This is a genomic window from Terriglobia bacterium (assembly GCA_032252755.1).
Lineage (GTDB): Bacteria > Acidobacteriota > Terriglobia > Terriglobales > Acidobacteriaceae > JAVUPY01.
The window spans coordinates 1-115,343 of the sequence record JAVUPY010000054.1; the positions used below are offsets into that span (position 1 = coordinate 1).

Here is a 115,343-nt window from a genome sequence, read left to right on the forward strand (position 1 = left end):
ACGTGGCTCAACCATGTGGGCGACGAGGCTTTCAATCTGGCGGCCGAACCAAAACCGCGGGACTATGCGCGGATGAACTTCCCCGTTCTTACAGCGACGGGCTATTTCGATGATGACCAGCCGGGGGCGCTTCGCTATTACCGTGCCTATGTAGCTCACGCACCGGCTGCGGAGATGGCAAAGCAGGTTCTCGTGATCGGCCCATGGGACCACCTCGGAACCCAACATCCGGCGAAAGAAATCGAAGGTCTTGCGATTCCTCAGGCTGCTGTTTTGGACATGAACAAGTTGCAGGCGGACTGGTATGACTGGGCGCTCGGGCGGGGACCTCGGCCCGCCTTCCTGCGCGACTGGGTTGCCTATTTCATGCTGGGCGCCGATGAATGGCGGTATGCGCCGACCTTGGAATCGGCCTCGTCCGGACAAGTCCTGGATTTTTATTTGTCGGATCCCGAGGGCACTCCAAAGGACGTCTTTCATTCCGGGTTCCTGCTGTCAAACGCACCGGGCAATGAACCGCCTGCCACCATCGTCAGCGATCCGCATGAATTACCGGAACTGGATGTTGCGAAGTATGCCGAGAACGAAAACCTCCTGAGCCAGTTCCGTGCCTTCCAGAAGCGAGCGATCACCTTCCATTCCGAACCTTTCGCTCACGATACCGAGGTTGCAGGACAAATGCGACTGAACTTGGTCGTGGAGTCGGATGCTCCGGACTTCGATCTCTGGGCGCAGGTGTTGATGATTTTGCCGGACGGCTCTTCGGTCGAACTCGGTGAGGATATACGTCGGGCCCGCTTCCGCAATAGCGTCTTCAAGATTGAGCTTCTTGCTCCAGACCAGGTCGCCGAAATTCCATTTGAGTTTTACTGGATGGCGCGAAGAATTCCGGCCGGCGCCAGGTTGCGCCTGACCATCACTCCACTGAATTCTCCAAAGTATCAGAAGAACTACAACACCGGCGGGCGCATCGGGTACGAAAAGCTGGAAGATGCGCGTATTGCTCACATCAAGATCTTTCACGATGCGAAGCGAAACAGTCGTTTGACTCTGCCTCTTGCGGCCCCAGTTGCCGCCGATCGCTGATTGGCGCAAGCCGAATCAGCAGGCTCCATTCAACTCAATTGTATGGAAGGACAATATGAGAGCGTCAATTCTCGAAGTACTTTTGGTCGCGGTTGCATTGTGCTGTAACCCGGTGAGTGCGCAACAAGCCGGGAAACCAGTGCCGACCTCCCAGCATCCGCGGAATCTGGATGACAAATCCCAAGGCTCGGCCCAGCGCGCTGCGGAGCCCTCTGCCGAGCTGCGGAGCCTGACCAAGATTCTTTCCGGTAAGTGGTCCCTGGAGGTGAAGTCTGAGCCAAGTCCGGGGATGACGAACGGCGTCACGCGCTCAGGTGAAGAAACGTGGCGCGCTGGCCCCGGCGGATTCACATTGATCGAGGACGAAAGGCTGCCCACCCCGGCAGGCGACGTGTTTCTCCTCGGAATCATCTGGTGGGACAACGGTACCAAAAGCTTCCATGGCATGGAATGCAACAGCCAGCTCCCCTACACATGCGACCTTAAGGGCGCGCTAAATGACATCACGATGAACTGGGATGGCAAGCAGTTCGCTATCGAGGAGCAGGAGACGCACAATGGGAAGAAGACACTGTGGCACGAGGTCTGGTCCGACATCACCGCAACGTCGTTCACACAAACGGGTGAGAGCGAACAACCGGACGGGAGCAGGAAGATGGTCTTCACAATCCACGCAAAAAGGGTGAGCGATTCAGGAAAGTAGTCTCCGTCATGTTGGAGATGCAAGAGCTCTGATGGGGTCGAAAATTAGCAAAAGAAACCTGGTTTAAGGGGAGAATGCATGAACATGCGGGCGTTAGTTCTTGTTCTTTTTTCAGCTGCTGCGCCTCATTGGTGCGCGGCGCAAGCTGTCACCCCGTACAGCGGACCCATCATCGACATGCACTTGCATGCACTGCATGCCAATGATCTGGGACCACCTCCAGCCTTCATATGCGCGCCCAATCCTTCCTGGCCGACGCGCGACGCAAAGACACCAGGAGAGCAATACGGCGCAACGTTCGTTAAGACTCCGCCCTGCGCATCCCCCCTACGTTCGCCGCTGACCGATGACGAGCTAATACGCAGGACCGTTGCGATTATGAAGGCTCGCAATGTCACCGCAATTACCTCGGGAAATACGCTAGCTGACCCCCTGGGACTGCTCGGCAAGTGGAAACTGCAAGGTGGCGACCGGATCTTACCCGCAATTCCATTCGATCCCAGGTCCGGCAAACCGACGATCGATGAGCTTCGTCAACTTGTGCAGACAAAACAGATCGTCGCGTTCGCGGAAGTCAGCATTCAGTATTTCGGCGTACTTCCCAATGATCCGCGCATGGAGCCCTATTACGCCCTCGCCGAAGAATTGGACGTACCCATCGGTATTCATATGGGCCCTGGTCCGCCGGGCGCGCCCTACTATTCATCGCCGAATTACCGCATGCGTTCTTCGAGTCTGCTCTTATTGGAAGACGTACTGGTTCGGCATCCGAAACTGCGCATCTGGGCGATGCATGCCGGGTGGCCATTCGCCGACGATACGATTGCTGCTCTTTATGCGCACCCACAACTCTATGTCGACGTAGGTGTCATCTGTTACGCGTTCCCTCGAAAACAGTTCTACAGCTTCCTTCAGCGACTGATTGATGCCGGCTTCGAAAAACGCATCATGTTTGGCTCCGATGAAATGGTCTGGCCGGACGCACTCTCGGCAGGCATCGATTCCATTCTGAACGATCCTTTGCTTACTCCAGAACAAAAGCGGGACATTCTCCATGACAATGCCGCGCGATTTCTTCGCCTGAAATAGCGATGGCAGTGAGAGAGCAACCTTCGACAGACCTCATTCAAGGTCAACTACGTCCGCAGCAATGCCGTCTCGCTGCTTCGCCATAATCCTGCGGCGTCATTAGGTTTCCCGATGAGCTGGCACACATCGCTGAAAAGGACAGTAACCCAGCAATCCGTGGGGAGGTCCGTGCACCGCTCGCCTCTATCGACGCTCCGCCCTCATCCAGGCCATGGAGGTGGAGAGTTTGAGCAGATAGCGACGAACCAACGGTCCTGAGATTAACGATCGATACTCGGTGACTTCTGTCGTGGACACCTTCGGCTGCATTACGCCTGACATTGCCGGCGAGAGCACCGATATGCTTTCCGCCACAGAGACACAACCTTTGCTGCCAGGCAATGCTAGAATCTGGGGCAGAAATACAAGTGGTAGTTTCCGGCCCAATATGCCTCTGAAGCGAGATATACGGGCGAAGCTGGAAGAGCGTCTCGAGTTTGAGACCCTGGTCGCCGACCTCTCGGCACGTTTCGTGAATCTGCCTGCTAATCGAGTCGATGCTGAGATATTGGACGCACAGCGCCGCATTTGTGAATGCCTCCGTGTTGATGTATCCGCGCTATGGCAGAACGAAGTGGAAAGTTCGAGCACATACGTACTGACGCACCTTTTTCGTCCCCCGGGCGGGCCGCCCGCCCCAGACCGAATGGATGCGCAGGACTACTTCCCGTGGTGTCGCCGGGAACTGTTGGCCGGTAAAGACATTATTGTTTCGTCTCTGGATAAGCTGCCACCGGAGGCGGCACGCGATAAGGAATCATGGAAGTACTTCGGTGTGAAGACCTCGCTTACCATTCCGCTAGCGGTGGGTGGCGGCCCGGCTATCGGCTTTCTGTCTTTCAATGATATCCAGCGAGCACGCGACTGGCCGGACGATTTGGTGAAGCGACTGAAACTCGTTGCGCAGATTATTGCCAGCACGCTGGCTCGTAAGAAGTCGGACGAAACCCTGCGAGAAAGCGAAGAACTCAGCCGAAGCACATTTGATCAAGCAGCCGTGGGCATTGGCCATATTGCGACCGATGGTCGTTGGTTGCGGGTAAACGACAAACTATGCTCTCTACTGGGCTTTTCGAGAGAAGAGATGCTTCAGATGACCACCCACGATATAACCTGTGCTGAGGATCTCGAGAAAGACCTAAGTTGTGTGCAAGAACTTCTGTCTGGCGCGGCCAAGACGTTCTCGACCGAGAAACGCTATATACGGAAAGATCGGTCGCAGTTCTGGGCGAAGTCAACTGTATCGCTTGTGCAGACTGTTACAGAAAAACCCAAGTACTTCATTTCTGTGGTGGAGGACATCACTGGGCAGAAGCGGGCCGAAGAAGGCTTGCGCAACTTGAGCGGACGCTTGATAACGGTGCAAGAGCAAGAGCGAGCGTGGGTCGCCAAGGAACTCCACGATGGAATATGTCAACACCTAGCCCTTCTGGCGGTCAATTTAGATCGGTTGAAAGACAATCCACCCGATCAACAGCACCTCTGTGCGCACATTGAGCAACTGTCTAAGCGGACCAAAGAAATGGCAGAAGACGTTCGGCGCCTGTCGCACGGACTACATCCGTTCCCTCTGGAACAATTGGGACTGACCGCAGCGCTGAATAGCTTCTGCCGCAGGTTGGAGCTTGGCGCAAACCTAAGAATCGAATGCACTGCTCATGACGTTGTGCGTATGCTGCCGAAAGATGTTGCACTGTGCCTCTATCGCGTTGCGCAGGAGGCTCTTCAAAATGTAATGAAGCACAGTGGTGCGAAGCGGGCAACTGTGGACTTAACACAAAACAGTGACGAGATCCGCATGCGAATTGCCGATGATGGCAAGGGATTTGATTTGGAGTCCATCGATGCTGCGAACTCACTCGGGCTAGCAGGCATGCGCGAACGTGTCGGACTTGTACAAGGCGAATTGAGTTTCGACTCGCACCCCGGTCAGGGCACGGTAGTAGATGCACACATCCCCTTGCAGTCCGGTCTCAAGAGCCTGCGATAACCGATGTAAGAACTGGCTATAGTACGTCGCATCAGTCTTGCATACGGTCATCTAAAAGGAGTTCGCTTTGCGGCAAACGTCTTTTTACCCGCCTTCTGTAAGCCGCGCTCAATTTTCAGTGACCCAGCAGCCAACCTGGCGACGCGGACGATGTTGATCGCCCAGGCTGACAAACACCACCTGTTACGCCAACCGGGAAGGTTTTACACGCTCGTACAGGTAGTGGCTTTTGCGAAATTCCAGCTGGCATTTTTGCCAGTGTGCGGAGAGTGGGTTGCGTACGAAACTATCGTGCGAAACGGTTGCGTGTAGGTAATGGCCGCGAAAGTTGCCTAAGAACGGGAAACACTCCTGAACCAACTATTCCGTAGAGGCCTCACACATGGAAATAGCCCAAAAGGTCGTGGACTCGCACCCGACCAAGGAATCTACTGTCCTCGAGGGATCGTATAATTTCTCCCTGGTCTTGGGCGGTCCGACGTTCCAGTTGCTTCGTAAGGCGCTCCTCTCTGGAAAGAATCTGGAACTGCTTCATCGCAGGGTATTGTTCATCGCGCTGTTCACATGGGCGCCGTTGCTGCTATTCACCGTCCTGGGTTCTGGAAGCAGCGCAGGCCGAATCTCGTTCTTTCATGACATTGAGGTACATGCGCGGTTTCTTGTTGCTCTTCCAGTCCTGATCGCTGCCGAATTGCTTGCGCATTCGCGGCTCCGTTCCGCTGTTTGTGCCTTCGTTGACCGGAGAATTGTCCTGCCAGAGGATCTGTCCCGGTTTCACGACGCTATCAACTCGGCCGTCAGGCTGCGCAATTCGATCTGGCTGGAACTCGCGCTGTTGGTTCTGGTCTACACCGTTGGTCTATGGGTATGGAGCGGCCGAATTGTCCTGGATATCTCGACGTGGTATGGGATGGCCGGCGGGCGATGGGAACTGACTCCGGCTGGGTACTGGTACGTGTTTGTCAGCATACCGGTTTTCCAGTTCATCCTGTTGCGCTGGTATATGCGGATATTTATCTGGTTTCGTTTCCTGTGGCAGGTCAGCCGAATGAACCTGAACCTGTTTCCTACGCACCCGGATCGTTGCACCGGACTGGCCTTCTTGGGCAAGAGTGCTTACGCGTTCGGCCCGGTCCTGTTCGCGCAAGGAGTGCTCCTCGCTGGCATCGTAGCCACTCGCGTCCTCTACATGGGGGAGAACTTACTTTCCTTCAAGGTGCAGGCGCTCGGCTTTGTCGTGTTCTTTGTCGCTGCATTTCTCGCTCCATTGTTGATGTTCAGTCCCAAGATGGCTGCCTCAAGAAGGAAAGGATGGGCTGAATACGGACTGCTAGCCCAACGATACGTCGAGAAGTTTGATAATAAGTGGGTTCGCAACGGCACCGGCGAAGAACTGCTAGGAACGAGCGATATCCAATCCCTCGCTGATCTTGCCAACAGCTACGACATTCTTCGCGAGATACGTACGGTTCCGATTCCTTTCGGGCTGCAGGAAATCGCCGTCCTGAGCGCCGCCGCTGCGGCGCCGATTATTCCTCTTCTGCTGACTATCTTCTCGCCTGAAGAACTCCTCACACGAATCATCAAAATGGCGTTCTAAAGATGGACCGATCCTGCATCGGACGCTAGAAGTTTTGGCAGTTCCAGCGAGCTGACTCCACCTCAATACTACGAGGTGTGCAGCCGAACCGAGGCCTACGTGACAAGTCACCGGTCTATAGGAGCTAGTTGTCCGCCCTTTCTTTGCGCTCGTCTCGTGATACTGCCCCCTTCTGACCTCCGGACTTGCAGGTGGAGGCGCGAATGATTGCATTCAACTCATTCTTTCCGAAGTTCAGGGATGTCTCTTCTAAATTTCGAATTGCGCAGATCCGGACCTGGCTCATTCCGGTGTCATACGTTGTTGCGGCGATAGTCGCAGGTTTTACTGTGCCCCGGTTCACCAGCATTTTCCTGCCGGAATTGGTTTCATCTATCAGCACGAGCGCTGCTATGAGTATTTACTCTGCGATCGCCTCCGGCATGATTGCTCTGACCGGAATCGTATTTTCTCTTGCATTCTTGATGGTCCAATTCAGTGCGACGGTTTACTCGCCTCGGTTGGTCCTTTTGATGGCCAGAGACTCCTTGATTTCGCACGCGCTTGGAATATTCACTGCAACCTTTTTCTATGCACTAACAGCGCTGGCCTGGGTGGATAGGAGTAATTCGGGCGGCGTTTCTTTGATCTCTCTGGGGGTTGTTGTCGCCTTGCTGTTAGCGAGCATCGCAATGTTCATCGCTCTCATCAATCGAATCGGGATGCTTCAAGTTAACCGAATCTTGATCTTTATCGGCGATAAAGGAAGAGAAATAATCGGTGAACTTTATCCCCCGATCACGCACCATCCGGAACTGGGTGTCCGGGAAGTGCAGAGGATACAGGGGAGCCAGGTCGTTCTGTACCACGGAAGTCCGCGGTTCGTTCAGGCAATTCGGCTCTCTACCTTAGAGCAGCTAGCGACACACTACGATTGCGTAATCGAGCTAATGGCGGCTGTAGGGGACAGCGTGTTGGAGTCGACACCGATTATGCAGGTTCGAGATGGCAAAGAGATGCTGCCCCGCGAAGATTTGATGAGAGCATTGGTGCTGGGTGATGAACGCACGTTTGAGCAAGATCCCAAATACGCGCTTCGCTTGCTCGTGGATATTGCTATCCGAGCGCTTTCGCCAGCAATTAATGATCCAACGACGGCAGTCCAGGCATTGGACCAGATTGAAGACTTATTGACCCGGCTCGGGAGGCGTCGATTGGAGATCGGGATATTCCATGACAATGAAGGCAAGGTTCGAGTCATGATTCCTTTTCCAAGCTGGGAAGATTTCCTTCGTGTCGCATTTGATGAGATTAGATTTTACGGATCGAGTAGTGTGCAGGTGATGCGCCGCATGAAGGCGGTATTTAGCGAGATGATGGCAGTCTTACCTCATGAACGCCATGCAGCGCTCAGATACTGGCAAGATCGCCTCAAAACAACCATCGACCAGTCTTTCAGCGATTCACAAGACAGATTTGTCGCGTCTATGGAGGATCGTCAGGGGCTCGGGATTCCCCGTCAAGGTACGGATGAAGACGTATGCGTTCCGCCCGTTCTCCGGAGCTGACGCTCACTTCATATATGCCCAGAAAGGTCCTGACGAAGAGAAGGGGGATGCCCCCCTTGGCAAGGAACTATGGAGCGAACCAGTATGGCGGAACTAGATATCTCAAAGTGCGCTGGCCCAAACTGTCTGCAAAAGTGGTACCGATTTGGCGAAGGTAAGTTATTCAGTTTTCATGTCAGGTTGCCCGGTCTCGAACCGCGGATCGTGAAGAACGTGTGGCTTTGTGAGAGTTGCTTTCTCAGCTGGGAACCGATGATGCGCGAGGGAAATCACGTTGTATTGGTTCCTCTTCAGCGAAAGGCCGTGTGAGGCTAAGTGTCTGAGAAAGCAGGCCATTTCAAAGCGAAAAAATTCTGAAACTGGATTTTGGGATATGGAATAACGTGGACCGCGGTTCGAGCTGCTGAAGCAACATCTCCTCCCCGCAAACTAAACCACACTGAGTTTCACTTCGTCGTACTTGTCCGTTCTGAAACATCAGGAGGCTCTAATCGTTGCTCCTTCTGCGGTGGGCGCCCGTGCGGCATTGGTATCGACGGTTCCGATGTGATCCGCGACATCCACTCGCGAAGCCAATCTTCAAATGCGCGTTCTTTTAATTTGGCGCTCATCGGTCTGATGGATGAGAGTAACTCGTTAGCGTTGTCCACGGTACTGGCAGAACCTCCAGCTGTAGTTACAAATGAAACGCAGTACCTTCATCGAGTCGAGTCAACCGCCAAAGCGAGGAGACGCAACGCGCTTCCGAATTCAATAAGGTTTTCAATATGAAGGCATTCGCTATTCTCCTGACTATTTATTTGTCTGTGGCAGGCGACAGTGTGCCAAGTCCATGCCAAGTGCTGACAAGCGATGGCGAAGCACCGAAGCAGATGCTGGATCAGCGCTCCCCAGTTCGACAGGACCTGGGACTGTTCCGCTTCCGTAAGGAAGTTGAAGAAGTAGTCTTGAATCTGAGCGTCTTAGACGAAAGGCATCAGCCGGTTAGCTATCTCAACATCAGCAATTTCACAGTGACGGAAAGCGGAAAGCCGCAGAAAATCACATCTTTTCGACGCGAAGATATTCCTGTTGCGATGGGATTGGTTGTAGACAGCTCAGCCTCAATGATCGAGATACGTTCGGCGGTAAACCAGGCAGCATTGAATCTCGTCAATGCCAGCAACGAACGAGATCAAGTGTTTATTGTGAACTTTAACAAGGATTGGTACCTGGACCAAGGCTTCACATCTGACGTGAACAAACTGCGAAGTGCACTCGATCAAGTGGAATTCCGTGGCAGTACAGCCCTCTTTGACGCCATGAGGGCGTCAGTCGACTATTTGAAGACGAACGTGGCTCTGGAGAAAAGAGTTCTGATCGTGATTACTGATGGCGATGACAACATGAGTTCCAACACATTGCAGGAGACGGCCCAGGCCCTGGCGGTTAAGGACGGGCCAATCGTGTATACGATCGGAATTCTCCACGACGAAAGGAAAGAGCGGTTGGAGCGAGCTCTTCGCCTGATCGCGGAATCAACAGGCGGAATCGCCTACCTGCCAAAGAGTGTGGAAGAAGTAAACGCCATTAGCATGCAAGTGGCTCGAGACATTCGCAATCAGTACACGATCTCTTATCGACCCAGTACACCCAAGGAAGATTGCGGGTACCGGACAATCAAAGTGGTGGTCAATGCGCCTCGTAATGGGAAACTCATTGTGAGAACCAAGACCGGATATTTCCCCGAGCAACACTGCGCGTTTCGCTGAAGCTCGTGTAGCGAACTATGACCAGGCAATCTTTCCCCGGCCAGGCACGAAGCACGAACTGGTAATTGTGGCAGTGTCCACTGGAGATGTGTTGTCGTTAACCTTTTGTGAAAGGCAGGTCGTACTGCTCCTACGTTTGAAACGTGAACAAAGTTTTGCTGGTCTACAGCGGAAATATCTGGCGGAGGTTTCGTAACATGTGTCGCATTCCGGTCTGCACCATTATTCTTGGTCTGCTCATGTCCACTCCCTGCCTGGCGCAGAGAGATGATCCGCATCGAACGTCACTGTCAGAGTTCAGCGACTCGCTCACGGACCTTACACGGCATGTAGCTCCGGCTGTAGTTCAGATCTTTGCCACCGGATATCTCCCGGATGATGACGACGACAAGGCTACTTTTACGAAACAACAGGTAATCGGTTCCGGAGTCATCGTAAGTTCTGACGGTTATATCGTCACCAACTTACATGTAGTCAGAGGTGCCAAACGGATTCGAGTTGCGCTGAATTCCCCGGACGCCCTATCGGCATCTGCGGTTCTGAAAGACGAGGGTCCCCAGTATGAAGCAGTGGTAGTGGGCTCCCACAAAGATACCGATCTCGCTGTCTTGAAAATCAATGCAACGAATTTGCCGACCTTATCTCTCGCAGATTATTCGGAGCTGCGTCAGGGGCAGATTGTCATAGCGGTCGGAAATCCGGTCGGGATGAAGAACGCGGTATCGATCGGAATAGTCAGCTCGGTTGCGAGGCAATCGGAGGACAAGAGCGTTCCTCTTATTCAGACCGATGCAGCAGTTAATCCGGGAAACAGTGGTGGAGCCCTGGTCGACACTCACGGTCACCTGGTTGGGATAACGTCAGAGGCTATGAGTGGTGAGAGACTCGGATTTGCAATACCAAGCGAGGTTATCAAGTTTGTGTATGACCAAATCCGCCGAGAGGGAAAAGTCCACCACGGCGAGATCGGTGTGGATGTGCAAAATATTACGCCGGTGATTGCGCGCGGATTGAGCCTGCCTCGGCCATGGGGAGTGATCATAAGTGACGTCAAGCCCGATTCGCCCGCCAGCCATGCTGGTCTGAGACCTTTCGACGTGATACTGACGGTGGACGGCAGGTCAATCGGGAGCACACCGGAGTTCGAGGGCCTGCTGTACTTCAAGAAGAATACAGAAGTCGTTACCCTCCAAGTGTCCCGGAAGAGTGGGGGTGTGACGCTAAAAATCCCGGTAGTTTACCGTGAAGAGGCTAGCTCTAGCGAAACAGTACCAGCGAACGACCCAGAAAAAAACTTTATCCGTAAGCTGTGTATAGTGGCATCGGATGTTAGCAAAAGCCAGAGCGAAAGACTTATAGGTATACGGCAGCAGACAGGTGTTCTAGTCACTGGAAAACTTTCAGACAGTGAAAGTTTCGGATGTGAATTGCAGTCGCTTGATGTGATTCATTCGGTCAACGGCACCGACGTGTCCGACGTCGATTCATTGCGTAAGATGATTGACGGACTTTCGCCTGGGGACGCAGTCGTGCTGTGGATAGAGCGATCCCGCAAATATATGTATGTGGCGTTCGAAGTAAACTGAACGCACACCACTGAATGATCAGTTGCAGCGCGGTTGAAAGTTGGCTGTCGAGGCCCGCTTTCAGCGCTGATTAGGTAACACCGGGATGACTTACTTTAGGGCTTAGGCAACATTGCCGCTTGCGCGAGCCGAAATTCGATAAGTGACTCGCTGGGGATCCTAAGTTGCTCGCCTTTCTTTGTTGCAGCCAGTGCGGTTCCGCCGGCAGCACCGGCGGCTACGCCAATCGCCGCTCCCGCTCCACCGCCTGCTATTCCACCGATCAGGGCTCCCAAACCGGCTCCGCCAACTACTTTTCGAGCCGTTTTCTTCCCCTCTCCTTGTCCTCTAAGTTCAAAGCTGCTGGTGAGGAGAGGATAGGCTGTGCCCTTGATGACAATGTCCGTCAGTTCGAGCTTGAGCTTCGAGCTGCCTGACATCTTGCCGGCAGAACTTGCCTCTGCAAGTTGGCCATACACAGTGGCACCTCGAGGCGCCACAATAACATCGTCCATCAACAGGTTTGTTTCAAGCGTTGCGGTGAATCGATAACCTGTTTTGTTAGTGCTCGAATCAATCGGCTCTATGGTGCGGACGAGAATGCGCGTCCCAGCCGGAATTGTAATTCGGTTTTGTGAAATCGCTGAGATCGCCATCAAAACAATTACGCCAGCAATGGTAAGGAATCGTCTCATTTCTTATCTCCTTCCGCGAGTTCAGATTGTTCTTCCATGAGTGGCAGGTTTGAAGCGATCTGAAGATCGATGATTAAGAGGAGCTGGTTTTCAACTTGCAGGAAGCGTGCTGCCATGACGGGACCGACAGAACCTCTCAACCGGTCGTAGCACTTCACCAGGAGATCTGTACGCTGCTTCTGGTAGTCGATGGCTTTCTTCATCAATTCATCGGCTTTGGCGTCCGTCAGTGAATCGTAAGTGGCGGCATAATCGAGGATGTTGTCACTTCTTAGTTTGTTCAGTTTCGCCAGTTCGGCATCATACTGGTTATAGATGGGCCAAAATTGTGCCGCATCAGCCGCGTCGAGTTGCATCACGGCGCCGAGTATCTGAGCTTTCTCTTGGCGGACATTGCTCCGGATCAACTCAATATATTCCTGTATATTTTGTTCCTGAGCTTTATTGGATGGCTTCGTATCTTGTGGCTTCTGCTGCGAGAGCGCAAAGGGACAGAAGGCCATAATCGTGAGGAATATCCCCACCGTTATGATTCGTCTCCTCATCAGTCATTCTCCTTTGTGACCGGGTTGGATACCGCAGGTCTTCTGAGGACGCCCCGCCTGTTCAAACTCGATGAGGCGTTCTGGTTGCGACAGGCGGACGACATCAAGTCCATTGTGAAGGTAAGCTAAGAACATTCAGACAGGGGACTGGCAAAACTGCTAGCAGGGAGAATTGAAACTACGAAGATGTTGTCGGTTGGAACAACTAATATACCTTCAGTGGCACGAGCGATCGTCTTGAAACTGTCCGTTGGGTACCATGGCAGCGAGAAACTTTGTGCATGCCACAATCTTCTGATATGTCTCGTCGCGGTCGATCAATTCTGGCGAAAGTGAATACTTACCGGTGTCCATGATTCGGCGCTCACCTATTAGTTGGTCACTCCACGCTTTGAGAGTGTTGTAGTTGTTTGTGAGCAACTGAAGTGCATTGTGATCAGCATTGGAGGATGCGTGTGCCTTTGCTTGGAGCAGAGTCTCTGTGGCGCGGTCTTGAAGGACCACGATTCGGCTTCCATCGCCCGGCACGCCACGCTTTGCGGCATAGGTAAGAGTATTGATCCATTCTTTGACGGCTCCCAAGGACTCGATCGAGGTCTTCATGAACTCGTTTGACAGGACAGACTCGTCCTGCTGATTGTGTGCTGGAGTTTCCCGCGCGATGTTCTCCTTCGGGCCAGGAAAGGTGAGGATAACGGTGTTTCCCTCGAATGCTATTGATCCATTGGCGATTCGGACCAGGGTCTCCAATTCAACATAGGACTTTCCGTCAATGCGGTAAACGTTTACATTTCCGCTTTGGCCGTTGACTAGAAGAGTCCTTTGTACGTGTTCGGATTGAGCCAATGCGGTTCCAGTAAAGCATGCATAAACAAACGATATCGAAAACAACGTGCGCATAAGCATGGCAGCGGCCTTTCGTCGTTCAATCCTGATAACGCTAGCCGACATGCACACTCAAAACCACTGGCAGAAATACAAGATATCGGACGGCAGGGTGCCGCCACGACGAGATTGGTGCGAGGTGGCCTATTGTCTTGTTGTTTATTCGGAAGCGGCTACAAATGTGATACCCAGAAGTCGTCTCAGAAAGAAAAGGATCCTTTCAGATCAGTTTTGCGGATCGAAATATCCCTTCTTGAAGTAAGTCTGAACCTGCGCATTCCGAAGTGGAGTGGCGAGCTCGACCTTGACTTTGCGCCAGTGTCCATCGTGCTTTAGCTCAGATGGATGATATCCGAGGATATACTGACTGCGCATTTCGCGACTCAGGTCCGCGAAGGTCTTCGGCACCTTTGCGGCGTTATCGACGCTAATGGTGCGGCCACCTGTCACATCGGTGAGCCTGGTGAGCAATCGTTTGCCCAACTTTTCTTCGAGAGGCTTCATGAAAAGCAACGGCTCATCGAAGATGGCCACAGCGTAGACATCCGCGTTCGACTCCTCAACTTCTTTGACAACATGACTGCTGGAGAGGTGACTGTCATTCTCTCCGCCGTCAGAAACAATGACCAGTGCCCGCCGCGAATAACGTGAATTCTTCATTATTCTGAGGGTGAGGTCCACTGCGTCCATTAGGGACGTCCACCCGACCGGTTGCTCATTGCTGAGAGCAGCTTCAATTTCGTGGAGCGACTGACTTCCCCGGGCGATTACTTTTGGGTTTGTCGAAACGGCAACAACGTAATAATCGTCATCGGGATTAGCGTTGTTGAAAAACTGCCGTACCGATTCGCGCAAGGCGTCCATTTTTGGCTGCATGCTCCCGCTGAAATCGAGCACCAGGCCGATAGACATTGGGGCGTCTTCTTCGAAGAAATACTCAATACGCTGTGGCTGCTTCTCGTCGAATAACAGGAAGTCCTTGCCCTCAAGTCCCAGAATCGGTCGGTCGAGTTCATCTGTCACCGTCACTGGAACGAGAACCAGGTTAACGTCGGTGCGCAAGACAGGGACTGCGGGATCTAGTGGCTCGGGAGCAGACATCAGTACAGTCGGGCCACCCTGAGCCAGTACTGCGGGAGGAAGGACCAACACCGAACCGATCAGCGACAACAAGCCTGTCAAAACCGCAGAAGAGAGAAACGCTCGAGAACGCATAGGCCTCTGGAAAATCCCCAAAGATTGCAGCCTTGCAGCACGTATAGCTGAGGCACTGACTGCTGTGGGTCAAGCAGATGCCATGGCTGGTTCTCAAGTTGCAATAATTTTGAGGCCTAGTTTTCCACAAGCTCGACTTCATCCTTTATATAGGTCCTTGCTTTCTGGCCGAGCTGGTTTCCGGGCCTTACGTACCGATCTTTTGGCCGATGACCTCCCCCGAGACGATGATTTCGACCCGCCGATTAAGCTGACGTCCCGCTGGCGTCGCGTTGTCCGCTACCGGCTGTGTCTTGCCGAATCCTTTTGCGGTAACGCTCATATCAAGCAAGTTCTGGCTGATTAGATAATCCCGGACCGCGGAAGCTCGCTGCTCTGACAGTTTTTGGTTGAATTCGTCGCTCCCTACGCTGTCTGTATGGCCCTCAATGTCGAGCGTTAGTCCCGGATGTGCGAGGACAATGCCGGATAGCTTTGCGAGTTTCTCTCGCGCCTCAGGACGCAAGTTGAACTTGCCGGTGTCAAAGAGAACGTCTCCAAGATTGACGACAAGTCCTCGTGGCGTATCACGGGTCTCTAAGATGCGGTTAAACTGCTCGAGGAGCTGTGCTCGTAGCTGCTCGGCAGCCCTGCGATTCCTCTCGGCCTCGGCCTGCGCTGCCTGTTCCTTCACTCGCAAGACTTCTTCCTTTGCGGCTGCGAGTTCGGCCTGTCGCTGTGCTTCTTCGTCGGCCTTACGCTTTGCTTCGGCCGCTTCCTGTGCGGCCTTGGCTTCGGCTTCTGCCTTAGCTTTAGCGGCGGCTTCGTCGCGTTCGCTCGCGATGCGTTCCTCCTCCTGTTTCTGGACAGCAAGAGCGCGGGCGTCTTCGGCGAACTGAATCGTCTGCCGAGCCGTAGAAACGATAGTGCTTCTTTCCGCCTTGTTCTCCAGATACCTCTCGGTCATCTGCAGACCGCCTTCGGCCTTCGAGAGGATGTCTGGGGCGTACTTGTCAGCCGAGTTTGATTTTGCGATGTCGACAGCATTCCGTGCTTCATAGACCTCAAGAGGAATGCGCTGAGTGTCCGGGATTAACGCAAGTGGATTGCCGAGTTTTTGATACTGGGCACGCTTCATCAATTTGTATTCACTGACCGGAAATATCTTTCCCTTAGTGTCCTTTCTGATCTCGCTCTGAAGAACCACCATCTCGCTCGGCATTCGAACGGCGAAGTAGGGTTCGGCGGTGATAATAAGGGAAAAGGTCTGCGCTGGAGAGGTGACCTTGACGCTGCCTTCTTGTTTCGAGTTCAAGAGGATCTCTCCGGAGTTTCCGGTTCGTCCCTCAGGCGTAACAATCCAGAGAACATATGTCAGGAATTCCGCCCCGAGCTTGGAGGGAGGCGCGAGGTCCTTCACCCAAACCTGAATGGTGGAAGACGCCGCCTTATCTTTGATTTCGACCTTTGCTTCGCCGCGCGCCTGCGGCATCAAGTCGGTGCCTTTCAGGTCAACCTTTGTTCCACTCTCACCAACCTGATAACCGATAGCCGCCACCGACCTGGTAGTCAGCTGAGAGTCGCTGGGTTCTTGTTGCGTCTGTGCTGCCGCAGACGTGATGGCAAGGAAGACTAAGACAGCAGAAACAAGAAGGGAAGGAGTGCGTTTCATGGCGAATATCCTATCGTCGAGACCTGCCGTCGCGAAGGCAACGGCAGGTCCGGCCAATTCTCGCGTCTCGCGTTAGTCGATGATGACTAACGCGAGGCAGTGGGGTCATTGCTGGTTTGTGGATACCGAGACCTTGGCGACAGGCCATTGATCGTTAGTCGGTTGCCAGCTGTTGTCAGGGTTGTAGAGGTCGATGTCGGCAAACGCCTTCAACGTGTCAGGGCCAAGATCCTTCTGGTAGACGAGTCCATCGTGGCTCACCATGAAGGTCTTGATACCTGTGACTCCATACTCAGCGGGCGCGGCAATCAGGGCAAATCCCCCAATCATGACTCCGTCGATGACGAAATCGATTCGGCCCAAGGGTGCTGCGGGTCCTTGCCCTTTCAATATCTTGAAGAAGTAGCCATGATACGGAGATTTCTTTTCCAAAGAGTACCCTTCCGTGATGGCACGAGCAATCGCTTCGCTGATTGGACCTGCTGGGGTACCATCCGCATTCTGCCAAAACAGTCCGTCCTGCTTGCCGGGGCTGCTGATGATTTTCTGGGCATATTGATGTACGCCATCGTGAGGCTGGGTAGCGTATTCCTTTTGCGCATCAACGTAACCTCGGCAAATTGCGATGGCATCGAGTTCATTGGCTCCAATTCGGCGCTGCAGTATTTCTTCACGCCCGCTTTGCGAATCGAAGTACCACTTTCCCTTGTATTTGACGATTGGAATCGGCAGCGGCCATTCGTCATCTCCAACCAGCAGAATCGCTTTGTTTTTGTGTTTCTCGAAGGATTTCTTTTCATTTGCCTTGGCGATGAAATCGGAGATTCTCTTTTTGTCCTGAACCTCGTCGCCGGTAGAAACAATGTCGTTGCCGTCTGGACCGAGGATGATTCGCAGAGAGTCTTGGTCAGAATCTGCCGCGGCCCTGATTAGTGCTGCTGCGGCAAGCTCCGGAGACTCGAAACCTGTCTGAGAGGTTGAGGGTGCGAAGCTTTTCTGATTCTGCGCCGAAGTGGATTGGGTAACACAAATCAGGCACGCGATGAAGATAGCAGCTGCGCAAACCAGCTTACCGGGGGCTGAACTTGAGATTTTGATTGTCATTGTGTCCTCGCAAGAATGTCGTTAACGCCGCCGTCCACCGCCGCCCGAACGTCCACCGCCGGACCGGCCCATACTAGATGCCCCACGTGAACTACTGGCGCTGGCTGAAGCGCGGTTGCTGCCTCCGCCACCAAATGCGCTGCCCTTGGATCCGGAATCGCGCGAGACGCTCTGATTTCCGATACGATCTCCGCCACCTCCGCGGCTGCCGGAATCACGAGTACCAGCTGAAGCACGATTGCCGCCCATGTAACTCTCGCCGCGATTTCCCGCACCGGACCCGCTGGCGCGATTGCTGACGCCGGCCTGCCCGCGCGACTGCTGGCGCGCGTTCGCCTGCCGCGTGGACATCGAATCTCCACGCGCGGTTCCGCCAAACTTGTTTGCAGTTGCACGATCGGAATAGGGGGCCCCACCGCGGTGCTCCGGATTGTGCTGCCAGTTGCTTTTGCCCTGGGCATTTACCCGATTGCGGTTTCCGCCCTGAATGTTCTGACGATTCGAGTTATTGACGAAATTGTTGTTGTGGTTGATATAGACATTGTTATTGCCGCCCCATCCAGCTCCCCATCCCCATCCCCCGCCTCCCCACGCAGCTCCGACCATCATTCCCACGCCGAACGAGATCGCAGCGCCGGCGGCATAGTAGCCCGGCGGTGGATATGCATAAGCCGGGTACGGGTATGCCGGTGCTCCGTAAACGACCATTGGGTCGTAGGAGGGGACGTACACGACATCCGTCTTGGCAGGTTCGATGACAACGATTGTTTTGTTCTCGACGACTTTGGTTTCAACCTTTTGCTGTTCGCTGCTCTTCAGATTGCCCTTGTCCTTGGCCTTCACGCGCATTCTTTGAACTGCATCCATAACATCGTTCTGCTGTGCAAGGAATGCATTCCCGATATCGGTCGTCCACTTAATATTCTCAGCAAGATTCTTAACCAGGTCCGGGAGTGCAACCAGGGCCTGGACACTCGCGTCCCAGCTTTCCTTTTTCACGGCTTCGATCATCTTGTCCTGGCCCATCTTGCTGTTCTTCTGCATCCATTGGCTCAGTTGCACGATTTCGAGAGGGTAAGTGGATGCAACAAGAATCTGGCTTAGGAGAGGATCGGGATATAGAGCAATTGGAGCCACGAGAGAATCGAGTTGGTCATTCGGGATAGCCGCAGCTTCGGGTGCCGCCTGCTGCTCCTGGACTACTGTCCCAAACGCGAGCGGCTCGGCATAGATCATGAGGCTCATGCATAAAAGCGCCGCAATCCCGCGATTGAATATCTTGAATAACATCCTGAACTCAAAAGATCTTGGCATCATGTGATTGCACCATTCTTCCTGCTGCACTTCGCCGGGAATAGGAACTGCTTTAGTTGCCCTCTAATCGGACAGAAGTGTTCTCAGCAAAGATATGAACCGCGTGTGATCTTTTGCACTGGGAGAATTACTAGAAACACACCTTATTTATGCGATGAGTTCCCAACTCGAGTTCGCACTTAACAAAGTCCTGTGTCCGGTTTCAGCCGAGTTATCCGCATCCTTCTGCGAGTTCGTCCGCTATGACGGAAACCGATCCGATAGAAAATATCGGAGGCTTGGTATCTTGGCGAACTAGGAGTTTTGCCAATGGTAGGCACATCATTTGAACGGCTATTTTGACCGAAGCGTCACAAACGACCAGGCGGACGAAGATGCATCCCAACCTGAAGTGTCTTGTCAAGCGCACAGCGTTGCGCGGCATGGATACCAGGGGACCCACGGGGCGCGGTTTCAAATGAATCCACACACGCCACGAACAGTTAGGTCCAACCCTGCGGAAACTAACCCCTACATGGGGGCGCCAGTCGAGCTGACCAAAGCGCCAAACGGGGCCATCACGAACAAGAAGTTGCTCGATCGCATTGGAGACTTCAGCTGGCTCAAGCCGACGATCGAGAATCCTGCAAAAGGGATATGGGTCTTCGGAGGTTATGCGCTCGCCCCCATGAGTGTCATCGAAGCCGAAGATGGCCTCATCGCGTTCGATACCGGCGATACCAAGCACGACGGCGAATGCATGTTCGAAGCCCTCCGCACGGTTACCAAGAAACCTGTCAAGGCGATCATCTACGGCCACTCGCACCCGGTGGCAGGGGCTGGCGTGCTGGCGGAGGGTAATAAGGACGTGATGGTGATAGGCCACCCGAATCTGAACGAGGTGGTTAAGCAGAATATGGGGACCGGCGGAGCTCCGGCTTTCTATCCAGAAGTGGGTCCCTATCTCACGGCGCGAGCACTGACGCAGTTCAATGCTTACATGCCGAGCGAAGGTCCGGATGCCTATGTGGTGCCAACCAACCTGACCAAGGTTGATTTCGCTTTTCTGCCCGTGAATCGGCCCGTGCAGGACGGCGAGGAGATGACGATCCTGGGGATCAAGCTTAAGTTCTTCACCAAGTATGGTTCAGACGACAAGGTCCATACGACCGTTTGGCTCCCCGACCGCAAGATCGTCTTTACAACGCTTCTCTGGAACGCACCGCCGCAACTGTACCCGCTGCGTGGCGATGTGTTCCGTGACCCAAGGGAGTGGATAGCCGGTCTGAAATTCACGCGTGACCTGAATCCCGAAGTGCTGATCTCTTCAGCGTCCAGGCCGGTCGTCGGTGCCAAGAACGTGCGGGACACGCTGGAGCAATACCTTGACGGTGTGAGCTTCGTCCTCGATCAATCCCTCCGCGGCATCCTGGGCGGGATGGGTCCGGATGAGCTGCGTCACTTCGTTAAGTTTCCAAAGTATCTTGATGAGGCGCCTCCTAACCTCCAGTCCTACGGGGAGATTTCAACGTATCCTCCGGCGATCTATTACCAGACGGTTGGGTGGTATGACAACGACGCAGCGAATCTCAAGCCGCTTGCGCCTGGCGACGAAGCCCGCCGATTGGTGCCGCTTATGGGCGGCCGCGAGAAAGTCCTTGAGGCGGCGCGAGCCGCACTGGACAAGAAGGAATATGCTTGGGCAGCCAAACTCGCCAACCTGCTTTACCTGGTCGACAACCAGGACAAGGATGCGCGCCAACTCAAGGCCGATGCCTTGCGCCAGATGGCCATTGTCTCGACTGGCGCCAACGATCGCGCCCACCTTATGTCGCAAGCACTTGCCCTGGAAGGAAAGACGACGATCGCACGCCTCATCCCGCCGCCAGCGGAGTCCATCATGGCGGCCCCTTCAAAATTCATCGACTACTTCCGTGTTCGAATTGACCCGGCAAAAAGCGACACGACAAACAAGCTCATTCGCTTTGAGTTTTCCGACGGGTCCAAGGCGGGTCTTCATATTCGGCGTGCGGTTGCTGAGTTCATTCCGGAGCCTGAAAAGTACCACCGCAAGCCCGACGTCACGCTGGCGATGTCTGGAGAGACCTGGGTCAAACTCTATTTAAGCCGGGCAACACCGGAAGACTTGATAAGGAGCGGAGAGGTCATGGTCAAAGGCGATACGGCAGAAGCCGCTCGCTTGATCAACTTGTTCGACCGTTACCGACCAGAGAATGCAGTGGTGATTCCACCGGCCTACCTGGACCACGCACACTGAGTCCAGCGCCCGAAGATAGCGATCGATATCCAGAGCAGCGGGATTGGCTGCCGGAATCTCCGTTCTGAACAATTATCCGCGACAGGTTAGGTATATGGTTGTGCCTGTTACCGTCCAACAACGCTGGGGCCGCTACGGTGCTGCTCATGGATAGGCTGGATGTGGTCTATTTCTTGTAGTTTATCTGGACAAACGCATAGCCATATCACAGGATGTATCGCTATGAAAGCGCACATGGTTTTCACCCGGCAACCATTCGCGTCTACGTTCGCAACTCTGGGCGTAATTCTTCTATTGATTCCCGCTGCTCTCGCTGCCCAGGAGTCAACCGAGACAAGCTTTCGGCATTTCGACCTGACACCGCTGTTTGGATACCGCACCCCTGTCAGCTTTGCAATCGAACCCGCTGTCCAGGAAACACATCCGCGACTCGTGTTCGATGGCGGCCCGAGCTACGGAGTTGCTTTTGGAGTACGGTTTCACAATGATGACGTAATTGAGATGAGGTGGGCGAGGCAGGAGTCGCACAGTCATCTGGAAGATGTCAGTGTGTTCTCTTCGCCACAACGAGCGACTCTCGACCAGTATCACGGGGATTTTACTCACGAGTACGTTATCGATAAATGGCCTGCGTGGGCGAAACCATTTGTCATCGGCAGTGTTGGCGCCACTAGAGTGAGCGGTAACGCAAACACGAGTTTCACACGCTTTTCTTTCGGGATCGGTGGCGGTGTAAAGCTATTCGCTGGGAAGCATCTGGGAGTTCGAGTGCAGGCGCAGTGGCCTGCCAATAGTATTGGACCCTCACGCTACGGTTTTTTGCGGTGGAGGATGCGTCGTTCACGTAGGCGGCACTCTCGGCTCTCAAGGCGAGATGGTGGTGGGACCGCTATTTCGATTCTAAAAGCGCAGCTCTTCGAGAATCTTTTCAGAGTTCGTTAGAGCAATGGTGAGCCAAACGCAGGCTCGCCATTCCAGAACAAACGATGCCGTGAAAGTCACGTTTTGTCACCACGGGGGGTAGCATCTTGGCGGACTAGGAGTTTTGCCAATGGTAGGCACATCATTTGACGGCTATTTTGATCGAAGAGTCACAAACAACGAGGCGAACGAAGATGTATCCGAACGTGAAGTGTCTTGTCAAAACCGCAACGTTGTGCCTGCTGTTGCTGGTTGGAGCCAGTACCATTCAGGCGCAAAAGCGAATCACGATCCAGGCAAATGCAAGAGGGACGAGCACCCAAATGGGTCAGATGGTCTCAGTAAGAATCATCATCGAGTCGTTCTCAACGGCTGAAGACCAGAGATTACTCATTGAGGGTTTTAAGAAGAACCGTACGGAAGGCATGCGGAGCGCTCTTGAGAAGATGAAACCGAAGGGCCGTATCTCGCCCGAACGCTCTGTGGGCAATGACGTGAAATATATTCGAGAACTTCCTGCCGAGAAGGGACAGCGGCGTTTCCGACTCGTTACGGACCGAAATCTTGCATTCGCGGAATTGTATGGGGGTACGCGCTCTAGAGATTACAGCGTCGGTGCGCTTGAACTAACAATTAGTGCTGACGGCAAAAGCGGATCCGGGACTGTGCTTCCGGCGTGCCTCTTGAGCCTAAACAAGGAAACCAACGAGATTGAGATAGAGACATACCAGAACCCGTGGCAGCTGGTTAATTTTATCGTCCATTTCGAGGAGTAGCACGGTAAACAGGAGACATTAGGGTCCCCACTGTTTGTGCCCCTGGTTTTTATCTGTCAGGGTGTTCCTTTCCTTCTTAGATTACATTCCTACGGCGCGATCTCCTGCACGTCAGCGAGGATAGAGGAAAGTTGCCGCCAGGCGAAACCGCCAGCTTGGAGCGCCTGACGGGCGGGCAACATAAGGGCCGGCCGCCATCGATAATTTCACCGGGCGTTTACCTAGCATCGTGACCTTACTCACGTTGAACAGCAATGGCGCAGACCAAACTTCCTCCGCCTTCCAGTTTGCCGAGGCCTCCATGCTGGCCCCAATGGATAGTCCCTTCCCCAAGTTGTAATGCATAAACGGCTGCAGGTACATCGCATTGACGGAGGGGCGATCCTTCGCTCCGCTGGCCGACCAGAGCTGGTTGCCGAGTAGGCCCAACGTCCACTTGCCGGGCTGGGTCAGGACAACCATCGAGGGACCCAGGGAGAATTTCTCGGTTCCGAGAGCCTGGTTGGTGGCAGTAGGCAGCAGCAAGGCCGGCCCAACTCCCCAGATAATGCGCCCCGCCTTCGATGGCGCGAAAAATATCGTGGCAAGCGTGTCGTCCAAACCGCTGTAGCGTGTACTCCCGTCTGGAGCGGGTTGAGAGCTTAACGGCATGATCACACGAAGAACGATATTCGTGCTCGAGTTGATTGGAAAGGGGACGACCGGCTGAAAGTTGAGCAGTTCGCCGGTGGCCTTCCGCTCACCTATACCGAAGTCCGAATTGGCCTCGAACGGAACACTGATCAAGCTCGCAATCGGGTTTTGCGTTTGTTTCGCCAGTTCACTGGCAGATGGTTCGCTGGCCGGCGGCTGACCTCCGGGAGCCGCGCCAGTTGCAGACTGTGCGGCGCCGCTGTTCGAAAGAAACACCACTATAGCCATCGCAGTTAGGAAGTTCATGATTCTGGGCCAAAGAGACTTCATGACTTAGTTCCCCTTTCCTCTTCTAAAAGCGATAACTCAGCCGCACCAGCGTAACGGTGATAAGCATCGTCAACAAAAGCAGAGGCGTCCCGATCTTGACGTAATCCCAAAATGAATAGCCGCCAGGTTCCATGACCAGCAAATTCCAGGTGGACGACACAAGAGGGCGCACCCGAGCCGAAACTGAGCTGAAGAAAACCTTACTGTATGAGTGGTATTTCATTTGCCAGTTGCAAATTGATTAGTAAGGTCAAACGGTTCTCAATCTGGTAGAACTTCGCTGCTCTCTTGCCGCCTACCGCTGCCTCAAATTTCGGCAAATACTTCTGCTTCAAGGAGACGAGTTCGTCGTCGATGCTCATCATTCCTGCCGTCAAGTCATGAGCCTTCGCCGAATCAAGGTTCTCCATTGCACGGGCGTATTCGTGGATGATGTCCAGGCGTTTTGCGTTAATAGCGTTCTGCTCATTCGCATACTCTCGATAGACAGGCCAAAATGCGTCTGCTTCTGGTTTAGTTAGTTCCATTGAAGCGGAAATAACATCCACTTTGCTTCGAGTAAGATCCTGTCGAAGTGAGGCGATATCGTTTTCGGTCAGGGGCTTCGCGCTAACTTCAGCTGTTTGACTGAATGAACTAGCCGCGCTCAACAGAACGATCACGACACAGACGAGCCCTGCTATTGTCGATTTCATTTCTTTTCTCCGGCCTGCTGATTATTTCGAACTAGGTGGATAGTTCTTGAGCATCTTTGCAACGGCCTTCTTCAGATTCTTCTCCTGTTTTTCCGGCTTGGCCTTCGCGTCGAGTGTCTTGCTCGCACTGCTACGCCACACCATTGCTTTGGCCGCGCGATCGTACATAACCAGGTCGATCTGTCCGATCTGTACTGTACTGGTGCTGCCGTAGGTAGTGGAGCTACCCGTGCCACCGTACCACCGGCCACCCCATCCCGGTCCGTAACCCCAGTCCGTGCTGTACGAGGTGAACTGTTTTTCCTGGCTGATAGCAGCTTCGTACCCGATATAGAGATCCGCATCATCACTGTCCGATTTCTGCAGACCTTTCGTTAGTAACTCTGCATCGACAGCCTGTTTCAGCTGCCGGTCAGCCATATCGTTCAGTTGATCAGCACCTTTGATTTGTACCCACTTGTATGTTTTGAACTTTGAGAAGTCCGTGTTCTTGTCGAAGTTGTAACGGACATCCTGCGCGAGAACCGAACCAACAGCGAAGGCGAAGAAGGCAATCGCCATGATACGTGTCGTCAGCTTCATTTCTTTGCTCCTGATCTGCTTCGCAGAGATTGCTGTGCGAACGCAGTACGCGTTCGCTTCCGGCCGTATGCTGTATGGAGAAGGGAGTAGAGGCTACTGCGAAAAATACCAGCGCATCCGGCGAGAATCTCCTAACGCCGTTCGGCTGTCGCGGTTGAAACCTCGCTGGGGAGTGTTCTGCCGATAAGCTCGGATGCGGTTCCTGCGGCTACAGCGAAGAGACCGGATCAACAGACGCTTACGCCCCCAGGAGCGCTGTTCTTTTATTTGCAGGACGGCTGCAATTACTACCAGTTCCGTAGACAGTATCCACCAGCTATGTTCATCGCGAAAGCCTCCGAGGAGGAAGAAGAGAGGACACATATGCATCTATTCAAAGCGGCACTCGCGATGTTTGCATTTACGGCGGTGGCGATGGTTGCCGTCGCCCAAGAGGAATACCCAAAGGCTGAAGTGGCCCTTGGATATTCGCTGGTTCGATATTCAACAACTGGACCTCTTGAGCAATTCACCGCCAACGGCGGCAGCACAAGCATCGCATACAACTTCAACCGAAAGATCGGCCTCGTTGCCGATTTGGGCGGTTACAACAACAACAACATTCGTGGCTACGACGTGGACAACACAATGTTTACGTATCTGTTTGGTCCACGGTTCACGGCTCGAGGCGAGCATGTGAACATCTTTGGCCACGCCATGTTTGGTGGCGCTCACATTTCAGGTAGCGCGGGACCGCTGCTCGTTCCTGGTGGTGGATCGACCACCTCGTTTGAGGAAGCAAACAACTCAGCAGCATTTCTGATTGGCGGCGGATTCGACGTGCACCTCAGCAAGCACATCGCGCTCCGACCCGCCCAGTTGGACTATTTGCTAATTCGTTTCAATCCCACAGTTCAGGGCGTCGAGTTGAGCTCGACACAGAACAACCTACGCTTCTCTGCTCAGCTAGTGTTCAAGTTCGGACACTAAGGTACGACGTACGCCTTTCTCGGAGTGCGTCGATAGCCGCGGTCGGGGAGCGCCGCCAATTTGGCTCCCCGACTTTATGCAGTTCGTCCCCTGAGAGGAACCACAACATCGCAGAATCACCCCGTTCCTGCGATGTTTGCAATCGTTTCTATTCAGTTATATCGGAAATGAACACTTGGTGGTTCGCGACCGCATGAAGCGCCGGAATTAGATCCGATCGGAGACGGCGCTTGATTACATAGGCGGTACCTCCAGCTTCGAAGCTCGCCTTTACAAATTCTTCATCTTCGTAAACAGTCAGGAACAAGATCTGAGCAGTGGACCCGCCCTCTCGCAACATCCTGGCTACATCGAAACCGTTGGAATCTCCAAGTGACACGTCGAGAATGATGACATCGGGCTTTACGGTTTCATTGTGTTGCAGGACGGACTTGCCATCGGCGAAGAGCCCAACGATAGAGAACTCGTCGCCCAACAGATCAGAAACCATCTCGAGAATCTCGGGATTGTCGTCGGCAAGGGCGAGCCTTAACTGTTTCACGGGGAACCTCTCAGCGTACCGAGCTTCAAGTCGTGAGCGCATATTGCTCTTGATGACGATGAATTGCTACTAGGAAATGAACGTTCTTTCTTTTCAATAATTGCCAGAGAGCACAGGTAGAAATTCAAAATCGGTCGCAAAACTAAGTTGCCAAAACAAAGCGATCACCAGTGAAAAGAGACGACCCCCGAGCACCAGGAGAGGTTCGTGTCGGGGGTCGGGCAGGAGGCTGCGTCTCAGGCTATCGGTGTAAAGCGCCCACTGTTCTGATCAAACTATACTTCTTGCCGTTCTCGTTCTGAACTATCAAAAATACCCGTTAAGAACTGATTTATTCCTGATATGCAGTGACGCGCGGTTTCCTCTCGACTATTCAACCAAATGATGTTCGATAGCATACCGGAGCAATTCGGCATTTGTCCGAAGCCCAAGAGATTCCATGGTCTTGTACTTGTGGAACGCAACCGTACCAGTCCTGATTGACAGAATGCTGGCAACCTCCTTCATGGACTTACCTTCGGCAAGTAGCTGAAGGATTTCACGCTGCCGCCTTGTAATGCGTTTTTCGGGCGTGGAAGTGTCACCACTCCGCAATAGAAAGTCGACGGTGTCCTTGACGATGAGAGGAGTGATATACGAACCGTTCCGGAGCACTGCTCTGACGGCTCGCACAAGCTCTTCCGACGCAGACTGCTTCAAGACATATCCTGACGCTCCGCGACGAAAGGCTTCTGCACAAACGTCTGGTTCTGCATGAAAGCTCAAATACACAATTTTAACGTTGCGCATCATGTGCTTCAGTTGTTCGCCTGCATCCAGACCGTTCAAGCCGGGCATAGCGATGTCGAGGATTACGACATCAGGCCGAAGCTGGGCCGCGGCCTGTAACAACGCCCGTCCATCGTTGGCCGTTCCAACAACTTCGAACTCCGGTTCGAGAAAACTTTTACAGGCTTGCGCAACAAGAATGTGGTCATCGGCGATTAAAATTCTGGAGCGATGGTGGTGTTCCATAATCTGCCCTTTCAAAGGACGCATGGACTAGCGAGAAGATCCCTCGCCGAATGAACGAGAAGAAACACATGGGGTCAGGCCTGCAAATCTAATTCCGGGGGAAGACGGATACATCAGTCAACGTGGGTGACAGGATCTCGAAGCGTAGCAAAGGTACTTAAGAGATCCTTTCTAGTCAGTGATATAGATCACGTTGCTTCTGTTCGCTATTTACCACGTCCCCATACGTAGCACTAGTCCACTGGTCCACTGCAAACTGTTGCGATAGTCGACGCCATTGATGGGTGAGAGCCAATTCCTGCCATAGTTCACATCAATGATCCGTACCGAGAGTGCGCTATTGATGTTATACCCAATCCCGGCTCCGGCCTTAATCGCAACGCTGTTTTCCTCCCAAATCATTGAGTACAGGTCATGAGGAGGCGCTTTCTTTTTCGATTTATAGATGACTTGCAGCTCCGCTTTTGCTGCGTCATTCACTAGTTCTTGAGTTACATGTGTGCCGCCGATCAGTAAATGCATGTATGGCTTCCACTTGCTATCAACTGTCCCAGTCCAGCGTGAACCGATAGAGTAATCGAGTAGGTCGCCGCTGCGGGGGTAGTCCAAACCATTTACCTTGCATCCGGCGACTTCACCAAGGATCTGCCAGTGGGCATCGATCCGGAATGCGGCCGTGCCGGATGCACCAGAACAACCAGACGGCAAGGAACTGTCCAGGAACGCGCGGTAGTCTGCGGTGACTGCGAATTCGAACGGAGCATTCCCTCTAATTTCACTGTTGGTGGTGGTTCGTGTCTCAGGTTGTGGACGCATGCTCAGCGTTTCATGTCGACGAAATACGCCAGGTCGGTCGTCGCGATGCCATGGAACATTGCCGCTCATTACATTCGCGAAGCTCCGCGAAGGGTTGAGCCCACTGCGCAAGAGCAGGCGAAGCCAGCTGTTGTGCAGTTTTGTTTCAGCACGCTGGATTAACTCACGGTCCAGGTAATCCTCGGCAATTGTCCATCCAGTTCCAATCGTCGGTGTTATGACCTGGTCTACAAATCCGACTTGTGGATACTCCTGCTGAATGTGGCCGATAGAGGCCTCGCTGAGAGGCCCTATTTCGAACTGCACACTGTATACATACGAGAATGCCAGGCTGCGGAGCTTGGATTTCCAGTACCTTCGGTTCTTGCCAAACTCGACATCCCGGTAGCCACGGTCGTTGTGTTGCCAGATGTAACCTGCTATCGCACCCTGCATCGGATGTCCGATGTAATTGACGTAAAAAGGATCGCCATCCGACCAACCGTGGAGACTTCCGACAGAATCACGATATCCTGCGAAAAAAGGTTCGTTGACAATTCGATCGCGCGTACCCTGTTCGGTGATGCAGCGAAAGGCGTGTTCAACAGCAAGGAATCGCATCGAGTCTTCTATTAGTGCCATCCATGCGACTCCAGTTGAGTGCGATTGCGCTGAGTTGGTCACCAAGACCAGCGAGGAATCGAGTTCTGTTTTTGCGACGGTGACTGGCGTTCGTTCCTTTGCACTTGTATCTTCCAAATCCATCAGTTGGAGGTTTTGCGCGAATGTGACGCTTGGACTTAGATGAATCACCAGTGCAACTAGGAGGAATAGGAGGGCCTGCCCACACTGTGCAAGAGCGTAACGGCTCCGATTGATGCGCCTGAATGATTCCAAGAAACCCGACCCCAATAAAGGAATTCGAGCATGTGAGCACTGCAAACCGACACAGGCCCTCAACGAAAGGTAGGATATGAGTTGTTGTGCAACAACTAGAAGAACCTTTGGTAGGACGTGAAGAATGTCCGAGTTTTGGTGATCCAGTCCTGAATACACGGTTTCACTTGGAAAACTTGATTCTGCATTGCCACAGCGTAGTGTCGCTGTGGAATTGATCATAGAGTTATCCAATAACCGACATTAAGGCATAACCGTGAGGGTTGTTGAGTCAGTGATGGTGCCCGACGTTATTTTGATGATTGCGGTGCCGACCGTTTTTGCGGTCGCCAGTCCAGTCGAACTGACCGTGGCGACCACAGTATTCGAGGAAGTCCACGACACAGAATTGGTAATGTCCCGTTCGGATCCATCGCCGAACGTTGCGATGGCGGCGAATTGCTGGGTGGTTGTTTGGGCCAGGCTGACAGAGGGATTGATTGGAGTAATTCTAAGTGCGACCAAGGGCGACTCGTTTATTGTTACCGTTGTTGAGCCAATTCCCACGTCGTAAGTTGCCGTCAGCGTGGCTGAGCCGGCAGAAATAGCCGTGCCAATACCAGTTTTATTGACGAGAAGAATGGACGTATTCGAAGAAGTCCAGACGCATTCGCTCAGAACCTTCGTTGCTCCATCTTCATACGTAGCAACGGCGTTGAACTGCAACACCGCTCCCGTGACCATGGATGGGCTGGGAGGGGTTACCGTAATCGATGTGATCTGCGGGCTAACGAAAAATCCTTCGCAGGAGCACATACCAGCGACGCATATTAGAACTATTACGCTTGTGAAGAAACGAGAGTTGACGTTCACGGCATACCCCCGCGTAGAAAGCACGAGAAGATTAGGCCTGCAGCGGGTGCAGCAGTAACTAGCAAAAATAGGAGGCTGCCACAGAAACGATCGGAGGGGAACTCACGTTCAGTGGAATGAGGGTCTTCTCTGGGTTGTGAAACAAACGAAAATAGGTTCGTTGGCGCCTTGAGAGTACTGAAAGTTTTGCCAGTTTCCAGAGAGTGCAATGCTTCTTATTATCCCAGCGACTCTCAGCCAGTCGAGAGGTGCCACTTGTTTGGAACTGCGAGCGCGGAAAAGAAGAACCGATTTACGATTGCGCGCTTGTGGATTATCCCCCTGAGTGTGGTCCTCATTCAGTGCGCGTGTACTTCGAAGCCAAGTTCACGCGATCGATCTGAGCCAGACCACAAGCCAGCCAAAACGGGGCCAGCAACCTCTACGCCAGCGGTCCCGAGTGGAACGTCACCCTCCACAACGCAGCCTGCTTCTTCAGGATCACAAATCAGCGGTAGTAAGGCAGGGAGCGATTTCGATCAGATCGCGAGAGAGGCCGAGATAGAGGATGCGAAGAAGCTCCGGAAAGCCCTCGAACCGATCGTGCTACCGGTTGGAACCACATTCTATATACATCTCGAAAATGAGGTTGGCTCGAAAATCAGCAAGTCGGGGGATGAGTTCAGCGGCACTCTAGGCGCACCAGTCGCTGTTCAGGGCAGAGTTGTGATTCCTGCAGGGACGATTGTCGGGGGCAGGGTTGTCAAGGCGAAGCCGGCGGGGAGATTCAAAGGTGGTGCGATTCTGGCGCTTGAACTCAGATCGGTGGTTGTGAATGGTAAGAAGGTTCTGATGCACACTCAGATGGTTACTACAGAATCGAAGGGGAAAGGCAAGCGAACGGCTGGGATGATTGCAGGCGGCGGCGGGGGCGGTGCGGTAATTGGTGGCCTCGCTGGTGGAGGTAAAGGAGCTGCAGTTGGGGCTGCTGTGGGTGCATCGGCCGGGGCAACGACCGCCGCATTGACAGGGAAGCGCGACATTACGCTTCCAGCTGAGGCTCTTGTTGCTTTTCGGCTCAGTGATCCGATTGAACTCAAGCAGAATGTCACGGAGAAAGCAAAACCGTGAACCTGAACCTGCTTACTGTGATTCCTTCAGACCGCTTCCAAAGCTTTTGCCAGTGCATCTTGATCCAACGTTTCGCTTACATTGAGTCTGGAACTTCTGGGCCATCTTAGAAGTCGTATTGTCTGAAATGGAAGGAAAGCCTTCCGCGTACCGATGACGGAAATCGTAACCGACTAATCCTTGTTCTGCGGCTAACTTATGGAGCGTCGTCATAGACCTCGACTGCTTTTGGCTGATGATCACACCTTGATTGCCGAGGGTTGCAAGAGCTTTCTGGAACCCGAGTTCGAGGTTGTGGCAGTAGTGAATGATGGTCGCGCGATGTTGAAGGCGGCAACGGAATTAAAACCAGATGTAGTAATTCTGGATATTGCAATGCCGAATTTGAATGGGTTGGATGCTGGCGAACAGCTCAGAGGCGCATTACGAAATGTCAAAATCATCTACTTGACCATGCATATCGAACCCGAAGTCGCCGCAGAGGCGTTTCGGCGAGGGGCATCAGCGTATGTTCTCAAGAGTTCCGCGGCAGAGGAGCTCACCCTGGCGGTACGGTCGGTCTTGCGGGGAGAGTCCTACCTTACTCCCCTTATCACGAAAGATACGGTCACGTTCTTATTGCGAAGCGGTTCCTCCGGCATGCCCGAAAAACGAATCACCTCTCGGCAGTCGGAAGTATTGCAACTGCTGGCTGAGGGGAAGTCGATGAAAGAGATCGCAGATATCTTGCAATTGAAGCCAGGGACTGTCGCTTTCCACAAATACAAGATCATGGAAACACTAGGGCTGCGAACCAATGCTGAACTCCTTCGATACGCCATCGAGCACCACATGCTTGGCTGATGAGCAACTACCCATTCGGTATCATTCTCCCGCCAATTCGATCCACTTCGTATCCGCGCCCAAAAGCTTCTTAGGCCTAAGTCGAAGGAAACAGGGTCTTCCAGCCTTACTACTGATGGCACGTTGGCTGTTTTGTATTCTGATTATTCTCACGGAGCAATCACTATTCTCTCAAAACATTTCTGACGCTCTGGTTTCGAAGAAGGCAGACAAAATTGAGGAACCATCGGCGCGTGATCCACTCGGCAGAGACACACCGCGTGGGACGATTTTCGGGTTTGTTCGCTATTCACGTCGCGAAGATTACACAACAGCAGCGCAATACCTGCAGCCAACGTACGGGAAAGATCCTGAAGCGGTAGCGCGGGAGCTTCAGGAGCTGATGGATCTGAAGTTCAGGGGCAGATTGGAGTTTATCAGCGACAAGCCAGAAGGCAGTATTGACGATGGTCTTCCGCTGGATCGCGATCGCGTGGGCACGATCGAGTTTGCAGACCGGTCGGTGAACCTCATCCTTGTGCGTACCCAGGACAGCGCCAGCAAGAGGATGATATGGCTGATCTCTGAGGAGACGGTAGTAGAAGCACAATCGCTGTACACCGAGATACAGCCATCACCCCTGGTGCGATATTTGCCCGAGGTAACAACAACAAATTATTTCTTGTACATCTCAGCGGCACAGTGGATTGGTTGGTTGCTCTCTATTCCTGCCGCATATTTCCTGGCATGGTGTATTGTCCTTTTGCTTCGACTCTTGTATCGGGTAATTCCTGAGGACCGGCGAGCGAAAGGCCCCAAGTTCGCGAGCTTTAGATCTCCATTTCGCTTTATCTGTTTTGTGATTTTGCATGCCTACTTCGTTTACTTACTCAGGATCCCTCTCTTCTATCGCTGGTATTATCTGCGCTTCGTCCTGGCATTGTTTTTCGGCGGAGCGTTCTGGCTTGCAAGTAGAGGCGTAGAAGTCTTCTTCGGGCGGGCTGTCGGGAAGCTCGGTTCATGGGCCGTCGAGCGAGCGTCTATGCTCGTTTTAGTTAGTCGAATGATCCGAGTCGGTGTGTTTATATTGGCGGTGATTGCCATCGCGACAGTACTGGGATTCGATACAAAGGCAATGCTGGCAGGAGTTGGAATTGGCGGGCTGGCGATTGCATTAGCAGGACAAAAGACACTCGAGAACGTCATTGGCGGAGTGTCCTTACTTCTAGATCGTGCAGTTCACGTTGGAGACACCTGCAGAATCGGCGATAAACTTGGGAAAGTTGAAGACATTGGACTGCGGTCTTTGCGATTGCGAATGCTGGACCAAACCCTGGTGGTTGTGCCGAACGGGGTACTGGCCCAAGTGCAATTTGAAAATCTAACATCACGTACAAAGCTTCTTATACAGAACAGGTTTTCCGTCAGGAGCGAGACTCCTGTCGAAAAGCTACAAGCAATGCTGGACTCGTTACAGCATATGCTTGATCAGCTCGCGTACGTGGAGCGCTGCTCTTCGAGAATTCGAATTGTCAGGTTTGCCGGAGCAGCTACCGAGATTGAGTTATTTGCGTACATATTGACAACCGATTGGGCAAAGTTCACAGTCCTTCGCCAGAATGTGATGATCAAGGCACTTGAGATCGTTGAAGCGGAAGGCATCAGATTAACAGGAACAACTCAGCTCAGTTACGTAGAAGTGGCATCGGAGTCCCACCGCTGACCCGCTATTAGTCGGCTATCAGTAGTTGATTCTTTCACTGGCAGTTATGGGAGTCCTCGCTCTTTCAGACCCCGCCCTAATCTCATTACTGTGCACAAAGCAGGCTAAGCGCGATGTCGGCATACATCCCACTCTCCGGGTATAAGCCCACTTGGCGCAAAGTGGAATCGGCACCTACCGTGAGGATACTTATGAAGCCACGCAGAATTGCTGTATCACTCGCTCTCCTGGCGGTGTGGAGTTGTGGTTGTTCGGTCAGTGCTTTTCCCCAGGATCAGAATACGAATCACGCGCAGGTCGAGGCCCTACAAAAGCAAGTCGATGACCTTCGAGCCCAGATGGCGGTCCTTCAAGAGCAAATCAAGACTCTTACCCCGACGCCACAGCCAGCCGCAGCGAAGGCAGAAGAGCAAGATGCAGAAAAATCGCTAATGAGTAAGAGCCCACAGGTCAGTAAGGCAACGTCAGAGTATGAGACGTTCTCGCAAGATTCGGTGGCGGCTGCTCGGATGGACAACGCACCGCTCGATCCACGCTATCCGGGATATTTCCGTATCCCAGGTACGACGACATTTATGAAGATCGGTGGGTACTTTAAAAGCGATTTTATCTACGACTTGAAGCCTGTCGGTGACGGCGAAAGGTTTATTCCTTCCACAATTCCAGTCCCCACTCCAGCCGGCGTGAACAACTCGACAGTATCTGTCCGACCGACTCGTATCAATGCTGACTTCCTGATCCCAACCGAATCCGTCGATACTGTTCGGTTTTTTGTCGAAGGCGATATGTTCGGTTCCACTTCCACTACTCCCCGGCTACGACACGCATACGCACAAGTCAAGAACTTCCTCATTGGCCAATCGTTTTCCAATTTCCAGGACCCGGACTCTGGGCCCGACCAATTGGAGTTCCAGGGGCCAAATGGACAGGTGTCGATCCGCAACCCCCAGCTTCGTTACGCATTTAAGGTTGGTGGGAAGACAAGTCTTCGGTTTGCAGTGGAGAAGCCGACTTCAGACGTTGCCTTCAAGACCCCGGAGTTTAGCGCTCTGCCGAACAGTCCCGCTCCAGATGGAACTATCACACTGCGGCATGACATGGACTCTGGACACTTGCAACTCTCAGGTCTGTTCCGCTCCGTTTCAGCGTATCTCCCCGACAATCGTAGCGATGCTGTGTTTGGCTGGGGCGTAAATTTCACCGGCTCGCAGAGGTTGATTGGTAAAGATACGTTCGTTTACCAAGGTGCTTACGGGTTTGGAATCGAGCGTTACCTGAATGATACGTCTGGCCTGGGGATCGATGCAGGCGTGGAGGGGTTTGAGAGACCGCACCTAGTTGCGATCCCGGTTGTCGGGACCTACGGTGGTTACCAGCACTTCTGGAACTCACGCCTGCGTTCCTCCGCAATTTACGGATTCGTCCAGGTGGAGAACTCGGATCGGCAAACAGACGCAACATTTCACAAGAGCCATTACATGGCCACCAACTTGATTTGGAATCCGATTGGATCTCTCAATGTCGGCACGGAGTTTCTGTATGGCTGGCAAATCAAGAAGGATGGCAGTTCCGGAAATGCGTCCAGGATCATGTTCAGTGCGAAATACAACTTCGTCCAAATGAAACCGCCTGAGAAGAAGCACTAGCCCCCTCCGGGTGCTGCAGATACGTGACAGGCGCTCAGCGACAAGCGTTTTCAAGGGCTTAGTGTGTGAGGGCTCTGTTCATGTCTGAGACTTAAAGACAACGCCGCTATTAAAGTTGCTAGTGGTGATTCCAACGTCGGTGAAATAAGAAAACGGTGCACCCTGTTGGGGTGGTGGTCGGGAGTGTTAGCTCGCGGTCTGGCCCTCCCCGGAGGCTTCCAATGCGAACGTTTATTGTTGCGATACTCATGGGCATTGCACTTGCGGCGGTCTCACAGCAATCGACCCCGAAATTTGAGGCAGCAACGGTCACTTCAGTCGAGGAGAATAAGAATCCGGCAATGAAAGAAGATGGTACTGACCGACAATACAAAGTCGGCTTACGCACTGCCACACGAGAGTACGTTGTTCTCTACACCCCTGCGTATGGCTCCAGGTCGGTGGAGTACGGTGTCGGATCCCAGGTGTCAATCTTGGTATTGAAAAAGACCGTCAGGTTTAGCGATGTTGGGGGAAAAACCGCGGATATGCCGATTATCAGTTCACGCAAGATTGAGCTCAAGAAGCCCGAGTAATCAGCTGCACTCAACGTTCATCGGCAAATCGATCTGGAACCGCACCAGAAGCATGATGGAGCAACTTGGTGGCCCGGAACATCGTAAAAGCGCTCGGCCTCACGACTGTTCTTTTAGCCTGCTTGACCTCTGCATCCCAGGACCTGGCACCCCGGGCATACCTCATCACTCCCGTCGGTTCTAATGCCTTGACATTGAACGCAGCATTCTACAACGGCGAGCTGTTGTTCAACAGTGTCGTGCCGATAACGGATGCAACCGCCAGGATCAGTGTCCAAACCCTCACCTACTATCGTTCGCTGAGCTTCTTCGGGCGCTCGGCGAATATCACCGCTACTGTGCCATATGGCCTCGGTACGTTCGAAGGCAATGTCATGGAGGAAAAAACCAGTGCCTACCGGTCTGGCATGCTGGATAGCGTTTACCGCTTCTCCGTAAACCTGAAGGGTGGACCGGCAATGTCGCTGGAGCAATTTCGCTCTTGGCAACAAAAGTTCATTATCGGAGCGAGCGTGAGAGTGGTCGCTCCGACGGGCCAGTATGACTCTACGAAGTTGATCAACTGCGGCTCCAACCGTTGGGCGTTCAAACCTGAGCTTGGCGTTTCCAAGCGGAGAGGGCACTGGATCCTGGACGCATACACCGGCGTGTGGTTCTACACTACAAACCCAAAGTTCTTTTCAGAGAACGCATATTTCAGCGGAACGAGGTCGCAATCGCAAAAGCCAATTTTGTCGTTCGAAGGACATTTCAGCTATGACGTGAAGCCCAGGCTCTGGGTCTCGTTGGACGGCAATTACTGGCACGGTGGTCGCACAAGTGTGAACGGTGTCGAGAATCCAGATACCTTACAATCCAATTCCAGAATCGGCGCGACCGCTTCCATTCCGCTTTCACGGCACCAATCAGTCAAAGTCAGTTATAACTATGGCGCGCATATCAGATTTGGCGGGAACTATCACAACGTATCTGTAGCCTGGCAATATTCCTGGATTGGCCGAGTTCTCCCCTCCTTTTAGTTGCTGACTAGTAGTTTTTACCATCCTTAATGCTTTACGGAGTGAGGATCGTTGCCAACTACTCGCGCTATCTGAGACAAAACACAAAACAGATATCGAACACGTCGTCCCTCAATCCCGAATTTCCTTCGTAGAATGCAGTTGCGAATCTAGCAAATCTTGCAGTTGTCGCCGACACTCTGCCCCTCTACCCTGCTCAAAGAATCAGGCCATGACTGTGAAAGTGGTTTCAATTCTCGAACGCATTTTCCTGAGTTTAGGCCTGATCCTCATGGGCTTTGCAATCGTGGCGATGGTGCAGAGTGCGCTCTTGTCTAGAGCTGCGATCGCGAAGTTCGACCGAGCGACGGAAGCCAAGAATAAAGCGTCTTTCGAAGAACTTGGCAGGATTGACTTTAGTCTGTGGGAACCGCAGAGGGTCAAGGCTTACTTGAGCACCCTCTCAGTCCCAATCGACACGCCTTTGGCAGTGCTCAGGGTACCGCGATTGGCGATTGAGGTTCCGGTCTTGCAGGGAACAGACGAATTCTCATTGAACCGTGGTGTCGGGTGGGTCGCCGGTACGGCCCGTCCGGGTAGCACAGGAAATTCAGGCATCGCGGGGCACCGGGATGGTTTTTTCCGGGCCTTAAAGGACATAAGGATTGGGGATACGGTTGAGATTGCCGCGGTTACAGCGACCAACCGCTATAGGGTGGACGAGATTGAAATCGTTCCTCCAAGCGACACAGCGGTACTGAGGCCTCGACCCAAGAGTTCCGTCACTTTAATTACGTGTTACCCGTTCTACTTCGTAGGTAACGCACCGCTTAGGTTCGTCGTGCACGCTTCGCTGGCTGACGAAAGCGAGCATGTCAAAGGAAGCCCGAATTCGCATAACAAGAACTACTAAAAGGAGAAAGGAATATGAAGAAGAGACTGACCATCAGGTTGCTGGCGATAGCGATTCTGGCTCTCTTTGCTGCTTTCGCTATTGCACAAGAACGTTCTGAAACGCAGATAACCCAAGAACAAAGCACACACGAATACCAAGTCGAAAAAGGCGAAGTCGTATACGTCTCCGGAAACGAGATCGTAGTCAGAATGGAAAATGGGGAAGTCAGAAATATGACCGTTCCTCCCGACGCCACGGCGACCGTTGACGGAAAGACGATCACTGTAAAAGATCTGAAGCCTGGCATGAAACTGGAGAGGACGATTAAGAGTACGACAACTCCTGAACTCGTCACCACCGTCCGAACGATCGAAGGTACGGTCTGGCATGTCAACGCTCCAAAAACTGTGATCCTGACACTGGCGAACGGCGAGAACAAAAAGTACAACGTTCCGAAGGATCAGATCTTCCAAATCGACGGCCAGGACAAGACAGTGTTTGACCTCAGGAAGGGCATGAAGGTGACGGCTACTGTAATTACCCGCGTGCCGCAGAGCGTCATTGCCCAGGAGAAGTCCGTGACCGGAAAGATGCCTCCGCCTCCGCCCACGCCCCCAATACAGGGAGCACTATTGATTGAAGAGAAGACGGTACCCGTCGAAGTCGCAACCACGGCTGCCCCCCAAACTCAGGAAAAATTACCAAAGACAGCGAGCATTATTCCCCTGATTGGCCTTTTAGGGTTGGGGTGTACTTTGCTTGGTCTCGGAATCAACCACCTTCGTTCCAGATAAGCGTGCGCTCCAGTCCTAAAACACAGGCGACCATTAAGGTCGCCTGTGGTTTTGCCGTCAACGTAGATCTCAGCGCGCGAAAAAAATAGAATTCAGGAATAGAAGAAACAGGAATGCAGAGATGAGTAGCAGGGAAGCTACTGCGAGACAGAATCTGTCTTCTTCATTGAAAGCCCCACTCGCATCATGCCTTGGGAGCTTTCCCTGCAATCTTCCGGACATGAATGCGTCCATCATTTTGTTCCGGACGAAGCCTGCAAGCGCTATTCGTCACCTTTCAGAATATGGAAGTTCCAGTCAGTCGGAAACTAGCAGAATGGTGAGTTGGGGCCCAAAGAACCTTGATACACAAGATCAGGAGCGTGAGTCTTTGCTATTGTTAGGCCAAGACACGTGCGCTTTGATTCTGGTTCCTTTGCCCGGGCCGGAAATCACGCAATTGCAGTCACGATGGTAATGAACGGGAGGTCTTTCATAAGTAGCCAGATGTGCAAAATGATCTCGATGAAGTTATCTCAGTTCGCGAATCCTCGGTAAGAATTGTTTGCGGTATGCCCACAGAGGGGACGGTATCGCCCCTTCCGCCGGGCTCGATCCTCATGGGTTGAGCTTTTTTCAATTTCGTTGTAAAGTTCGTGGCAAATGTTCTCTGACCTGGCCGAGTGGCTCTCCCAGAGGAGCGCTTACTATGCCTATTCGCTACCGATGTGATCGCACAAAAGGGATCACGTACGTGGCGTGGAAAGGGTCTCCCTCGCGTCAAGAATGGCAGGAATCCACCAATCGCATGTTAACGGATCCGCTTTGGCCAGGCGGCGATTTGTATCTCACCGATACACGCCTTGCTGATGTGAGGCACCTTGAAGATCCGCCCTTTCTGGAGCAGATTGCACGTAATTTCGTGGGACGAGTTTCGCAGCTAAAGCACGCAATTGTTGCTGCGTCTGGATACGCTACTGCCGAGAGATTTCAGGAAAAGATGAATAAGCTGGGGTTCACTTGTATAGTGTTCTCGAGTCTCGACACCGCCTGCCTATGGCTGGGTATTGAATTAAGAGAGACTGAGAAGATTTTGCAGGAACTCCAGTCCGAGTCAGTCGGCCCACCCGCCTCTTAAACGTCTTAACCGATGACGGGATAAGGATAAAGCGCCGAAATTTGCCCCCTGTCGTGCAAATCGCAATCCCGGAGCTACCCTCCTAACGGCTTTCCGTTCGCCAAATTCTGGCAGATTTCCTTCACGTCGCGATCGATATGGTGCCAGAACTTCTGCAGCCCGCGCACAAGTAGTTCAATCCCGGTTCACTGGTACGGGTATCTGTCTAGCAATTCTGCCAGTGGCAGGCCAGTTCCGGGCTGCCTAGAATCTCATTTTGTCGGCTCGGCAGAGCAATCATTCGAGACCTCCAGAGGGTCAATCCCGTGCAGAAGTTTGCTACGACTCCGCGATGGCTCGTGTACCTGTTCGCTTGGGTATCTATCTTTCCTGGAATTTGCGTCTCGAGAGCCCAGGTCGCACCGGATCCTCCTGTTGATTCCCCGCAAACGGCGTTAGTGGAACCTCGCGATCTCGTCAAATCCTCCTCCATGACGGGTTCCAAGCAGGACAAGCTGCGAAAGAAATACGACATAACCAAGATTGGCGCACGAAGCATTGGGGCGGGATTGAATTTTTATTCGTTCGAACGTGAGGCCCGCCTTGGCAAAGATATCGCCGACCAAATCGATGCGTCGGTGAAATTGAACACCGATCCGCTTGTTAATGGTTACATCGGAAGGATCGCGCTGAAACTGGTAACGCACTCCGATTCGAAGATTCCACTCACAGTCAAGGTTATATATGACGCTCAGCCGAATGCCTTTGCCGTCCCAGGTGGATATCTATACGTAACTACAGGCCTGATTCTTTTCTGCGATGATGAGGCAGAACTTGCTGGCGCAATGGCACACGAGATTGCGCACATTGCGGCTCGCCACGGAACAAAAAACCTGACCAAACGAGAACTATGGGGATTGGCCGCGATCCCCCTTACGATGGTAGGTGGGCCAGCGGGAGCCGCCGTGACCAGCTTCGCAAGTGTTGCTGGACCTCTGACCTTCCTTAAGCTTGGCAGGAATGAAGAGCTCGAGGCAGATCTCCTCGGTGTCGAGTATGCGTACCTTGCCGGCTACGATCCACAGGAATTTATCAAGTTTTTCGAGAAGACAAAGATAGCCGCCGGTGCCCGGGCGAATTTTTTCGGCAGAGCCTTTGCAACTCACCCGCAGGCGGAAGACCGGATCCGGCGCGTTCAGTCAGGAGTGCAAATCCTGCTCCCACCTCGGGACGAATATATCCTCGATACTAACGATTTTCAGGAAGTGAAGAGCGCTCTCGCAAGCGATCTTGCCGAGAAGGCCGCGGTTGAGAAGCCAGTCCTCCTGCACTCGACCCCCGAGGATCCAGATGTACCGCCGGATGAGCAGGAAACCCAAGACTAGCAACCTATTTCTTGGGTGGGTAACGTTCAACTAGCTTGGCTATCGCTTTGCGGACGCGCTCTGTATTCTTGGTGTGCTTTTCAGTGTCCATCTTCTCGGAGACAGACCCCTGCCAAACCAGGGTCTTGGTCGAGCGATCGATGAAATCGAGCACCAGCGTTCCACTGATGACGTAGTTACCAGCAGCTGCTGGAGCCCCGCTCCACATGGTGGCCGTAGGGTAGTAAAAATCCGCCGGAACGGGTCGTATTGCATCCTGGTGCTGTCCCCCTATTTCACCACCTATTGAACCAGTTGCTGCTAGAAGAAGGTCTCCGCCTTCGTCGACCACCTCCAGCCCCCTCTGTTTCAGGGCGTAGTCAATCTCGGCCATAATCGCAGCGCGACGAAGGGTAAGTTCTGTTGAGTTGTCACTTACCCATGAGTAGGTGCGGTACTTGGAGAAGTCAACCGATTTGTCGTAACCGACTTTAACTTTTTGCGCCTGTGCAGCGAAGGCAAGAACGAAGATGAGCACGCCAAGCACAGTGATTTTGGATCTCATATAGGCTCCGGAACCGCAGCTAATTAGGTAGAGTCTCGGCGAGGGCCCAATCAATACGATCTACTTCTTCCCGAATAACCCGTATCGCTTGTTGGTGTAGTGGCAGAGGAGCGATCACGGAGAGGGCGTTCCGGATGCGTTCGTTCCGAGCTCGAATCATTCTGATCCTGATACGAGTTTCCTTTTTGCGCCGGTAATATCTCAGAAGCTCACGCATGACTAGTAACGCGAAGAACATACCAAACGACAATTCGATTGGAAGTCGGTCGGTGGCGCCGTCGAATTGGAAGAATGTAATGCGGTAAACGGCTTCACCAAGTCCCAGCGATGCGAACACGACTCCAAAAGCAATGGTCGCCAGGCGGACTTGATCGGGAGGACGAAGCTCCAACCATCCCAGTAATGTTTCGCGAAGGGAAGCGAACGACATCACGAACCTCCTCGAGCCACAGCTTCGTTGCAGTGGTCGACGTACCCAATGAGAAGTTATACCGACTTCTTGCACTCGCTGTAACGTGCCAACTGCTTTGGTGTCATCTGATAGAGGCACCATTCAATATCTGCACCAGTCTGCTGTGGTTCGACGAGCGAACAGACAGCTGCACGAACTGCCTGTAAGCTAATCGAACTACGCACGTGCAGGTGCCATTGTAGGGACCTGGCTCCTGCTAACCCACTGGTAAAAGTTGTAGCCCAATTTCGGAGAAACTAGATAGAGCTGCGCCAAGTCGGATGACGAAGCGGCAAAAATAGACAAGCGTGTTAGGCCGCCGACCATGGCCGGACTCCGACACTCGAAATGAAGCGTTGACGGTAACCCGAGCTCTCTTGTTGATTTATCTACCCGTTCACTAGCAATTTGCGTAGTTGGTTCTTGCTCGTTTAGAGACGAGACTCTCGCTTCGAACGGATAGGCCGATCAGCTCGTGGAGGCATAGGATGTGCGCTACTTCAGTATTCGCAAGCTCAGCTGGTAATGACGAGGTGAGGGATGTCGATCAGGCCTTGGCAGGCGATGGAAAAGCCTTTGATCGTATTATGGTTCGCTGGCAGAGGCCTCTGTTGAGTTTGGCTCGGCGCCTTGGGCATGAGGAAAATCGCGCTGAAGATCTGACGCAGGATGTGTTTTTACATGCCTACCTCGCTCTCCCGTGGTGGCGGCGCGAATCCTCGTTCGGAACGTGGTTGTATGCAATTGCCAAGAACGTGTACCTCGGCGAACACCGCCGTGCACGCCAGGTTGAAGTTCGTCTGCAAGACCTTCCAGAACTGCGGGATCTCCGCTTGCCCGATCGCGGGCTCTTTCTCGATGACCGAGACCGATTGGTCCGAGAGGCGCTCTTATCCTTACCGCCAACCTATCGTGATGTGCTGATTCTCTATTATTTCAACGATTGTGGAATCTCAGCCATTCGCCAAAAACTCCAACTGTCTGAGGGCGCAGTAAAAACCAGATTGCTGCGGGGTCGAGCAATTCTGCGCAAGAAACTTTCCCCCCTCCTTTTGTGCGCATGAATGTGCTCAGCGAACCAACTCACTTATGGACGACGTTTTCATTCTGTCGAATCGGTGTTCCCCGAATCCATGTGGATAAGAGCAGCCAGGCAATTACTACTGAAAGGAAGCCAGTCAGATCACCCAACAATTGGGAAAAAAGATGCGACGGGTCAACATGAATCGACCAAACGGCATTCGATATCGTGACTGCAAGGCTCAGGCCGATCAGAACCGCACGGCCCCTCCTCCGCAATTTGAACACTGCTTCCAAGGCGAGTAACACGACCGCGCCGAGCATTATCAGAATAAAGTCCGCCATGATGGCTCTTTTCTAGAACATCAGACCATCGAATTTATTCTCGCCAGGACAATGATTCCACTCTAAATTCTGCTAGCGAAGCATGGGCGGGATGAGTCGGAGTTGAGTCCCCTCGTGTCATTCTGCGCTACCACAAATCTTCATAAATTTCATGACGTCGCCTCGTATTTCGCCTAGTACAGATCATTCCCGTCGATACTTATTCTTTACATGAGTTGACGTGAATGAATGTTCTCGTTCGAGGTCCCGGTGATTTGCAGGGGGATCATCAGCGTAGTTGTGGGGCTCACGATCGGCGCGTTCGGCCAAGACGTCGAGAAACTGAAGACTATCGACGATCCAACTCAAGATTCCGCCACAGCCACTGTTCAGACGATTGGCGCACTCGTTGCACGAGCGGAGTCTGGAGACGCAGTCGCACAACGTCAGTTGGGGATCGCCTACATCGTAGGTCGAGCAGTTCAACCTGACCAGCAAAAAGGAGCAGGCTGGCTTCTCAAAGCTGCGCAGGCGGGTGAACCATTTGCACAAGTGCATCTGGGAAACCTTTACAGATCGGGTCTGGGAGTGCAGCAGAGCGAAGCAGAAGCTGCCAATTGGTATCGCAAATCAGCGGATCAGGGCAACGCAGTTGCGCAAAACAACCTTGGATACATGTATTTATATGGAAAAGGTGGTCTTCCGCAGAGTGAGAACGAAGCTTTGAAATGGTTCACAAAGGGGGCAATGCAGGGCCTGCCGGCTGCTGAAGTGAACTTGGCATCGATGTACATGCGAGGGAACCCCAACTACTCAGAGGCGGAGAAATGGTTCCAAAAAGCGGCGGCACAGAACAGTCCGAAAGCTTATGCATGGTTAGGAGTGATGTATGAAAAGGGCGTTGGAGTCGAGAAGAATCTCACCAGGGCTTTCAGTCTATTTAAGACAGGGGCCGAACTGGGCGATCGTGCTGCCGAAGCGGAGTTGGGTTTTATGTACTTGGAGGGGCTAGGAACAAAGAGAAATAGTGCCGACGCCCTGAAGTGGATTCAAAGCGCGGCGCTCAAAGGTGAACCTCACGCCCAGCTGAATCTTGCATACATGTATCGCTTAGGCCGCGGAGTCGCACAGAATTTCAATGAGGCGGTCCGGTGGTTTTGTTATGCAGCAGAAAATAGCATGCCAGAAGCGCAAAGCCAGATTGCGTATTTTCTATTTGTTGCGCGTGACTATCAGAGGTCGGCCGAATGGTATGCAAGAGCGGCTGAAAAAGGTTTTGCTGGGGCACAGGTGAACCTGGGTCTCCTGTATTCGCGCGGTATGGGCGTACCCCTTGACTATATTGAGGCGCTTGCCTTGTTCACCGTTGCGGGGGGCAGAGGCGCCCCAGCGGCAGCTGAGAACATCAAGAACCTTCAAATCATAATGACTCCGAACCAGCTCAAGCGAGCACAGGCGAGAGCTAAGGAACTGACGGCAAGGATAGCGGAGTTTGAGACACATACCGAATCCCCGAAACAAGGTCAATGTCCACTTCTAAAACTACAGCAGCAAACGATTGCGGTTCAGGGAACTCCCGCTAATTGAGAGCCTGTTTCGGGACTGCAAGATATAGCCGCGCTTGTGAGGGCACTATGAAGAAACTTACCAATGACTTCGCATCTGGAAAGCAGGAGCATTACCGGGTTGATCTGCGTGTCTGGTCCGAGATCCGGTACTTGGATTCCCCGACAGACTACCGCGAATACCTTCCTGGCAACAGCCACGTCTCCGCGAAGCAATGTGACGAATCTTTAGTGCTCTTGGATGGTTGCGAACGATCGTTTTGGGGTTGGTTCATCTCGCTGGTGCTTCTGACCGGGGCCATCGCAATAGTGGTCGTGTGGATGGTAGAGAACGCAGTGTGATGAATAGGCTCAGAAAGCTTCCGCGAGCCCCATGCTGAATGTGTGGCCGTTCTTTCCTTGCGCAATATCGGCCCTGAGATTTACATGATATTTCTTGCTCAAATTGAAGCGAAGTCCAACTCCTCCGCTGGGGAGGAGGTTGTCGTAGTTGAATTTTGAGAGACTCGATCCGACCTCCCCTATTCCCGCAAATGCGACTGCTCCCATCCGCCACGGCAACACAACGCGGTACTCCACCTGGGTCGCAAGCATCTTGTCGTCGATATATCGTCCCGCCGGGTATCCACGAAGTTCGTTGCGCATTCCAAAAATGCATTGGCCGAAAAACGGCGCTTCGCCTCCTGTGGAACACGCGAATGCGTTGTACGCCAGCACTTGTCTGTCGTCAAAACTTCGGTACGCATTGAATGTGAACTGGTACGACTGGAAACTAAACGTACTACCCAAAGTGTTCGCAAAGAAGTCAGCACTGAATTTGAGGGACGTGCCTTTCACAGGGTAAAAGCGATTAGGAACAGTGTCCCGTTCGAGTTGAACGCCTATCGCGCGAAGATTGAAAGGCAGATTCAAGGGTGGTAGATCGGGATGGTTCTCTCCAAATTCTTTTGGAGCGAGCGTGGATGCTCCCATCCAGATTCTCGGTCCTACAAAAATTTTCCCGGGGAGCCTGCGCATTACAGCGCCGAAGAACAGTGTTCCGGTCTCGTTCAGTCCGAATTTACGGCCAGCATCTCCGGCGCTTGTACCTGTGCCATAGAAGTCGTAATTCAGGTCCCCATGGGCAACGCCCGCGATCACATGGTACCGATCCTCTTTGAAATAGAGTTCGCCTGCGAGCGCAAATGCCCGCGAGCTGTTGTTGGTGAAAACGGCAGCGCCTCCGAGAACGGATGGCGGCGAGATTCTGTCTTTCTTGCTCAGGGAGAAGATGTATCCGCCCATGATATTGATTCCCGTGCCCAACGCCGGGCTTGAAATGGGAATCGGCGCTACGACGAATGAGCCGCGTTGACGGTTGTCCTGGTTCCGTTGGCAGTCTGTGGTCTTGCCCGTTGAATTCTCGACAGGGCAGGGAATTGTTTCAGGTACGGCGGTGGGTGCCTGCTGACCCACGGCGAGGACAGAACTGATGAACAGCAGCGTAAACCAGGGAAAACGTACGCGGATCATACATCCCTGAATTGCAGTTCCAAGGAAAAACTTCAACTCCGAAAACTACTAGCGGGAACTGTAACTGGGAGGCAGACAGGTACTCTCAGACCTTCCTCAAGTAGCCGAGCTTAGGAATCAGGAACGCAAAGGCACAACAGTCAGAGAAGGTCCTTACCCCTCGGCAGAGACTCCTTGCTTGAGTCCTAGCAGAATTTCTAGCTCTGACTGAGAGTCCTGCAGTTGTTTGGGAATCTCCTGAATGGGACATTCCGTTACGCAGCCGTGCGGACTGACATTGCACAATCCAACTTTGTGTGCGCAGTGAACGGAGTTTGCGGACCACATCCGCAGGTCCACCGCCTCCCGACTGGAGAAAAAAGATGAACGCAACCCTTGCCCCTATTGCTCCCCCGCTATCCCTGCAGGAACAGGCCATTCTCGATGGCAAAAAGGTATTGACTGGAACAGCGACCGAGCGCGTTCTCAGGATGTTTGAGGCTATTCGTACTTTTGGCCCACCTCGTGTTGCGCTGGAACGTGCGATCTACTTTACGGAGTCTTTCAAGGCCACAGAAGGCCAGCCGCTGGTACTGCGCTGGGCAAAAGCCCTGAAGAACATTGCTGAGAAGATGACTGTCGCCATCTTCGACGATGAACTGATTGTGGGCCGTCCTAACACTTGGTTCGGACGGTACACCCTGGTCTATCCCGAGCTTGACGGCACAATCATCCAAGCCGGAGCGGAAGCATTCATCGCGGCGAAAGGGGCTCCAGACGCCGTTACCGTAACCAATGAGGACAAGAAGTTCATTGACGAGGTCCTTTTCCCTTATTGGAATGGCAAAGACTTCACGCCCAACTTCATTAAGGCCCTGCCTCCTGAAACCAGACACCTCTTTTGGGGCTCTGACCCCGAGAATGTCGGGACCAAGTTTTCGTTCGTGATTATCTCTACTTCCACGATGCGCCATTCCCAGAACTGGGTCATCGATTTCGAAAAGATGCTGAAACGTGGCTGCAAGGGCTTGCGCGAAGAGGCCCAGACACGATTGAATGCGCTGGAAGACCCGCGCGACCTGGCCTTCAAAAAGCCCTTCTACGAAGCGTCCATCATCGCTTGTGACGCACTGTCTCTCATCGCCAAGCGCTACTCCGAGTTTGCCGCCGAGTTGGCAGCCAAAACGACGAACATACAGCGCAAGAAGGAACTCGAGGAGATCGCAGCGATCTGCGCCTGGGTTCCGGAGAATCCGGCGCGTACCTTCCGGGAGGCGATCCAGGCGCAGTGGTTCACACAGCTCTTCTCGCGACTGGAGGAGATGGTCGGAGGACAGATCAACCAGGGCAGGATGGATCAGTACTTCTATCCCTTTTACAAGAAGGACATTGAAGAAGGGCGGATCACCCCGGAGGGCGCGCAGGAACTGTTCCAGTGCCTCTGGCTGAACCTGATGCAGAGCATCGAGTCCCAAATGTCACCATCCGCGGCCAAGGGCCGCGAGGGATTCTCTCACCACGAGACGGTGACCATCGGCGGCCAGACAACCGACGGTTTCGATGCCACCAACGAGCTCTCTTACTTGATCCTGGAATCGACGCGGCCTCTTCGGAGCAGCTACCCGGAGTTGGGAGTCCGGATCCACGCCAATACACCCGACCGGTTCCTGCATGCAGTGGCCGAGACCATCAAGGACGGAAAAGGTTCACCCAAACTGATCAACGACGAGTTCGAAGTGCCGTGGTTTTTGAGCAACGGGATCGAAAAGAGGGAAGCCCTGGATTACGCCATGTCGGGGTGCTCGGAATCGCGCCTGCCCAACCGCGAGACCCACAAGACCGGCAATGGCGGCATCAATTACGGCATTGTCATGGAGATGACTCTCCGTGATGGCAGGGTGAAGATTTACAACGATGAGCAGTTCGGCCTGAAGACGGGTGACCCGAGGACCTTCGAGACATACCACGATGTGTGGAATGCCTACCGGCTGCAACTGGAAAACGTCGTCAAGCACATCATGATCCAGAACTATATTGCGGCCGGGTTGAAGTCCAAGTACATCGCGGCTCCCCTGGCCTCCACGCTGCACGACCTGTGCATGGAGAACGGCAGGGACCTCCATACACACGCTGATTACATACCGGGAGCGCTGGATGCGTCCTGTATCGACGGGCTCGGAGGATTTGCGACCTGCATCGATTCTCTCGCTGCTATCAAGCACCTTATCTATGACACGAAGAAACTGACCTGGGACCAGCTCCTCGATGCCCTCGAGAAGAACTGGGAGGGCAAGGAAGCCATCCGACAGATGTGCCTCAATGCCCCGAAGTACGGCAATGGCATCGAGTGGGTGGACACCATCGGCTACCAGATACAGCGCACCGTTATGGAGTATGCCCACAGGCATCCCAGGCCGCATGGCCAGAGCGCCAACATGCGCATCATTCCGATTACGTTCCATAACCCCAGCGGCAGGGTGACAATGGCCACCCCGAACGGCCGGCATGCCGGGGAGTATCTCTCCGACGGGATCGTTCCCTCGCACGGCTGCGACACCAAGGGGCCCACGGTGACTCTGCAGTCCATCGCAAGGGCGACCTGCCAGCTCTACAAAGAGCATCGCGAAGACCTGCTCAACATGAAGATGTCGCCGGCGAACGTGAAAGGCGAGGAAGGAACGCGGCGGCTCATGCAGCTCATACGTGCCTGGAGCAGCCAAAAGCATGCGCACATCCAGTTCAACATTCTCAACAGAGAATCCTTGCTGGACGCGCAGAAGCACCCTGAGAAATATCGGGATCTCGTTGTGCGTGTTGCTGGTTACTGCGCGTACTTTGTCGACCTGTCGCCTTCGCAGCAGGCGGAGATCATTGCGCGGACGGAAGAACAGATGGGCTGAGTAACCGAACAAGAGTCTCGCCGGGCCTCCGCTGGTTGTGGCTGGTCAATAGCCAACGGATGGGCTGGGAGGTCAACGATGTCGGAAAAGAGGACGTGATCGTTCTCGTAAGTTTCCGCCAGTTAAGGTTAATTCGGGCCGCTCCTCAATGGCGCCCAAATTCAGAAGGAGAACAAAAATGGAAAAAATAGTATTGAAAGGCACTACCAGGACCGTCGGGAAGGCAGAAGGCGAAGCTCTGGTTAGTGACATGCCTCTTAGTTGGGCACCCTGTTCCATTCTGAACGATGGAACAATCACGATGGTTGGAAATCCGGTCAGTGGTCAGAACGTAAAAGACAAGATCGTTATCTACCCGACTGTGACAGGTTCCACTTCCGGCGCCTTCGGTTTGCTTTTCAAGATCAAGGGCACCAAAAAGGGTCCGGCTGGAATCATCTGCCGAGAACTTCATACCATCGATCTCTCCGGCGCACTCGCTGGCGATATTCCTTCCGTGGATGGCTTGGATAAGGACCCGATCAACACCATCAAGTCCGGCGACTGGGTGAAGATCGACGCTCCAGCGATCGGCAAGCAGGCCACCATCACCGTGGAAAGGAGATAGCGATGAAACTCACAACCTACGAAAAAGAAATGCTCGATGGTAAACACGGAGAGGCCAAACAGTACGCCATGGAAAAGCTGGTGGCCTTTGGCGAAGCTGTAGGCGCCGAAGAAATGGTCAAGGTATCGTTCATCCACTACATCGGCTGTGTCGAGGGCTTGCCAACCACCTCGAAGGAATATCAGCAGTTCGAGTGGGGACAGGGTCTAGTCTTGCAGCCGTTCTGGGACAAGGGCGCCAAGTTGGCCGACGATCCCAACCTTACTTGCTGTTGCGACCCATTCCTGATGCAGCTCGACAGGTATGAAGAGGAAGGGACTCCCTGGAACAACAAGTACTACAAAATGCCGGAGTCCGTTTATAAAGCGACGGTCGACGGCTACAACAAAATGAAGGAGCAGGGCTGGCTGCCTACCTACGCGTGCACGCCCCACTTCAACAGCGCATTGCCCAAGCCCGGGGAATATGCGGCATGCTGCGAATCCAGCGCCGCGTGTTATCTCAACACCATTCTCGGTGTTAAGACGAATCGGGAGAGTGCGATTGCCGCCCCGTATGCGGCGTTCACCGGTTGTATTCCGAAGTACGGAATGCTGCTGGACAAAAATCGCATACCGAAGGTGATCTACGAACTGGACGATGACATCAAGAACAACATTCTGGATGATCCGGGCGATTGGGCCGCTTTGGGCGGCGCCATCGCAAAGAGGGCGAATAACCGGTTACCGGCCGTGCTCAATATGCCCACCCGCTTGAAGAGTTCAGCAGCCAAGGCGTTGTGCGCATGCGCATCTCCTGGCATGAATGACCCAATGCTCCATCTGATCGGCATCACGCCTGGTTCTCCTACGCTGGAAGCTGCGTTTGGAGGCAAGGTCCCAGCAGATATCGAGCGAATCCACCTCAGCCTCAAGGATGTCGCAGACATGTATGCGGAGCTGAGAAACACCAAGAGCAACAAGGTGGACATCGTTCACTTCGGTTGCCCCGTCCTGATCTACGAAGAAATTCAGCAGATCGCTCGCGCCATCAAAGGCAAAAAAGTCCACAAAGACGTCATGCTCTGGGTGCAGTGCGATACGCCGAGCTATCTCATGGCTAAACACTACGGAGATGCCCAGATCATTGAGGAGGCCGGCGGGAAGATCTACCACCAGACATGTTGGGGCATGAATCAGTTGAGTGTCCCAGGCGTGTGGGGCAAGAACTTCAACGTCTGCACCAATAGCTTCAAGCAGTACAAGATCTTCGGAGGCTATGGGAACGGGACGACCTTCTGCAGCATGGACGAGATGATTCACGCCGCCGTGACAGGCGAGTACGTGCCAACTCGGTGGAAGCAGAAATACACAACCAAGATGGTCGACGCTGAGGAGTTCCAGGACGAGCGGTCATTGGTAAGTGTGTAAAGGGGCGTAGCACTTTGTCGGAACGCGGAAGGATCCGGCGAAGTATCGGAGATTGCGGGGCAGATTGCAGTCTGGATACTTCGCCGACCTGAAAGTAAGGTTTCAAATGTTCTCCTGACGGAAGAATCGATGTGCTGGGTAACCGAACAATATCCTCGCCGGGCCTTCGCTGGTTGCGGCGCAGCTTCAAGTACGTGAAGCTGTGCGCCGGCTTCGGGTCGGAGGGGACGACTTGGATCTACGCCAACCCGGAGGCCCTCGTCAATGCCGCGGTAACTGGCGTGTTCACGCCGACCACGCGTTGGGACTACTGGAGCCAGCCAAAGGAGAAGCGGTTGGATATGGATGAAGACCAAGTCCACGAGTTCGTAGGCATAGGGCACTAGGCCCGGACAACTCATGAAGAGTGCCCCCGGGAAACCGGGGGCGCATGATCTCAACCAATGACTAACTCGTGAGAGCGGCCATGAATTCACAGATGCCACGAATCGCCATCAACATCGGCAGCGGTTACCTCCCAGGTATCGACTTTGTCGTGGCTGGTGCAGTGCTGGCTGCGAGCGAACTCGGATGGGAAATTGTCGGAATTCGCGACGGCTACGATGGCCTACTTTTCCCAGGGCGTTATCCCCATGGAGGTTTGGTCAATCTTCGTCCGGAAATGATAGACGCGTCGGGTCGCGGAAGAAGTTTGATCGGGTCTGCTGCAAGGACTGATCCGTTCCACGTCAGGTCGATCAATCCCGAGAACCAGGTCGAGGAAGTCGACCGCTCTGACGATTTATTGAAAGCGCTGCACGAAGCGGGTATTGGAGCCGTTATTTCTCTGGTCGGAGGGAGCGCAATCACGGGGCTCCATGCCCTGAGTGTGGCGTTCAAACTGTACCGAAAGGGTTTGCGCACGATCTGCGTACCGAAGTCAGTCGAGAACGAAATCGCCTGCGTATCACAGGCATTTGGCTACAACAGTGTTCTCTCCCACACAGCCGAAACACTCGAACGGATTCGTATCGGTGCCGAGGACGTGGGCCGTCTTGCTGTAGTCGAAGTTCCGGGGCAACATGCCGGCTGGCTAGCATTGCAGTCCGGCATGGCCGCTCTCGCAGACGCGATCCTGGTACCGGAGATTCCCTTCGATCTCAAGAAAGTCGCAGACGCACTTCGTACTCACGAAAACGAGGGACGGCGACCCACTCTCGTCGTGGTTGCCGACGGCGCGCGCCCGGTAAATGGCGTCGAGGTTGCGGAAGCGCAGGGTGGGTTACGCACCAGCTTGACCCCCAATGCGGATCCTGATTTCGGCGAAGGAGAACACGTCATTGACCGTACCGGCGCGACGTCAAAGTCCGTGGCGATGGGACTGCAGAGGCTGACAGATCGCGATGTGCTGCCGTTTGCGCTTGGGCACCTGATTCGCGGCGGCGTCCCGACTGTAGTAGATCGTCAGCTTGGACTTGCTTATGGCGCCGGTGCCGTCAAGGCGCTGCACGCCGGTTCTGAAGGAGTAATGATCACGTTCGAACTGCCCGATATCAAGCGTGTCCCGCTGGCAGAGACACTTGGACGCATTCGCACCGTACCTGCCGGGAGCGAAATCATGAAGATTGCTCGCTCACTCGGCATCGCCTTCGGCGACTAGAGGAAAGACCTATGAGCCTAGCAACCGAGCGCGTAGCCAAACTGACCGGAAGGGTACTCAACGTCCAGCATTTCTGCACGAATGATGGCCCGGGTATACGTACAAACGTGTTCCTCAAGGGATGTTCATTGCGCTGTAAGTGGTGCTGCAACCCTGAGAGTATTCAACTCAAGCCTGAGCTCGCCTTTGATCTCAAGCTCTGCATCGGCGTGAAGGAATGCGGGCTTTGTCTCAAAGAGTGCCCTGAGAGCGCGATTTATGTCATCGATGCCGATGGTAAGGTGCGAATCAACTGGGACCTGTGCACGAATTGCAGCAAGTGTTGCCCAGTATGTCCAGGCAATTCGCTATACAACTTCGGCAAGGAGATGACCGTTGACGATGTACTTGCCGAAGTAGAGCAGGATTCTTCGTTCTATCGGGAATCAGGCGGTGGCATAACGCTCTCCGGTGGAGAGTGCACACTCCAGCCTGATTTCAGCGCCGCGCTGCTCGCCGAAGCACATCAGCGTGGGATCAACACGGCGATCGAGACAGCGGGCAACGTGCCTTGGGAGTTTTTCCGTCGCGTCGTCGAACACACCGACATTGTCATGCACGACCACAAACTCAGCGATCCGTCTCGCCACAAGAAATGGGTCGGTGTCGACAACGTCAGGATTAAGGCAAATTTCCGGCGTGCTTACGAAACGTTTCCGGACAAGACCTTTATCGCTCGCACACCCGTGATTCCGGGCGTCAACGACGATGAGGAACATATTCGAGCAGTACTCGACTTCATTCGCCCTTACAAGAACGTGGTCGACTACCAGTTGTTGCCATACCACCGATATGGCGAAACGAAATACAGCTTCCTGGGACGTGTTTTTGAACTGAAAGATTTCCCGTCGTTGCCCACAGAAACACTGCGCCGCCTGCAGGCGATCGTCGACGAGGCGTTTGGCCGCACGGCGAAATGAGGTGCTGATAGGCAACAGACGACGTGTGTGGAGTGAGGCCCCAATTGCCTGATTCTCGGCGGTGTGAATTATTAGGCCGCAAGAAAGGGGTAAAGGTTCGATGGAACAGATACTTCACAAGATTCAGGCCATTACGATCGTCATCTTCATGGTGGGCAACCTGCTGGAGGTGGGACTCAGGCTCAAGGTTGCCGAAGCCCTCGCTGTCTTCCGGAACGTGCGCTTCCTGGTGACATCGTTGGTCTGGTGTTTTGTCCTGGGTCCAGCCCTGGCCGTGTTGCTCACGAAACTCATTCCGTTAGCTGCACCCTACGCCATCGGCCTGGTGTTACTGGGGATGGCGCCATGCTCCCCGGCTATCCCGGTCATGATGAAAAAATCAGGTGGAAGCTTGGCTTACATGTCGGCTTTCATGCTGATCGCCTATGCCGGAACAGTGCTGTTGATGCCGTTTATGGTGCCATGGTTGGTGAAGGGATTCGCCGCGGATCCTTGGACTATCGCCAAGCCGCTCCTGTTTTTCATTACGCTACCGCTGATCATCGGAGCAGCGATTCGACACGTCACGGAAACGACTGCGGAGAAAGCAGCTCCCATCGTCAACAAGGTGACGGGCTTGAATACGCTCATCCTGTGTCTCATTCTGCTCTGGGTTTACAGGGGAGAGATATTTAGCGCGGTTGGGACATACGCAATCGGCAGCCAGATCCTGTGCTACGCATTGCTGGGATTTGGGTCGTATTTACTTAGCTTCGGACTTTCCTATGAACAGAAAGCCCCGATGGTTCTCGGCGTCTGCACGCGCAACGTCGGCCCTGCTCTTGCAACACTACTTGGGGTAGCCAGCGCGCCCCAGGGCGCGATCACGATGTGCATCCTGGCAATATTCCTCGGAGCCATCCTCTCCGGGTTCGTCGCTGCGGCGGTGCTGAAACGCTTTTGTGCTCCGGTCATCCGGCCAAGTCGGGAAGCTTCCTCGGATCAGGGAGGAGAGCATGTCGAAGTGCCTAAACAACATGCAATTCACCTCTGAGCCGGTCCGTCATCGCGTTTGCCGCCGCGTTTTGTCGGTAACGGCAGTTTGGTACGTGAGCCTGCTTCGCCATAGTGAGGGGTGGACTCACTTGGACTGCCGAGAAGGGTTTGCTTGCTGAGGGGGAGAGATCCGTTATGTAGCAACGCTGCGCAAGGGCAGCACTCATGGAATTGATTCAGACATTCTTGACTCAGCAGCCTTTCCTGGCGCTCTTCCTTGTGATCGCCCTGGGCTACGGCCTTGGCTCCATCAACATCAAAGGCTTTTCGCTCGGGGTCGGTGCCGTTATCTTTTCAGGACTCTTCATTGGGGCGATCGCACCGAAGTGTCAGCCACCTGCCATGGTGGGAACACTCGGCTTGGTAATGTTCCTCTATGGCTTGGGAGTTCAGTTCGGAAAACAGTTCTTCGAGGGTTTGGCCGGAGCAGCCGGACGACGCTACAACCTGCTTTCAATCATTGCGCTGACCGCCGCAGCAATTGTTACTGTCGTGGAACTTTTTTTAATGAATATTCCCCGCGCGCTATTGGCGGGGCTTTTCGCTGGTTCTGGCACGAGCGCCGCAACGATGCAGGCAGCAATGGAAGCAGCGAAGAACAGCGATCCCGCGGTGGGATACAGCGTCGCGTTCCCCTTTGGTCTGGTCGGAGCAATCTTGTGCATGTACTTCATGCAAGTGTTCGTGAAGCCCGATCTGGAATCTGCCTTAAAGCCGGGATTACAAACCCTCGAGGTCGCGGTTCATTCAGCTGACGTGGTGGGGCATCCTCTCGGGGAGTTAATGTCACGATTGCCTGAAGGTGTACAGGTGCTGCTTGTGCGCGCAGGCAATGAAAACAAGTTCCCAACGCCGGAGCTGATCATAGAAGAAGGCGACATATTGTTTCTTGGAAGCAAAGACAAGGCGCCGTTGGCGGAGGCCAGAGACCTATTGGGCAAAAGTGCATCGGGTAAGGTCACCAGTGATCGGTCCAAGATTGATTACATGTTTGCCTTCGTATCAAAGCCAGACCTTGTGGGTACTCGGTTGTCGAGCCTGACAATGCCCGCGGGCGTGGAAGCAAGGATTATGCACGTTCAACGCGGCGATAACGAGATGCTGGCAGGGCCAGGGATCACACTGGAAATGGGTGATCGTGTGGGAGTGCTGACGGATCGCGCGAACTTCCAAATGTTGCGGAAATTCTTCGGGAACTCGATTCGGGGTACAACAGAATTCAGCTATGTCAGCCTCGGAATCGGGATCATGCTGGGAGTGTTTCTCGGTATAGCGCCAGTACCACTGCCGGGCGTCGGAACGCTGCGACTTGGGGTTGCTGGTGGTGCGCTCATTGTCGCGTTAATCCTGGGAAAACTCGGGCGGACCGGAAACTTGACTTGGACCATGCCAATATCCGCAAACCTCACCTTGAGAAACGCCGGACTCTCAATTTTTCTTGCGCAGGTGGGAATGAGTTCGGGCGGACCCTTCGTCAAGGTTGTGCATGACAGTGGGCTGGTCCTGCTAGGTGCAGGCGCCTGTATTCTGTTAGCACTGGCACTAACGCCACTGCTCATCGGCCACTTCGGGATGCGCATGCCATTCGACGACCTCTTAGGGGTTACCGCCGGCGTGACCGGCACGCCAGCGATCCTCGCATATGCATACCGGTCTTATCCGTCCGACCGCGTAGAGATTTCCTACGCGATGATCTATCCCGCTGCAACTATCGTCAAAATCGTAATTGCGCAGTTACTTATCGCTGTCGGCACAACTGGGGGCAGTTCTTAGGCTACAAAAGGAACATTCATAACGATGACTGCGCATTTTACAAAACGTCGTGAAGGGTGATCAGCATGAAACGATCAGCGTGGTTCGCGCTCGTATTGGCATTGATTTCCGCGTCGGCGACGTCTGTCGCTCAAGTTCAAGATGAAGCCACGCTTGCAGACAACAAAATCCATCTCGAATTCATGCCTTATCTCATTGCTCCAGGAATGGGCGGCGACGTAACAGTGAACGGGACAACGGAAACTCTGAATGCGAGTGCTGGAGATGTATTGAGCCATCTTCAGTTCGGGTTCATGGCCCGTACCGGTATTAGTTACAACCGACTCTTCGTTGGAACCGATACTGTATATATGGGGCTCGGCGGTGCTAACGATGCGGTGGATGTTGGATTCGATCAATGGGCTGCAGAACTGCTAGGCGGCTATCGCGTACACCCACGTATCTCCTTGCTGGGCGGTGTTAGATACAACAGTCTCAGCGCAAACCTCAAGTTCAAGGGACCCCTTGAATCGAATATTCGCGGTTCGCAGGTATGGTGGGACCCGTTTTTCGGCGCCGTCGGCAATATTCCCCTTGGCAAGAAACTAAGTGCCTCGACTCGATTCGATATAGGCGGATTTGGCGCCGGATCACAAATCGCCGTCAATGCCGAGCCGCTTCTGAACTATCAATTCACCCGACGCTTCATGGGAACCGTGGGTTGGAAGTTCCTCTACCAAGATTACGTGAACAAGGGACAGGCGTTTGAATACGACGTGTTAACACAGGGTCCGGTGCTTGGTCTCGCGATTCGTTGGTGATGCGATAACGCTGACCGAGAAGAGAGGCAAGTATGAAATCGAAGCAGAACCTTCCAATCGACTATGTGCAGACTTCTGAGCAGAAGCGCCTGAATGATTACCGCGAGATCGGCATACCCTGGAAGAAATGGGGCCCCTATCTCAGCGAGCGACAGTGGGGTACAGTTCGCGAAGACTATAGTCAGGGCGGCAACGCCTGGGATTATTTTACCCATGATCAGGCGCGTTCTCGTGCGTACCGGTGGGGCGAAGACGGACTGGCCGGCATTTCAGACGATCAACAGCAACTCTGTTTTGCTGTCGCCATGTGGAACGGCCGCGATCCTATTCTAAAGGAGCGCCTGTTCGGATTAACGAACAGCGAGGGTAATCACGGCGAGGATGTCAAAGAATACTATTTCTACATCGACAGCACTCCTACCCACTCGTATATGAAGTATCTCTACAAGTACCCTCAGCGGGATTATCCCTATCGCGACCTTGTGGAAACAAACAGGCGTCTCTCGAGGGACGAGTTCGAGTATGAATTACTCGATACCGGAGTCTTTGACGATGATCGTTACTTCGATGTGTTTGTCGAATACGCCAAGGCTGACCCCGAAGATCTCTTGATCCGTATCTCCGCCCACAATCGTGGACCGGAAACAGCTGAAATCCACTTGCTTCCAACATTGTGGTTTCGTAACACGTGGTCGTGGGCGGAGGGCGATATTAAGCCGAATCTGAGGAAGACAGGTGAAGGCGAAGTGCTTGCGTCGCATCCGGTACTTGTCAACTACAAGTTACAGTGCGAGGGCAACCCGGCCCTACTCTTCACGGAGAATGAGTCCAACGCGAGCCGACTGTGGGGCCAACCGAACCCGACTCCCTACGTCAAAGACGCCTTCCATGAGTGCGTGGTATCAGGCAAGAAAGACGCGGTGAATCCGGATTGCTCCGGCACAAAGGCTGCGGCCCATTATGTACTGCAGATTCCCGCCGGTGGTCACAAGTCAGTTCGGCTGCGCCTGAGCGCGAATCCGGTAATGGATGCCTTTTCGAACTTTGACAAGATCTTTGCTGGTCGACTTGACGAAGCAAATGAGTTTTATGATCGAATCACCCCAAGCTCTTTAAGTGAGGATGAACGGCGCGTTCATCGGCAAGCTCTTGCCGGAATGTTGTGGACTAAGCAGTTCTACTATTTCGACCTTGATAGATGGCTCGCTGAGCATGACGCTCATCCAATGACGGGAGCGGGTAGCCACAATATTCGGAACACCGAATGGTTCCACATGTTGAATCGCGACATCATTTCGATGCCGGACAAATGGGAATACCCCTGGTATGCGGCCTGGGATTTGGCTTTTCACACTCTCTCCCTTTCTTTGGTGGATTTCGATTTTGCCAAAGACCAACTCTTGCTCATGCTGCGGAACCTCTATGCTCACCCCAATGGGCAGATCCCGGCCTACGAATGGAATTTCAGCGATGTAAATCCGCCAGTACACGCCTGGGCCACCCTGTTCCTTTACAACATCGAGAAAGAATTGGGTCGTGCCGACCTACGTTTCCTGGAACGCTCCTTCCAGGGCCTGATGCTCAATTTCAACTGGTGGGTCAATCGCAAAGATCCCGAAGGCCGTAATGTGTTTGCCGGGGGATTTCTCGGGCTGGACAACATTGGCGTCTTCGATCGAAGTTCCAAGTTGCCAACCGGAGGTCATCTCGACCAGGCAGATGGAACCGCATGGATGGCTTTCTACTGCCAGTGCATGTTGGAGATCGCGCTGATCCTCACTGAGTACGATTCAATGTATGAGGAAATCGCCTTCAAGTTTCTGGAGCAGTTCGTCTGGATCACCTATGCCATGGATCGTATCGGAGGGGGTCACGACGGAATGTGGGACGCGCAGGACGGATTCTTCTATGACCTGTTGCACTTCCCGAACGGCGACTCCATGCGACTCAAGATTCGTTCGATGGTTGGATTGCTGCCTCTTTGTGCTTCCACCGTATTTGAACCCGGATTTGTAGCGCGCCATCCACGCATTTTGGAGTTGGGCCAGTTGTTCAGGAAGCGCCATCCCGATGTATTGAAACATGCCAGAGGCTCAGAAGAAGCGTTAATAGGCCAATGTGGTCGACGGTTGCTCGCGGTACTTAACAAGGAGAAATTGCAGCGAACACTCCATTACATGCTCGACGAGAATGAGTTCCTGAGCCCTTATGGCATCCGTTCTCTGTCCCGTTACCACCTTGAGCATCCATTTGTCTTCCAGGTTGGATCGCAGGAGTACAGAGTGGACTATCTGCCCGCTGAATCTAATACAGGAATGTTCGGCGGCAATTCCAACTGGCGTGGTCCGGTGTGGATGCCGGTGAATGTGCTCTTAATACGAGGCCTCATGAACCTCTATCAGTTCTACGGAGATGATTTTAAAGTCGAGTGCCCCACGGGCTCCGGAACACAAATGACTCTGTTTGAGGTTGCTCAGGAAATCTCCCGCAGACTTTCTGGCATTTTCCTCCGCGACCAGAATGGAAACCGTCCAGTTTACGGTGGTACCAAGAAGTTCCAGGAAGATCCTTACTGGCGAGACTACATCTTGTTCTACGAATATTTTCACGGTGATAACGGAGCAGGACTTGGTGCCAGTCATCAAACGGGATGGACTGGAGTTGTTGCGCGGATTATGGACCTGTTTGCTCGGACGAATGCGGCTGACCTATTGGAGACGTCGAAACACGAACTGCTCGCAAAGCAGACAAGAGAACAAGTGGCAGGCCGCTAATTAACTCCACCGGGGTGTTTTGCAGGAAGTAGGCAAGTATCTTTGCGATGAGCCAGTTGAGCCAATGACGGCCCACAAGAGGAGATCGAGATGAAACCGTGGCCGAAGCATCCTGTCATTTACGAAATCAACACGTGGGTCTGGCTTGCAGAACTGGCTCAAAGGTTTGGAACCTTCGTGGATCTCGGTTCTGTGCCTCAGTCCGAATACGATGCGATTGCAGCGGGTGGCTTCGATGCGGTCTGGTTTATGGGTGTATGGGAACGCAGCCCCGCCGGCATTTCTATTGCGAACCGGAACGAAAACCTGCTCGCAGATTTTCGCCGTGCTCTCCCAGACTTTCGTCCTGAAGACAATGTAGGTTCTCCTTATTGCATTCGACGTTACGTGGTGGATCAGCACCTGGGTGGGGCGGCTGGCTTGGCGATTGCGCGCAGAGAACTTGCTAAGCGAGGCATGCGGCTGATCCTGGACTTCGTGCCGAATCACGTCGCGCCCGATCATCCGTGGGCAAACGAGCATCCTGAGTACTTTATCCAGGGAAGCGCTGACGACCTTCGAAACGACCCGGCCTCCTACCTTCAAATGGGTAGCTTGGTGTACGCCTGCGGAAGGGATCCGTATTTCCCGGCATGGCCAGATGTGCTGCAACTCAACGCTTTTCAACCGGAGCTGCGAGCTGCTGTCGTGGAGACGGTATCGGATATTGCTGCTCAGTGCGATGGTGTGCGATGCGACATGGCAATGCTCCTGGTGAACTCGGTCTTCGAGCGGACGTGGGGTGGGCGCGCGGGAACAAAACCAACAACAGAGTACTGGGTCGAACCAATCCGCGCTGCGAAGCTGAAATATCCCAACTTCCTCTTCATCGCCGAGGCGTATTGGGATATGGAATGGGAGTTGCAGCAACTGGGCTTTGACTTTTGCTACGACAAACGACTTTACGATCGTCTTGAGCATGACGGCGCAGAAAACATTCGTCTTCATCTCTGCGCTGAGGTGGCGTACCAGGAGAAACTGTTGAGGTTCATCGAGAACCACGACGAGCCTCGGGCAGCGGCGGCATTTTATCCAGCCAAAGAAAAAGCCGCTGCGGTGGTGACCTCGACCCTGATGGGCGCAAGGCTCTTTCACGAAGGGCAGCTCGAGGGTCGCAAGGTGAGGCTGCCTGTCTTTCTGGGCAGGCGCCCAAGCGAGAGTGTCGATCCGGATATTCAGGAGTTCTACAAGAAGCTGTTGCTGGCCATCGATAAACCAGTATTTCGAGAAGGTGAGTGGAGCCTCTGCCAATGCACGGGTTGGCCCGACAATCGGTCTTTTCAAAATGTGGTCGCTTGGCGCTGGAGTAACCTCGACGAGCGATTCCTGATCGTCGTGAATCTGAGCGACGCTCCTGCTCAAGCAATTGTTCACGTCGGGTGGGAGGATTTAGCAGGTCAGAACTGGATCTTCAGAGACACGTTGTCGGACGCAACTTACGACCGCTGCGGAGATGAACTTCTGTCGTCAGGTTTGTACATCGAGCTTGCACCGTGGAACTGTCACTTTTGTGAGTGCCAAAAGAGGGTACCAGCACAATTCGTAGTGGAAACTGCGGCTTGATTCATTCCTCCATCCGACTCTCGCACGGATGTTTATCCTCGTTTCTGCTGAGCGGAATACGTACGCTTATTTCCGTCCCTTTCATCGGCTTGGACGCAATCGAGATCGTCCCATTGAGAGGGAGGACTCGTTCCCGCATACTGATCAGTCCGAGGCCACGCGGTGTTGCCGCTTCAACATCGAATCCCATTCCGGGGTCACGAACCCTCAACTCCAGGTGGCTTGCTGTGCCAAGGAGCGCCACTTCGAAGTCTTTTGCACCACTGTACTTCACCGCATTGTTAAGTGCTTCCTGCGTGATACGGAACAACGCAAGGCTCACTTCTCCCGGAATTGTCTTGGGTACACCACTATGCGAAAACTTAACCGTAACTTGATGGCTCCGTGCAAATTCACGGCGGAAACTCTCAATTCCTGCGGCCAATCCCAACAGGTCCAGACTCGCCGAATGCAAGTGGTGGGAAAGTGCTTGTATATCCGATGAAACCGACTTTGTTTCCTCCATGAGTTTGTGGACTTCGTCTCGCGTATCGGCCGCCAGTTCGGTGTTGTCAATCTTCTGGATCCCCATCGAAATCAGGGCGAGACGCTGGTTGATATTGTCATGAAGCTCCCGCGCAATCCGTTTGCGTTCATCTTCCTGGGCGTTGATCAGCCGCTGGGTCAGATTGCGTAAATTGTCTTCAGCGATTTTCTGCTCCGTAACATCCTTTAACGCCGTTAGTACATGTGCTGTGCCGCCGATATCAATCAGGTCTGACGACAAGAGGCCCACACGTATCTCCCCAGACTTTTTTCGAAACTTGTGTTCAACATCCCGGAGTTGTTCTTCGGCGAGAAGCCTGCTGCGAATGTATTCTCTCTGAGTGGAGTCAGCCCAAAGTTGTAACTCTTTTGCAGTCTGCCCGACTGTCTCTTGACGTGTGTATCCTGTCGCGGTCTCGAATGCATCGTTTACGTCAACAAACCTTCCGTCCAAGGTATTCAAGGCCATCGCAGTCGGTGCCGCGCGGAACAAGGTGAGAAACTTCTGTTCAGACTGGACCAATGCTTCCTCTGCATGCTTACGTTCCGTAATATCGCGGTCCATACCTCGATATCCGACAAACTCCTCGTATTCGTTAAATATAGGAACACCATTGGTCTCGAGCACAACACGCCTGCCATTCTTGTGCCGGTTGACGTTCTCCAGGTTATGGAATGGCTTGCGTTCTTTAGCGATTGCCTTAAATGCTTCAGCTACCCGCGATGCCTCAGGTTCGGGCATCAAATCGAATGGAGTTTTACCGAGAATCTCTTCAGGCCGGTAGCCCAGGATCTGAAAACATTGAGGACCGGCGTATGTATACCTCGCTTCGGAGTCGACTTCCCATATCCAGTCGTGAGAAGACTCTACAAGGTTGCGATACCTCATCTCGCTCTGGCGAAGTGCTCGCTCCGCAAGCTTCCGCTGGGTAATGTCTTGGACCGTTCCTCTCAGGTGAGTAATCTGACCGAGCTCATCCCGCACCACCTCGCCCCGATTGGTGAACCAGGCCTTTCTACCGTCGGGGTATCTTCCTTCGGTCTCCACTTCGTATGGAGTTCCTGTGCGCAACGTGTTCTGCACCGCACCGTCCAATCTCCGGAAATTGTCATCGTCGAAGAACTGAATGTAGCCAGCCAACACAATCATTTCTTCTGACCAGGTAATCACATCGGTTTGTGGATTCCATGTCCAGCTCCCGACAAGCGAAAGTCGTTGAGCTTCTGCCAATTCCGACGTTTTCCGCCGTAGATCTTCCTCCATCTGCTTGCGGGCTGTGATGTCTCTTATTGCTGATTGAGTGCCGATCAGTTTCCCATTTGGGCCATGGATGGGAACCACATCGACCCCCAGCCACATCCGTGTCTGATCGGATCGAAATCCCTGGTATTCGAAGTGCGTCGGTACGGATTACGAGATCGCCGCGTGCGTTCTTCTCCGCCTCAGCCCTTGCCGAAACCCAACGTTTACTCCCATCAGGACGCACCAATTCCAGGTCGAGGGTGTCGGTACGTCCGGTTCGGAAACACTCATCCCTGTTGGCCAATAGGCGATTCCAACTGTCGGCTGTGAAGGATTGCTCCAATTCATCAAATGAAGGTGGGGGAAGGCTGGGATCACGCCCGTGGATCCGATACATTTCGTCAGACCAAGTCACTGATCCGGCTTGCGGATCCCACGTCCAACTGCCAAGCTGGGCAAGTCGTTGCGCCTGTCGCAGTTCGCATTCTCTACGTCGGCGTTCCTCCTCTGCCTGCTTCCGCTCGGTAATGTCAAACGTTATGCCTGTCAGAAGCGGGCCCCCGGCGATGGTCCGGCGATATAACTCGCCGCGGGACATCACCCAACGTATCGTGCCATCAGGCCAAATGATCCGGTACTCACATTCGCCATCTCCTGCTTCTAAGATGGTATTGACTGTTGATTTCACAATCGACACATCCTCGGGATAGACAATGCTGATGTACTTCTCAAAGGAAAGTTCGTCTTTCGGGCCAAACTTAAATATTCCCCTCGATTGTTCCGTCGACCAAAGCTCACCAGAGGTAACGTTCAAGGTCCAGAACGCCACGTGTGCGCTCTGAGTGGTGAGATTCAGGCGTGCCTCGTCGTCGAGGAGTTTCTGCTCGGTGCGCTTTCGGTGAAGAGCATTTGCAAAAATGTCGGCAATGATCCTCAGTCGGTCTCGCTGTTCTTCAGACCACCTGTGCTCCGGGAGTCTACAGTCCAAACTCCATGCACCAATCGGCCTCTCACCGCCAGCTGAGAGCGGGAACACCAGAGCTGATCGGATGTTGAATCGCTTCCAACTCGCTACGTCGATGAATGCTTCGCGCGGAGCCTTCTGCGTATCCGTGAGGTAGATGACCTCCTTATTAAGAATCTTCTCCAGGCACCACGGAAAATACTCAGCCGCATTCAGGACTCGTGGTGCAGCCGACACCTGAGGATTCTGGAAGACATGGGTCAAAACCATCTTTGCAGGGTCGTCCGAAACCTGGTAAATCGTCGAATGGTCTACTTCAAGAGAAGTGCAGATGTTCCGGAGGGCATCCTCGATTTCGTCATCGATACGGTCGGCTGGTAAGTTGATGAACCGCGCCGAGATGGCAGCCAAACCTTTCAAAGCTCACCTTCCGGTGAAGCGGCACACTAGACTCCATTACTCTGCAGCGCGTCCGAATTCTAGCAATCTTTGTGATTTAACAACATGTTAATGTTCTGTACGTCAACAGGGTTTCGTGAGCGTGCAATCCGGATAACGAAAGGCCACTGGCGTTTTGAGATGATTGTGCCCGGCATGTTCGTCGTGATAGCGTCGTGAATGTATGGTGAAAGGGCGGGGAGCTTACCTCACTCCCCCGGAACATGATCCGCATTCTTGTAGTCGACGATGTCGAGGAGTGGAGAAAAGAAATTCGCTGCCTCCTCAATCCTGAGTCGAGCCTGTGTGTTGTCGGTGAAGCGGGGACTGGACTGGTAGCGATCGAAGAGACTGCGCGGCTAAAGCCGGATCTCGTACTCTTGGACATAGGCCTTCCAGACCTGAACGGAGTTCAGGTCGCACACCGTATACGCGAAGTGGCTCCCGACTCGAAGATAATTTTTGTGACTTTGAACGACGACGCAGATTCTGCAAACAGGCTCGTGCAAGACGGAGCGCACGGCTACGTGCTCAAGGCGAATCTCCAGAGCGAGCTTCTGATCGCAATTGCCCAGGTTATTGCAGGCGGGCGATTCATCAGCCCACAACTGATGAACTGACGCCTCTGAGCTTTGCACGTGCTGGTCTTTACAGTATTTCCATGAAAATTAGCTCAGTACCGAGAGATTCCCGGTAGGCCAACAACTTACCTTTGGAACAATCGGTAGCATCACGGGCACTCATCAGCTCTATTCAGTTGCGACAGCGAAGCGATTCCGTTGCAAGCGACTTCGGGTAAATGCAACCGCCCGTATCCCGAAAGAATTCATAGATCAGCAACAGCCCCGGGCCGGACAACACACGGTCCCAACTGACGTGATGGAAACGGTCGCGGAGATAGCGAAGCAGTTCGGTTTCTACCTCGTTATTCGGGGCGAAGTCGGCATGTCCGGCTTCGCTGGGCAGGGGAAGCGTATTCGACGCTCCTACATCGGCTGCGAGAATCATTGTGCTTGCCCTCGAAGACGGCATGCCCGTGAGTGATACGCGGCAGTTGCAACACAGCGTCGAGTTGTATCTAATGTGGCCACTTTCGCGGTATGCGGAGGAAGCGAACCAGCGACAACTTGAGTTACGCGATGCCGCGGCTAACCTGCGTTCGCTGCCGGCACGGTTTGCTCTTGACAGACGTCATTTTGGTCATTAATACGTTTCAATAGAGCACTTATGGAGTTCCATTGCAAGTGCTTTTCGCGGGAATCTTGAATGCCCGGCCTTCCTGAATCGGTAATGGCGAGCCCATGTGAGGACATGGCGTCAAAGTCGGCAGGGACGTTCAGAACAGGCGGACTTTGAACGGTGCGGATAATTCAACTCGGCATTCTGCTTTCTATTTCCATGACGGTCGTTCGTGCGTTTGGGCAAGCACCTGCCAGCCGGATCGATCTTCATACCGGCTGGACCCTTCAATCCTCATCTAAGGTCAAGGACGACGGCGCGACAATCTCTCGTGTCGGCTATCGCACGGACGGTTGGTACAAGATTACGGTGCCGGCAACAGTTTTGGCTGCCCAGGTTGCTTCCGGCGAATTCCCAGATCCGTACTTCGGGATGAACCTCCGCAAGATACCTGGCATGGCATATGCCATTGGGGCTCTCTTCGCGCACAAGCCGATTCCGCCGGACAGTCCCTACGCTTGTTCCTGGTGGTACCGAACCGAGTTCGCGTCGCCCGCGGGCAATCACAAGGTGGCTCTGCACTTTGACGGCATCAACAATCGCGCCAATATTTGGCTGAACGGGAAGAAAATTGCCGACGCGAAGGACATCGCCGGCGCTTATCGGACATACGAATTCGATATCACCCCGGACATCGCACCGCACCAAAGCAATGTACTGGCAGTCGAGGTCTTTTCGCAGACGCAAAACGATCTCGGTATCAACTGGGTGGACTGGAATCCCACGCCGCCGGACAAGGACATGGGACTGTGGCAGGCCGTGTACCTGACCACGAGCGGTCCGGTCGAAATACGTTACCCAACGGTCGAAACCCATTTGCCCAACGGAGACAAGTCGCCCGCAGAATTGTCGGTCCTGGCCGAACTTAAGAACCTGACCGACCAACCGGTTACCGGAACCTTCCTCGCCGAACTGCCGGAACTAGGCCTCGCAGTAAAGAAGTCGATCGCGTTGGATGGCCGCGAAACGAAGTCCATTACACTCACGCCTGGAGAATTCCCGCAACTCGCCGTCAAGAACGCACAACTGTGGTGGCCCGCGCAGATGGGCATACCATTCCTCTACCGTTTGCACACTTCATTTACCGTGAGTAACACGATTTCCGATTCAGCCACCTCCCGAATTGGCATCCGTGAGGTCACCTCCGAGATGACTCCGAAAGGGGCGAGGCTATACAAGGTTAATGGCAAGCCGATCCTCATTCGAGGTGGCGGCTGGGCACCCGACATGCTGCTACGCCAAAATTCCGTGCGGCTGCGAAACGAATTTCAATATGTGCAGGACATGAACCTGAACACCATCCGCCTGGAAGGCAAACTGGAAGACGATGAATTCTTCAATCTCGCGGACGAAAAGGGAATTCTCGTCATGGCAGGGTGGTGTTGCTGCGATCTTTGGGAAGAGTGGGAGCGGTGGAATGGCGATCAACTGGCAGTTGCAACGGAGTCGCTTCGAAGTCAGAGCCTGCGTTTGCGCTCTCACCCGAGCCTGTTGATGTGGTTGAACGGCAGCGATGGTCCACCCCCGGCAAACGTTGAAGCCGCCTACCTGCAGGTGTTGCAGGAAACGCAGTGGCCCAATCCCATCGAATCTTCAGCATCACAAACGCCCGCCGAGCTCACTGGAACCTCCGGCGTGAAGATGACCGGGCCCTATGACTATGTCCCGCCCAGCTATTGGTACATAGACCAGCAACACGGCGGCGCCTATGGCTTCAACACGGAGACAGGGCCCGGACCTGCGATTCCGACCGCAGGCTCACTTGCAAAATTTATCCCAGCAGACCACCTGTGGCCCATCGACGACATCTGGAATTTCCACGCAGGGAGTGGCAATTTCAAGAACCTCAACAAGTTCAACTCCGCACTCACGGCGACGTACGGCGAGGTGACGAGCCCGCAGGATTTCCAACGCAAGTCGCAAGCCATGACCTATGACGCAGAACGCGCGATGTTCGAGGCTTACTCCCGCAATAAGTACACATCGACAGGCGTAATCCAGTGGATGCTGAACAATGCCTGGCCTTCCCTGATCTGGCATTTGTATGACTACTACCTGCAACCGGCGGGCGGATACTTCGGTACCAAGAAAGCGAACGAGCCTGTTCACATCCAATACTCTTACGACGACCGCTCAATCGTGGTCGTGAATAGCACGTATCATCCAGTGGCGGGTCTCGAGGCTTCGGCCCGCCTTACAGATGTAAACCTTAAGGAAGAGTTCGCTCAGAGGGTGCCGGTTACAATCGGTCCTGACGCTGTTAAGACTGTCTTCTTGCTTCCCGATCCTCCGGCAGGATCAACTAACGTCCATTTTCTGCAACTGAGGCTAACCGACGAAAAGGGTGCGCTCATCAGCACGAACTTCTATTGGCTTTCCACGAAGAAACCGGAATTCGACTGGCCAAAGACAACGTACGTTTCTACTCCGATTACTTGGTACGAAGATTTCACCGCACTGGCATCCTTACCGCAGGTGCGATTGAACGTAACGTCCAGCCTGCATTCAGAAACCAGTGGAGACGTGGTCCACGTTCATGTAAAGAACCCGTCGAAGACCCTTGCACTCCAGGTTCGCCTCGCAATCGACTCGGACAACAACGGCACGGAAATACTTCCGGTGCTCTGGCAAGACAACTACATCTCCCTGATGCCGGGTGAAGAACGGACGCTCAAGGCGAAACTCCCCGACCGCCACTTGGCCGGAAGTGGGCCCGTAATCTCGATTTCCGGATGGAACATCCAGTCAGAAACGATTGCGATCGGGCCAACATCCCAACGCAAGAATTCTGCCATCAACCAGGTCAGGTTTTCACCTTGAATACACACTGAATTACATCGCTCACAAATCTAATTTTCGATAGTCAGAACTAAGGCACTCGCGTCCCACAGCAGAGAGCCGCGGAAGTATACTGGCACCAGCAACTCGCGTCGGTATCTCCATCGGGGAGATGCGGAATCACGTGGGTCGTAGCAGCGCGACCTGTCGCGCACGGAGGTTGAGGAGACATGATGAGATTCAGAGTGAGCCTCGGGTTGATTATCGCCATCTGCCTCGCCAGTTCGCTGGCTTGGTCGGATTCCTTGGAACTCAAGAATGGCAGCCTGATCAAGGGCAAGTTCATTAGTGGCACCGATACCCAGATTACGTTCCAGGTTGGCTCATCCCGCCAGACCTACAACATCTCCGATATCGCGTCGCTAAAGTTCGATTCCGACCGGTCCGCCGCCGAAGTGCCGGCCGCGGCTCCCAGGCCCTCAACCGGTTCCGAAGGCCTCGTTCCACGACCTCCCGCCAAGATGGAAAGTGCTGTCGCGCGGTCGTCGAATTTTGTCACCATTCCGGCGGGAACTCGCATCTCCATCCGGACGATTGACGGCATCGACTCCACGCAGAACCAGGTCGGAGATCGTTTCCAGGCCTCTCTGGAAGAACCAGTCGTTGTCAATGGTGAAGAAATCATTCCGAAGGGTGCGGACGTTTACGGACAACTGACCCAGTCGAAAGCGAGCGGCACCTTTGCCGGCCAGTCGCAACTCGGACTTGAACTCACAGGAATCGTCGTGAATGGTCGCACCGTTCCAATCTCCACAGGTGAGTACGAAGTCTCGGGTAAATCGCGCACTGCGAGTACAGCGAAACGAACCATTGGAGGAGCCGCGGTTGGATCCATCATCGGCGCCATTGCAGGCGGCGGCAAAGGTGCTGCGATCGGTGCTGGTGTCGGAGGCGGAGTAGGCGCTGGTTCACAGGTCATCACCAAGGGTGACCAGGTAAAGGTTCCGAGCGAAACCCTGCTTGACTTCACGCTTCAACAGGACGCCATGGTTCCGGCGCCCGCACAGTAATGATTCGGCGGCACGGACGCGAGCACGATGCGAGCGTCCGTGCCATGTTCGCCTGGCAGGTACTCGCAAGCCCCCGCCTCACTATCCTCTGTGACATCAGGAATCATGCTGCTCTGTGACAAGAAGCATGCCCCGATTTCCCGCCGCTGCACGATAATGGCTCCCGTCGAGGCACTCGTCTGTCGCTGGTGCTGGGGGTAAACGTATGAAGGCTTATCTCGTCGTCACCGTCAATTCCGGAAAAGCGCGCGACATCGCCCGTGTCATCTCCTCATTACCGGGCGTTCTGATGGCCGACGCATGCTGGGGTGTCGGAGACGTCTTCGCAGTCCTCGAGTTTCCCAACTGGTCCGATCTCAACAATGTCGTCCTGGAAAAGATCCACCACACGCCCGGAGTTACCCACACCGAAACCCACGTCGCCATCCAGGACTGAACAGGCGATAACTGCAGGGTCGATGGGTTTGGATAGTTCGCGGAGCGTGAAAGGGTTAGCTACTTGCGGCTCGCCCTCATTTCGACGTTGTCACGCCTCAGCGTCTTCCGTCCTTTGCGTTTCTCCTCCACCTCCACTCGTAATTACCTTCGCGTCCCCTGCGTCCTCTGCGTTAATCTTTGTGTGTGGAAACTCGTGCCCTTATCCTCTCCCTTCGTTTGGCGCTGATCGTTTCCCTCGCCTTGCTTGTGCTCGGACTTCCGCTCGCCTACTGGATTGCGTACTCGCGCCGCAGCTGGAAATTCCTGGTAGAAGCAGTGGTGTCGCTGCCCCTGGTGCTCCCACCCACCGTTCTTGGCTTCTATCTTCTCGTCGCCCTGGGTGCGCAGAGTCCTCTGGGTCGCTGGTGGCAAAGTCTCACCGGGCACACATTTGCCTTCACCTTTGAAGGTCTCGTCATCGGATCGATCATCTATAGTTTTCCCTTCGCGGTTCAGCCATTCGCCGCATCGTTCGCCGCCGTTGATCGTAAACTTCTCGCCGCTTCCGCCACTCTCGGTGCGTCGTCGTGGAAGACCTTTCGCCGCGTCATTTTGCCGCTTTCGTTGCCCGGCGTAATCACCGGCTTCACGCTTTCATTCGCGCACACGCTGGGAGAATTCGGTGTCGTCCTCATGATCGGCGGCAACATTCCGGGTGCGACCCGCACAATCTCTATCGCCATCTACGACGACGTTCAGGCGCTCGATTACGCCACCGCAAACCACGCCGCGATATTCCTTTTGCTTGTTTCGTTTATCGCGCTCGCTCTCGTTTATGGGCTCAATCGCGGGCGCTCTTCACTTCGAGGGGCCACCCGTTGAGCGCAAAACTCCAGGCCGGGCCTTCGCAGGCACCAAACTCGCGAACCCTCTTCGCCTCCATCGATCTCGCGCATGGGAGTTCCTTCCGGCTGCAACTCGAAGTCACGCAGGCACCCGGCATTACCATCCTGTTCGGTGCCTCCGGGGCAGGGAAGACGACGCTGCTGGAAAGTCTCGCCGGACTGGTAAGTCCCGATCGCGGCCGAATCGTGGTCGGCGACACTACGTTGTTCGACAGCGATCAGCGCATCAACATCGCGCCGCAACGCCGCCGCTGCGGTTACCTGTTCCAGACTCTCGCCCTGTTCCCGCACATGACCGTACAGGAGAACATCGAGTACGGCCTCTCCGCGCTGCCAAAGTCCGAACGCCGTTCGCGCTCCAACGCAATCCTCGAGTCCTTCCACGTTGCCCCCCTCGCCCATCGTAAGCCCGAGAGGATCTCCGGCGGCGAGCGTCAGCGTGTCGCTCTGGCCCGCGCCCTCGTCACTGACCCCGCTTTCCTGCTCCTTGACGAACCTCTCTCCGGGCTGGACGCCGTCAGCAAAGGCCGCATTATTGACGACCTTCGAGCGTGGAACTGCGATCACAACATTCCCATCCTCTATGTAACCCACGATCACAACGAAGCATTCGGTCTCGGCGACCGCGTACTCGTACTCGAATCAGGCCGCATCGTCGCGGAAGGTACGCCGCACCAAGTGCTCGACAGCCCCCGTCGCGAAACCGTTGCACAACTAGCCGGTTTCGAAAATGTCTTCGATGCAGTTGTCCAGGCACAGCATGAACACGACGGAACTATGACCTGTCGCCTCGTCCCACCGCCTGCCCGACAATCGTCAGCAGATTTGGGTAAAGACCACAAAGCTCTTGAACGCTTCTTCGTCGAATCCGGAATCGGCGGACGTAGCCCGCTTCCACAAAGTCAGGCGCCTGCACCCCATGTCACGTTGGAGGTTCCGCTCTCGCGCGTCGAACCTGGGCAGGAACTTCACGTCGGAATCCGCGCTGGCGACATAATGATCTCAGTTGAACGTCCGAGTGGCCTCAGCGCGCGCAACCTGATTCCGGCTGAGATTCTTTCCATCACCCTTCAGGCCGCGACCGCAATCCTCGATACTACGGCCAGCGAAGATCGCTCGATCCATTTCATTGCGCACGTGACTCCCCGCGCCGTGGAATCTCTGAAATTGTCGGTTGGAGACATGATCTGGCTGGTGCTGAAAACTCATTCCTGCCACGTCATGAAGAACGAGGATTACTTTAAGTAGGGTTTACATTCGTTGTTTGCCCGAACGCCCATTGGCACGATTTCAGAACCCCACAAACACCGGCTCGGGAACCAATTCAACCCCAAACCCCTCCCGAACCGCGCGCTGAATTTGATCCTTCAGCGCGATGATCTCCGCTGACGTGGCTCCGCCACGGTTCACGATCGCCAGAGCATGCTTGCGTGAAATCCCGACTCGGCCCGACGTGAACCCCTTCGCGAATCCGCTCTGCTCCACCAGCCACGCCGCTGCGAGTTTCACCCGCCCCTCGCCCGCCGGATACCTCGGCGGCACCAAGCCCCTCGGGGCCACCTGCTCCGCGACCCTCTGGTATGTGGCCAAATTGACGACCGGATTCTTGAAAAACGATCCCGCGCTCCTGCAATCCTCATCGCCTTCAACAATCAGCATTGCTTTGCTTCGCCGAATCTCCCGCACCGCATCGCGAACCTCGCTCAGCGATGCCCGGTTTCGCCCGGCAAAACGCTTCTGCAAATCTGCGTATTCAATCTTCGGACGTCCACCTTGCGTAAGAGCAAACGTCACCCGCGTAATCACGAACCTTTCGCGATCCACCGTGTTGAACCGGCTGGTCCGGTAGGCGAACCCACACTCTTGATTCGTGAAGTCGCGATACTCACCGTTCGCCAACTCCAGCGCGCGAACCTCAACGATCGTCTCGCTAACATCCTGCCCGTATGCGCCGACGTTCTGCACTGGCGTTCCGCCCACTGTCCCCGGAATGCCGCTCAGGCACTCGATCCCGGCGCAATCAGCGGCGACGGCACGCGCCACCAGCGTATCCCAATCCTCGCCTGCGCCAACCTCGAAGACCTCGCGGCCACCTTCACTTCGCTGCTTCACTCCGCGCAGCCCCACTCGCACTGTCAGTCCCGGCCACCCCGCATCAGAAACCACCAGGTTGCTCCCGCCGCCAAGAACAAACAGTGGAAGCCTGCACTCGCCGGCCCACTCCACCGCAGCCCGCAATTCTTCCTCGGTAAGCGCCTCCGCAAACCATCGCGACGCCCCGCCGACTCCCAACGTAGTCATCGGCCCCAGTGGTAGGTTTTCCGAGAATTGCATGATCCCAATATAAATCCCCGCCCCCATCGCGCCAGCATCTCGCCTACGTGGCCCGGGGGATGCCTCTCGCCCATGGTAGGGGAGCCCTCTCGCCCCCTTACTACTCCCCCGAACCCAATCCCCGCTCGTCAACATCTAACACCACGTACTAATCTCAGGAGGACTCCGGATGCCGATGTACCCCGAACTGATGGTGATCCCCATGCGCGAAGAATTGACGCGCCTGGGCGTGAAGGAAGTGCGCAGCGCTGACGCAGTCGACGAGGCCCTGAAAGAGAAGGGCACGACCATGCTGATCGTGAATTCCATCTGCGGATGCGCTGCTGGAAAGATGCGCCCCGCCGTGCGTCTCGCGCTCCAGCAGTCCTCAGCGAAGCCTGACCAGAGCATCACCGTGTTCGCGGGACAGGATCAGGAAGCCACTGTTCGCGCCCGAATGTTCTTTGTCGGACAGGCACCATCGTCGCCATCCATCGGCCTCCTGCGCGACGGCAAACTCGTCTATTTTATGCCGCGCTCAGCCATTGAATCTCGCGACGCCCTTGCGATCGCCAGCGAACTCTCCGCCGCCTTCCAGCAACACTGCACCGAGCAGGTGCAGGGATAGGGTATCGTCCTGAGCGAAGCGGGTTTGCATGAGAGGTGCGAACCCGCGTAGACGAAGGATCTTTTGTTCCTCTTCGAGGTGCAATCGCAGTTGGCGTGTTCCTACTGCTTCTCCGCCACTTTCAAAGCCTGCCGCGCCGCGATGTCCTTCGGATTCAACTCCACCGCCCGCTTCAGTCGTTCCGCTGCTTCCAACTTCTGCCCATCTTGCAGCAATGCAATCCCCAGGAAGAAATTCTCACCGAACCCGTTCGGCTCCAACTGATAAGCCTTCCGGAACGTCGCCACCGCATCCGCGCTCTGCCCCAAATCCAGATAGGTTGATCCCAGCGTGAACAAGTACGCTTTGTTTTTAGGATCCATGTCCACGGCTTTCCTGCACGGTGCAACCGCTTGGTCCGGTTGCTTATTCTTCAGATACGCCCCGCACAACGCCGCCGAGTACCGCGCATCCTCCGGATGATCCGCCACCAGTTGCTTCACCACCGCGATCTCTTCCGGATACTTCTTCAGCGCATCCAGGTATGTCCCGTACTCCACCGCCAGCCTCTCATCTTTCGGGTTCTGTTTGAGCGCCCGCTGATAAGCCGCCATGGCGTCCTTCGTCTTGCCCGTCCGTGCGAATCTTTGTGCCTCGAGCCGCGGAAGTATTGGTGCATATTTGCTTCGTGCGTAGAGTGCCCCCGCCGTGATCAACGCAAGTGCCGACGCGAACACCACCAGCGCCTGGCCCGTCTTCTTTCTCTCCTCTTCCACCGTGTACGACGGCAGGAGTGCCCCGACCACGACTCCCATAATCAATCCGCCTACGTGCGCGGCATTATCGATGATCGGAACCCCCGCTCCAATTGCCAGGTTCACAAATACGAACACGACGATGCTGCCCAGCGCTCCCTTCATCGCCATCGCGATCCGCGGATTCTTCTGGAACTTCAGCGCCGGAATCAAAGCACCCGCCACTCCAAAGATCGCGCCCGACGCGCCAACCCCAACCTCGGCCGGGTGCCACCAGGCACTCGCCACCGAACCCGCCAGTCCGCACAAAAAATACAGTATGAGGAAGTTCCGTCGTCCGTAGAGAATCTCCGCCAGCAGTCCAATATTAAACAGCGCCCACATGTTCGTCCCGATGTGCAGCAGATTCCCGTGCAGGAACATTGAGGTGACCAGCCGCCACCACTGCCCTGAGAACACCTCCACCCCAGAGTCCGCTCCCAGCTTCATCAATACTGGTAGCGTGATCTCCTCGCTGTGGCTCATCGCCATCTCGATCAGGAACACGATCACGCAGATCACAATGATGGCCGCCGTCGGCGAGTGTCGCAGAAATCCGTAGTTCCGCCTTGGCCGCGGTGCCGGCGGCGGAAGTTCCTGCGCAAAGTACAGTGGTGCCCCGCACCGCGGACACTGGTTTGGCAGCGGGTGCATGCCCGGCGGAAATTCGAACCGGCACTCGGGACAATGAATCGCCATGTTAGTGTTGTTGCGCTTGTTGCGGCTCCATCCCTTTGATCACCACCGAACGCGGTTGGGCTCCCGTCGCGATCATCGTGAACAGTCGAGGATTCGGCCCGGTGACCTTCTTATCCATGCGTTTGTCCAGTCGCAGAACGGCCGTGTCGCCCGACCCGGAGTCTCCCACGAACAGCATTGTCTCTCCCGGCGAGAGTGCCAGGGCATCCGGGCCGTCGCCCACGCGCACGCTCACCAGCATCTTCCGCGTGGTGATGTCGAAGACAGCGACAGTATCCGACGCCATATTGCTCACGTAGAGCAGGGAATTGTCTGCGCTCACCACTGCGTCCGCCGGATCGTCGCCCGCAAGAAAACTCTCGCTCACTTCATTGGTCGCAGTGTTGATCGCCGAAATCGTGTGCGCGTTGTAGTTGCACACGAAGACCTCGCCGCCATCCGGCTTCAGAGCCAGGCTCACCGGAGTCCCGCCGACTTTCAGCAGCGCCAGCACCCGAGCGTTCTTCAGGTCTACCGCCGCGACCTCATTCGCTCCCGTACACGCCACGAACGCCTTCGACTCGTCCGGCAGGATGGCAATATCTTCCGGGTTGCGGCACGTTGCCACTGTCGACCGGAGTTTGCGACTTTCACCGTCGATAATGCTGACCGAGTCCGACCCGCGATTCGATACCACCACAATGCTTCCGTCGCGCGAAACCTTCGCCAATCCCGGCTGCAACCCGACCCCGATCGTCGCCGCCACCCGGTGCTTATCCAGGTCAATCACGCTGACTGTATTCGAACCCGCGTTCGCGACATATCCCCAGCGCCCGTCGTGGGTCACGGAAATGTAGTAAGGCGTCCGTTGCACCGCGATCGTCCCCGTCACCTGGTTCGAATGCGAGTCGATCACGGACACCGTGCCCGACTCCGTATTTACCACATAAACTTCCGGCTTCTTCGGATTCGCCGCCAGCCCCGTCGGGCTCTTGCCCACATTCAACGTCCGAACCGGTTGCATCGTTGCGAGATCAATCACGGTCACAGTGTTGCTTTTCCCGTTAGCCACATACGCATACGCGGGTTCCCCGCCGGTAGGCTTGCGACGACACGCCCCTGCTGTCAATAGCAGAAGGAAAATGAGGATCAGAAGTGGGGCCCCACATCTGCGCGCTGTTCGCAGACGTGGGTCGCTTCTCTTGGATTCTGTATCTTTGGAAGGTACGTTCACGGCCTCGCCGTGCCTGTCGCGGTCACGGTTGCTCCAACATTCTGCATCCTGCTCGACTGCGGCTCCGCGACTGTGCGATTCACAACCGGCGCGATCAACCTGACCTGCGCCATCAGTTCGTCAAACTGCTCGGGGAATAGGGACTGCGCCCCATCCGACAATGCGCGGTCCGGATCATGATGCACTTCCACGATGAATCCATCCGCCCCCACCGCAACTCCCGCGCGCGTCAGCGGCGTCACCTTGTTTCTCTTGCCCGTCCCATGACTCGGATCGACCAGGATGGGCAAGTGGCTCAACCTCTGCACCGCCGGAACCACGCTCAGGTCCAGCGTGTTCCGCGTGTGATCCGCGAAGGTCCGCACCCCGCGTTCGCACAAGATAACCTCGTAATTCCCCTCGCTCATTACGTACTCGGCCGCCATCAAAAACTCTTCCAGGGTAGCGCTCATCCCGCGCTTCAGCAGCACCGGCTTCCGTGCTCGCCCCGCGCGCTTCAGCAGCGAGTAGTTCTGCATGTTGCGCGCGCCAATCTGGATCACATCCGCCCACTCCTCTACCAGTTCCAGCGACTCGTGATCCACAGCTTCCGTTACGATACGCAGTCCATACTGGTCGCGAACCTGCGCCATGATCTTCAGCCCCTCCAGCCCGAGCCCTTGGAACGTATACGGCGACGTACGCGGCTTGTACGCTCCCCCGCGGAAAAACTTCACGCCCTGCTTCGCGATGCGCTCCGCCACTGCAAACGCCTGGTCATGGTTCTCAATCGCGCACGGCCCCGCAATGACCCCCAGCTCCTGCCCGCCAATCGACGCCTCTTCCTGAGCCGCCCCCAGCGGTGGAAACTTCACCACTGTCTTATCTTCTTTAATGTCCTTGCTGACGAGTTTGTAAGGCTTGCTGACACGTATGACTTCCTGCACGCCCGGCAGCTCTTCCAGCGGCGCAGGATTCACCTCTCCCTGGTTGCCGGTGATACCGATTGCCGTTCGCTGAGCGCCGGGAATGGAATGCGGCCGAAAACCCAGCGACTCGATCTTGTCACAAACCGCCCGGACCTGATCCTCGGTCGCGTGGGCCTTCATTACTACAAGCATGGAATTACCTCAGAATCCCTAAACTTTAAAGCATTTACAGGGATCGCGGCAAGGCTGGCAGCGTCCGGGCCACTGCGCAGAACGGCTGCAGTCTGCTAACCCGAAGCACACCTCCTGTTACCAGTTCATGACCAAGTCACATCTCGCGGTGATCCCTGACCTAGCATGCGAATGGCACGTAAGTGCTAATTTGTCCCCATTACTTAGGGGCCATTCGTTCAATTTCAGGCGCATTTCCACGGACTAAAGGGAGGACCCAATGTCTCACCTCCGTTCGCTTCTGGTTCTGTTGGCCTTCACCGCGACCGCTATCGCCCAGTCATCCGATACGACCTCTGTAGCCGGTATCGTAAAGGACATCACTGGAGCCGTGGTTCCAGGCGTAGAGGTCACCGCAACCAACATCGAATCCAGCGCGATGCGAACCACCGTCACCGATTCGACAGGCGCGTATTTCTTCGCACAACTAAAGCCCGGCAGTTATCGAATCAAGGCAACGCACACTGGTTTCAAGACCGTCACCCGTGATGTTCAACTGCTTGTTGCCTCACCAGGCACCGTTGATTTCGAAATGCCCGTTGGCGCCACCAACGAAATGGTCGAGGTAGCAGCATCCAACGTTACCGTTAACACCTACGACGCGACCGTCGGCAACGCCATCGGCGAAAACGCCGTGAAGACTCTGCCGTTCCTCGCGCGTAATGCCGCGTCGCTTCTGACCCTCCAACCGGGCGTCATTCAGACCGGCGCATCTGATACCGATCTGTTATCCATGGGCTCGACGCGCAACCTGGACGAGCGTGACGGTGCCGTGAATGGCGTCCGTTCCAACCAGACCAACGTTACCGTCGATGGCATTGACTCCAATAACTGGGAGACCCAGGCCGCCTTCAGCAGTGCTCTCCCCGTGACCCTCGACTCCATCCAGGAATTCCGCGTTACCACTTCCAACGCGAATCCCACCGAGGGCGTCTCCGGTGGAGCGCAGGTCGCGCTGGTCACCAAGAGCGGAAGCAACAATTGGCACGGAAATCTCCGCTGGTATCACCGCAATACCGCGACCGCCGCCAATTCCTATTTCAACAACCTCAATGACATCGAGAAACCGAAGTTGATGCGACACATCGGCGGAGGCTCACTGGGTGGCCCTATTAAGAAGAACCGTGCGTACTTCTTTGTGGATTACGAATTCCGTCGGGATCGCAGCGAAGAGGGCGTACGCCGATACGTGCCAAGCGACATTCTGAAGTCCGGCAACCTCATCTATGCCGTCGACAGCTCCATAGAAGGCTTCAATTCCAGCGACCCCAATCTGTTCCCCTGCCCGAACGGCAACGGGGAATTCTGCCGTACGCTCACAGGATCTGACCTTGCTGCAATTGATCCTGCCGGACTCGGTGTCAACCCCGCGATGCTCAACTACATGGCGCAGTATCCAACGGGAAATGATCCGACCCAGGGTCTCGATGCAGGCTTGAGCTTCACCGGTTTCCGCTTCAACTCACCATTGAATACCGACAATCATGTCTGGACCTCGCGTCTCGACTTCAACCTGACGCAAGACGGTAAGCACACGCTTTATTGGCGCGGCACGCTTGGTAACATCAGGACCGCTCTCGCACCGTCCCAATTTCCTGGACAGGACACCTCATCCACGTTGCGAAACAATACCAAGGGCTTCGCAATGGGATACACCGCGCAACTCTCCGATACCCTGATCAACACCGTCCGCTACGGACTCACCAGGCTGGGCATATCGGAGTCCGGATCCGGTGGTTCCGCGTTCTCGGTGCGGAGTTTCTCTGACGTCCGCGATTTCGCTTATCGGCCCCTCGCGCGCCAAATCCCCATCCACGACATCAAGGACGACCTGACATGGATGAAAGGCTCGCATTCTTTCCAACTCGGCGGGTCCATGATGTTCACTCGCGCACATCGCTCGAGCTATAACCTCAGCTATCCTGCGTTCAGCGTCAACAATGGTTTCTGCGCGGCACAGTGCAGCGAGCCGCTCACAGCCCTCACAGAGGACGCCGACCCCAGTAATGATCCGCTTGATGCGAACTCTTTTGTGCGGGCATTCATGATGTTGACGGGGCCGATCACCCAGGTCAACGCCAGTTATCTCGTCGATGCCAAAAGCAAAGAGTTTCTGCCATCGGGCAGTCCACTCGATCGTCACTATGCAGCCAATGACTTCGAGCTTTATTTCCAGGACACATGGCGGCTCAAACAGAACCTCACCTTGACGGCCGGACTGCGCTGGAGCTATTTCAGCCCGGTCTGGGAGACGAATGGCAACATGGTTCGTCCTACGGTCGATGTCAGCGATTGGTGGGCACAGCGAGTCTCCGATCAACTCGCCGGAATCCCGTCTGACGCAATGCCACTGCTGCAATTCGATCTCGCCGGAAAGGCGAACGGAAAATCCGGCTGGTGGAATCCGGACCACAACGACTTTGCTCCACGCGTCGCCCTGGCTTGGAGCCCGCCCTATGACAGCGGCATTTTGAAAGGTCTCTTCGGAGGCCCCGGCAAGAGTTCCGTCCGCCTCGGTGCCGGCATGTTCTACAACCGCTTCGGCGGAGCACTTGCTGTAACCACCGACAACGCTGGTTCACCCGGCATGTCGAACGCCCTGATTTCCAGCGCGGGGGCATTCGGCCTGGATACCACGCCCGGGGGCTGGGCGATGGCTCCGCGATTCTCCGGAACCTGCGACGCAACCGGTTGCACCGGCCTGCCCGATGTGAGCGACTTCATCACTCCGCCGACCACCGCTTCCTTCCCCTTCACGCCCGATGCATCGACTGCCTGGGAAGGCTTCATGGTCGACAACAACCTTCGAACACCTTATTCCATCAATCTCACCTTCGGCATTCAGCGCGAATTGCCGTGGAAGATGGTCCTTGACACCAGTTATGTCGGCACTCTCGGACGCAAGCTGATGGTGAAGCCCGACCTTGGACAGTTCTATGGCCTGTTCACCGATCCTGCCTCCAAACAGACCTTCTGGGGAGCCTACAACCAACTGGTCGATTACCAGGGGCCCGATCCTTACAATCCAACCGTCAATCCGTACAGCGTGGCCGCATTGTCTTCCATCCCAAACATTGCGTTCTTCGACAATGTAATGCCGAATCTCCCCATCTACCTGGCGAACTTCCTGGGTGAGGCCGATATTCCGTATTCCACTCTGACACCGACCCAGGCCTACTACGCCATGTTCACCACCAACACCTACGCGTCGTATGCCGATCCAGTCGGGTTCATCTTCGACGTTCCGCCCGCATTTGGTGCCGGCAGTCCCTACTCGAGCACTCTCGATCCACAAGGCAATGGTCTTGTCCTGTTCCACCCGCAATTCCAGTCCATACCAACCTGGATGAACTGGGGGAACTCGCACTTCCATAGCCTGCAGATCGGGTTGCGACGCAACTTCGGCGCTTACACCTTCGGCGCCAACTATGTCTGGTCCAAGTCGATCGACAACGGTTCCTCACCGGAGAATGCCGACCTGTTCGGCGTCAACGGTTCGCTCACCGGCCAGATGACGAACGCGCTTTTCCCCGCCGGAGATCGAGGCCTTTCCGACTTCGATGTCCGTCACAACTTCAACGCCCACTGGATTATCGACATGCCATTCGGCGAAGGACGTCCGCTGGGCAGAAATGCCAAGGGCCTGTTGAACCAGATTATCGGCGGTTGGCAGTTTGCCGGCGATTGGCGCTTCCGTACCGGCTTCCCGCTGAGTCCGGGCAACGGCTTCAACTTCGCAACCAACTGGTATCTCACGCCGCCTGGCACGCAGACGGCAGCAATCGCGTCGAGCGTCACCAAGAAGGATCCTGATGGAGTTCCCAATCTCTTCAGCGATCCGAACGCGATCATCAGCAAACTCGCCTACACGCGTCCGGGCGGCGTCGGTACCCGTAATGCCGTTCGCGGGCCCGCCTACTCGAATGTAGATACGGGCTTGCACAAGGAATTCAAGCTCCCCATCGAGGGACACTCACTCGAATTCCGCTGGACCGTGTTCAACGCATTCAACACCGTAAACTTCAGCCCGGGCGACATCGATTTCGACATCGAAGCAGGTGCGACTTTCGGTCGCATCTATTCCACCGCCGGCCCGCGTGGCGGCGCGCGCGAAATGGAGTTCGCTCTCCGTTACTCCTTCTAAACAAAAAGATCCGGGACGAGCAATCGCCCCGGATCTTTCCATAGAAAAATCGGCTTCTTAAAATCGACGTTCGAGGTCAACCCACGCGTCTCAAATCGCGCTCTAGTCGTTGCTCGCCCTCGGAACGCGTTCCGTGATCCTCTGTCCAGTGCTCTCCAGGATGTGCGCCTTCGGCCCAAGGTCAACGAGCCAGAACCGCTGCCCGTCGTCCAGCAGTTGCATTCCTATCGCGTAGTCGCTGGCGTTCCTGCGCATGGGCTTGGACCAGACCACAACCGCCCGTGCGCGTTTCTTCTTGTACTCGAGCACTACGTCGCGACCCGCATCGAGGTTGAAAGGTAGAACCACCTTTACGCCCGAAGCGCTGATGTCCATGGTGTGTACAAAGTGAGTATCGGCTTCCGTACCGATCGTGATCTTCAAAGGCAGAATGGCGGCCAAACGGGGAGATTTGTCCATAATTAGTTCCGGACCGCTATGGAAACACATCCCCAGCCCCCGCGCACGGTTACCAAAGACGCATGTAAGACACGGAAATGCCTTCGTACTAACGATCACTTGATTAACGCAGAATCGATTTCGGGTGCCCCATTCAAACCGTATTTCGGCTCGAGTTGGATAGTTCCTTAGGAAACCCGATCTTTGTGTACTCCACTCGGGGTGCCCCATTCTAAATGCCCTCTTTTGGCGTTCAGGGTGGGGTAGTTCTCTGCATGATCTATTGCGCGAGTACCAGTTCCAGCGTCGTCTCTTTCCTCTTCGCCGTCTTAAGCCCCCTCACATACTTCGCATTCGCCTTCGACGTGTACTTCGCCGCATACGCCTCGTCCGCGGCATCGTTAACCCGTTGACTGCGGAGCGGAACTCCGCGAACCGGCACCTCGAGATCGCCAATTCACACGCCCCCGCGGCTCTGAAAGAAACGCCCGATACCACCCCTTCGGCTTATCGTTCCACGACCGCACAATCACCCGCCCCTCAACAACCACCACCCACACAGCAATGAACCGATGATTGCCCGAGCGGATATACAGGTATTTCGTGGCTTCGAAAGCGGTAAGAGCTTGAGTCTGGAAGGACTTATTCATCAAAGCGACTCTCAAGCAACCGAACTTTAAAAAACCTGGCCCTCACACCCGGACCTTAGTGCAACTGTCGGATCAACCATGGCAGCCTTTAGAGCGGGAATAATGCTCGCGGTTAGGGTGATCGTTGTAACCATCAGAATTACGGTCGCGAATACGGCCGGATCGGCAGGGGAAATGCCCCAGAGCTGATTCGCGATGAACCGACCAGTCGCGTTGCTTGCACCTATGCCAAGCAGCACGCCAACTGCAACCACTCTCATATTGCGCCCGAGAACAGTCCGCAGAATGTGGTGTCGTTGGGCTCCGAGTGCGGTTCGGATTCCGAATTCATAAGTCCGCAACGACACCTCATAAGCGGTCACACTGAATAACCCGACCATCACCAGAACCAGCGCGATACCTGCCAGCGGCGCGAACATTCGAACCGACATCTCAGGAGTGGCATAAGTGAATTCTTGGAAGTACTGCGCCAATGGCCGATAGACCCAGAAAATTTCGTTCGGGTCCACGCTCCACACCTGTTCCTGGATCGCGTGCATCATCGAAGCCGGATCGACCCTTGTCTTCACGAGCACGACCACACCGCCGCTCAGCAGAGGCGGCGTAAACGCCATTGGCATCGCTGGTTGTTGGAGACCGCCATTCTTGACGTCGGCAACCACGCCAATGATTCGGAAATATGCGTCGTGTTTCGGTGCATCCCCTTCATGCAGCCAACTTTTAACCAACAATTGTTTGCCTACAGGATCGTCATCGCCAAACAAATCGCGACTGAGCTTCTGAGTCAAGACAGTAACAAGCCGTCGGCCCTGCACTTCGTCGCGAGTGAACCAGCGGCCACGCAGCAGCTGAAATCGAAGAGCATTGAGGCAGTTTTCGTCGCACTCGTTGATTCCCGACTCTTCCGAACGCGCATTGCCCGGTGTCGAAACCTGCGGGCCGGTCGTTGGTCCATAACCCGGGATCGTGTTGTCGATGGCGACAGACTCAACCCCTGGCAAGCGCCCAATCCGTTCCATCATGGACTGTAGCTGAGCTTGCCACGCGGCACTCGCCATGCGCGCACGGTCGGGAACGTAGTCATGACCGCGAACAGGGCCGAATACCATGAGCAGTAGGTTGTCGGGGTCAAAACCCAATGGGACATGCGTTAGCCGGTATAGACTACGCGTAAATAGTCCCGCGCTTACAAGCAGTACCAGTGACAACGCCACTTCGCCCATGACCAGCAGCGAGCGCACCTTGCGACTGCGCCGGGAATCAGCTGAGCGGTTCCTGCCACTTCCGGTAAGGTATTTCTGCGGGTTAGTGCGCCACGCATAAGCCGCAGGAGCGATTCCGCAGATAAGAGTGGTAATTGTCGCTGATGCGACTGCGAACAGCAGAACGGGCATGTTGAGCCCAATCGCAAGTTCCGCGGAGAGATCGGCCAACGCAGGCTGATGAAGTATCGTATTGGCAGCCCGCGCTCCGAACCATGCCATGCCGCATCCCAGCAGAGAAGCAGCGATCGCCAGCACCGCGGCTTCTATCAGTAGCTGGAATGTGATCCTCGAACGGGACGCTCCCAGCGCTGATCGAACCGCCATCTCCCGCTCCCGTATCGAAGCGCGCGACATCAGCAAAATGGCGATGTTCGTGCAAGCAATGACAAGAACCATTACGGCCGCCGCGAGCAATGCCCAAAGCATTCTCTTCATGTCTGCGCGGAAGATCGCACCCGACGACGACGCTAGGCGGTAATCGGTAAGAGACTCGATGCCAGTTGTGAACCGTTTAGGAAAATCATCCGGATGCTGCTGGGCAATCCGGCGAACAATCACATCCAGCTCCGCTGATGCGCTCTTGATACCCACTCCAGGCTTTAAACGCGCCAGCAACCGGACTGCCGCATAATGAGGACCCGCTGTCGTGGACGCCGATGTGAATGGAATCCATACCTGGTTCAGAATGCCGGCACGAGAGAATGCCTCGAACTGAGGCGGCATTATGCCGACGAGCGTCCGCGGCTCTCCATTCACGATGAAGCTCTGTCCCACTAACCGAAGATCGCCGTGGAACTCGCGTGTCCACGTGCGATAGCTCATTACGAATATCGGGGCAGCATCCGGGTTCCCGTCTCCCGGCACAATGCCGCGGCCCAGAAGTGGCGGTACGCCGTAAAACTGAAATGCGTCATCGGTGACGAGTCCGGAAAAGAGCTGAAATGTCTCAGCGCCATTGCTGAGCAGCACGCTCCCGCCCGACTCATATCCGACTACCTGCTCAAAAATGTCATTATCGCGACGGATTACGTTCAGGTCGGCCAGCTTGCATGACAGCGTCTCCGCCTGCTTCGTTACTCCCGCCCATTCACCCGGAGCATGGATGACGGGCACCACCAGGCGATTCGCGTCTTTAGCCGCGATCGAATTAAAGAAAACGTTGTAGAAGACACTGAACATCACCGTCGATGCGCCGATGCCCACTGCGAGCGCACCGATGGCCGTCGCTGCGAAGCGCGGGTGTTGACGTAGGTTGCGCAATGCATACCGCAGGTCTTGCTCGACGCGCTCGTACAGAGCGCCCGCCCGAATGCTGCGCACCTTCTCCTTAACCAATTCAATGCCATCGAGTTCTATGCGAGCAGCGCGCCGGGCGGCATTCGGATCCATACCGGCCGCGATCTTCTCGTCAATCAGCAAATCGAGACTCGCCTGCAATTCATCATCGAGCTCGCGTTCCACGCTGTCGCGTTGAAATAGATTGCGGAACAGACTCAACAGGCGATGCATTCCAATGCCTCCGGAAGAGCAGACCTAAGTAGCTTCCAATGCATTTCCAATCGCAACCGCAATGCGCTCCCAGTTGCTCGTTTCTTCGGCAAGTTGTCGACGCCCTGAGGCGGTGAGACGGTAGAACTTGGCGCGTCGTCGATTCTCCGATTCACCCCACTCCGATGTCAGCCATCCCTTCTCTTCCAACCGGTGAAGGGCAGGAAATAACGATCCCGGCCCAACCTCGAACGTTCCCCGCGTGATCTGTTCGACCCGCCGAGCCACACCCACGCCGTGATTAGGCTCGAGCGCCAAGGCTTTGAGGATCAATAAGTCGAGTGTGCCCTGAAGTAAGTCAGTCTTGCCCGTCATAGAGAGCTCTCATATCGAATGTCGATATGAGAGTATCGTTAGTTTTGATAGCGGTCAATCCCAGGTTTGGGCCCTCAGCTCCGCTGACTGCCGAGTACCGACAGCCCTTTAGAATAGAACCATGCCCCACCGCCTCAAGGGCCCAGAGAAAGACATCCTCAAACTTCTTCCCCCGAAGCCCGCCTCGCCGCCGACCTCGCGCCGCATCGGCATTCACTGCTCCACCGCTGGTGGCGTCGAAACCGCGGCCGAACGTGCCTGGCGACTCGGCTGTAACGCCTTCCAGGCTTTTTCGTCGAGTCCGCGCCAGTGGGCTCCGTACTCGCTCGGCAAGCCGCAATGCGAGACGATGAGCCGCCTTCGCGAAAAATACGATCTCCGGCCACTCGCCATCCACGCCAACTACCTGATTAATGTCGCTGGCGCCAACACCGGCTTCCGCAAGAAATCCATTGCCGCCTTTCGCGGCGAAGTCGAACGCGCTCTCGCCCTCTGCGCCGAATACCTTGTCCTGCACCCCGGCTCCTTCCGCGACCTCACCCGCGAGCAGGGCCTCGCCAACGCCGCCGCCGCGATTGAAGAGTCCGTGCGCAGCCTCGATCTCGCGCGCGGCGGCCTAACCATCCTCATCGAAAACACCGCCGGCGCCGAGTTCTCCCTCGGCAGCAAGTTCGACCAGGTCGCCGAGCTTTGCGATCGTCTCCGCGCCCACGTTCCCGTCGCCGCCTGCATCGACACCTGTCACACCTGGGTAGCCGGCTACGACATCGTCAGCCCCACCGGCTACGAGACAACGCTCCGCGAACTCGACTCCACCGTCGGCCTCAACAACGTCCTCGTCTGGCATTGCAACGACGCCAAGGCCGCCTTCGGCAGCAAACTCGACCGCCACCAGCACATCGGCGAAGGGTCGATCGGCCTCGAACCCTTCCGCCGCCTCCTCAACGACCCGCGCACCGCCCACGCCGCCTTCCTCGCCGAAACCCCTGTCGACCAACCCCTAGACGACCTCAAGAACGTGAATGCGCTGAAATCCCTCGTAGCTCCCTCCAAGCCCTCGCGCCGGAAACCGAAGAAAAGCAATTGACGATTTTTACATTGACGATTGAAAGGCAACGGCAATGACGAAATGACGAATCCCGGAATGACGAATGAAAAGCAAACACCGCTTTGGCCTTGGTTTTCCAATCGTCAATGAGAAAATCGTCAATCGTCAATCCCGGCCTTCCCCACGTTGTAAAATCAAAGATTCATACTTTCTTCGTTTTCCCGCGTGTATCCATGACCGATAAGAAGCCGTCCCGCCCCGAATCCGAGCTCTCCGAGATCATCCGCGAAGTCGCGAACAACGTTAAAGAAGTGGTTGAAGATGTAAAGGAGGACGCCCGCGCCGTCGCCCAGGAACTCGGCCTCGCCGAACCCGACCGCCCCGCCGACGCCAGCGCCTCGACTTCGACCCCCGACCGTCCAGACGACAACCGCTACAACTTCGAGCCCATCGAGCTCAAATGGTCCAGGCTCTGGGAATCCGACGAAGCCCTCTACGCCGCCGACCCGACCTCCGACAAGAAGAAGTACTACGTCGTCGAGATGCTCCCCTATCCCTCCGGCGCGCTTCACATGGGACACGTTCGCAACTACTCCATCGGCGACGCCCTCGCGCGCTACATGTGGATGAACGGTTACAACGTTCTCCACCCCATGGGCTGGGACTCCTTCGGCCTTCCCGCCGAAAATGCCGCCATCAAGAACCAGCGCCCGCCGCGCGAATGGACTCTCGGCAACATCGCCAACATGAAGCAGCAGATGAAGCGCCTCGGCTTCGCCTACGACTGGTCGAAAGAGGTCACCACCTGCCTTCCCGAGTACTACAAGTGGAACCAGTGGTTCTTCCTCAAGTTCTATGAAAAGGGTCTCGCCTACCGGAAAAAGAGCAAGGTCAACTGGTGCCCCGAGTGCGCGACTGTGCTTGCCAACGAGCAGGCCAAGAACGGTTTCTGCTGGCGTCACGAAACCACGCGCGTCGAGCAGCGTGAACTCGAGCAGTGGGCCCTTCGCATCACCGACTACTCCGAAGAACTTCTCCGTGACGTCGACAAACTCGACGAATGGCCCGAGAACGTTCGCAAGCAGCAGCGCGACTGGATCGGTCGCAGCGAAGGCGCGCTCGTCGACTTCAAACTCGACGGCCTCACCGGTCCCGCCGGCGAGACCATTTCCGTCTTCACCACGCGCATCGACACCATCTACGGCGCCACCTCGGTTCAACTCGCGCCCGAACACCCTATCGTCACCGACATCATCGCCAACGACCCCGAACTCCACGCCAAGGTCGAAGAATTAATCGCCGAGCAGCGCCGCGCCAAGGAAGCCGGAGACATCGGCAAAATCGAGAAGCACGGTGTCGACACCCGCCGCTTCGTTACGAATCCGTTCAACGGAGAAAAGATCCCCGTCTGGGTCGCCAACTACATCCTCATGGATTACGGCACCGGCGCCATCATGAGCGTCCCGGCGCACGACGAGCGCGACTACGAATTCGCAAAGAAGTACGGCATTGACATCCGCGTCGTCATTCTTCCGCGCCGCGAGCAAGAGCCGCCCGAATCCGGCGAGCCCGACGAACCCGTGCTCCCCTTCGTCGCCGAAGACAGTCTCCTCATCAACTCCGGCGAATGGAACGGCCTCTCCTGCGTCGACGCGCAAAAAAAGATGGCCACGTACGCCCAGCAGCGCGGCTTCGGCAAAGCCACCGTCACCTATCGACTCAAGGATTGGGGCATCTCCCGCCAGCGCTACTGGGGAACGCCGATCCCGATGATCTACTGCCCGAATGACGGCATCGTCCCCGTTCCCGAAAAGGATCTTCCGGTCCTCCTTCCCGACAACGTCGAGATCACGCTCGCCGGAGGCTCACCGCTTTCGCGCGTGCCCGAGTTCGTCAACGTCAAGTGTCCCAAGTGCGGCGCCGCAGCTCATCGCGAAACCGACACCATGGACACCTTTGTCGACTCCAGTTGGTACTTCTACCGGTACACCGGTCCGACGCCCGACCGGCCGTTCGACTCCAACGTCGTCAACTACTGGTTCCCCATCGACCAGTACATCGGCGGCGCCGAGCACGCCGTTCTTCACCTCATCTATTCGCGCTTCTGGACCAAGTTCATGCGCGACATCGGCCTCGTCCGCACCAGCGAACCCGCCGAGCGGCTCTTCACCCAGGGCATGATCACCAAGGATGGCGCCAAAATGTCCAAGTCGCTCGGCAACCTCGTCTCGCCCGACGAGATGGTCGCGCGCTACGGCGCCGACGCCGCCCGCATGTACACCCTCTTCGCCGCGCCGCCCGATCAGGGCTTCGACTGGCAGGACAAAGGCATCGAAGGCATCGCCCGCTTCCTCTCCCGAGTCTGGCGGTTCATCTCTTCGAATCCCGTCAAGAGCACAGGCGAGTATCGCGTCGAAGACCTGACTCCATCCGCACGCAAGGTTCTCCGCAAAACTCATCAGACGATCAAGCGCATCACCGACGATTTCAGCGGACGTTGGCACTTCAACACTTCCATCGCGGCGTTGATGGAGTTGTTGAACGAGTGCTACGGCAGTGAGGAGTTCGCACCGCACGGCGACGCTGCGCGACCTCGTGCATTCGCCGGTGATGTTCAGCGGAAGTTTGTCCTCTTACTCGCGCCCTTCGCGCCATACCTGGCGCACGAACTCTGGACCGCGCTCGGCGAAGACGCTTCGACGCTGCTTCGTCATCCGTGGCCGAAATACGATCCCGAACTCATCAAAGAGGACTCGATCGAAATCGTCGTCCAGCTCAACGGCAAAATCCGCGGACGCATCGTCGTCCCCGCCGACGCCACCGAAGATCAGATCAAAGCCCTCGCGCTCGCCGATGAAAAAGTCAAAGCCGCGCTCGAAGGCAAACAGATCGTGAAGGTAATCGTCGTCCGCGGCAAACTGGTAAATATCGTGGTGCGGTGATTCGATCACGCTTCAGTAGCCTCGGGCGGCAGCTTTGATAGGAAATTTTCGTTCCAAATATGCAATCTATTGCACAGTAACCACTCTGGCCGCCCTCCAGGTCGTCCCTCCCCTGCACATTTCGATGTAAGTACTTTGCATCGTTCGAAATATTGTCGCCGTCGCTTACTTCTCGTAGGATGCTCGCACGTTCATGCCGTTCGGGCTCGCGGCTCCCCCCCCAACCTTCGCGTTGAGCCTGCTCCGAGCGGTTTCAATCACCAGTTGCTGCCTTTTTGGGCCGACGGAGTCATCACCCGACGAGACTGTCATCGGTTTTCCATCCTGCGGAGCAACTGAATTTCCAACCAGACGGCGAGCATCTGTCCGTCAACCAAGAGGAGTTTTTTATGCGACCCGGGTCAAAGATTCTCTTGGTATTGGTGTTGGCTCTATTCGCCGTGGGGGCCGCTGCCGATACCCTAACTCTCACCTCACCAGCTCCTGCCGACCAGCAGTACCAGCAGACGCTGAACAGCCCTTGCGTCTTCGGTGATGCATCCTGCAAACAGCCCTCGGGATTCCTTTACACATCCATCGCCGAGGGTGGCTCATTGCAGGATTTCGGCGTGGGCACGCCGGTGTCGTCGCCGATCTACACCTACGACGACATCGTCAATGCTATCGGGGGCAACAACTTCATCGTCGGCATTGACATCAACCAGGCGCAGCAGCTGTCGCCCACGCTGACCTACTTTGCGGAGCTGATTAACGGCGTCGTTGTCGCGTCGTTCGGCACGTCCGGCGCCAGTACTGGTGGATCGTTGCTCGTTCTCACCAACAACGGAAACGGCTACGCCGACGCCATTCTCTCCGGCTTTGTCGCTCCTCAGGAGGGCGACACCGTCCAGTTCGAATTGACCTATCTCAACGCGAACGACGGTACCGAAGAGTTCTTCCTGATCAACACATCGGCTCCGCCTCCGGTCGTTCCCGAACCTTCAAGCCTTGCGCTTTTGGGCACGGGACTGGTCGGCGCAGCCGGTGCAATCCGCCGGAGATACTTCGCCTGACACCCCCTCTCCCCCAGCACGAAAAAGGCCGCCCCAGACCCTCGGGGCGGCTTTTCAATTGTCAGCACCAGGTTGTTGTTTCAGTGAAGGTCCCGCCGAGCAAAAAACGGGTCCGGCGCGGGGGAGAACCGCCGGACCCAAGTGGGACTACAAGTGGTTAGCAACCACGTATGGTTGTCACCTACAGCCCAGGGATGAGAGCTATGTCATATCGGAAGTCATTTGCCGATACTGTTTTTCCCATTCCTTCATTGCGCGTTCCATCTCTTGAGCCTGGGTAGCGATTCGGTTCCGATTCGGCTCAGCCTGCGACAGTTCGTTCTCCATGTTCTGCATCTGGTTTCGAACGCGCTCCTGAGCCTGTTCCATGGTCTGAATGCGTTCCTGCATCGTGATCCGCTGCTGAGCCGTCATTCCCTGCATTAACTGTTGGTGCTGTTGTTGCATCGTCTGGATCTGCGTACGCAGTTGATCACGCCCCTGTGTCATCTGCGCGAGGCTGGTTTGGGACCGTTTCGCGCTCTTCTGCATGTCGCGGGCCTGCTGGCGGGCGGTCTTTGCAGACTGCGCGCAACTGCGCAACTGATCTCGCTGTACGTCGCTCGCGAGGATGTCCTGGTGGATGCGATCTCGATCGCGCGCGCGGTCATAGTCCTGGTCGTGCAGGCGGTCCCGATCGTAGGTCCGGTCACGATCCCGTGTGCCGGATCCGACCGTGGAGTTACTCCCCATCCTCGGCGGTTGCGTTGTCGACTGACGGCCTCCTGGAGCACCTTGGCCACCCCCTGCTGGCCTCTGCCCTCGTTGGGCTTCTAACCCTGGAACCATCAGAAGCGCAGCTACTAAGATTGCAAACATGCCATTGCGCTTCATTCTGCTCTCCTCTGCTGGAGTTTCCAGCTAAGTGGTTGGGACTAGCACTGAGGTGCCAATCGCTACAGTCGAGAACACGGCATTTCGCGATTAGTTTCCCCAGCAACTGTGCGCAAACGAGCGAAGCTATGCGCAAGCGTATCGTCGCGCTTGCAGGTTTCAATCCGGTGTGGTTGATTCGCGCCTGAACACTCGAACAACGGCCGAATACTCTGAATGATATTGGTCGAGCTTGACCCATCCATTCGGGGCGCGATCCCCTCCCCCCTCGCGCCTCGAACTAGCCAAGCCCAATGAAGCTCACGTGGTCCTCTCTATCACGGCCTCGGCTCGGTCCAATCCTGGGAAACAAAATCATTCCCGTTTGGGGAAGAAAGAGACGTCTTCATGCGAAACGCAATATGCGTTCCCGACATGTTGATCGGAGGAAATCATGAAGAAAGTTGAGCTGCTGGTGGTCTTCGCTTTGTTCTTCTTCCTTTGCATTCCGGCCTACCCTCAAGGGGAACCGCCAACTTCTGAATCAACAATGAATCTTTCGTATCCGGCGAATTTCTATGTGACCGCGTCCCAAACCGGCACAATTGGCGACTACACGCTCGGTGGGATATTTCCGACTGCCATGAGCTACGGGTGTGAAGTGCCTGAGTTGATCGGGACCACCACCTATCCAAACACGTCCTGTGTCGGCACCGAAGGTATGCCTGACAGTTACGACGCATGCTTGACCAAGTGCTCAGGACTCGATTCTGCAGCTACAGTCGAACGAATCTACTGGCAGAAAGATCCAGTCAACAAATGGCAAGCTGGATACAACGTGTCCAGTACCGCTCTTCCGGTAAATTACATCGACTGGGGCGACAACCTGGAGGGCAAAACCTGGCCCGTCCAGGTGATACGAGTCGAAACGAACACGTTCTCGCTGCTTCCAGTTGGCGACTCGCGGACACGGATGGATATGTGGCATGTATTTGGACAGGGCACAAATGAGCTCTGGGGTCTGCATGCCACCGACACCGAGACTCCGAAGGCCTACATTTATCTGGATTCTGCCAGTGCCGTCAACTGGCCCTATGCCGTGAACGTCACTGCGAAAGCACGTCTTAACATCACCAAATTGGAATCGACTAGCTCGGCCTGTCCAGTATCAGGAACGGGCGTCAGTCAGTCTCCATACACGCCGCAGTGGATTTTCAACCCAACCAGCGGGACCGGCCAGTGGGGAACAGCACCTGTTTTCCAATTCGATGCTCTGTATGGAGCCGAACTCAACATCAAGGGAAGTTACGTTTACGGGTACAACTGGAATTTACGGAGCATGAATACCCAGGGAGTTCTGAAGCCCGGATGGTGGCGGCTGACGTTCTACACATCCGATGACTCAATCGATTTCAATACGTGGCTTCCTTCCTCAATGGAACTCGGAGATACTCTTGCACCACCTGTCGATCTCACTACTACGCCGGTAGAAGATCCCGGTGACATTGCTGCCCTCGTTGACGCGAAGGCTGAAGAGGGTGGCGATACCGGACTTCCGCTTTACGTGCCAATCGTCGACAAAGATAACAATCTGACTTACCTCGACGTTTGCATTAAGGCAGGCAATGCAGGTGGCGGCGGAGGTAAGAAGGGACCGCGGTAAGGTGATTTAGAGAATTCGAATGCGACCTTGGATCGTTATGTCGCATGTCATTCGCTCCCCCGAGTAGCAGGGAATGGCTGGCGCTTTTATGGGCCAGCCATTCCTTACAGACTGATCAAAGACTGCGGTAGTCACAGGCGCCGAAAAGATCATGAGCATAGGTTCCGCAAAGCTCTTCCCGGAATCCTCTTTTCCGTTGCCCACTCTCATGATCCGGCCATCGTGGTAATTTCCACCCAGACGAGCGTTGACGCACTGAAAGGCGGGGCTACAATAAGCGTCAACCGCGCTCAATACACCTCCGCTGCGCCCGGTTGGGGGAGATCGTATGCCGCCAGAGCGGGAGCTCCAGCAGTTGACGTCGTGGAAAGAGATCGCCGACTACTTAGGTGTCTCTCTCCGAACTGCGCAAACTTGGGAGCGCGAACAGGGATTGCCAGTCCAGCGCATGCCGGGCGAAAAGGGGCGCGTCACCGCCGATACCGCGGAACTGGAACGCTGGCGGCGCTCCACATTCCGCACCAGGTCGTGGTCGTCGAATCCTGCCTATTTAAGGATTATCGCTGTCACCCTCGCGGTCCTTCTCTTGGCCCTCCTTGCATACCAATTCATTGGTTACTTGGGACAACACAGACGAGAGCAGGCGGCAAGTTTTCGCATTGGCCGGCGATCCTTGACTGTGCTGGATTCCAAAGGCATGGATATCTGGAGGAAGGCTTTTCCCGAACCGCTGGAGTCAGCGGACTATTCTGACGCGTCGCTCGCCGTCCATCGCAAGGTCGCATTCGCCGACATTGAAGGCGACGGAACCGTGGAGACTCTCTTCGTATATAGTCCCCTCAACTCGTTCCGCGACCCTGGTGCATTGTATTGCTTTTCCGGAACTGGAGACGAACGCTGGAGCTTTGCGCCTGCGCGGACGAGCGCCGGCAATGGGTCGGGCGGAACGCACGTCATCAATGACCTCCTCGTAGCGCAACCTCACGGAGAAACCGACGCTTACATCCTCCTGCTGGATTGCCAGTTGCCGGCTCATTCAGCGAAGCTGTTTCTACTTTCTCCGCGGGGCGAGATTTTGGCTACGTTCGCTCATGAAGGGCACCTGGGCATGCTGGAAACGGCGGATGTCGACGGCTGCGGAAGGGAAGAGATTCTAATGGGCGGTTTTGCTTCGGAACGTCACGAGGCCGAGTTGATAGTTCTCGAGATGCCACGCAAGAATTCGGCAAGCTCAGCAGGAGAGACACGCCCCGTGCTGCCGCTGAAACTCAAAGAAAAAGCGGTAATCGCGTTCCCAAGAACTTGCGTGAATCAAAAGCTGGAAGAATCAAACCGAATTGCGCACATTGTGAATTCTGGCGACGTCCTCACGGTCGTGGTTTCCGAACTCGGCGAAGACCCGTCTGTAGAGGTTACGTACCAACTGGACCGAAAACTCCAAGTCAAAGACGTGTGGTTTTCAGATGCGCTCCGTAACCTGCACCGGACCCTTCGCACACAAGGCGTGCTGGACCATGAGTTGACCGCTGACGAGATCGGCCAGTTGAAGAAGATTACGCGACTTCCACCGCACACTCTCGCATCGATCGATCAATAGCGACCTCGACGATAGACAAGCCGCCGGGATGGCGGCTTGTGTTGTGTCCCCCTGAGGTTCAAGTGTTCATGATGAGAACGCAGATAATGTGGGTTTGTCCGCAGTCGTTTCTGCGCAGCACCTGTTAGCTGTTGAACTGAGTGAATGTAATCAGGCTTGACGTCTGGCAGGACCCGTCGTGCAATCGGTCCTGTTGCTGTATCGGATCCTGCAACTGAATGCGATCCTGGTCGCCATTCGTAATAATGCTTCCACCGATACCCGTTGAAACAAGCAGAAACATCGAAATGATCCAGGAAGTCATGTACTACCTCCTTAAAATTGGATCGGATATGCTGGTTGCCCCAGGCACATCGCGTGATTAACTGCTGCTCCTGTAAACAGCACAGTCGCGGAGAAGTTTTCATAGGTCACAGTGATCGGTGATGAAAAGAAGATTCGGTTGGGCAGAACTGTTCAAATAAGGACGAAACAAAGAAGAACAAGGAACCAGGCGAGCGAAAGGGGAACTCTTGCTCGTTCCCATTTCGGAACGCCCCGAAAATTTTCCTCATCTCTAACCGCCGACACGCTTGACCCTACGTTGTAAAATTGTTCTGGACACAGTCCATCGAGCGGCGCCCCTGGCGGGCGCCGTTGGTTTTTCGCGTTCGGATATTGAGAAGTGACTTCCGCTACCAATGCGGTCGTCCCCCTCAATTCCACGAGTAAGGAAGAACTAAGAACGATCTTTCACATCCCGGCTCGTCGCTGCGGTACGCGGCCGCGCCGACGTCATCCCAGGACCCAAGCGTCCTGGGCCGTCCTACCACGTCGTTCCGAGCCACTGCCGTGGCTCTCGTTCTCAAGCACTGGAGACGCAAACAATGTCCGATAACAAGCACCCAAATCACAACTCTCGAAACCTAAATCCCTGGAAGCAAACGACATAATTGGATTTTTAGATTTAAGTTCTTTGCTCTCAGTCAATTATCGGGGAAATTTCCGTATCTGTTGAAAACAAAGGGAGCGAAAAATAGGGGGTAGGGTAATTTCGCGGGAAGCACCCCACCCCAACGACCGGCCGGGATGGAGCACCGCACACTACCCTGGTTCTCCGAGAGCCTCATCGTTCCTCCGTTTTTCGAAGAACAAAGACGAACAACGAAGAACGAACAACAAACTATTTCTTGAACTGCATCGGTCTCACGATCACCTTGGCCGATCCCATGTTGTCGAACTGGTCGTACACGCGGACGACAACGACGTGTTCTTCGTCGCTCGTGTTTGCGGGCTGCTTCTTGCCGCGCGCGCGAAGTTCGGGCTGAGTTGTGGTTGTGTTGCTCGAGTTCGGCATCGGAACCGTCACGTCGTAATTCTCGGTCTTGGCATCGGAGAGTTCACCAACAGGCGCGACGAACTGCCACTCGCCTGCATCTACCGAGTACTCGGCGCGTCGTACCGGAGAGAAGGAGTCGATCCCGGTGAACGTGATGTGCAGCGTATCGCTTTCCTGGGTTGCCGCGAGGTTAGTGACGACTGGAGGCGTGGAGTCGACCTCGAAGCGCGGGCTGACGCGCGATCCGGTGAGCGCGTGGTCAGGCGATTCGGTAGGCGAGTCGCTGGCGACGATCTCGATCTGGTAGCCGCCGTCGGGCAGCAGACTGGACTCGAAGGAGTAGTAGCGATCAGCCAGGTTGTCCTTGAGGAGCTTCCAGCGAGTCTCGTTGTCGCCGCGATAGTAGATGGAGTAGCTGAGCTGGTCGTCGTTCTCGTCGTGCGCGCGCCAGTTGACTGAGACGTAGTCGCGATCGTTGGCGGTTCCTGGGAGGTTCGGGTTGATCGGTTGCGGGTTATTGAGCACGTCGCTGATGGAGCGCGGCGTCGTGAGATAGCGCGACCCCACGATGACGCTCACCTCGTCCACCTCCGGCGCAACGTTCTTGGGCAGGTAGTTGATGGTGACGCTGTTGACCTGTGGCGCTGGGTTCCCGGCGTGGAGCACGGCTCGCCACTGGACGTAGCGCGCAGCCGGAACCTGGAGAGTGGGATCGTGCTGGAGATCGACCTTATTCCAGTTGCTCCAGTTGCGATCGGGATTATCGACATTACCGGAGCGGGCGAAGAGCTCAACGTTGCCCTTGGAGAGAAGCTCGACACGTCCCCAGCGCGAGAAGTTGTGGGCGTCGAAGACGTCGCTCTCGAAGCTACCTTCGGAAATGGGAGCGCTGTCGATGAGGAATATCTTGCCGAGATTGCTGGTAGCGACGTACAAGCCCTTGGGCCCGTGGGTGAATCCGACGACCTGGTTGGCGCTGGCCTTGAGCAGGTCGGTGAAGTCGCCGTTCATCCCGATGGCATAGATCTTGCCCTTGTTCCCGGTTCCGGCGATGAGGCGGCCGTCGCCGTCGAAGGCGAGAGCGTAGACGAGGTCTTCGCGCGAGGACCACAGTCGCCTGGGCGAGCCGTCAGGCGCGATTCGGTAGACTTCGGAGCCAGTTGCGCCGAGGCCGGGAACGGGGATTTGCTGCTGCAGTTGAGGCGCAGGAGTTTGCGAGAGCTGGATGGTTGGTTTCGCGCCGACAACCGGCGGTTGCGCGGGCTGAGGCTGCGGAGCGAACGTCGCGGGCGGAACCACGCTGGGACGCTTGTCTCCGGCAGCGGCGGCGTAAATGTTGCCTTGCGCGTCGATGGCCAGGGCGGTGATCTCTTTCTTTGGCGCGCTGTAGAGGACGAACGCTTCTCCAGAGGGCGAGATACGATAGATGAGGCCGCTTCCGTCGGAGCCGGCGATGAGATTTCCATGCGGGTCAAAGGCGATGCAGCGAATGTGAGCTTCGTCGGAGCGGAAGAACAGAGACGAGGTGCCATCAGGATTGACACGGAAAATCTCGCCGTGATCGCCGGTGGCAACATAAAGACGGCCGTCGGGATCGAGTGCGAGCGCCCAAATGTACTTTGTTCTGGGTTCGAAGTAGACGCTAGACGTGTACTCGGGATCGATGGCAACGTCGGGCCGGTTTTCCTGCTGGCTCGCGGTCGCAGCCGTGGACGCAGATTTAGCAGAAGACTTCGCGTTAGCAGCCGACTTCGGAGCAATGCGGTAGACGCGGCCGTCGGGCGAAGTCGCGGCGTAGATCACGCCGTTCTTTCCGGCGACCAGGGCCTGCACCTGCAACTCTTCGGGAGCCAGGACGACGCTAATTTTGCCTTCGGGATTGATTCGGTAGACGCGCGACGGCGCACCGGCGGCGGCGAAGACGTTGCCGCGATCGTCGCTGGCAATGGACCACAGGAAGGTCGATTGCGTGGTGGCGAGGGCGCGGAAGGCGGGCGCGAGCTCGATATATCCGTCGCTGCGAATGGCGATGCCCTTGGATGTGCCGCGCTCGAAGTCATCGAAATTGCCCTGTACCCAAGTGCGCGTGCCTTGGGCGAAAGCGGCTGCGGTGATGAGGACAAATGCAGAGAGACGAAGAAGATTGATGAGTGACGAGTTTTTCATTGATCCAATACGAAATGACGAAACGACGAATGCCGGAATGATGAATCGGAAACACGATGGACGAATGTGAGATTGACGATTGATGTAATTCTCAAGGTTTGGCATTCAATTCGTCAAATGTGAGTCCCCCAAAGAACCATTCCCTATGCGCGCCGAATGCAGAGTGAGCACAGAGGGCCACAGGGGCCCCCAAAAAAGCCCCCGATATGCGCGCGAGCGGAGCGCGCATCCGGGCCACAATCTCTCAGCGGATGTTGACGGTGATGACTTGCGAGCCGGTGACGACGTAGTCAAAAGGTGTGCTCGCTTCGCTCACCGACGATTCGCCGACGAGGACCATATCCTGCGTGCCGCGCATGCCTTCCATCACGTTAATGACGGAGAGGGGCAGGGTTGGCATGACCTTATCTTCGACGACGGCCTGCGGGTTTGCCTCGAGCAGCGAAACGTAGAGGCGGCTGTTTTCGTGCTGCTTGTTGAGCTGCGCGATGGTGGATTGCAGGTCCATGCGGCGCTGCTGTAAGCCGGTATGGCTCATGCGATCGAGCGTGTCACCGTCGCTGACGAGGATGCGGAGGGTGCCGCGTGGCGTCGAGGTCGGAATCCGGATGGGAACCTGGCGCACGATGCGCTCACCACGATAGGGGCGAAGCACGGTTTCGACGACGATTTCATCGCCCGGGCGGGCTTCGGTGACGTCCGTGCGTGCGGTTTCGAGACGCGCCCACCGGCGATCGGGAACGAGATCGATGTTCAGTTCTACACCGTTGATCTTTGGCTGCTCGTAGGGGTTGTCGAAGATGCGGCTAAAGCGTTCGCCAAGAGCGGTGGCGATGGCGGCGGCGGTCGGCGTATTGCTGTCGCCGGGGGCGTACATGTTGTTCAGTTCCAGTTTCGGGTAGCCGGCGACGTTGACAGAGCCCTCGACGCGGAAGGTAGTGTCTTCGCTGTACTCATTAATGCCCTGGATGGCGCTGTAAACCGTCGACATCATGGCGACAGGCGTGAAGCGCGCATTGTTCAGGACTTCGAAGTGGAAAGTCTTCGGGTTCGAGATGCCGTGAAAACTCAGCGTGACCGGAATCATCTCGGGTTGCTTGCCGAATCGGCCGAGAATGCCGGTGTGGCGATCCTGCATGAAGGCGCCGATCTGTTCGGTGGCGGTCGCAATTTTGAAGGCGTTGGCTGGCGAGGGCAGCGTCGCGAGTACCGTCGATTTTGTCATCGGCATATCGACATTGCCGAAGTCCATCAGCGGGTGGCCGCACGCGAGAAGATGGGTGGCGTCCACGTAGGTGACGGTGCAAGTGGCAGTAATGTCCATGTCGCCGCGGACGAGGACAGCGCTGACAGAAGAACCGGGCTCGATGGGCTCAGGCTGCTTGGTATTTTCGGCGGAGCCGACGCCCATCACCGGGACGATGCCCGCGGCGGCGAACTGGGGCGCGAAACGCTTTACTGCGTCAGTAGTAAAGCCGGAGAAAACCAATGGAGTGTCGATCGGTCTCAAGTACTGATACGGTGTCGCGACCTGCGGATCGATGCCGGGACCGCCGGTGGCTTCCGGCGATTCGGGACTGGCAGCAACCGGCGTCGGAAGCGGCGTTTGCGACGTGTCCATCTCATTGATTTCGAGCATTTTCTCGATCGGCGTCACACCAGCAATGGGTTCCTTCGAAAATTCCCCAATGCGGTAAGAGATGGCGCCGACAAGTTTGCCGTCGATGTAAACAGGGCTTCCGCTCATTCCGGCAACTACACCGGTGAAATCGGGTTTTGCACCGTGAAGGCGAACGAGGATGATGTCACCTTTGGGCCCGGTCATGTTGCGAAGAATGCCAAGGACCTCCACGCCCATAGGCTCGGGCTTAACGCCCTGGAATACGGTATAGGCGGTCCCTGTCATGCCGATTTTCACCTGGCTCAATGGCATGATGGGGACGCTGGTTTTTTCAGCAGCAAAGGCACAGATCGATGCAAGGGACAAGACGAAGACTGAAAGGGGCGCGAGAAGTCGTTTCATACAGACGGTGGCCCTGACTTCCTTTCGTTGCGCCCTTCCGACGAGCGTAGAATGAAGCGACAGAGATATCGCTCTGCTACGTATGTAAACGCCGGAAAGGTGAAAAGTTGCATCCTATACTAGCAGAGACACACCACACATGAGGATCCGGTCTTGAAGCAGATTTCCCTTAATTCGCGTATGAAATCCCCTAGTTCAGTCGCCTGGATGTCAATGATCGTGCTGGTGTTAGCGCTGGTTATTGCTCCGCTGGCGGTGGCGCAGGACCAGCAACAGGGTCAACAGCAGCAGAAACCGGGACAACAGCAGGCGCCACCAGAAGCAGGCGGACCGGAAGGGGACATCGGACCGATTGCGATTCCGAAGAAGAAGGAAGAGGCGCCACCACCTCCGCCGCAGCCAAAGGCGCCCGCGGGGATGCCGGATTACTCGCTGACAGTGGATGTGCCGCTGGTTTCACTGGACGCGATGGTGCTGACGAAAGACGGTCAATTCATTCCGGGACTGCAGAAGGACAACTTTAAAGTATTGGAGGATGGCGTACCTCAGAAGATTGTCAACTTCGGTCAGACGCAGGCACCCATCACGGCGGTCCTGCTAGTGGAGTTCTCGAACTCGAACTACGCGTTCATGTCGGACGCTCTGCGCGCCTCGTACGCATTTGCCGACAGCCTGAAGAAGGACGACTGGGTAGCGATTATCGAGTACGACATGCAGCCGCATATCCTGCTCGACTTCACTCAGGATAAGAATAAGGTTTATGGCGCGCTGAACATGCTGCGCATCCCGGGCTTCAGCGAAAGCAACCTGTTCGATGCGCTGGTAGATACGTTGGACCGTTTGGACAGAATTCAGGGACGCAAGGTGCTGGTGATTGTCGGCAGCGGGCTCGACACCTTCAGCCGCATCACATACGACAAAGCGATCAAACGTGTGAAGGAATCGAAGGATGTGACCATCTTCACGGTGAGTACGGGCGAAGCGTTCCAGATCTGGGCGGAAGGACGGCTATACGGTTCGATGCGGGAAATGGATTACCTGCAGGCGAAGAACCAGTTACGCACGTTCGCGGAACTGACCGGAGGGCGCTCCTACAGCCCACGCTTCGAAGGCGAGATGCCAGGAATCTTCCAGGAGATCGGACAATCTGTGCGGAACCAGTACACCATCACGTATCACCCGACGAATAAAGCGCTGGACGGGACGTATCGCAAACTGAAAGTCGAACTGGTGGATCCACAGACAGGGAAGCCTCTGATCGTGCAGGACGCGAAGAATCACAAGAAGCTGAAATACGAAATTATCGCGAGGTCGGGGTACACGGCGAAACATACGGTTGAGTAAAGACGCCTTTCACGATTTAGTTGGGACTAGAAAAAGGAGCCGCTATGACGGCTCCTTTTGTTGTCTCTGCGGAGAGAGGGTTATGCGACCTCGCGGCTATAATAGTCGGTCCCGTGCTGCTTCACGAGTTTGTTATAGACGCCCATGATGAGAAACGCGGGTGCCCACTGACCGACGAACAAAGCCCATTCGTCTTTACCAAACCCTTTCAGGATTGCCGATGCTGCCATTAAGCCGACAGCCGCGCCTAAATATCCGGACGACGGAATTTTCGAAGTTTGGGATTCCAGCGCGCCTGTTACCCGGTCTTCTCTTTGCCCGCGAACGCGAGTCTCCATAGCTGTCTCCTATGTTGGAATTTCGAACTGGTTGGTACCCCTATGAGATGAGGTAGCAACCAAATCGGGAATTGCTGGGTGGAGAAAATCGAGGGCTGGCATGAGCAGGCGTCCACGAGGGCCTGGAAATTCTAAGCGTCGGCGGAAAACATAGAGGCGTTATTCAGGATTGCGCTTCGCTTGGATTCAAGCAGATTGACGATCTCCTCCGCCGTGCCTGGAGCCACGCCCACTTCGGCGAGGGCATCGCGGAAGTGGTTGACGAAGGTGTTGAAGTGGGCATCCGTCAAACCCAGCATGCGGGCGTTTACGTGAGCGGCGACGATGTCCTTTCCCGTATACACGACGCGACCGCCGAGGAGCATGGAGATGAACATGCTTTGTCGCGCAACGAGGTGCTTCATATCGACGGATTGGAAGAAGGGCTGCAACTCGGGATCGGCGAGCACGCGACGATAGAAGGCTTCGGTCGCGGCCCAAATGGTGCGGTTTCCACCGATGGTGTCATAGAGTTTGTCGATCATAGCCATCCTCCAGTGGCGGGATTATACGACGAATACAGTGGACCAGCGTAGAAGGCAGAATTTCATCGATTCTGCCGGTTCAGGTAGCTCCCATAAGCAGTAACATAATCCAAGCGGGGAGATGCAGTCATGCAAGTCATTACATCTCAAAATGGGCAGACCGAGTTGACTTCATGGAAAGAGATCGCCACGTATCTGCAGAAGGCGGTGCGGACGGCACAACGGTGGGAGGCACAGTTTGGATTACCGGTGCAGAGGCCGGATCCGCTGAAGAAGAGCATAGTGAGGGCTTCACGCGAGGACCTGGACCGATGGATGGCGACGCGGTGGTCTTCGCGTGCGGGGAAACCAGATGCTCGCGTTGTGTCCGATATCAAATGCGTGAGCGTGCGAAAAGAAATTGAGACATCGCATCTTTTGCGGGCTGAGCGCCGGCGACTTTTGGGTGAGTTGCGACAGCAGCGCGAGAAGCTACGACGTGAGCTCGCAGAAGTCTCTGGACGTAAGATCGCCTGACGCGCAAAGCCAGGTGTCCTTTCAAGAGTCGCCCCTTGGGCGACTCTAATTGGTTAGCTGCCTAGTGCAGATGGAAGATGTGATCGAAGATAAACATGAGGGCGGCTCCGACGAAGACGAGCAATGCCATGCGGACCCCGGGTTCGTGATTGACCTCGGGCATGATGTCGCTGGCTGCGACGTAGATGGTGACGCCGGCGGAGATGGGCAGTCCAATATCGACGGCATGACGAGTGAGCGTCATGAGAAGTACGCCAGCAAACGTGGCGACGCCGAGCATGGCCGATGCTCCCCATGATTTGAAGCGGCTGCGGCCACTGGCCAGCATGACAGATGAGATAGTGAAGCCTTCCGGAATCTTGTGCAGGAAGACGGCGAGGAAAACGATCCAGCCGAGCCGGTTGGAAACCAGGAAGCCAGACGCGATGGCGATCCCGTCAAAGAACGTGTGAATGAGAAGTCCGGTGAGTACGGATATGCTGCGGTTCGTGTGTTCGAACTCGTGATGGTGCGTCTCTTCGCCAAAGTGGAAATGCGGCGTGACGGTGTGCTCGAAGAAGTGGATTAGAAGATATCCGCAGAGAACAATGAACCCTGCGCCAGGGCCGCGAAGCTGGATGCTGGCGGGAACCATCTCGACGAGGGCGGTGGAGAGCATGAATCCGGCACCGAGCGCCATGAAGTACTTGAGATAGCGCTTCTCCCAATTCCGCTGGACAGGGATGAGACCGCCGAATGTGTTGGCAAGAGCGGCGGTGAGGCCGAGGGTTAGGCTTAGGAGAGTGACGTTCAAGAAGTTCTCAGTTCTCGGTTCTCAGTTCTCAGTTGGATTGCTGAGTAGAGTCCGTTCAGTAATCGGCCGACTTCTGCGGTCTTTCGCGACAGCTTGTGCATTTCGTCTTCAGGAACATAACCCAATTCGGCGCGGAGTAACAATTGGGTTTCAACTTCGGCCAGCGACCCGCGAGCATTGCTTAGAAATCTCAGGAACTCTTGTTGGGAGTACCTGGCCTGACCTTCGGCTATTTTGCTCGGAATCGAACGATAACTCGTTCCCATGATCACCTTCAGCGAAACACTAAATCAGAGGCATTAGATTTTGAACTGAGAACTGAGAACTCCTTATAGAGACAATTTGGAACTACCCGCTGTGCCGAATATGCAGGATGTCGCCGTCCTGCACGATGTAGTCCTTTCCTTCGAGGCGAAGTTTGCCGGCGGCGCGGGCGGCGGCCTCGGAACCGAGTTCGAGCAGCGTGTCCCAGTGAATGGTTTCGGCGCGGATGAAGTGATGTTCAAGGTCGGTGTGGATCGCTCCGGCAGCGTTGACAGCCTTCGAGCCGCGCTCGACCGTCCAGGCGCGGCACTCGTCCTCGCCGACAGTGAAAAACGAAATCAGGCCGAGCAGGCTGTACGTCGTGCGGATAAGGCGCGTAAGGCCGCTCTCGTGCAGTCCGTAACTGGAAAGGAATTCGGCAGCGTCTTCGTCGGCCATGTCGGCGAGTTCGGCTTCTACCTTGCCGCAAATGGCGGTGGCGCCGGTGTTCGGCTTGCCGGTTAGTTCGGTCAGTTTGTAGCGCTCGGCGGCGGCTTCGAGATCTTTGCCGAGCGTTGTGCTTTCGTTCACGTTGAGCACGTAGAGCATCGGCTTTTCGCTGAGGAACATGAAGCCGCGCACAATCTTCTTTTCATCTTTCGACATTTCCATTTCGCGCAGCGGTCGGTCAGTTTCGAGGTGGGCCTTGGCACGGAGAAGGAGTTCGTGTTCCTTTTCGATCTCGGGAGATTTCTTTTTCTTGAGGTCTTTTTCGACGCGCTCGAGCCGGCTTTCGATCTGGATGAGGTCGCTGACGATGAGGTCGGCTTCGACGTTGCGGGCATCGCGCAGGGGATCGATGGCGCCGACATGCGGGATGGAATCGTTTTCAAACGCGCGGAGAACGTGAGCGAGGGCATCGACATTGCGCAAGTTGGAAAGGAACGCGGTCTCTTTAAGCGCTTCCTGGCCAATGGCCGCAACGTCGGCGTATTCGACTTGGGCGTGGACGAGTTTGCGCGGATTGAACAGCTTGGCGAGTCGGTCGAGACGGTCATCTGGAACAGTTGCGACACCGATATGAGCCTCGCGCGGGTTTGCGAACGTGCGGTTGGAAATGTCCGCCTTGGTGAGAATCTTGAACAGAGATGTTTTGCCGACCTGCGGGAGGCCTATGATTCCAGTTTTCATATGAAAGTCCGTGGCTGGTTGTTGCTGGCCTGTTATTGGTGATTCGGAACAGGAACGGCCGGTTGTGGCAGCGACCGGCCACCAGTCACCATCCACCGCTCTTATGATAAACGCCGCGCGGTGAGAAGCAATACTCCGACGCCAAGAAAGAGGATGCTGCCGCCGAGACTGGTGGACCAGCGGTGCAGGTGATCGAATTCGACGCGGCGGGCGTCGGTGAGCGGAACGTTGTCGATGACGCCCATGCTAGTGCGCAGGGCGGCCATCTTCGAGGCGACGCCGAACTGGGCGATCAGAGTAAGGACAAGCATTATGTAGATGAGAACGTGGCTGGCGGCCAAGGACTGCGTCGAACCGGTCTTCAGCTTCTGGAGAATCATGGAGACGATGACGAAGACTACGCCGCAGGCCAGGCCCATAAGGTGCAGGATGCCGAGGGAGCGGTTGACGACGTTTCCGGCGAGATCGCGGGTCGGAAGAATGCCAGGATGAAAGACCGTCGGGGCCACGACGAAGGCGAAGAAGATAAGGCCGCCGAGCCAGATCACCAAGGCGAGGAGCATCAGGAAGCGCAGTGTGAGTTGCACAGGATAAGGATATCGGAAAAGCAACCGAAGAACTGATGATGGGACCGAATAACACACTGGTTGCGGAGAAGAGGGTACGCCAGCCCTAACATCGCGTATCCTGATTGCGAGTCGTGAAATATCCCTTCAATGTCATTGTGCTTGGCGCCGGGGCTGCGGGACTGATGTGCGCCATAGAGGCAGGGAAGCGCGGGCGGAGAGTGGCGGTCCTCGATCACGCCGACCGCATCGGGAAGAAGATCCTGATCTCCGGCGGCGGACGATGCAATTTCACGAACGTTCATTGTCGGGCGGAGAATTTCCTGTCGGCGAATCCTCACTTCTGCAAGTCGGCGCTGGCGCGGTATACACCTCTGGATTTCATCGCCCTGGTCGAGAAGTACCGGATTCCTTATCACGAGAAGACGCTTGGGCAACTGTTCTGTGACCGTTCGGCGCAGGACATCTTGAACATGCTGCAAGAGGAGTGTCGACGATCGGGTGTGAAGATTTTGTCGAATACGCGAGTGTCGGAGATCACGCGACCCGGCGGATTCGCGTTGCGGACGGGCGAGGATGAATATCATGCCGAGGCGCTGGTGATCGCGACTGGAGGACTGTCCATTCCGAAGATGGGAGCTACGGCGTTCGGGTACGAAGTGGCGCGGAAGTTTGGATTGAAGATCGTCGAGTGCAGGCCGGGGCTGGTGCCGCTGACATTCGATGCGGACGATCGGAAAAAGTATGGCGATCTGGCGGGTGTGTCGGCGGAGGTGGTTGCGTCAATGGACCATCAGGAATTTCGCGAAAAGATGCTGATCACACATCGCGGGTTGAGCGGGCCAGCGATTTTGCAGATTTCATCCTATTGGAGAGCTGGCAAGAAGATCGCGCTCGATCTGGCGCCGGGGCGAAATCTCACGGAGAGGATGCTGAAGTCGAGTTCGGGGCGCGACCTGAACTCGGCGAAGGCGGCTTTTCATGCGACCTTGCCGGTACGCTTCACGGAGCGGTGGCTGGAGCACAACGCACCGGCGCGGTGGACGAATCACGAGATCATGGAACTCGAGCGGAGAGCGCATCGCTGGGAAGTGACTCCTGCGGGAACCGAAGGGTATGAGAAGGCCGAGGTCACCGCAGGCGGCGTCGACACGGAGGAACTCTCGGCGAAAACCATGGAGTCGAAGAAAGTTCCAGGGCTCTACTTCATTGGAGAAGTGGTTGACGTGACCGGACAACTCGGCGGGTTCAATTTCCAGTGGGCGTGGGCGTCAGGATACTCGGCGGGGCAGGCAGCGTGAAATGGTGTCCAGTAGGCAATAGCCTGCAGCCAGTGAGAGCAGGTTAGGATCGATCATAGCCCTGTCGACGGGTGGTGTTGTCCGGCCTGACATCGTTCGGCTTCGGCCGGGCACAAGGCAGGGGAAACGATAAAAACCTGCGCCATCACCCGTCTTCCGTTTCGATGCGGTTTCCAGGCAATGGGGCTGCGTTTCGGGCGGTGTCAAATCGATTGCTTGTGACTGAAATCACTCGTCCGGTGGGCATCCCCAACCTACAATTAAAGAGCGCATTATGCACGAGTTGAGCATTGCATCCTCGGTGCTGGAGGCGGTCGCGAAGGAAGCGGAAAAGCGACCGAATACGCGCTTTTTGAAAGTTGGATTGCGGATCGGGGAATTAGCGGCGGTGGATCGCGATGCGCTCAGCTTCGGCTGGGAAGTGCTGACGAAGGACACGGAATGGCAGGGCTTGGAATTGGAGATTGAGTCGATCCCGCGGCGACAACGGTGCACGGTTTGCGGGCATGAGTTCGCGGCACCGGATTTTATGACCGCGTGCCCGAAGTGTACTGAGTTGATGACGATCACGATCGCGGGGGACGAATTGGACATTGCCTATCTCGAGGTGGAAGAGCCATGAGCCAGATTGCGGTGGAGAAGAAGGTCCTGAATGAAAACCAGATCGTGGCGCAGAAGCTGCGCGACACGTACCGCGAGCATGGCATCTTCTGCTTCAATATCATCAGCGCGCCGGGCTCGGGGAAAACGTCGCTGCTGGAGCGCACGCTGGAGCGGCTGCCGAAGGGCTCACGGGTAGCGGTGCTCACAGGCGACCTGCAGACAGAGAACGACGCAACGCGGCTGGCGCGGTTCGGCTTTCCCGTGCGACAGATCATCACCGGCGGAACCTGTCACCTGGATGCTCGCATGGTGGAGAGGCACCTCGCGGAATGGGACATGGCGAACCTGGACACGCTCATCATCGAGAATGTCGGAAATTTAGTTTGCCCGACGAGCTACGACCTGGGTGAGGCGTTCAAGATCGTGATGCTCAGCGTCACCGAGGGCGAGGACAAGCCGTTGAAATATCCGTCGATCTTTTTCAAATCGGAGTTGATGATCCTCAACAAAATCGACCTGCTGCCGTACGTGCCGTTCGATGCCGATAAGGCGAAGGAGAATGCACGCAAGGTGCATCCGGGAATGGAGATCATCGATGTGTCGTGCACGACGGGGGCGGGGCTGGATACTTGGATGAAGTGGTTGGAAGGTAAGCGAGAAAGCCTGGTTCGAGCTTAGTCGTTCTTGGTTTTGAGGTATCCTTCTTTGGATCGACTCGAAGACCGAAGAACGAGGAACGAAGAACCTTTATGTACTATCTGCTTAAGACCGAACCTTCCGTCTATTCCTTTACCGATCTTCAGAAAGAAAAAGAGACCATCTGGGATGGGGTGACGAATCCCATGGCGGTAAAGAATCTGCGCGAGATGCAGAAAGGCGCGAAACTCGTCATTTATCACACTGGCGACGAAAAGCGCGCAGTGGGCACGGCCACCGTGGTCAGCGTCGATGCGACGGACGTGAAAGTGCCGAAGGTGGTGATCAAAGTCGGGCACGCGCTGAAGACCACGCCGACACTCGCCGAATTAAAAGCTAACAAGGAATTCGCTGGATCGCTGCTGGCGAGGAATGGGCGGCTGTCGGTGGTGCCGCTTACGGAGAAACAGTGGCGGATCATTGCTGGGGAGGAGTAGCAATTCTCTCTCAAAGCGGAAACCGATCGAGATACTTGTTCGCCAATCGGCGTATCCACGTCTTGTCTGATTTCTGTAAGGGACGCACATCGCTCGCGAATCCCGGTGCTTTCATCTTCAATAGTGTATGGAGAACCTGCCCATCAACATCGACATCGGAGAGCATGGGAACTAGTCCTGCCGCATACTGCCGAGCGGACGTGTATCCCATTGCTATGATGAATGACTGGCGTCCGCGCCGCAGGTTTCTGCAACACGCGACCTCAGCCAGCTTTCCGAAAATCTCTGGTTTTCGCAGCTTTGGGTTCTTCACTAACGCTTGCCGAATTCCCTCCCCAATCGGCCACACGTTCCACTCGAATTCGTACCACGCCGGTGCGCCCGACGAATCTTTGGATGGGGGCGGCGTCGGCGGGAGCAAGGCTCAGAGCTCGACCACATTCCGCAGTGATTTCTTCGGCACTCTCGGGAACAGGATCTCGCATCGGCAGGCAGATTAACACTTCATGTCTCAGCGGAAAACAAAACAAGAAATCACGCTAAGCTTGCAGTAATCGATTTAAACCTAGAAACTAACCCTGTGTTCCACCTTCGAGATTATCAAAGCAAAGATTTGGAAAAACTTTACCGGCTCGATCAGGAATGTTTCGAGGCGGGAATATCGTACTCACGGGCGGAACTGAGTAGTTTCATTCATCGGCGCGGGTCGTTCTGTTTGGTCGCGGAACTGGAGCAGGAGTGGAACTCCGACAGCGCAAATGCGACGCCGGCGCAGACGAGCAAACCTCCGCTGAAGTTTGAGCCGGGCACGATCGCCGGTTTCGTTGTTGCGGAGCTTCATCCGAAGGGATATGGGCACATCATCACGATCGATGTGCGGCAGGAGTTTCGGCGGATGGAGCTTGGATCGAAGCTGCTGGAAGCGGCCGAGGAGGCACTCCGCAAGCGGAATGGGTTCATGGTCGTGCTCGAGGTGGCCGTCAATAATCGTGCGGCGATTACGTTTTACAAGCGGCACAAGTACAACGTCGCGAGGACGATTCCGCGTTATTACAAAGATGAACTCGATGCGTTTTTTATGACGAAGAGGTTGTAGGCACGAGGTTCGAACTGCGAGATATTAGGACGTAAAGCAGGTACGGGGTTCCCGGTAGCGGAGCTCGGAACTGCAGAAAAACCCCGCACTTCGGAAGGTGCGGGGTTACTTTCGAGCGCGGCTCGTGCGAACTCTTTGCTAGGCCGCGTCGTCCTTCTTGTCCTCGTTCACTTTCTTGTCGAGGTCGCGAACGGCCTTGCGACCGGCGTCTTTCGCCTTTCCGATGGCGTTCTGGGTTTTGCCTTCAGCCTGGTCCAGTGCGCCTTCCGCCTGGGTCTGTTCGTCGCCAGTCCACTCGCCGGCTTGCCGCTTAATGCGGCCTTTCACGTCTTTCAGTTTTCCTTCCACACGATCTTTGTCCATCGGGCCTCCTACTTTCTTGCTGTGTGTAGTTCAATATCTGGTTCGAATCACTTTAGCGTTCACACTGCGGTGCGCCGGCCGCTGATCAACTGGAAGATCAGGGCAATGATCGCGAGCACCAGCAGAATGTGAATAAAACCGCCTAACGTGTAGCTGCTCACAACTCCGACCAGCCACAGGACTAGCAGAATCACAAAGATTGTCCAAAGCATGCTTCCTCACCCCTAAATTGAGATGGCTGGATGTTGGGTGCAGGATGCAGCGGGTGAGGTTGGACGAAATCGCAAGCTGCTGGGCAAGAGGAACATGCGATCGCAGGCAACCCGGGAGATCGAGCTATCGGGCCGAGGGCCACCAAGCGATCGGCAATGAGAGACGAGATAATCTTCAGATTTTTCGATCGCCCGATCGCTCGATTACTAGAACCGCAACACCAGTCCCACTTGCGGCACGACGTTATGTTGTCGTCCGCTGAGGCCGTTCGCCAAGCCGAGGTCGGGCAGGCCGGAGTAAAAGTCGCGGACCTCGGCGCGGGCACTCACGAATGGAGCGATCTTCCAGTCCAAACCGCCGCCGACATCAAACACAGGTTTAGTGGAGGTCTGGTCGGACTGGGTGTCATTTGCGGAACTGTGGTAGCGCGCAACTCCGACACCGCCAGCCAGCCACGGCGAAATAGGGAATCCGGGGGCAAACTTTACCTTGAGTCCGGGCGTGATGAACAGGGAAGAGTATGTTGTTCGGAAAGGTAGCTTCATCACGCTTTGAGGCGCACCGACGACGGGGACTTCCCAATATAACGAGATGAAGGGAACGCCAATGATGCGGTGGGCGAAGTTGCCGCCGACCGCCCAACTGGCGCCGGAATTGAAATCGGAGTTGTTTGGGAACTGGCCGCCGGCCGTGACGGCGAGTTCGTTGCTCTGGGCCAGGGCGGAGAGCGAAAGGAAAAGGCAGGTTGCGCCGATAAGGAGACAGGGCTTTCGTAAGGACATGGAGTGCTCCTCGCCTCTCCGATGCGGTTCGGGAGAGGCCGCGTTGCGATATGAGCTAACAGCGTTCGATTTTATGGCCTCTAATCATTGCCCCCGGGCGTCTGGTTCATTAGAATGCGCCGGGCCCGAAAATCGGTCTTCCAGGCACCCCTTAGCGAGAGCACAGGCACTATGGATCGCATCCTTGATGGACAGGAAATATTGGCTAAGCTTCTCAATTGTCAGGACTTTTTACCTGCTCTGCAACTTTCTATCCGCAGCTTCATCTAAAGTTGAGTAAGATACACTCAAGGAGTCATATGGCTGATCAGACCCGCAATATTGAACGTACCGAACCCGAGTTTCGGGACGATTCTTTGGAGGCGCGGACCCTGCCGGTCCTTCCGGTGCGGGATACGGTGTTGTTTCCACACGCCGTTCTTCCTCTAACGGTTGGCCGGGAGAGCTCCGTGCAGTTAATCAATTCCCTGGGAGAGGACAAGACGATTGTCGTGGTGGCGCAGCGCGAGGCACGCGTGGATTCGCCGCAGCCGACCGATCTCTACACCATGGGAACGCTGGCGACCGTACACAAGGTCGTCAAGATGCCCAACCAGAGCCTGTTCGTATTTGCCGAGGGTCTGGAGCGAGTTCGCATTGACCAATACAGTCAACTCACTCCTTACATGAAAGCCACCGTGAGCACGGTGGGAGAGATTGAGCCGCCGCGGAACGCCGAAATCGAGGCGCTCCACCGCAATATTTTGACCCTCTTCCAGCAGATCGTGACCGGATCGCCGACACTGAGCGACGAGCTTTCGACGGTCGCGATGAACATTGAAGAGCCTGGCCGGCTGGTGGATTTCATTGCCAGTTCACTGCCTTCGCTCGCCACCCGCGACAAGCAGGACGTGCTGGAGACGGCGGACGTGCGTGTCCGGCTCGACAAGATCAACAATCATCTGGCTAAGGAACTTGAAGTCCAGCAGCTTCGCAACAAGATTCAGAGCGAAGTGCAGGACCGTGTGCAGCAGACGCAACGCGAGTACTACCTGCGCGAGCAGATGAAGGCCATCCAAAAGGAGCTGGGTGAGCAGGACGAAACCGCGCGCGACGTCGACGAGTTCAAGGAGAAGATCGAGCAGTCGGGCATGCCGGAAGAGGTAAAAAAGGAAGCCAACAAGGAATTGGCGCGCTTGGCGCGTATGTCGCCAATGGCGGCCGACTATTCCGTCACTCGGAACTACCTCGAATGGCTTGTCATTCTGCCGTGGACGAAGTCGAGCGGCGGCGATGTGGATATCAATAAGGCCAAGCAGGTGCTCGACGAAGACCACTACGATCTGCAGAAGGTAAAGGACCGCATTCTCGACTACCTGTCGGTTCGTCGGCTGAACCCGAAGATGAAGGGACCGATCCTCTGTTTCTTCGGACCCCCGGGAGTGGGCAAGACATCGCTCGGAAAGTCGATTGCGCGAGCGTTAGGACGCAAGTTCTACCGGCTCTCGCTTGGTGGCGTGCATGACGAAGCTGAAATCCGCGGACACCGCCGGACGTACATCGGTGCGCTGCCTGGACAGATCATCCAGGGCATTCGGCGCGCAGAGACAAACGACCCGGTGTTCATGCTCGACGAGATCGATAAGGTCGGGCGAGACTTCCGCGGCGATCCGACGTCAGCACTGCTCGAGGCGCTCGATCCGGAACAGAACTTCTCGTTCCGCGACAACTATCTCGATGTACCGTTCGATTTGAGCAAGGTCCTGTTCATCACCACGGCCAACCAGTTGGATACCATTCCGGATCCGCTGCGCGACCGCATGGAAATCATCGACCTGCACGGATACACGGAAGAGGACAAGGTGCACATCACCTTCCAGTACCTCATCCGTCGGCAGACCGATGAAAACGGATTGAACCAGGATCAGATCGAGTTCACGGATGACGCAGTTCACTTCATCATCCGGCACTACACGCGGGAAGCAGGCGTACGAAGCCTGGAACGGCAGATTGGAACGATCTGCCGCAAACAGGCGCGGCGCATCGCGGAGGGCAAGACCGAGAAATTGGTCGTGAGCCGCGAAGTGGTGCAACAGATGTTGGGTGGCATCAAGATCCGCGTCGATTCGGAAATCGCCGAGCGCACCAAGAACCCGGGTGTCATAGTTGGACTCGCGTGGACGCCCACTGGCGGCGACATCCTCTTCGTGGAAGCGAAGAAGATGAAGGGCAAAGGTGATTTCAAAATCACCGGCCAGATTCAGGACGTGATGCGCGAATCGATGCAGGCTGCTTTGAGCTGGGTACGTTCGAATGCAGAACGGCTCGGCATCGATGAGGATTTCCTCAACAAGTACGACCTGCACATCCACGTTCCGGCGGGCGCCATCCCGAAGGATGGTCCTTCGGCGGGCGTGACAATCGCGACGGCGCTGGTTTCCATGCTGACGGATCGAAAGGTACGTCCGCTGCTGGCCATGACCGGCGAGATCACGCTGAGCGGTAATGTGCTGCCGATCGGTGGCGTGAAGGAGAAGTTCCTGGCTGCGAAGCGCGTCGGCGTGAAAGACGTCATCTTCCCGGCGGACAACGAACAGAACGTTAAGGAAGACCTCACGCCGGAACAACTCGATGGCGTGAACCTGCACTTCGTAAACACCATCGACGAGGTGCTGGCGCTGGCGATTCCTTCCAGTCCTGCAGAGGAAAAGAAGGACGACCAGGTTAGGGAAGTACTAACCGGAGCCAAGTAAAGGCAAAGGCAAAACGGCAAAACTTAGGGCCGCCAAGTGCGCGGCCCTCTTTTGTTCTATTCATCGAGCAAGATTATTGGCACCGATCCGTGGGTTCTCCCGGATAGTTCCCCTGCACGCACGGCACCGCGCTCAGGTACTCGTAGATGGCGCGGAGGTCGTGGTCGGTCAGCTCGCTGAAGGCAGGCCATGGCATGATCTGCAAAAGAGATCCGTCGAATGGCGGTGGAATGCAGCTCGAGTTGGGCGCTCCACTGCAAGT

General features: G+C 55.2%; 99 protein-coding genes (1 of these 99 running past the window's edge). 56 read left to right on the plus strand and 43 right to left on the minus strand.

What is annotated here, in order from left to right:
• From ROO76_12930 to ROO76_12965, 8 genes are all read left to right on the plus strand, one after another.
• A partial coding sequence (locus ROO76_12930) for a CocE/NonD family hydrolase (GenBank protein ID MDT8069061.1) occupies window positions 1-1,086 on the plus strand: 1,086 nt, incomplete at its 5' end.
• Window positions 1,087-1,141: 55 nt separating this feature from the next.
• Window positions 1,142-1,789: a hypothetical protein gene (locus ROO76_12935; GenBank protein ID MDT8069062.1), complete on the plus strand. Its 648-nt coding sequence runs from the start codon at window positions 1,142-1,144 to the stop codon at window positions 1,787-1,789.
• 177 nt (window positions 1,790-1,966) lie between these two features.
• Window positions 1,967-2,878: an amidohydrolase family protein gene (locus ROO76_12940; protein ID MDT8069063.1), complete on the plus strand. Its 912-nt coding sequence runs from the start codon at window positions 1,967-1,969 to the stop codon at window positions 2,876-2,878.
• A 289-nt stretch (window positions 2,879-3,167) separates the two neighbouring features.
• Window positions 3,168-4,907 carry a PAS domain S-box protein gene (locus ROO76_12945; GenBank protein MDT8069064.1) on the plus strand — a complete coding sequence of 580 codons (1,740 nt, stop codon included), beginning with the start codon at window positions 3,168-3,170 and terminating at the stop codon, window positions 4,905-4,907.
• A 382-nt stretch (window positions 4,908-5,289) separates the two neighbouring features.
• Entirely contained in the window at window positions 5,290-6,507 is a 1,218-nt protein-coding gene (locus tag ROO76_12950; protein ID MDT8069065.1) for a hypothetical protein, read from the plus strand.
• Window positions 6,508-6,710: 203 nt separating this feature from the next.
• Window positions 6,711-8,054, plus strand: a complete 1,344-nt coding sequence (locus tag ROO76_12955; protein ID MDT8069066.1) for a DUF2254 domain-containing protein — start codon at window positions 6,711-6,713, stop codon at window positions 8,052-8,054.
• 767 nt (window positions 8,055-8,821) lie between these two features.
• Entirely contained in the window at window positions 8,822-9,805 is a 984-nt protein-coding gene (locus tag ROO76_12960; GenBank protein MDT8069067.1) for a VWA domain-containing protein, read from the plus strand.
• Between the two features lie 197 nt (window positions 9,806-10,002).
• Window positions 10,003-11,391 carry a trypsin-like peptidase domain-containing protein gene (locus ROO76_12965; GenBank protein MDT8069068.1) on the plus strand — a complete coding sequence of 463 codons (1,389 nt, stop codon included), beginning with the start codon at window positions 10,003-10,005 and terminating at the stop codon, window positions 11,389-11,391.
• A gap of 95 nt (window positions 11,392-11,486) precedes the next feature.
• Here ROO76_12965 and ROO76_12970 read toward each other — a convergent pair whose 3' ends face one another.
• From ROO76_12970 to ROO76_13000, 7 genes are all read right to left on the minus strand, one after another.
• Window positions 11,487-12,065 (minus strand): hypothetical protein, encoded by a 579-nt coding sequence (locus ROO76_12970; protein MDT8069069.1) that lies wholly within the window; start codon window positions 12,063-12,065, stop codon window positions 11,487-11,489.
• Window positions 12,062-12,589: a hypothetical protein gene (locus ROO76_12975; protein ID MDT8069070.1), complete on the minus strand. Its 528-nt coding sequence runs from the start codon at window positions 12,587-12,589 to the stop codon at window positions 12,062-12,064. The genes ROO76_12970 and ROO76_12975 overlap by 4 nt, the downstream gene beginning before the upstream one ends.
• A 237-nt stretch (window positions 12,590-12,826) precedes the next feature.
• The gene (locus tag ROO76_12980; GenBank protein MDT8069071.1) at window positions 12,827-13,456 is read right to left on the minus strand and encodes a hypothetical protein; all 630 of its coding nucleotides are present in this window, start codon (window positions 13,454-13,456) and stop codon (window positions 12,827-12,829) included.
• 264 nt (window positions 13,457-13,720) lie between these two features.
• Complete coding sequence (locus tag ROO76_12985) at window positions 13,721-14,710, minus strand: VWA domain-containing protein (GenBank protein ID MDT8069072.1); 990 nt, start codon at window positions 14,708-14,710, stop codon at window positions 13,721-13,723.
• A 187-nt stretch (window positions 14,711-14,897) separates the two neighbouring features.
• On the minus strand, window positions 14,898-16,361 hold the full coding sequence (locus ROO76_12990; GenBank protein ID MDT8069073.1) for an OmpA family protein: 1,464 nt from the start codon (window positions 16,359-16,361) through the stop codon (window positions 14,898-14,900).
• A gap of 105 nt (window positions 16,362-16,466) precedes the next feature.
• Window positions 16,467-17,465, minus strand: a complete 999-nt coding sequence (locus ROO76_12995; protein ID MDT8069074.1) for a DUF2950 domain-containing protein — start codon at window positions 17,463-17,465, stop codon at window positions 16,467-16,469.
• 21 nt (window positions 17,466-17,486) lie between these two features.
• The gene (locus ROO76_13000) at window positions 17,487-18,755 is read right to left on the minus strand and encodes a DUF3300 domain-containing protein (protein MDT8069075.1); all 1,269 of its coding nucleotides are present in this window, start codon (window positions 18,753-18,755) and stop codon (window positions 17,487-17,489) included.
• 538 nt (window positions 18,756-19,293) lie between these two features.
• On the opposite strand from ROO76_13000, the gene ROO76_13005 reads away from it, so the two are divergent.
• Window positions 19,294-21,036, plus strand: coding sequence for an alkyl sulfatase dimerization domain-containing protein (locus ROO76_13005; protein MDT8069076.1), 1,743 nt, complete (start codon window positions 19,294-19,296; stop codon window positions 21,034-21,036).
• A 1,244-nt stretch (window positions 21,037-22,280) separates the two neighbouring features.
• The gene (locus ROO76_13010) at window positions 22,281-22,733 is read left to right on the plus strand and encodes a hypothetical protein (GenBank protein ID MDT8069077.1); all 453 of its coding nucleotides are present in this window, start codon (window positions 22,281-22,283) and stop codon (window positions 22,731-22,733) included.
• Between the two features lie 111 nt (window positions 22,734-22,844).
• On the opposite strand, the gene ROO76_13015 is transcribed toward ROO76_13010, so the two are convergent.
• The 3 genes from ROO76_13015 to ROO76_13025 all read right to left on the minus strand — a co-directional run bounded on the left by ROO76_13015 (window position 22,845) and on the right by ROO76_13025 (window position 24,973).
• The gene (locus tag ROO76_13015) at window positions 22,845-23,696 is read right to left on the minus strand and encodes a hypothetical protein (GenBank protein ID MDT8069078.1); all 852 of its coding nucleotides are present in this window, start codon (window positions 23,694-23,696) and stop codon (window positions 22,845-22,847) included.
• Window positions 23,697-23,896: 200 nt separating this feature from the next.
• A complete protein-coding gene (locus ROO76_13020) occupies window positions 23,897-24,391 on the minus strand; it encodes a hypothetical protein (protein MDT8069079.1) in 495 nt (164 codons plus the stop codon).
• Between the two features lie 21 nt (window positions 24,392-24,412).
• Window positions 24,413-24,973 (minus strand): DUF4136 domain-containing protein, encoded by a 561-nt coding sequence (locus ROO76_13025; protein ID MDT8069080.1) that lies wholly within the window; start codon window positions 24,971-24,973, stop codon window positions 24,413-24,415.
• A 363-nt stretch (window positions 24,974-25,336) separates the two neighbouring features.
• Here ROO76_13025 and ROO76_13030 point away from each other — a divergent pair, with 363 nt between their 5' ends.
• Entirely contained in the window at window positions 25,337-25,942 is a 606-nt protein-coding gene (locus tag ROO76_13030; protein MDT8069081.1) for an outer membrane beta-barrel protein, read from the plus strand.
• 148 nt (window positions 25,943-26,090) lie between these two features.
• Here the strand turns inward: ROO76_13030 and ROO76_13035 are convergent, their stop codons facing one another.
• The 4 genes from ROO76_13035 to ROO76_13050 all read right to left on the minus strand — a co-directional run bounded on the left by ROO76_13035 (window position 26,091) and on the right by ROO76_13050 (window position 29,984).
• Entirely contained in the window at window positions 26,091-26,483 is a 393-nt protein-coding gene (locus ROO76_13035; GenBank protein MDT8069082.1) for a response regulator transcription factor, read from the minus strand.
• Between the two features lie 369 nt (window positions 26,484-26,852).
• On the minus strand, window positions 26,853-27,521 hold the full coding sequence (locus tag ROO76_13040) for a response regulator transcription factor (GenBank protein MDT8069083.1): 669 nt from the start codon (window positions 27,519-27,521) through the stop codon (window positions 26,853-26,855).
• Between the two features lie 186 nt (window positions 27,522-27,707).
• Window positions 27,708-29,411, minus strand: coding sequence for a hypothetical protein (locus tag ROO76_13045; GenBank protein MDT8069084.1), 1,704 nt, complete (start codon window positions 29,409-29,411; stop codon window positions 27,708-27,710).
• 21 nt (window positions 29,412-29,432) lie between these two features.
• Complete coding sequence (locus ROO76_13050; GenBank protein MDT8069085.1) at window positions 29,433-29,984, minus strand: Ig-like domain-containing protein; 552 nt, start codon at window positions 29,982-29,984, stop codon at window positions 29,433-29,435.
• A 225-nt stretch (window positions 29,985-30,209) separates the two neighbouring features.
• Here ROO76_13050 and ROO76_13055 point away from each other — a divergent pair, with 225 nt between their 5' ends.
• From ROO76_13055 to ROO76_13100, 10 genes are all read left to right on the plus strand, one after another.
• Entirely contained in the window at window positions 30,210-31,151 is a 942-nt protein-coding gene (locus ROO76_13055) for a hypothetical protein (GenBank protein ID MDT8069086.1), read from the plus strand.
• 228 nt (window positions 31,152-31,379) lie between these two features.
• The gene (locus tag ROO76_13060; GenBank protein ID MDT8069087.1) at window positions 31,380-31,994 is read left to right on the plus strand and encodes a response regulator transcription factor; all 615 of its coding nucleotides are present in this window, start codon (window positions 31,380-31,382) and stop codon (window positions 31,992-31,994) included.
• A 115-nt stretch (window positions 31,995-32,109) separates the two neighbouring features.
• Complete coding sequence (locus ROO76_13065; protein MDT8069088.1) at window positions 32,110-33,696, plus strand: mechanosensitive ion channel; 1,587 nt, start codon at window positions 32,110-32,112, stop codon at window positions 33,694-33,696.
• Window positions 33,697-33,887: 191 nt separating this feature from the next.
• Window positions 33,888-35,342: a DcaP family trimeric outer membrane transporter gene (locus ROO76_13070; GenBank protein ID MDT8069089.1), complete on the plus strand. Its 1,455-nt coding sequence runs from the start codon at window positions 33,888-33,890 to the stop codon at window positions 35,340-35,342.
• Window positions 35,343-35,563: 221 nt separating this feature from the next.
• Window positions 35,564-35,917, plus strand: coding sequence for a hypothetical protein (locus ROO76_13075; GenBank protein MDT8069090.1), 354 nt, complete (start codon window positions 35,564-35,566; stop codon window positions 35,915-35,917).
• Between the two features lie 68 nt (window positions 35,918-35,985).
• On the plus strand, window positions 35,986-36,936 hold the full coding sequence (locus ROO76_13080; protein MDT8069091.1) for a transporter: 951 nt from the start codon (window positions 35,986-35,988) through the stop codon (window positions 36,934-36,936).
• Between the two features lie 211 nt (window positions 36,937-37,147).
• Window positions 37,148-37,828 (plus strand): class D sortase, encoded by a 681-nt coding sequence (locus ROO76_13085; protein MDT8069092.1) that lies wholly within the window; start codon window positions 37,148-37,150, stop codon window positions 37,826-37,828.
• 14 nt (window positions 37,829-37,842) lie between these two features.
• Complete coding sequence (locus ROO76_13090; GenBank protein ID MDT8069093.1) at window positions 37,843-38,604, plus strand: hypothetical protein; 762 nt, start codon at window positions 37,843-37,845, stop codon at window positions 38,602-38,604.
• A 688-nt stretch (window positions 38,605-39,292) separates the two neighbouring features.
• Complete coding sequence (locus ROO76_13095; GenBank protein ID MDT8069094.1) at window positions 39,293-39,721, plus strand: hypothetical protein; 429 nt, start codon at window positions 39,293-39,295, stop codon at window positions 39,719-39,721.
• A 470-nt stretch (window positions 39,722-40,191) separates the two neighbouring features.
• Window positions 40,192-41,085 (plus strand): M48 family metalloprotease, encoded by an 894-nt coding sequence (locus tag ROO76_13100; protein MDT8069095.1) that lies wholly within the window; start codon window positions 40,192-40,194, stop codon window positions 41,083-41,085.
• A gap of 4 nt (window positions 41,086-41,089) precedes the next feature.
• Here the strand turns inward: ROO76_13100 and ROO76_13105 are convergent, their stop codons facing one another.
• Together ROO76_13105 and ROO76_13110 are read right to left on the minus strand one after the other, a co-directional pair.
• The gene (locus ROO76_13105) at window positions 41,090-41,629 is read right to left on the minus strand and encodes a DUF4136 domain-containing protein (GenBank protein ID MDT8069096.1); all 540 of its coding nucleotides are present in this window, start codon (window positions 41,627-41,629) and stop codon (window positions 41,090-41,092) included.
• Window positions 41,630-41,648: 19 nt separating this feature from the next.
• Window positions 41,649-42,059: a hypothetical protein gene (locus tag ROO76_13110; protein ID MDT8069097.1), complete on the minus strand. Its 411-nt coding sequence runs from the start codon at window positions 42,057-42,059 to the stop codon at window positions 41,649-41,651.
• Window positions 42,060-42,568: 509 nt separating this feature from the next.
• Between ROO76_13110 and ROO76_13115 the strand changes: the two genes are divergently transcribed.
• On the plus strand, window positions 42,569-43,144 hold the full coding sequence (locus tag ROO76_13115) for a sigma-70 family RNA polymerase sigma factor (GenBank protein MDT8069098.1): 576 nt from the start codon (window positions 42,569-42,571) through the stop codon (window positions 43,142-43,144).
• A gap of 19 nt (window positions 43,145-43,163) precedes the next feature.
• Here the strand turns inward: ROO76_13115 and ROO76_13120 are convergent, their stop codons facing one another.
• Window positions 43,164-43,445: a hypothetical protein gene (locus tag ROO76_13120; protein ID MDT8069099.1), complete on the minus strand. Its 282-nt coding sequence runs from the start codon at window positions 43,443-43,445 to the stop codon at window positions 43,164-43,166.
• A 228-nt stretch (window positions 43,446-43,673) separates the two neighbouring features.
• On the opposite strand from ROO76_13120, the gene ROO76_13125 reads away from it, so the two are divergent.
• Both ROO76_13125 and ROO76_13130 read left to right on the plus strand, forming a co-directional pair.
• Window positions 43,674-45,011, plus strand: coding sequence for a tetratricopeptide repeat protein (locus ROO76_13125; GenBank protein ID MDT8069100.1), 1,338 nt, complete (start codon window positions 43,674-43,676; stop codon window positions 45,009-45,011).
• Window positions 45,012-45,058: 47 nt separating this feature from the next.
• Window positions 45,059-45,331: a hypothetical protein gene (locus ROO76_13130; GenBank protein ID MDT8069101.1), complete on the plus strand. Its 273-nt coding sequence runs from the start codon at window positions 45,059-45,061 to the stop codon at window positions 45,329-45,331.
• Window positions 45,332-45,340: 9 nt separating this feature from the next.
• On the opposite strand, the gene ROO76_13135 is transcribed toward ROO76_13130, so the two are convergent.
• Window positions 45,341-46,501, minus strand: coding sequence for a BamA/TamA family outer membrane protein (locus tag ROO76_13135; protein ID MDT8069102.1), 1,161 nt, complete (start codon window positions 46,499-46,501; stop codon window positions 45,341-45,343).
• Between the two features lie 362 nt (window positions 46,502-46,863).
• Between ROO76_13135 and ROO76_13140 the strand changes: the two genes are divergently transcribed.
• The 11 genes from ROO76_13140 to ROO76_13190 all read left to right on the plus strand — a co-directional run bounded on the left by ROO76_13140 (window position 46,864) and on the right by ROO76_13190 (window position 61,978).
• On the plus strand, window positions 46,864-49,380 hold the full coding sequence (locus ROO76_13140) for a pyruvate formate lyase family protein (GenBank protein MDT8069103.1): 2,517 nt from the start codon (window positions 46,864-46,866) through the stop codon (window positions 49,378-49,380).
• A gap of 178 nt (window positions 49,381-49,558) precedes the next feature.
• The gene (locus ROO76_13145; GenBank protein MDT8069104.1) at window positions 49,559-49,987 is read left to right on the plus strand and encodes a DUF126 domain-containing protein; all 429 of its coding nucleotides are present in this window, start codon (window positions 49,559-49,561) and stop codon (window positions 49,985-49,987) included.
• 2 nt (window positions 49,988-49,989) lie between these two features.
• On the plus strand, window positions 49,990-51,396 hold the full coding sequence (locus tag ROO76_13150) for an aconitase X catalytic domain-containing protein (GenBank protein MDT8069105.1): 1,407 nt from the start codon (window positions 49,990-49,992) through the stop codon (window positions 51,394-51,396).
• Between the two features lie 131 nt (window positions 51,397-51,527).
• A complete protein-coding gene (locus tag ROO76_13155) occupies window positions 51,528-51,782 on the plus strand; it encodes a hypothetical protein (GenBank protein MDT8069106.1) in 255 nt (84 codons plus the stop codon).
• Window positions 51,783-51,862: 80 nt separating this feature from the next.
• Window positions 51,863-53,035, plus strand: coding sequence for a 6-phosphofructokinase (locus ROO76_13160; GenBank protein MDT8069107.1), 1,173 nt, complete (start codon window positions 51,863-51,865; stop codon window positions 53,033-53,035).
• An 11-nt stretch (window positions 53,036-53,046) separates the two neighbouring features.
• Complete coding sequence (locus ROO76_13165) at window positions 53,047-53,994, plus strand: glycyl-radical enzyme activating protein (protein MDT8069108.1); 948 nt, start codon at window positions 53,047-53,049, stop codon at window positions 53,992-53,994.
• Between the two features lie 100 nt (window positions 53,995-54,094).
• Window positions 54,095-55,027 carry a bile acid:sodium symporter gene (locus ROO76_13170; protein MDT8069109.1) on the plus strand — a complete coding sequence of 311 codons (933 nt, stop codon included), beginning with the start codon at window positions 54,095-54,097 and terminating at the stop codon, window positions 55,025-55,027.
• A gap of 167 nt (window positions 55,028-55,194) precedes the next feature.
• Entirely contained in the window at window positions 55,195-56,802 is a 1,608-nt protein-coding gene (locus ROO76_13175) for a TrkA C-terminal domain-containing protein (GenBank protein ID MDT8069110.1), read from the plus strand.
• A gap of 56 nt (window positions 56,803-56,858) precedes the next feature.
• Entirely contained in the window at window positions 56,859-57,602 is a 744-nt protein-coding gene (locus tag ROO76_13180) for a hypothetical protein (protein ID MDT8069111.1), read from the plus strand.
• A gap of 32 nt (window positions 57,603-57,634) precedes the next feature.
• Entirely contained in the window at window positions 57,635-60,376 is a 2,742-nt protein-coding gene (locus ROO76_13185) for a glucosidase (GenBank protein ID MDT8069112.1), read from the plus strand.
• 90 nt (window positions 60,377-60,466) lie between these two features.
• On the plus strand, window positions 60,467-61,978 hold the full coding sequence (locus tag ROO76_13190) for an alpha-amylase family glycosyl hydrolase (GenBank protein ID MDT8069113.1): 1,512 nt from the start codon (window positions 60,467-60,469) through the stop codon (window positions 61,976-61,978).
• A 1-nt stretch (window position 61,979) separates the two neighbouring features.
• On the opposite strand, the gene ROO76_13195 is transcribed toward ROO76_13190, so the two are convergent.
• A complete protein-coding gene (locus ROO76_13195; protein MDT8069114.1) occupies window positions 61,980-63,863 on the minus strand; it encodes a PAS domain S-box protein in 1,884 nt (627 codons plus the stop codon).
• A gap of 1,509 nt (window positions 63,864-65,372) precedes the next feature.
• Between ROO76_13195 and ROO76_13200 the strand changes: the two genes are divergently transcribed.
• Complete coding sequence (locus ROO76_13200) at window positions 65,373-65,768, plus strand: response regulator transcription factor (protein ID MDT8069115.1); 396 nt, start codon at window positions 65,373-65,375, stop codon at window positions 65,766-65,768.
• Between the two features lie 133 nt (window positions 65,769-65,901).
• Here ROO76_13200 and ROO76_13205 read toward each other — a convergent pair whose 3' ends face one another.
• Window positions 65,902-66,156 carry a glucokinase gene (locus tag ROO76_13205; GenBank protein MDT8069116.1) on the minus strand — a complete coding sequence of 85 codons (255 nt, stop codon included), beginning with the start codon at window positions 66,154-66,156 and terminating at the stop codon, window positions 65,902-65,904.
• 351 nt (window positions 66,157-66,507) lie between these two features.
• On the opposite strand from ROO76_13205, the gene ROO76_13210 reads away from it, so the two are divergent.
• The 5 genes from ROO76_13210 to ROO76_13230 all read left to right on the plus strand — a co-directional run bounded on the left by ROO76_13210 (window position 66,508) and on the right by ROO76_13230 (window position 72,805).
• The gene (locus ROO76_13210) at window positions 66,508-69,207 is read left to right on the plus strand and encodes a beta galactosidase jelly roll domain-containing protein (protein MDT8069117.1); all 2,700 of its coding nucleotides are present in this window, start codon (window positions 66,508-66,510) and stop codon (window positions 69,205-69,207) included.
• A gap of 188 nt (window positions 69,208-69,395) precedes the next feature.
• Window positions 69,396-70,235, plus strand: coding sequence for a hypothetical protein (locus ROO76_13215; GenBank protein ID MDT8069118.1), 840 nt, complete (start codon window positions 69,396-69,398; stop codon window positions 70,233-70,235).
• A 205-nt stretch (window positions 70,236-70,440) separates the two neighbouring features.
• Window positions 70,441-70,671: an Lrp/AsnC ligand binding domain-containing protein gene (locus ROO76_13220; GenBank protein MDT8069119.1), complete on the plus strand. Its 231-nt coding sequence runs from the start codon at window positions 70,441-70,443 to the stop codon at window positions 70,669-70,671.
• A gap of 185 nt (window positions 70,672-70,856) precedes the next feature.
• Window positions 70,857-71,534, plus strand: coding sequence for a molybdate ABC transporter permease subunit (gene modB, locus ROO76_13225; GenBank protein MDT8069120.1), 678 nt, complete (start codon window positions 70,857-70,859; stop codon window positions 71,532-71,534).
• The gene (locus tag ROO76_13230) at window positions 71,531-72,805 is read left to right on the plus strand and encodes an ATP-binding cassette domain-containing protein (protein MDT8069121.1); all 1,275 of its coding nucleotides are present in this window, start codon (window positions 71,531-71,533) and stop codon (window positions 72,803-72,805) included. The genes modB and ROO76_13230 overlap by 4 nt, the downstream gene beginning before the upstream one ends.
• 42 nt (window positions 72,806-72,847) lie before the next feature.
• On the opposite strand, the gene ROO76_13235 is transcribed toward ROO76_13230, so the two are convergent.
• The gene (locus ROO76_13235) at window positions 72,848-73,891 is read right to left on the minus strand and encodes a UDP-N-acetylmuramate dehydrogenase (GenBank protein ID MDT8069122.1); all 1,044 of its coding nucleotides are present in this window, start codon (window positions 73,889-73,891) and stop codon (window positions 72,848-72,850) included.
• A 175-nt stretch (window positions 73,892-74,066) separates the two neighbouring features.
• Between ROO76_13235 and ROO76_13240 the strand changes: the two genes are divergently transcribed.
• On the plus strand, window positions 74,067-74,498 hold the full coding sequence (locus ROO76_13240) for a BrxA/BrxB family bacilliredoxin (protein ID MDT8069123.1): 432 nt from the start codon (window positions 74,067-74,069) through the stop codon (window positions 74,496-74,498).
• 101 nt (window positions 74,499-74,599) lie between these two features.
• On the opposite strand, the gene ROO76_13245 is transcribed toward ROO76_13240, so the two are convergent.
• From ROO76_13245 to aroF, 3 genes are all read right to left on the minus strand, one after another.
• A complete protein-coding gene (locus tag ROO76_13245) occupies window positions 74,600-75,970 on the minus strand; it encodes a rhomboid family intramembrane serine protease (GenBank protein ID MDT8069124.1) in 1,371 nt (456 codons plus the stop codon).
• A 1-nt stretch (window position 75,971) separates the two neighbouring features.
• Window positions 75,972-77,021 carry a beta-propeller fold lactonase family protein gene (locus ROO76_13250; protein MDT8069125.1) on the minus strand — a complete coding sequence of 350 codons (1,050 nt, stop codon included), beginning with the start codon at window positions 77,019-77,021 and terminating at the stop codon, window positions 75,972-75,974.
• A gap of 158 nt (window positions 77,022-77,179) precedes the next feature.
• Window positions 77,180-78,283 (minus strand): 3-deoxy-7-phosphoheptulonate synthase, encoded by a 1,104-nt coding sequence (gene aroF, locus ROO76_13255; protein MDT8069126.1) that lies wholly within the window; start codon window positions 78,281-78,283, stop codon window positions 77,180-77,182.
• Window positions 78,284-78,542: 259 nt separating this feature from the next.
• Here aroF and ROO76_13260 point away from each other — a divergent pair, with 259 nt between their 5' ends.
• Window positions 78,543-82,466: a carboxypeptidase-like regulatory domain-containing protein gene (locus ROO76_13260; protein MDT8069127.1), complete on the plus strand. Its 3,924-nt coding sequence runs from the start codon at window positions 78,543-78,545 to the stop codon at window positions 82,464-82,466.
• A 102-nt stretch (window positions 82,467-82,568) separates the two neighbouring features.
• Here the strand turns inward: ROO76_13260 and ROO76_13265 are convergent, their stop codons facing one another.
• From ROO76_13265 to ROO76_13280, 4 genes are all read right to left on the minus strand, one after another.
• Entirely contained in the window at window positions 82,569-82,925 is a 357-nt protein-coding gene (locus ROO76_13265) for a PilZ domain-containing protein (GenBank protein ID MDT8069128.1), read from the minus strand.
• Between the two features lie 259 nt (window positions 82,926-83,184).
• A complete protein-coding gene (locus tag ROO76_13270) occupies window positions 83,185-83,346 on the minus strand; it encodes a hypothetical protein (GenBank protein ID MDT8069129.1) in 162 nt (53 codons plus the stop codon).
• Window positions 83,347-83,580: 234 nt separating this feature from the next.
• Entirely contained in the window at window positions 83,581-86,328 is a 2,748-nt protein-coding gene (locus ROO76_13275) for an ABC transporter permease (GenBank protein MDT8069130.1), read from the minus strand.
• Between the two features lie 24 nt (window positions 86,329-86,352).
• Entirely contained in the window at window positions 86,353-86,682 is a 330-nt protein-coding gene (locus tag ROO76_13280) for a PadR family transcriptional regulator (GenBank protein ID MDT8069131.1), read from the minus strand.
• 121 nt (window positions 86,683-86,803) lie between these two features.
• Here ROO76_13280 and ROO76_13285 point away from each other — a divergent pair, with 121 nt between their 5' ends.
• The 3 genes from ROO76_13285 (at window position 86,804) to ROO76_13295 (ending at window position 91,724) form a co-directional block, all read left to right on the plus strand.
• Entirely contained in the window at window positions 86,804-87,769 is a 966-nt protein-coding gene (locus tag ROO76_13285; protein ID MDT8069132.1) for a deoxyribonuclease IV, read from the plus strand.
• 194 nt (window positions 87,770-87,963) lie between these two features.
• Window positions 87,964-90,672, plus strand: a complete 2,709-nt coding sequence (leuS, locus tag ROO76_13290; protein MDT8069133.1) for a leucine--tRNA ligase — start codon at window positions 87,964-87,966, stop codon at window positions 90,670-90,672.
• 389 nt (window positions 90,673-91,061) lie between these two features.
• Window positions 91,062-91,724, plus strand: a complete 663-nt coding sequence (locus ROO76_13295) for a PEP-CTERM sorting domain-containing protein (GenBank protein MDT8069134.1) — start codon at window positions 91,062-91,064, stop codon at window positions 91,722-91,724.
• 201 nt (window positions 91,725-91,925) lie between these two features.
• Here ROO76_13295 and ROO76_13300 read toward each other — a convergent pair whose 3' ends face one another.
• Window positions 91,926-92,456, minus strand: coding sequence for a hypothetical protein (locus tag ROO76_13300; protein ID MDT8069135.1), 531 nt, complete (start codon window positions 92,454-92,456; stop codon window positions 91,926-91,928).
• Window positions 92,457-93,030: 574 nt separating this feature from the next.
• Between ROO76_13300 and ROO76_13305 the strand changes: the two genes are divergently transcribed.
• Together ROO76_13305 and ROO76_13310 are read left to right on the plus strand one after the other, a co-directional pair.
• On the plus strand, window positions 93,031-94,239 hold the full coding sequence (locus ROO76_13305) for a hypothetical protein (protein MDT8069136.1): 1,209 nt from the start codon (window positions 93,031-93,033) through the stop codon (window positions 94,237-94,239).
• A 328-nt stretch (window positions 94,240-94,567) separates the two neighbouring features.
• The gene (locus ROO76_13310; protein MDT8069137.1) at window positions 94,568-95,836 is read left to right on the plus strand and encodes a hypothetical protein; all 1,269 of its coding nucleotides are present in this window, start codon (window positions 94,568-94,570) and stop codon (window positions 95,834-95,836) included.
• Window positions 95,837-95,960: 124 nt separating this feature from the next.
• Here ROO76_13310 and ROO76_13315 read toward each other — a convergent pair whose 3' ends face one another.
• The 3 genes from ROO76_13315 to ROO76_13325 form a co-directional block, all read right to left on the minus strand.
• Window positions 95,961-96,140, minus strand: coding sequence for a hypothetical protein (locus ROO76_13315; GenBank protein ID MDT8069138.1), 180 nt, complete (start codon window positions 96,138-96,140; stop codon window positions 95,961-95,963).
• 858 nt (window positions 96,141-96,998) lie between these two features.
• A complete protein-coding gene (locus ROO76_13320; protein ID MDT8069139.1) occupies window positions 96,999-99,320 on the minus strand; it encodes a hypothetical protein in 2,322 nt (773 codons plus the stop codon).
• A 244-nt stretch (window positions 99,321-99,564) separates the two neighbouring features.
• Entirely contained in the window at window positions 99,565-101,343 is a 1,779-nt protein-coding gene (locus tag ROO76_13325) for a SpoIVB peptidase S55 domain-containing protein (GenBank protein MDT8069140.1), read from the minus strand.
• 153 nt (window positions 101,344-101,496) lie between these two features.
• Between ROO76_13325 and ROO76_13330 the strand changes: the two genes are divergently transcribed.
• Window positions 101,497-102,687, plus strand: coding sequence for a VWA domain-containing protein (locus ROO76_13330; GenBank protein MDT8069141.1), 1,191 nt, complete (start codon window positions 101,497-101,499; stop codon window positions 102,685-102,687).
• Window positions 102,688-102,767: 80 nt separating this feature from the next.
• Here ROO76_13330 and ROO76_13335 read toward each other — a convergent pair whose 3' ends face one another.
• Both ROO76_13335 and ROO76_13340 read right to left on the minus strand, forming a co-directional pair.
• The gene (locus ROO76_13335) at window positions 102,768-103,025 is read right to left on the minus strand and encodes a hypothetical protein (GenBank protein MDT8069142.1); all 258 of its coding nucleotides are present in this window, start codon (window positions 103,023-103,025) and stop codon (window positions 102,768-102,770) included.
• A gap of 131 nt (window positions 103,026-103,156) precedes the next feature.
• Complete coding sequence (locus tag ROO76_13340; protein MDT8069143.1) at window positions 103,157-103,549, minus strand: group 1 truncated hemoglobin; 393 nt, start codon at window positions 103,547-103,549, stop codon at window positions 103,157-103,159.
• Window positions 103,550-103,678: 129 nt separating this feature from the next.
• Here ROO76_13340 and ROO76_13345 point away from each other — a divergent pair, with 129 nt between their 5' ends.
• A complete protein-coding gene (locus ROO76_13345) occupies window positions 103,679-104,065 on the plus strand; it encodes a hypothetical protein (GenBank protein MDT8069144.1) in 387 nt (128 codons plus the stop codon).
• A 61-nt stretch (window positions 104,066-104,126) separates the two neighbouring features.
• On the opposite strand, the gene ROO76_13350 is transcribed toward ROO76_13345, so the two are convergent.
• The 4 genes from ROO76_13350 to ROO76_13365 form a co-directional block, all read right to left on the minus strand.
• Window positions 104,127-104,858, minus strand: a complete 732-nt coding sequence (locus tag ROO76_13350; protein ID MDT8069145.1) for a ZIP family metal transporter — start codon at window positions 104,856-104,858, stop codon at window positions 104,127-104,129.
• Window positions 104,855-105,124 (minus strand): four helix bundle protein, encoded by a 270-nt coding sequence (locus ROO76_13355; protein ID MDT8069146.1) that lies wholly within the window; start codon window positions 105,122-105,124, stop codon window positions 104,855-104,857. Before ROO76_13355 ends, ROO76_13350 begins: the two co-directional genes overlap by 4 nt.
• 82 nt (window positions 105,125-105,206) lie before the next feature.
• Window positions 105,207-106,292: a redox-regulated ATPase YchF gene (ychF, locus tag ROO76_13360; protein MDT8069147.1), complete on the minus strand. Its 1,086-nt coding sequence runs from the start codon at window positions 106,290-106,292 to the stop codon at window positions 105,207-105,209.
• A 101-nt stretch (window positions 106,293-106,393) separates the two neighbouring features.
• Window positions 106,394-106,879: a DUF4149 domain-containing protein gene (locus ROO76_13365; protein MDT8069148.1), complete on the minus strand. Its 486-nt coding sequence runs from the start codon at window positions 106,877-106,879 to the stop codon at window positions 106,394-106,396.
• A 104-nt stretch (window positions 106,880-106,983) separates the two neighbouring features.
• On the opposite strand from ROO76_13365, the gene ROO76_13370 reads away from it, so the two are divergent.
• From ROO76_13370 to ROO76_13385, 4 genes are all read left to right on the plus strand, one after another.
• Window positions 106,984-108,159, plus strand: a complete 1,176-nt coding sequence (locus tag ROO76_13370) for an NAD(P)/FAD-dependent oxidoreductase (protein MDT8069149.1) — start codon at window positions 106,984-106,986, stop codon at window positions 108,157-108,159.
• Window positions 108,160-108,433: 274 nt separating this feature from the next.
• The gene (locus tag ROO76_13375; GenBank protein MDT8069150.1) at window positions 108,434-108,781 is read left to right on the plus strand and encodes a hydrogenase maturation nickel metallochaperone HypA; all 348 of its coding nucleotides are present in this window, start codon (window positions 108,434-108,436) and stop codon (window positions 108,779-108,781) included.
• Window positions 108,778-109,440, plus strand: coding sequence for a hydrogenase nickel incorporation protein HypB (gene hypB, locus ROO76_13380; GenBank protein ID MDT8069151.1), 663 nt, complete (start codon window positions 108,778-108,780; stop codon window positions 109,438-109,440). Before ROO76_13375 ends, hypB begins: the two co-directional genes overlap by 4 nt.
• A 71-nt stretch (window positions 109,441-109,511) precedes the next feature.
• Window positions 109,512-109,895, plus strand: coding sequence for an EVE domain-containing protein (locus ROO76_13385; GenBank protein MDT8069152.1), 384 nt, complete (start codon window positions 109,512-109,514; stop codon window positions 109,893-109,895).
• Between the two features lie 10 nt (window positions 109,896-109,905).
• On the opposite strand, the gene ROO76_13390 is transcribed toward ROO76_13385, so the two are convergent.
• Entirely contained in the window at window positions 109,906-110,208 is a 303-nt protein-coding gene (locus ROO76_13390) for a hypothetical protein (protein ID MDT8069153.1), read from the minus strand.
• Window positions 110,209-110,508: 300 nt separating this feature from the next.
• Here ROO76_13390 and ROO76_13395 point away from each other — a divergent pair, with 300 nt between their 5' ends.
• Window positions 110,509-110,991 (plus strand): N-acetyltransferase, encoded by a 483-nt coding sequence (locus ROO76_13395; GenBank protein ID MDT8069154.1) that lies wholly within the window; start codon window positions 110,509-110,511, stop codon window positions 110,989-110,991.
• Window positions 110,992-111,129: 138 nt separating this feature from the next.
• Here the strand turns inward: ROO76_13395 and ROO76_13400 are convergent, their stop codons facing one another.
• The 3 genes from ROO76_13400 to ROO76_13410 form a co-directional block, all read right to left on the minus strand.
• Complete coding sequence (locus tag ROO76_13400) at window positions 111,130-111,354, minus strand: CsbD family protein (GenBank protein MDT8069155.1); 225 nt, start codon at window positions 111,352-111,354, stop codon at window positions 111,130-111,132.
• A 59-nt stretch (window positions 111,355-111,413) separates the two neighbouring features.
• Window positions 111,414-111,566, minus strand: a complete 153-nt coding sequence (locus ROO76_13405) for a lmo0937 family membrane protein (GenBank protein MDT8069156.1) — start codon at window positions 111,564-111,566, stop codon at window positions 111,414-111,416.
• A gap of 207 nt (window positions 111,567-111,773) precedes the next feature.
• On the minus strand, window positions 111,774-112,349 hold the full coding sequence (locus tag ROO76_13410; GenBank protein MDT8069157.1) for a hypothetical protein: 576 nt from the start codon (window positions 112,347-112,349) through the stop codon (window positions 111,774-111,776).
• Window positions 112,350-112,648: 299 nt separating this feature from the next.
• Here ROO76_13410 and lon point away from each other — a divergent pair, with 299 nt between their 5' ends.
• Window positions 112,649-115,081, plus strand: a complete 2,433-nt coding sequence (gene lon, locus ROO76_13415; protein ID MDT8069158.1) for an endopeptidase La — start codon at window positions 112,649-112,651, stop codon at window positions 115,079-115,081.
• A gap of 73 nt (window positions 115,082-115,154) precedes the next feature.
• Here the strand turns inward: lon and ROO76_13420 are convergent, their stop codons facing one another.
• Window positions 115,155-115,343: the 3' end of a cytochrome C gene (locus ROO76_13420; protein MDT8069159.1), read on the minus strand. It continues 480 nt past the right edge of the window; the window shows 189 of its 669 coding nt (coding positions 481-669); its start codon lies beyond the right edge, outside the window; it ends in the stop codon at window positions 115,155-115,157.

Bases quoted from the DNA above. Each gene is read 5' to 3' on its own strand.
- ROO76_12935 (MDT8069062.1), top strand. From the start codon at position 1,142: ATGAGAGCGTCAATTCTCGAAGTACTTTTGGTCGCGGTTGCATTGTGC.
- ROO76_12940 (MDT8069063.1), top strand. From the start codon at position 1,967: ATGCACTTGCATGCACTGCATGCCAATGATCTGGGACCACCTCCAGCC.
- ROO76_12950 (MDT8069065.1), top strand. From the start codon at position 5,290: ATGGAAATAGCCCAAAAGGTCGTGGACTCGCACCCGACCAAGGAATCT.
- ROO76_12955 (MDT8069066.1), top strand. From the start codon at position 6,711: ATGATTGCATTCAACTCATTCTTTCCGAAGTTCAGGGATGTCTCTTCT.
- ROO76_12960 (MDT8069067.1), top strand. From the start codon at position 8,822: ATGAAGGCATTCGCTATTCTCCTGACTATTTATTTGTCTGTGGCAGGC.
- ROO76_12965 (MDT8069068.1), top strand. From the start codon at position 10,003: ATGTGTCGCATTCCGGTCTGCACCATTATTCTTGGTCTGCTCATGTCC.
- ROO76_12970 (MDT8069069.1), bottom strand. From the start codon at position 12,065: ATGAGACGATTCCTTACCATTGCTGGCGTAATTGTTTTGATGGCGATC.
- ROO76_12985 (MDT8069072.1), bottom strand. From the start codon at position 14,710: ATGCGTTCTCGAGCGTTTCTCTCTTCTGCGGTTTTGACAGGCTTGTTG.
- ROO76_12990 (MDT8069073.1), bottom strand. From the start codon at position 16,361: ATGAAACGCACTCCTTCCCTTCTTGTTTCTGCTGTCTTAGTCTTCCTT.
- ROO76_12995 (MDT8069074.1), bottom strand. From the start codon at position 17,465: ATGACAATCAAAATCTCAAGTTCAGCCCCCGGTAAGCTGGTTTGCGCA.
- ROO76_13000 (MDT8069075.1), bottom strand. From the start codon at position 18,755: ATGTTATTCAAGATATTCAATCGCGGGATTGCGGCGCTTTTATGCATG.
- ROO76_13005 (MDT8069076.1), top strand. From the start codon at position 19,294: ATGGGGGCGCCAGTCGAGCTGACCAAAGCGCCAAACGGGGCCATCACG.
- ROO76_13010 (MDT8069077.1), top strand. From the start codon at position 22,281: ATGGGTCAGATGGTCTCAGTAAGAATCATCATCGAGTCGTTCTCAACG.
- ROO76_13015 (MDT8069078.1), bottom strand. From the start codon at position 23,696: ATGAAGTCTCTTTGGCCCAGAATCATGAACTTCCTAACTGCGATGGCT.
- ROO76_13020 (MDT8069079.1), bottom strand. From the start codon at position 24,391: ATGAAATCGACAATAGCAGGGCTCGTCTGTGTCGTGATCGTTCTGTTG.
- ROO76_13025 (MDT8069080.1), bottom strand. From the start codon at position 24,973: ATGAAGCTGACGACACGTATCATGGCGATTGCCTTCTTCGCCTTCGCT.
- ROO76_13030 (MDT8069081.1), top strand. From the start codon at position 25,337: ATGCATCTATTCAAAGCGGCACTCGCGATGTTTGCATTTACGGCGGTG.
- ROO76_13040 (MDT8069083.1), bottom strand. From the start codon at position 27,521: ATGCGTCCTTTGAAAGGGCAGATTATGGAACACCACCATCGCTCCAGA.
- ROO76_13045 (MDT8069084.1), bottom strand. From the start codon at position 29,411: ATGATCAATTCCACAGCGACACTACGCTGTGGCAATGCAGAATCAAGT.
- ROO76_13050 (MDT8069085.1), bottom strand. From the start codon at position 29,984: ATGTGCTCCTGCGAAGGATTTTTCGTTAGCCCGCAGATCACATCGATT.
- ROO76_13065 (MDT8069088.1), top strand. From the start codon at position 32,110: ATGGCACGTTGGCTGTTTTGTATTCTGATTATTCTCACGGAGCAATCA.
- ROO76_13070 (MDT8069089.1), top strand. From the start codon at position 33,888: ATGAAGCCACGCAGAATTGCTGTATCACTCGCTCTCCTGGCGGTGTGG.
- ROO76_13075 (MDT8069090.1), top strand. From the start codon at position 35,564: ATGCGAACGTTTATTGTTGCGATACTCATGGGCATTGCACTTGCGGCG.
- ROO76_13085 (MDT8069092.1), top strand. From the start codon at position 37,148: ATGACTGTGAAAGTGGTTTCAATTCTCGAACGCATTTTCCTGAGTTTA.
- ROO76_13090 (MDT8069093.1), top strand. From the start codon at position 37,843: ATGAAGAAGAGACTGACCATCAGGTTGCTGGCGATAGCGATTCTGGCT.
- ROO76_13095 (MDT8069094.1), top strand. From the start codon at position 39,293: ATGCCTATTCGCTACCGATGTGATCGCACAAAAGGGATCACGTACGTG.
- ROO76_13100 (MDT8069095.1), top strand. From the start codon at position 40,192: ATGACGGGTTCCAAGCAGGACAAGCTGCGAAAGAAATACGACATAACC.
- ROO76_13105 (MDT8069096.1), bottom strand. From the start codon at position 41,629: ATGAGATCCAAAATCACTGTGCTTGGCGTGCTCATCTTCGTTCTTGCC.
- ROO76_13110 (MDT8069097.1), bottom strand. From the start codon at position 42,059: ATGTCGTTCGCTTCCCTTCGCGAAACATTACTGGGATGGTTGGAGCTT.
- ROO76_13115 (MDT8069098.1), top strand. From the start codon at position 42,569: ATGTGCGCTACTTCAGTATTCGCAAGCTCAGCTGGTAATGACGAGGTG.
- ROO76_13120 (MDT8069099.1), bottom strand. From the start codon at position 43,445: ATGGCGGACTTTATTCTGATAATGCTCGGCGCGGTCGTGTTACTCGCC.
- ROO76_13125 (MDT8069100.1), top strand. From the start codon at position 43,674: ATGTTCTCGTTCGAGGTCCCGGTGATTTGCAGGGGGATCATCAGCGTA.
- ROO76_13130 (MDT8069101.1), top strand. From the start codon at position 45,059: ATGAAGAAACTTACCAATGACTTCGCATCTGGAAAGCAGGAGCATTAC.
- ROO76_13135 (MDT8069102.1), bottom strand. From the start codon at position 46,501: ATGATCCGCGTACGTTTTCCCTGGTTTACGCTGCTGTTCATCAGTTCT.
- ROO76_13140 (MDT8069103.1), top strand. From the start codon at position 46,864: ATGAACGCAACCCTTGCCCCTATTGCTCCCCCGCTATCCCTGCAGGAA.
- ROO76_13145 (MDT8069104.1), top strand. From the start codon at position 49,559: ATGGAAAAAATAGTATTGAAAGGCACTACCAGGACCGTCGGGAAGGCA.
- ROO76_13150 (MDT8069105.1), top strand. From the start codon at position 49,990: ATGAAACTCACAACCTACGAAAAAGAAATGCTCGATGGTAAACACGGA.
- ROO76_13160 (MDT8069107.1), top strand. From the start codon at position 51,863: ATGAATTCACAGATGCCACGAATCGCCATCAACATCGGCAGCGGTTAC.
- ROO76_13165 (MDT8069108.1), top strand. From the start codon at position 53,047: ATGAGCCTAGCAACCGAGCGCGTAGCCAAACTGACCGGAAGGGTACTC.
- ROO76_13170 (MDT8069109.1), top strand. From the start codon at position 54,095: ATGGAACAGATACTTCACAAGATTCAGGCCATTACGATCGTCATCTTC.
- ROO76_13175 (MDT8069110.1), top strand. From the start codon at position 55,195: ATGGAATTGATTCAGACATTCTTGACTCAGCAGCCTTTCCTGGCGCTC.
- ROO76_13185 (MDT8069112.1), top strand. From the start codon at position 57,635: ATGAAATCGAAGCAGAACCTTCCAATCGACTATGTGCAGACTTCTGAG.
- ROO76_13190 (MDT8069113.1), top strand. From the start codon at position 60,467: ATGAAACCGTGGCCGAAGCATCCTGTCATTTACGAAATCAACACGTGG.
- ROO76_13195 (MDT8069114.1), bottom strand. From the start codon at position 63,863: ATGTGGCTGGGGGTCGATGTGGTTCCCATCCATGGCCCAAATGGGAAA.
- ROO76_13200 (MDT8069115.1), top strand. From the start codon at position 65,373: ATGATCCGCATTCTTGTAGTCGACGATGTCGAGGAGTGGAGAAAAGAA.
- ROO76_13205 (MDT8069116.1), bottom strand. From the start codon at position 66,156: ATGATTCTCGCAGCCGATGTAGGAGCGTCGAATACGCTTCCCCTGCCC.
- ROO76_13215 (MDT8069118.1), top strand. From the start codon at position 69,396: ATGATGAGATTCAGAGTGAGCCTCGGGTTGATTATCGCCATCTGCCTC.
- ROO76_13220 (MDT8069119.1), top strand. From the start codon at position 70,441: ATGAAGGCTTATCTCGTCGTCACCGTCAATTCCGGAAAAGCGCGCGAC.
- ROO76_13235 (MDT8069122.1), bottom strand. From the start codon at position 73,891: ATGCAATTCTCGGAAAACCTACCACTGGGGCCGATGACTACGTTGGGA.
- ROO76_13240 (MDT8069123.1), top strand. From the start codon at position 74,067: ATGTACCCCGAACTGATGGTGATCCCCATGCGCGAAGAATTGACGCGC.
- ROO76_13245 (MDT8069124.1), bottom strand. From the start codon at position 75,970: ATGGCGATTCATTGTCCCGAGTGCCGGTTCGAATTTCCGCCGGGCATG.
- aroF (MDT8069126.1), bottom strand. From the start codon at position 78,283: ATGCTTGTAGTAATGAAGGCCCACGCGACCGAGGATCAGGTCCGGGCG.
- ROO76_13260 (MDT8069127.1), top strand. From the start codon at position 78,543: ATGTCTCACCTCCGTTCGCTTCTGGTTCTGTTGGCCTTCACCGCGACC.
- ROO76_13265 (MDT8069128.1), bottom strand. From the start codon at position 82,925: ATGGACAAATCTCCCCGTTTGGCCGCCATTCTGCCTTTGAAGATCACG.
- ROO76_13275 (MDT8069130.1), bottom strand. From the start codon at position 86,328: ATGCATCGCCTGTTGAGTCTGTTCCGCAATCTATTTCAACGCGACAGC.
- ROO76_13280 (MDT8069131.1), bottom strand. From the start codon at position 86,682: ATGACGGGCAAGACTGACTTACTTCAGGGCACACTCGACTTATTGATC.
- ROO76_13285 (MDT8069132.1), top strand. From the start codon at position 86,804: ATGCCCCACCGCCTCAAGGGCCCAGAGAAAGACATCCTCAAACTTCTT.
- leuS (MDT8069133.1), top strand. From the start codon at position 87,964: ATGACCGATAAGAAGCCGTCCCGCCCCGAATCCGAGCTCTCCGAGATC.
- ROO76_13295 (MDT8069134.1), top strand. From the start codon at position 91,062: ATGCGACCCGGGTCAAAGATTCTCTTGGTATTGGTGTTGGCTCTATTC.
- ROO76_13300 (MDT8069135.1), bottom strand. From the start codon at position 92,456: ATGGGGAGTAACTCCACGGTCGGATCCGGCACACGGGATCGTGACCGG.
- ROO76_13305 (MDT8069136.1), top strand. From the start codon at position 93,031: ATGAAGAAAGTTGAGCTGCTGGTGGTCTTCGCTTTGTTCTTCTTCCTT.
- ROO76_13310 (MDT8069137.1), top strand. From the start codon at position 94,568: ATGCCGCCAGAGCGGGAGCTCCAGCAGTTGACGTCGTGGAAAGAGATC.
- ROO76_13315 (MDT8069138.1), bottom strand. From the start codon at position 96,140: ATGACTTCCTGGATCATTTCGATGTTTCTGCTTGTTTCAACGGGTATC.
- ROO76_13320 (MDT8069139.1), bottom strand. From the start codon at position 99,320: ATGAAAAACTCGTCACTCATCAATCTTCTTCGTCTCTCTGCATTTGTC.
- ROO76_13325 (MDT8069140.1), bottom strand. From the start codon at position 101,343: ATGAAACGACTTCTCGCGCCCCTTTCAGTCTTCGTCTTGTCCCTTGCA.
- ROO76_13335 (MDT8069142.1), bottom strand. From the start codon at position 103,025: ATGGAGACTCGCGTTCGCGGGCAAAGAGAAGACCGGGTAACAGGCGCG.
- ROO76_13340 (MDT8069143.1), bottom strand. From the start codon at position 103,549: ATGATCGACAAACTCTATGACACCATCGGTGGAAACCGCACCATTTGG.
- ROO76_13345 (MDT8069144.1), top strand. From the start codon at position 103,679: ATGCAAGTCATTACATCTCAAAATGGGCAGACCGAGTTGACTTCATGG.
- ROO76_13355 (MDT8069146.1), bottom strand. From the start codon at position 105,124: ATGGGAACGAGTTATCGTTCGATTCCGAGCAAAATAGCCGAAGGTCAG.
- ychF (MDT8069147.1), bottom strand. From the start codon at position 106,292: ATGAAAACTGGAATCATAGGCCTCCCGCAGGTCGGCAAAACATCTCTG.
- ROO76_13375 (MDT8069150.1), top strand. From the start codon at position 108,434: ATGCACGAGTTGAGCATTGCATCCTCGGTGCTGGAGGCGGTCGCGAAG.
- hypB (MDT8069151.1), top strand. From the start codon at position 108,778: ATGAGCCAGATTGCGGTGGAGAAGAAGGTCCTGAATGAAAACCAGATC.
- ROO76_13385 (MDT8069152.1), top strand. From the start codon at position 109,512: ATGTACTATCTGCTTAAGACCGAACCTTCCGTCTATTCCTTTACCGAT.
- ROO76_13400 (MDT8069155.1), bottom strand. From the start codon at position 111,354: ATGGACAAAGATCGTGTGGAAGGAAAACTGAAAGACGTGAAAGGCCGC.
- ROO76_13405 (MDT8069156.1), bottom strand. From the start codon at position 111,566: ATGCTTTGGACAATCTTTGTGATTCTGCTAGTCCTGTGGCTGGTCGGA.
- ROO76_13410 (MDT8069157.1), bottom strand. From the start codon at position 112,349: ATGTCCTTACGAAAGCCCTGTCTCCTTATCGGCGCAACCTGCCTTTTC.
- lon (MDT8069158.1), top strand. From the start codon at position 112,649: ATGGCTGATCAGACCCGCAATATTGAACGTACCGAACCCGAGTTTCGG.